The sequence below is a fragment of the Actinomyces sp. Marseille-QA0893 genome (assembly GCF_976954355.1).
This window is the reverse complement of record NZ_CDRJSY010000006.1, coordinates 57,672-173,014: the sequence shown is the minus strand read 5'-3', so window position 1 is coordinate 173,014 and position 115,343 is coordinate 57,672. Positions and strand designations below refer to the sequence as shown.

At 56.6% G+C, this 115,343-nt stretch carries 92 protein-coding genes, 1 tRNA gene and 1 other RNA gene (2 of these 94 cut by a window edge); 24 read left to right on the top strand and 70 right to left on the bottom strand.

Annotation, left to right across the window (positions count from 1 at the left end):
- The 17 genes from ACWNMW_RS08160 to gdhA form a co-directional block, all read right to left on the bottom strand.
- Window positions 1–1,590: the 5' portion of a pectate lyase gene (locus ACWNMW_RS08160; protein ID WP_449490603.1), read on the bottom strand. 552 nt of this gene lie to the left of the window's left edge; 1,590 of the gene's 2,142 nt are visible here — the first part of the coding sequence; the start codon lies at window positions 1,588–1,590; the stop codon falls past the left edge of the window.
- Window positions 1,591–2,118: 528 nt separating this feature from the next.
- Window positions 2,119–2,493, bottom strand: a transfer-messenger RNA (tmRNA) gene (ssrA, locus tag ACWNMW_RS08155).
- Window positions 2,494–2,668: 175 nt separating this feature from the next.
- The gene (locus ACWNMW_RS08150; RefSeq protein WP_449490602.1) at window positions 2,669–4,873 is read right to left on the bottom strand and encodes a YhgE/Pip family protein; all 2,205 of its coding nucleotides are present in this window, start codon (window positions 4,871–4,873) and stop codon (window positions 2,669–2,671) included.
- Window positions 4,870–7,464, bottom strand: a complete 2,595-nt coding sequence (locus tag ACWNMW_RS08145) for a YhgE/Pip family protein (RefSeq protein WP_449490601.1) — start codon at window positions 7,462–7,464, stop codon at window positions 4,870–4,872. Before ACWNMW_RS08145 ends, ACWNMW_RS08150 begins: the two co-directional genes overlap by 4 nt.
- A gap of 78 nt (window positions 7,465–7,542) precedes the next feature.
- Window positions 7,543–8,070: an SsrA-binding protein SmpB gene (smpB, locus tag ACWNMW_RS08140; protein WP_034501737.1), complete on the bottom strand. Its 528-nt coding sequence runs from the start codon at window positions 8,068–8,070 to the stop codon at window positions 7,543–7,545.
- 40 nt (window positions 8,071–8,110) lie between these two features.
- A complete protein-coding gene (locus tag ACWNMW_RS08135) occupies window positions 8,111–9,382 on the bottom strand; it encodes a peptidoglycan DD-metalloendopeptidase family protein (RefSeq protein ID WP_449490600.1) in 1,272 nt (423 codons plus the stop codon).
- A 4-nt stretch (window positions 9,383–9,386) separates the two neighbouring features.
- On the bottom strand, window positions 9,387–10,301 hold the full coding sequence (ftsX, locus tag ACWNMW_RS08130) for a permease-like cell division protein FtsX (protein ID WP_034501741.1): 915 nt from the start codon (window positions 10,299–10,301) through the stop codon (window positions 9,387–9,389).
- Complete coding sequence (gene ftsE / locus ACWNMW_RS08125; protein WP_072456208.1) at window positions 10,301–10,990, bottom strand: cell division ATP-binding protein FtsE; 690 nt, start codon at window positions 10,988–10,990, stop codon at window positions 10,301–10,303. The genes ftsX and ftsE overlap by 1 nt, the downstream gene beginning before the upstream one ends.
- A gap of 106 nt (window positions 10,991–11,096) precedes the next feature.
- Window positions 11,097–12,224: a peptide chain release factor 2 gene (prfB, locus tag ACWNMW_RS08120; RefSeq protein ID WP_034501745.1), complete on the bottom strand. Its 1,128-nt coding sequence runs from the start codon at window positions 12,222–12,224 to the stop codon at window positions 11,097–11,099.
- Between the two features lie 121 nt (window positions 12,225–12,345).
- The gene (locus ACWNMW_RS08115) at window positions 12,346–13,491 is read right to left on the bottom strand and encodes an ABC transporter ATP-binding protein (protein WP_034501747.1); all 1,146 of its coding nucleotides are present in this window, start codon (window positions 13,489–13,491) and stop codon (window positions 12,346–12,348) included.
- Window positions 13,492–13,512: 21 nt separating this feature from the next.
- A complete protein-coding gene (locus ACWNMW_RS08110; RefSeq protein ID WP_449490599.1) occupies window positions 13,513–15,288 on the bottom strand; it encodes an ABC transporter permease in 1,776 nt (591 codons plus the stop codon).
- A 156-nt stretch (window positions 15,289–15,444) separates the two neighbouring features.
- Entirely contained in the window at window positions 15,445–16,503 is a 1,059-nt protein-coding gene (locus tag ACWNMW_RS08105; protein WP_034501749.1) for an ABC transporter substrate-binding protein, read from the bottom strand.
- A 131-nt stretch (window positions 16,504–16,634) separates the two neighbouring features.
- On the bottom strand, window positions 16,635–17,309 hold the full coding sequence (locus tag ACWNMW_RS08100; protein WP_314212572.1) for a response regulator transcription factor: 675 nt from the start codon (window positions 17,307–17,309) through the stop codon (window positions 16,635–16,637).
- The gene (locus ACWNMW_RS08095) at window positions 17,306–18,115 is read right to left on the bottom strand and encodes a sensor histidine kinase (protein WP_449490598.1); all 810 of its coding nucleotides are present in this window, start codon (window positions 18,113–18,115) and stop codon (window positions 17,306–17,308) included. Before ACWNMW_RS08095 ends, ACWNMW_RS08100 begins: the two co-directional genes overlap by 4 nt.
- Window positions 18,116–18,215: 100 nt before the next feature.
- Window positions 18,216–18,860 carry a GyrI-like domain-containing protein gene (locus tag ACWNMW_RS08090; protein ID WP_295894152.1) on the bottom strand — a complete coding sequence of 215 codons (645 nt, stop codon included), beginning with the start codon at window positions 18,858–18,860 and terminating at the stop codon, window positions 18,216–18,218.
- Window positions 18,861–18,891: 31 nt separating this feature from the next.
- Complete coding sequence (locus ACWNMW_RS08085) at window positions 18,892–19,503, bottom strand: class I SAM-dependent methyltransferase (RefSeq protein ID WP_295894170.1); 612 nt, start codon at window positions 19,501–19,503, stop codon at window positions 18,892–18,894.
- A gap of 180 nt (window positions 19,504–19,683) precedes the next feature.
- Entirely contained in the window at window positions 19,684–21,048 is a 1,365-nt protein-coding gene (gene gdhA / locus ACWNMW_RS08080; RefSeq protein WP_449490597.1) for an NADP-specific glutamate dehydrogenase, read from the bottom strand.
- 149 nt (window positions 21,049–21,197) lie between these two features.
- Here gdhA and ACWNMW_RS08075 point away from each other — a divergent pair, with 149 nt between their 5' ends.
- Entirely contained in the window at window positions 21,198–22,373 is a 1,176-nt protein-coding gene (locus ACWNMW_RS08075; RefSeq protein WP_449490596.1) for a phosphotransferase, read from the top strand.
- Between the two features lie 46 nt (window positions 22,374–22,419).
- Here the strand turns inward: ACWNMW_RS08075 and ACWNMW_RS08070 are convergent, their stop codons facing one another.
- From ACWNMW_RS08070 to ACWNMW_RS08060, 3 genes are all read right to left on the bottom strand, one after another.
- Complete coding sequence (locus ACWNMW_RS08070; RefSeq protein ID WP_449490595.1) at window positions 22,420–25,830, bottom strand: UvrD-helicase domain-containing protein; 3,411 nt, start codon at window positions 25,828–25,830, stop codon at window positions 22,420–22,422.
- A 2-nt stretch (window positions 25,831–25,832) separates the two neighbouring features.
- Window positions 25,833–28,967 carry a PD-(D/E)XK nuclease family protein gene (locus ACWNMW_RS08065; RefSeq protein WP_449490594.1) on the bottom strand — a complete coding sequence of 1,045 codons (3,135 nt, stop codon included), beginning with the start codon at window positions 28,965–28,967 and terminating at the stop codon, window positions 25,833–25,835.
- Between the two features lie 136 nt (window positions 28,968–29,103).
- The gene (locus ACWNMW_RS08060) at window positions 29,104–29,889 is read right to left on the bottom strand and encodes a DUF5067 domain-containing protein (RefSeq protein ID WP_449490593.1); all 786 of its coding nucleotides are present in this window, start codon (window positions 29,887–29,889) and stop codon (window positions 29,104–29,106) included.
- Window positions 29,890–30,147: 258 nt separating this feature from the next.
- Here ACWNMW_RS08060 and ACWNMW_RS08055 point away from each other — a divergent pair, with 258 nt between their 5' ends.
- Complete coding sequence (locus tag ACWNMW_RS08055; RefSeq protein WP_034501760.1) at window positions 30,148–30,372, top strand: DUF3107 domain-containing protein; 225 nt, start codon at window positions 30,148–30,150, stop codon at window positions 30,370–30,372.
- Window positions 30,373–30,412: 40 nt separating this feature from the next.
- Here the strand turns inward: ACWNMW_RS08055 and ACWNMW_RS08050 are convergent, their stop codons facing one another.
- The gene (locus ACWNMW_RS08050; RefSeq protein WP_449490592.1) at window positions 30,413–31,036 is read right to left on the bottom strand and encodes a ferritin-like fold-containing protein; all 624 of its coding nucleotides are present in this window, start codon (window positions 31,034–31,036) and stop codon (window positions 30,413–30,415) included.
- A 182-nt stretch (window positions 31,037–31,218) separates the two neighbouring features.
- Between ACWNMW_RS08050 and ACWNMW_RS08045 the strand changes: the two genes are divergently transcribed.
- Entirely contained in the window at window positions 31,219–32,826 is a 1,608-nt protein-coding gene (locus tag ACWNMW_RS08045) for a DEAD/DEAH box helicase (protein WP_449490591.1), read from the top strand.
- 9 nt (window positions 32,827–32,835) lie between these two features.
- Here the strand turns inward: ACWNMW_RS08045 and ACWNMW_RS08040 are convergent, their stop codons facing one another.
- From ACWNMW_RS08040 to ACWNMW_RS07995, 10 genes are all read right to left on the bottom strand, one after another.
- Window positions 32,836–33,915, bottom strand: a complete 1,080-nt coding sequence (locus tag ACWNMW_RS08040; RefSeq protein WP_449490590.1) for an ankyrin repeat domain-containing protein — start codon at window positions 33,913–33,915, stop codon at window positions 32,836–32,838.
- A 132-nt stretch (window positions 33,916–34,047) separates the two neighbouring features.
- The gene (locus tag ACWNMW_RS08035; protein WP_449490589.1) at window positions 34,048–34,392 is read right to left on the bottom strand and encodes a DUF2249 domain-containing protein; all 345 of its coding nucleotides are present in this window, start codon (window positions 34,390–34,392) and stop codon (window positions 34,048–34,050) included.
- 104 nt (window positions 34,393–34,496) lie between these two features.
- Window positions 34,497–35,462, bottom strand: a complete 966-nt coding sequence (locus ACWNMW_RS08030; protein WP_449490612.1) for an AlbA family DNA-binding domain-containing protein — start codon at window positions 35,460–35,462, stop codon at window positions 34,497–34,499.
- 127 nt (window positions 35,463–35,589) lie between these two features.
- Window positions 35,590–36,195, bottom strand: coding sequence for a CPBP family intramembrane glutamic endopeptidase (locus tag ACWNMW_RS08025; protein ID WP_449490588.1), 606 nt, complete (start codon window positions 36,193–36,195; stop codon window positions 35,590–35,592).
- Window positions 36,196–36,376: 181 nt separating this feature from the next.
- Complete coding sequence (locus ACWNMW_RS08020) at window positions 36,377–37,189, bottom strand: hypothetical protein (protein WP_448750589.1); 813 nt, start codon at window positions 37,187–37,189, stop codon at window positions 36,377–36,379.
- Window positions 37,189–37,917, bottom strand: coding sequence for an ABC transporter ATP-binding protein (locus tag ACWNMW_RS08015; protein WP_449490587.1), 729 nt, complete (start codon window positions 37,915–37,917; stop codon window positions 37,189–37,191). Before ACWNMW_RS08015 ends, ACWNMW_RS08020 begins: the two co-directional genes overlap by 1 nt.
- A gap of 16 nt (window positions 37,918–37,933) precedes the next feature.
- A complete protein-coding gene (locus ACWNMW_RS08010) occupies window positions 37,934–38,299 on the bottom strand; it encodes a GntR family transcriptional regulator (RefSeq protein WP_448750591.1) in 366 nt (121 codons plus the stop codon).
- 188 nt (window positions 38,300–38,487) lie between these two features.
- A complete protein-coding gene (locus ACWNMW_RS08005) occupies window positions 38,488–40,854 on the bottom strand; it encodes a glycogen/starch/alpha-glucan phosphorylase (protein ID WP_449490586.1) in 2,367 nt (788 codons plus the stop codon).
- Between the two features lie 110 nt (window positions 40,855–40,964).
- A complete protein-coding gene (locus ACWNMW_RS08000) occupies window positions 40,965–41,603 on the bottom strand; it encodes a MarC family protein (RefSeq protein WP_034501780.1) in 639 nt (212 codons plus the stop codon).
- On the bottom strand, window positions 41,600–42,445 hold the full coding sequence (locus ACWNMW_RS07995) for a PHP domain-containing protein (RefSeq protein ID WP_449490585.1): 846 nt from the start codon (window positions 42,443–42,445) through the stop codon (window positions 41,600–41,602). The genes ACWNMW_RS08000 and ACWNMW_RS07995 overlap by 4 nt, the downstream gene beginning before the upstream one ends.
- 57 nt (window positions 42,446–42,502) lie before the next feature.
- On the opposite strand from ACWNMW_RS07995, the gene ACWNMW_RS07990 reads away from it, so the two are divergent.
- On the top strand, window positions 42,503–44,035 hold the full coding sequence (locus ACWNMW_RS07990; RefSeq protein ID WP_449490584.1) for an aminopeptidase P family protein: 1,533 nt from the start codon (window positions 42,503–42,505) through the stop codon (window positions 44,033–44,035).
- 3 nt (window positions 44,036–44,038) lie between these two features.
- On the opposite strand, the gene ACWNMW_RS07985 is transcribed toward ACWNMW_RS07990, so the two are convergent.
- Window positions 44,039–44,758, bottom strand: coding sequence for a general stress protein (locus ACWNMW_RS07985; RefSeq protein WP_295893153.1), 720 nt, complete (start codon window positions 44,756–44,758; stop codon window positions 44,039–44,041).
- 87 nt (window positions 44,759–44,845) lie between these two features.
- On the opposite strand from ACWNMW_RS07985, the gene ACWNMW_RS07980 reads away from it, so the two are divergent.
- The 10 genes from ACWNMW_RS07980 to ACWNMW_RS07935 all read left to right on the top strand — a co-directional run bounded on the left by ACWNMW_RS07980 (window position 44,846) and on the right by ACWNMW_RS07935 (window position 56,025).
- On the top strand, window positions 44,846–46,150 hold the full coding sequence (locus tag ACWNMW_RS07980; protein WP_449490583.1) for a magnesium transporter MgtE N-terminal domain-containing protein: 1,305 nt from the start codon (window positions 44,846–44,848) through the stop codon (window positions 46,148–46,150).
- On the top strand, window positions 46,143–46,697 hold the full coding sequence (locus ACWNMW_RS07975; protein WP_448750596.1) for a DUF1003 domain-containing protein: 555 nt from the start codon (window positions 46,143–46,145) through the stop codon (window positions 46,695–46,697). The genes ACWNMW_RS07980 and ACWNMW_RS07975 overlap by 8 nt, the downstream gene beginning before the upstream one ends.
- 42 nt (window positions 46,698–46,739) lie before the next feature.
- On the top strand, window positions 46,740–47,870 hold the full coding sequence (locus ACWNMW_RS07970) for an Mrp/NBP35 family ATP-binding protein (protein ID WP_449490582.1): 1,131 nt from the start codon (window positions 46,740–46,742) through the stop codon (window positions 47,868–47,870).
- Window positions 47,871–47,967: 97 nt separating this feature from the next.
- Window positions 47,968–48,603, top strand: coding sequence for an O-methyltransferase (locus ACWNMW_RS07965; protein WP_449490581.1), 636 nt, complete (start codon window positions 47,968–47,970; stop codon window positions 48,601–48,603).
- Between the two features lie 220 nt (window positions 48,604–48,823).
- Window positions 48,824–50,446, top strand: coding sequence for an anthranilate synthase component 1 (locus ACWNMW_RS07960; RefSeq protein WP_449490580.1), 1,623 nt, complete (start codon window positions 48,824–48,826; stop codon window positions 50,444–50,446).
- A 1-nt stretch (window position 50,447) separates the two neighbouring features.
- Entirely contained in the window at window positions 50,448–51,119 is a 672-nt protein-coding gene (locus tag ACWNMW_RS07955) for an anthranilate synthase component II (protein WP_295894406.1), read from the top strand.
- Entirely contained in the window at window positions 51,112–52,143 is a 1,032-nt protein-coding gene (gene trpD / locus ACWNMW_RS07950) for an anthranilate phosphoribosyltransferase (protein ID WP_295894376.1), read from the top strand. Before ACWNMW_RS07955 ends, trpD begins: the two co-directional genes overlap by 8 nt.
- On the top strand, window positions 52,140–54,431 hold the full coding sequence (gene trpB / locus ACWNMW_RS07945; RefSeq protein ID WP_449490579.1) for a tryptophan synthase subunit beta: 2,292 nt from the start codon (window positions 52,140–52,142) through the stop codon (window positions 54,429–54,431). Before trpD ends, trpB begins: the two co-directional genes overlap by 4 nt.
- Window positions 54,428–55,285: a tryptophan synthase subunit alpha gene (gene trpA / locus ACWNMW_RS07940; RefSeq protein ID WP_449490578.1), complete on the top strand. Its 858-nt coding sequence runs from the start codon at window positions 54,428–54,430 to the stop codon at window positions 55,283–55,285. The genes trpB and trpA overlap by 4 nt, the downstream gene beginning before the upstream one ends.
- Before the next feature lie 2 nt (window positions 55,286–55,287).
- Entirely contained in the window at window positions 55,288–56,025 is a 738-nt protein-coding gene (locus ACWNMW_RS07935) for a HisA/HisF-related TIM barrel protein (RefSeq protein ID WP_449490577.1), read from the top strand.
- Here the strand turns inward: ACWNMW_RS07935 and ACWNMW_RS07930 are convergent.
- From ACWNMW_RS07930 to ACWNMW_RS07895, 8 genes are all read right to left on the bottom strand, one after another.
- On the bottom strand, window positions 56,008–56,172 hold the full coding sequence (locus tag ACWNMW_RS07930; RefSeq protein ID WP_072456276.1) for a DUF3117 domain-containing protein: 165 nt from the start codon (window positions 56,170–56,172) through the stop codon (window positions 56,008–56,010). The two genes, ACWNMW_RS07935 and ACWNMW_RS07930, sit on opposite strands and share 18 nt — an antisense overlap.
- A gap of 78 nt (window positions 56,173–56,250) precedes the next feature.
- Window positions 56,251–56,985: an LOG family protein gene (locus ACWNMW_RS07925; protein ID WP_072456278.1), complete on the bottom strand. Its 735-nt coding sequence runs from the start codon at window positions 56,983–56,985 to the stop codon at window positions 56,251–56,253.
- Window positions 56,986–56,993: 8 nt separating this feature from the next.
- A complete protein-coding gene (locus tag ACWNMW_RS07920) occupies window positions 56,994–58,055 on the bottom strand; it encodes a BMP family lipoprotein (RefSeq protein ID WP_449490576.1) in 1,062 nt (353 codons plus the stop codon).
- A gap of 10 nt (window positions 58,056–58,065) precedes the next feature.
- Window positions 58,066–59,130, bottom strand: a complete 1,065-nt coding sequence (locus tag ACWNMW_RS07915; RefSeq protein WP_449490575.1) for a mannose-1-phosphate guanylyltransferase — start codon at window positions 59,128–59,130, stop codon at window positions 58,066–58,068.
- A gap of 64 nt (window positions 59,131–59,194) precedes the next feature.
- Window positions 59,195–59,788, bottom strand: a complete 594-nt coding sequence (locus tag ACWNMW_RS07910) for a 50S ribosomal protein L25/general stress protein Ctc (protein WP_034501815.1) — start codon at window positions 59,786–59,788, stop codon at window positions 59,195–59,197.
- Between the two features lie 138 nt (window positions 59,789–59,926).
- A complete protein-coding gene (locus ACWNMW_RS07905) occupies window positions 59,927–60,907 on the bottom strand; it encodes a ribose-phosphate diphosphokinase (protein ID WP_034501819.1) in 981 nt (326 codons plus the stop codon).
- Between the two features lie 52 nt (window positions 60,908–60,959).
- Window positions 60,960–61,991: a bifunctional UDP-N-acetylglucosamine diphosphorylase/glucosamine-1-phosphate N-acetyltransferase GlmU gene (locus ACWNMW_RS07900; RefSeq protein ID WP_449490574.1), complete on the bottom strand. Its 1,032-nt coding sequence runs from the start codon at window positions 61,989–61,991 to the stop codon at window positions 60,960–60,962.
- 29 nt (window positions 61,992–62,020) lie between these two features.
- Window positions 62,021–62,091 (bottom strand) — tRNA-Gln (locus ACWNMW_RS07895).
- A 79-nt stretch (window positions 62,092–62,170) separates the two neighbouring features.
- Here ACWNMW_RS07895 and ACWNMW_RS07890 point away from each other — a divergent pair.
- Complete coding sequence (locus ACWNMW_RS07890) at window positions 62,171–62,803, top strand: TetR/AcrR family transcriptional regulator (protein WP_034501825.1); 633 nt, start codon at window positions 62,171–62,173, stop codon at window positions 62,801–62,803.
- Window positions 62,804–62,844: 41 nt separating this feature from the next.
- On the opposite strand, the gene ACWNMW_RS07885 is transcribed toward ACWNMW_RS07890, so the two are convergent.
- The 12 genes from ACWNMW_RS07885 to ACWNMW_RS07830 all read right to left on the bottom strand — a co-directional run bounded on the left by ACWNMW_RS07885 (window position 62,845) and on the right by ACWNMW_RS07830 (window position 79,723).
- Window positions 62,845–64,329: an alpha-amylase gene (locus ACWNMW_RS07885; RefSeq protein WP_449490573.1), complete on the bottom strand. Its 1,485-nt coding sequence runs from the start codon at window positions 64,327–64,329 to the stop codon at window positions 62,845–62,847.
- Window positions 64,330–64,539: 210 nt separating this feature from the next.
- Complete coding sequence (locus tag ACWNMW_RS07880; protein WP_449490572.1) at window positions 64,540–66,216, bottom strand: phospho-sugar mutase; 1,677 nt, start codon at window positions 66,214–66,216, stop codon at window positions 64,540–64,542.
- A gap of 13 nt (window positions 66,217–66,229) precedes the next feature.
- Window positions 66,230–66,883: a deoxyribose-phosphate aldolase gene (gene deoC / locus ACWNMW_RS07875; protein WP_299061816.1), complete on the bottom strand. Its 654-nt coding sequence runs from the start codon at window positions 66,881–66,883 to the stop codon at window positions 66,230–66,232.
- A gap of 20 nt (window positions 66,884–66,903) precedes the next feature.
- Window positions 66,904–67,611: a purine-nucleoside phosphorylase gene (gene deoD, locus ACWNMW_RS07870; protein WP_449490571.1), complete on the bottom strand. Its 708-nt coding sequence runs from the start codon at window positions 67,609–67,611 to the stop codon at window positions 66,904–66,906.
- A 75-nt stretch (window positions 67,612–67,686) separates the two neighbouring features.
- A complete protein-coding gene (locus ACWNMW_RS07865; RefSeq protein ID WP_449490570.1) occupies window positions 67,687–68,970 on the bottom strand; it encodes a thymidine phosphorylase in 1,284 nt (427 codons plus the stop codon).
- A gap of 81 nt (window positions 68,971–69,051) precedes the next feature.
- The gene (locus ACWNMW_RS07860) at window positions 69,052–69,468 is read right to left on the bottom strand and encodes a cytidine deaminase (RefSeq protein WP_449490569.1); all 417 of its coding nucleotides are present in this window, start codon (window positions 69,466–69,468) and stop codon (window positions 69,052–69,054) included.
- Between the two features lie 27 nt (window positions 69,469–69,495).
- Window positions 69,496–70,770 carry an ABC transporter permease gene (locus ACWNMW_RS07855; protein ID WP_449490568.1) on the bottom strand — a complete coding sequence of 425 codons (1,275 nt, stop codon included), beginning with the start codon at window positions 70,768–70,770 and terminating at the stop codon, window positions 69,496–69,498.
- Entirely contained in the window at window positions 70,767–72,029 is a 1,263-nt protein-coding gene (locus tag ACWNMW_RS07850) for an ABC transporter permease (protein WP_299061830.1), read from the bottom strand. Before ACWNMW_RS07850 ends, ACWNMW_RS07855 begins: the two co-directional genes overlap by 4 nt.
- A complete protein-coding gene (locus ACWNMW_RS07845; RefSeq protein WP_299061832.1) occupies window positions 72,029–73,591 on the bottom strand; it encodes an ABC transporter ATP-binding protein in 1,563 nt (520 codons plus the stop codon). The genes ACWNMW_RS07850 and ACWNMW_RS07845 overlap by 1 nt, the downstream gene beginning before the upstream one ends.
- 102 nt (window positions 73,592–73,693) lie before the next feature.
- Entirely contained in the window at window positions 73,694–74,797 is a 1,104-nt protein-coding gene (locus ACWNMW_RS07840; RefSeq protein WP_449490567.1) for a BMP family lipoprotein, read from the bottom strand.
- Between the two features lie 317 nt (window positions 74,798–75,114).
- Complete coding sequence (locus ACWNMW_RS07835) at window positions 75,115–77,418, bottom strand: 5'-nucleotidase C-terminal domain-containing protein (RefSeq protein WP_449490566.1); 2,304 nt, start codon at window positions 77,416–77,418, stop codon at window positions 75,115–75,117.
- Between the two features lie 31 nt (window positions 77,419–77,449).
- Complete coding sequence (locus ACWNMW_RS07830; RefSeq protein ID WP_449490565.1) at window positions 77,450–79,723, bottom strand: ExeM/NucH family extracellular endonuclease; 2,274 nt, start codon at window positions 79,721–79,723, stop codon at window positions 77,450–77,452.
- 641 nt (window positions 79,724–80,364) lie between these two features.
- Between ACWNMW_RS07830 and ACWNMW_RS07825 the strand changes: the two genes are divergently transcribed.
- Window positions 80,365–81,144, top strand: a complete 780-nt coding sequence (locus ACWNMW_RS07825; protein WP_034501992.1) for an ABC transporter ATP-binding protein — start codon at window positions 80,365–80,367, stop codon at window positions 81,142–81,144.
- Window positions 81,129–82,823 carry a hypothetical protein gene (locus tag ACWNMW_RS07820; RefSeq protein ID WP_449490564.1) on the top strand — a complete coding sequence of 565 codons (1,695 nt, stop codon included), beginning with the start codon at window positions 81,129–81,131 and terminating at the stop codon, window positions 82,821–82,823. The genes ACWNMW_RS07825 and ACWNMW_RS07820 overlap by 16 nt, the downstream gene beginning before the upstream one ends.
- An 80-nt stretch (window positions 82,824–82,903) precedes the next feature.
- Here ACWNMW_RS07820 and ACWNMW_RS07815 read toward each other — a convergent pair whose 3' ends face one another.
- The 6 genes from ACWNMW_RS07815 to ACWNMW_RS07790 form a co-directional block, all read right to left on the bottom strand.
- The gene (locus ACWNMW_RS07815) at window positions 82,904–83,182 is read right to left on the bottom strand and encodes a DUF1540 domain-containing protein (RefSeq protein ID WP_034501862.1); all 279 of its coding nucleotides are present in this window, start codon (window positions 83,180–83,182) and stop codon (window positions 82,904–82,906) included.
- Window positions 83,183–83,391: 209 nt separating this feature from the next.
- Window positions 83,392–85,302, bottom strand: a complete 1,911-nt coding sequence (locus ACWNMW_RS07810) for an ATP-binding cassette domain-containing protein (RefSeq protein WP_449490563.1) — start codon at window positions 85,300–85,302, stop codon at window positions 83,392–83,394.
- Window positions 85,303–86,292 carry a 4-(cytidine 5'-diphospho)-2-C-methyl-D-erythritol kinase gene (locus ACWNMW_RS07805; RefSeq protein ID WP_449490562.1) on the bottom strand — a complete coding sequence of 330 codons (990 nt, stop codon included), beginning with the start codon at window positions 86,290–86,292 and terminating at the stop codon, window positions 85,303–85,305.
- A complete protein-coding gene (gene rsmA / locus ACWNMW_RS07800) occupies window positions 86,285–87,283 on the bottom strand; it encodes a 16S rRNA (adenine(1518)-N(6)/adenine(1519)-N(6))-dimethyltransferase RsmA (RefSeq protein ID WP_449490561.1) in 999 nt (332 codons plus the stop codon). The genes ACWNMW_RS07805 and rsmA overlap by 8 nt, the downstream gene beginning before the upstream one ends.
- A 17-nt stretch (window positions 87,284–87,300) precedes the next feature.
- Window positions 87,301–88,671: an aggregation-promoting factor C-terminal-like domain-containing protein gene (locus tag ACWNMW_RS07795; protein ID WP_449490560.1), complete on the bottom strand. Its 1,371-nt coding sequence runs from the start codon at window positions 88,669–88,671 to the stop codon at window positions 87,301–87,303.
- On the bottom strand, window positions 88,668–89,792 hold the full coding sequence (locus ACWNMW_RS07790) for a resuscitation-promoting factor (RefSeq protein WP_034501866.1): 1,125 nt from the start codon (window positions 89,790–89,792) through the stop codon (window positions 88,668–88,670). Before ACWNMW_RS07790 ends, ACWNMW_RS07795 begins: the two co-directional genes overlap by 4 nt.
- A gap of 278 nt (window positions 89,793–90,070) precedes the next feature.
- On the opposite strand from ACWNMW_RS07790, the gene ACWNMW_RS07785 reads away from it, so the two are divergent.
- Both ACWNMW_RS07785 and ACWNMW_RS07780 read left to right on the top strand, forming a co-directional pair.
- Entirely contained in the window at window positions 90,071–90,877 is an 807-nt protein-coding gene (locus ACWNMW_RS07785; RefSeq protein ID WP_449490559.1) for a hypothetical protein, read from the top strand.
- Window positions 90,874–93,024, top strand: a complete 2,151-nt coding sequence (locus ACWNMW_RS07780; protein ID WP_449490558.1) for a transglutaminase domain-containing protein — start codon at window positions 90,874–90,876, stop codon at window positions 93,022–93,024. Before ACWNMW_RS07785 ends, ACWNMW_RS07780 begins: the two co-directional genes overlap by 4 nt.
- 131 nt (window positions 93,025–93,155) lie before the next feature.
- Here ACWNMW_RS07780 and ACWNMW_RS07775 read toward each other — a convergent pair whose 3' ends face one another.
- The 4 genes from ACWNMW_RS07775 to ACWNMW_RS07760 all read right to left on the bottom strand — a co-directional run bounded on the left by ACWNMW_RS07775 (window position 93,156) and on the right by ACWNMW_RS07760 (window position 100,235).
- Window positions 93,156–94,067 carry a TatD family hydrolase gene (locus tag ACWNMW_RS07775; protein ID WP_449490557.1) on the bottom strand — a complete coding sequence of 304 codons (912 nt, stop codon included), beginning with the start codon at window positions 94,065–94,067 and terminating at the stop codon, window positions 93,156–93,158.
- A gap of 9 nt (window positions 94,068–94,076) precedes the next feature.
- On the bottom strand, window positions 94,077–94,661 hold the full coding sequence (locus tag ACWNMW_RS07770; protein WP_449490556.1) for a DJ-1 family glyoxalase III: 585 nt from the start codon (window positions 94,659–94,661) through the stop codon (window positions 94,077–94,079).
- An 85-nt stretch (window positions 94,662–94,746) separates the two neighbouring features.
- Entirely contained in the window at window positions 94,747–98,151 is a 3,405-nt protein-coding gene (locus ACWNMW_RS07765) for an ATP-binding cassette domain-containing protein (RefSeq protein ID WP_449490555.1), read from the bottom strand.
- A gap of 104 nt (window positions 98,152–98,255) precedes the next feature.
- The gene (locus ACWNMW_RS07760) at window positions 98,256–100,235 is read right to left on the bottom strand and encodes a cation:proton antiporter (RefSeq protein WP_449490554.1); all 1,980 of its coding nucleotides are present in this window, start codon (window positions 100,233–100,235) and stop codon (window positions 98,256–98,258) included.
- A 74-nt stretch (window positions 100,236–100,309) separates the two neighbouring features.
- On the opposite strand from ACWNMW_RS07760, the gene ACWNMW_RS07755 reads away from it, so the two are divergent.
- The 3 genes from ACWNMW_RS07755 to ACWNMW_RS07745 all read left to right on the top strand — a co-directional run bounded on the left by ACWNMW_RS07755 (window position 100,310) and on the right by ACWNMW_RS07745 (window position 103,683).
- Window positions 100,310–100,903, top strand: a complete 594-nt coding sequence (locus tag ACWNMW_RS07755) for a methylated-DNA--[protein]-cysteine S-methyltransferase (RefSeq protein ID WP_449490553.1) — start codon at window positions 100,310–100,312, stop codon at window positions 100,901–100,903.
- Between the two features lie 66 nt (window positions 100,904–100,969).
- Window positions 100,970–102,121: a hypothetical protein gene (locus ACWNMW_RS07750; RefSeq protein ID WP_449490552.1), complete on the top strand. Its 1,152-nt coding sequence runs from the start codon at window positions 100,970–100,972 to the stop codon at window positions 102,119–102,121.
- Window positions 102,118–103,683 (top strand): hypothetical protein, encoded by a 1,566-nt coding sequence (locus ACWNMW_RS07745; protein ID WP_449490551.1) that lies wholly within the window; start codon window positions 102,118–102,120, stop codon window positions 103,681–103,683. Before ACWNMW_RS07750 ends, ACWNMW_RS07745 begins: the two co-directional genes overlap by 4 nt.
- A 24-nt stretch (window positions 103,684–103,707) precedes the next feature.
- Here the strand turns inward: ACWNMW_RS07745 and ACWNMW_RS07740 are convergent, their stop codons facing one another.
- The 3 genes from ACWNMW_RS07740 to ACWNMW_RS07730 all read right to left on the bottom strand — a co-directional run bounded on the left by ACWNMW_RS07740 (window position 103,708) and on the right by ACWNMW_RS07730 (window position 107,193).
- Entirely contained in the window at window positions 103,708–105,042 is a 1,335-nt protein-coding gene (locus ACWNMW_RS07740) for a YkvI family membrane protein (protein WP_449490550.1), read from the bottom strand.
- Between the two features lie 2 nt (window positions 105,043–105,044).
- Window positions 105,045–105,785 carry a nitroreductase gene (locus tag ACWNMW_RS07735; protein ID WP_449490549.1) on the bottom strand — a complete coding sequence of 247 codons (741 nt, stop codon included), beginning with the start codon at window positions 105,783–105,785 and terminating at the stop codon, window positions 105,045–105,047.
- Window positions 105,786–106,146: 361 nt separating this feature from the next.
- On the bottom strand, window positions 106,147–107,193 hold the full coding sequence (locus ACWNMW_RS07730) for a threonine aldolase family protein (protein ID WP_295892899.1): 1,047 nt from the start codon (window positions 107,191–107,193) through the stop codon (window positions 106,147–106,149).
- Between the two features lie 140 nt (window positions 107,194–107,333).
- On the opposite strand from ACWNMW_RS07730, the gene ACWNMW_RS07725 reads away from it, so the two are divergent.
- On the top strand, window positions 107,334–108,191 hold the full coding sequence (locus ACWNMW_RS07725; RefSeq protein WP_449490548.1) for a class I SAM-dependent methyltransferase: 858 nt from the start codon (window positions 107,334–107,336) through the stop codon (window positions 108,189–108,191).
- Between the two features lie 66 nt (window positions 108,192–108,257).
- Here ACWNMW_RS07725 and ACWNMW_RS07720 read toward each other — a convergent pair whose 3' ends face one another.
- Both ACWNMW_RS07720 and ACWNMW_RS07715 read right to left on the bottom strand, forming a co-directional pair.
- Window positions 108,258–108,857 carry a uracil-DNA glycosylase family protein gene (locus tag ACWNMW_RS07720; protein WP_449490547.1) on the bottom strand — a complete coding sequence of 200 codons (600 nt, stop codon included), beginning with the start codon at window positions 108,855–108,857 and terminating at the stop codon, window positions 108,258–108,260.
- Window positions 108,858–108,916: 59 nt separating this feature from the next.
- The gene (locus ACWNMW_RS07715; protein WP_449490546.1) at window positions 108,917–111,283 is read right to left on the bottom strand and encodes a hypothetical protein; all 2,367 of its coding nucleotides are present in this window, start codon (window positions 111,281–111,283) and stop codon (window positions 108,917–108,919) included.
- A gap of 332 nt (window positions 111,284–111,615) precedes the next feature.
- On the opposite strand from ACWNMW_RS07715, the gene ACWNMW_RS07710 reads away from it, so the two are divergent.
- Window positions 111,616–112,071 carry a helix-turn-helix transcriptional regulator gene (locus ACWNMW_RS07710; protein ID WP_449490545.1) on the top strand — a complete coding sequence of 152 codons (456 nt, stop codon included), beginning with the start codon at window positions 111,616–111,618 and terminating at the stop codon, window positions 112,069–112,071.
- 135 nt (window positions 112,072–112,206) lie between these two features.
- Here the strand turns inward: ACWNMW_RS07710 and ACWNMW_RS07705 are convergent, their stop codons facing one another.
- The 3 genes from ACWNMW_RS07705 to hemQ form a co-directional block, all read right to left on the bottom strand.
- Entirely contained in the window at window positions 112,207–112,884 is a 678-nt protein-coding gene (locus ACWNMW_RS07705) for a DNA-3-methyladenine glycosylase I (RefSeq protein WP_449490544.1), read from the bottom strand.
- 23 nt (window positions 112,885–112,907) lie between these two features.
- Window positions 112,908–115,019 (bottom strand): hypothetical protein, encoded by a 2,112-nt coding sequence (locus tag ACWNMW_RS07700; protein ID WP_449490543.1) that lies wholly within the window; start codon window positions 115,017–115,019, stop codon window positions 112,908–112,910.
- Window positions 115,020–115,292: 273 nt separating this feature from the next.
- Window positions 115,293–115,343: the 3' portion of a hydrogen peroxide-dependent heme synthase gene (gene hemQ, locus ACWNMW_RS07695; RefSeq protein WP_449490542.1), read on the bottom strand. The gene runs 2,160 nt beyond the window's last position; 51 of the gene's 2,211 nt are visible here — the last part of the coding sequence; its start codon lies off the right edge, out of view; it ends in the stop codon at window positions 115,293–115,295.

Here is a 115,343-nt window from a genome sequence, read left to right as displayed (position 1 = left end):
GTAGTCATCTTGAGTACCACTTCGAACTATCTTGTTGCGCTGGATGCTGGCCCTCTTGTTCAAGGTCAAGTTCCAATCGAAGTTGTGGCCACCAAACACCGTATTGAGACGGATACCTGCGCCTTCAAAATTCCCCGTGATGAGGTTGTTCTCTGCTTTTTGCCCGGATCCACCAAAGAAACCGATTCCACCTGCGCGCCACCCGAGCTCGATCGTGTTGTGCGTGAACTCAATATTGTCGGTGTGACGAGCATTCGAAACATATTGAACTGGATCATCTGGCTTGGACTCTGCATGACTCGACCAGGAGGCAAGACCATCGTCGCCGTTTCCACGAACATTGGAATTGCGAACGGCCGAATCCCGGCTGCCCTGCGAATAGTTCAGACCATCGGCAAAGTTATTGCGAATACGGGAGTGATCGACCAGCATATTTTCGGTGTACTGCATGTCTTTTTGGTTGACATAGTCACCCATCCAGAAGCCACACTCGAAGTGTTCGATCCAGAGGTTCACAAACTGTGAATTCTTGGTGACGCCTTGGAATCCCTTGTAATGCGCATTCTCATCGTGACGAGACTTCAGGTTAGAGTCCATGTAGAAATCGCGAAATACCAGGTGATGCGAGGCATGTTCAAGAAGGATTCCGCCCTCTTCAATTCCGGACTTCGTAAAATGGATATTTGAGTACCAGATACCTGCGCCTTGGATCATCAGCTGGTGGTTATCATCTGGAGAATGCCGAACCACAAGCTGGCGATCAAACTCGAAGGTTCCACGCGGAATGTACAAGGTCTTCTTCTCATCCGATGCGCGCTTAAGGGCTGCTAGGAAAGCTTCGGAGTCGTCCTTTCCGTCGTTGGCCCATGCGTGAACCGGACGAGTCTGGATTTTCCCCGGTTCCACTTCTTCCGTAACCGTCAGGTCATCATCAGTAATGCTTACCGAATTGTCGGGACGCTGAATTTCAGGAAGAGCCTGTTCAAGTTCAATAAAGTCAATGCCATAGGCATAGCCTTCACTCCCCGTTCGAATGACACTGACCGTGTCTCCCGGGTTTACTTGGCGATTGAGCAGAGCGTGGACCTCATCAAATTGGAAGCGTGCATGTATTGGCCCTTGGCCTGCCAACTTGTCTTTTTCTTCGTCAAAGACCTTGCTCTTTTGAACATACTGATACGCAGTTTCTGACGAGAGATTAAAAGTGGCGGCCTTTTCTCCGTTAACGCGAATCTCTACGCTTCCAGCCTTGTGATCAGGAAGAGTGAATCGAAGATCAATTGCATTCCCAGGAACTTCAGCAGTGAAGCTCACGGAAGAACCCTCGCCTTCAAGTTCAACATAGGACTGTTCCCCGGCTTCAATCGCCGTCGAATCGAGCATTTTGTCAACAGCCAGGCTCTCGTCGAGCGAGACGACGTGTGCGCGGTCAAGTCGGCCACGCTCGGCCTCGTAGCGCGTGTAAGGAAAAGAAGCACCATAGGTTGTGTCGACATCGGCAGCGACGGCGGTATGGGTGGTGCTCAGGGAGGGAAGGAGCGCGATTGCTGCAGCGGCGCCGACGCTTCCCACGAGGTATCTGCGTTTCATAGCGGAGGATCTTCCTTGTGAGTACGTGAGATAGGCCAGACCCACAGTGTTTTCGCTGATCGGAAGGGAGTGGCCTATTGCTCCTCAACACTAAAAACTCAAGGTGTGAACATAAATAAAAGATTCTTTAACGAAGCTATTCATCAGCTACAAGATTTCTGCGACTATTCTTGTAGCTTTCTTATACATTTTGATGCGCATCGCGAGCGGATTTATTTCGCGCATAAATGCGCATCAAAGCGCAGGATTCCAAGGCTCATAAGCCTTATAAAATATGAGCACAGTACATTTTCGGCAACACTTCCAGAGGAAATTATTACCGATATTGCGCATTGATCGAGAATTTTCTGAAAGAAGGCGCAATGGTTTTCTTTTCCCGAGGCCGTGGGGGCGTTGGTGGGGGCGTATTGGGGGTGAAAAACGCTCCCATGCGCTCTTTCTAGCCGCTCTTGCAGTCAAGCGACATTCCTACAAAAACCTTGATAACAAAGGAAAAGCCCCGGAACTTCAACGAAGTTCCGAGGCTAATTGTGGAGATGGGGGGAATCGAACCCCCGTCCAACAGCCGACCCCGAGGTCTTCTCCGAGCGCAGTCTGCGAGTTATTTCTCAGCCCCTGGCATCATGCAGACCTGCTACCAGATAGGCTCAGTTGATGAAGTGTCGGAGCCGTCCTACCAACACGAACGGCACCCAGTGGCTTCCTAGACGACGCCAGACACCGGACCGGAAGCACCTTCCGGGCTGACGGACTAAAGGTTCACGCGGCAATCAGGCGGCGAGAACGTAGTCGGTGCGATTCTGTTCGGCACCTATTTGTTTGCACACATCGTTAACGAGTAGAGCATGCCTCCTCGGCTCGCTTCCCCTCGATCGACGACCGCTGTCGAAACCGATCATCCCCTATTGAGTTCTTCACTCACCAGCGCCCAGCCACCACAGCGGCACAGACACCGGACTTGAAATCATACGTCCCCGCAGCAGACCTGGCAAGAGATCCCCTGAGGCCTCGCCCGCACTCCCCCGCACGCAGGCAGCTGCGCAGCCTTGGCCTCGGCGAAGAGAAACCCAAGGAGGCACTACATGAGCTTTGTGGATTCCAGCTTCTCAACCAAGAGTCGGTTGTTCTTGATGAGGAAGGGACGAAGACCCAACCCCAGAAGCGCGGCAAATAGGGCAAAGGCACCCAGCAACAGCATTGCGTCAAGATATTCATTACCCGAATACCCCGCGATCGAGGCACGCAGCGCCGTGATCCCATGCGTTGCCGGAAGATACGGTGAAATCGACCGGAAGAAACTCGGCAGAATATCCAGAGGGAACGCACCACCGGAAGCCGAAATCTGGAGCACCAAAAACAGCACGCCCAGTGCCTTTCCCGCATTCCCGAATGTCGCAATGAAGGTATAGAGCAGGAATGAGAATACGAAAGCCATGAACCATCCCGCACACATAAACTCCCACGGGTGAGCGTGCTGAACTTTCAGGAAGAACAGCTCACCCAGGCACAGAATCGTCGCCTGGATAAGCGCGATTAGCCCAAAAATGAGGTAGCGTCCAAGGAAACCTTCCCACAGCTTCACCTCGCGGCCCTTGAAATAGAGCGCAGTCGGATGTGTCTCTTCAAGCCCGTCGGCAACGTTCTCGGCAGTGACATCACTGCGCAGAGCAACAATCATCAGCACCGAGCCTACCCACAGTGCCAGCGCGGTGTACAAAGGCGCCATCTGCGAGCCAAAGTTCTCCACCGGATACACCGGAATCGTCTCGATCCCCACGGGTGCAGCCAGCGCAATTGCGAGCGCTTGGGGATCCGAGCCGATGATCGTTCGGACCTTGGCAAGATTCCCACCGTTGAGTGCGTCGGTGAGCTTCGTGTGGATCGTCGCCAGTTTTTCCGAGGCCTCGCGAAGGTTGGTCCCGACGTTGCTGAAGGTGGATTGAAGTTTCGTCAGTCCCTCACGCACTCCCGTTGAGCCGTCACCTACTTGAGAGCTCGCTGCGGAAAGCTGATTGCGAAGCGAAGCCATCGATGAGGTCGCAGAATTCATCGTCTGAGAAAGCTGCTCCAGCTGAGGGCGCAGCGTTGATTCGACATCAGACTTGAGGGTTCCCACGGCCGTTTTCGCCTGTTCGATGAGGCTCTTCACGTCTTGATGATTCGCGGCTGCCGCTGCCCCGTTCTTTTCCAGATCATCCGCCGCCGCATTGATCGCGCTTTGAAGTGCATTCAGGCGATCAGCAGAAGCTTGCAGACGATTCAACACGTCTTGAGAAATGGGAGAACCCGGGAGCTGTGAAAGAGTCTCTTTCACGTGAAGATACTGGGTCGCCTGGTTCCCCACGGCCTCGGCCTGAGAGCGCAAGGTTGCCACGGCCGAAGTCACGGTGTTCCCACCTTGGGAATAAACAGCATCAATCGACGAAGCCAGGGCATCCAAGGAACTAGCCGACGCACTCACCGCCGAGGAAAGAGCAGAAGCGGCCTGCGAGGCACCAGAAGAAATTTGCCTAATCGATGAGGAAGCAGTGTTTCCTGCGTTAGAGAGCGGGTCCTTCGCCTGCGCGGCATGAGTGAGCATCGTCTGCGTGGAATCCACAAGCTGAATGGACGAGCCAATAAGCCCCGCATAGGCATCAGCGCTCGCCGCCGCATTCGCGAGACGTGTCGAGGTCGTCTCCAGACGCGAATTGAGCGCCTGAATCCCGCGCACGTTACTTGGGTCCGATAGAGAGTCGGAAAGCGATGAGGCGGTATCGACAGCGATCTCGGCCAGAGTCTGAGCAAAAGCCTGGTTGATCTGCGCGGAAACATGCTCCGCTCCCTGCCCCGCGATCTTCGGGCTCAAACCGTTCTTCTTCTCGTTGATGTAGTAGGTCAGCGGGGTGCTGTGCGCATCCGAAGAGAAGAAGGTCATCATCTCGCGCGAGAAATCCTGAGGAATCACGACCGCCGCGTAGTACTCACCGGAGCGAGTCTTCTCAACTGCCTGCGCTTCACTATCAACAACCCAGTCGAAGTCCTCATTCGCACGCAGCGCGGCAACAACCTGATCACCAATATTGATCTTCAAGGGCACCAGATCCGACTTGTACCCCGCGTCGCTATTGGCAATTGCGATTCGAAGATTCTTCGTATTCGCGAAAGGATCCCACGAGGCCGCAATGTTGAACCACGCAAAAATCGACGGAAGAACAACCAGCCCCAAGACAACGACCATGGAGATGATCGAGCGATGCGCGCGATGGAGATCAGCCCGGAAAATTCGCCATACGGCTTTCACTTCTCGCTCCCTTCTTCCGTATTTTCCTCATTGCCGAGGCGGTGCTTCCCCAGTTGCACAGCGGAAGCCTTGACTCCATGGAGCCTGCGACGCAGCAAGGAGCGCACGTCAGAATCATCCATCGAGGTGAGCAACTGCTGACGAGCCAAAGACTCACGAATGTATTCCAGAGCAATGAGGAAAGTAATAATCACAAGAATCCAGACGATCCACAGCCCCAGAAGGAGGGGGACCTCCGCAACACTCGCAACAGAAAGAACTGCAAGGATCGCAGGAATCACGATTCCCAGAATCAGAGCCCCACGGCGCATCTTCGGATAACGCCGTTCGAAATTGCGCGCACGACGGGTTACCGAACGCGAATACCCATCGTGATCGGCAAGGACCGCGACAATCTGGGACAGGCGGTAGCGCGAGGAAGGAAGGTGCGTGGCCTCGGCAAGGAACAATCCTGAACGGGACAGGTCGCGACTGACCATCGCGTTGAGGTTAACCAAGAAGGGACGAACCAACAGGCCCAAAGCAAAAGCAATAAGGACATGAATCCCCAAGACTGCAAGCGATCTCAGGTAGGCGTCACCGTAGAAGCCGCCGACGGTCTCGCGCATCGCGTTAATCCCATAGGTGAAGGGGAAAAGCGGGTGGAGAAAACGGAAGAAGGAAGGCATCATCTCGATGGGATACAAGCCCGCCGCTCCGGGGATCTGAAGAATCACGATAATGACGCACAGGCCCTTACCGATATGTTGGAAACAGGTCGCCAACATGTAGATCACGGAAAGGAACACCAAAGAAACAAGGACAGCAGTACCTACAAAGGCGAGCTTGGAGACCGTTTGGACACCGATAATCAGATCGCCGATGGAAACAACCAGAGCTTGCCCGATCGCGAATAGAGCCAAGAGCATCCAACGAGACATGTACTTTTGCGCCGAGGTCATGGAACCGATGCCCTCTTCATCGACCTCAAGCTTGAGAATGATCACGAGCGCGAAGGCACCGATCCAAAGGGAAAGGTTCGTGAAGAGCGGTGCCATCGCTGAACCATATGTGGCAACCGGGAAAACAGTCTGGGTTGTAATCGATGTCGGAGCAGCCATGAATTCTGCGATTTTCTCAGGATTGAGATTCATCGAGCTCGCCAATGACTGAATCGCGTTGGAGGAGGAAATCAGCTGGATGTCCCCCTTGGCGCTGTCCAGATCAGACTTGAGAGAGGCAATATTCGCCGTAGACTGCGCGATCGTTGTCTTCGTTGAATCAAGCAGGGTATCAAGCTGGTCAAGAAGGCCCGAAATCTGCTCGCGTTGCCCTTGAAGAACGCCGATCGCGGAGCGAAGATCCGCTGAGGCAGAGGACATCTGATCCAAGGCGCTGGAAATGACCGGGAGCTGACTTGTCACGCCAGAGCGCGCCTGCGTGGCCGCATCACTCAAGGACTGGCTGGCGGAATTCAGTGAGTTGAGCGCCTGAGCGATCGACGTTGAGGTTGTGGAAAGGTTCCCATTGAGCGCCGATAGATTCGACAATGTCTGCCCGACCTGTGCATTTTGCGTGCTCAAGTCCTGTAGTGCCTGCGAGGCCGTGGGCAGATTCGCTATCCCCAGGCTTTGCAAGTCGCGAAGGATCTCAGCGTTGGCTTGGTTGATGGATTGCCCCTCGGTGAGTACTCCACCGATTGTCGTTGTTGCCCCCTGCACGCCCCCGTTGAGAGTTCCACCAGCGCTTGAGGCTTTGGATACTGCTGAGGAGGCATGCGCAGAAAGCCCGTCCACAGAAGTCGACATATTCGCGCTGAATTGCGAGATGCTGGAGCGGGTATCGGAGACAAGTTGATCTGCTTGGGACAAGGCCTCGTTGAGATCGCTTAGCGCTGAGTCGGCGCTCGTCATTGAGCTTCGCGCACCGCTGACCTTTTCCTTCGCAGAATCGAGCTTCTCCCCCATTCCGTTAAGGGATTCCTCGGCCTGTCCCAATTGCTCGCTTGCGGTCTTCACTTTCTCGCTGATGTCCGAGCGCCCGTTTTGGAGGACTTCAGAAATAGATTTGCCCGTGGAGGTGATCTTCTCTGAGAGAGTCTGCGCAACAGTTGAGACAAAAGCCGAGTTGATCTGTTGATCTAAAGAAGATGCTCCTGCTCCTGTGATTTTCGGGGCAACAGCATTGTTCTTCTCATTGACGTAGTACTGGACATCGGGCTTGGTATAGGTGCCGTCAACAACGCCTGTGAGACGCGTGGAGAAATCGGAAGGAATGATGAAAGCGGCATAGGATTCCCCACGTTCAACTTCTTTCTTTGCCTGCTCTGCTGAGACGAAATGCCATCCGAGTTGATCGTTCTCGCGTAGCTTCGACTCCAGCATTGTGCCCACGTTGACAAAACCGATCGCGTCTTTCGTCGCACCCTGATCTTCATTGGCAACTGCGACGCGGATCTTCCCTGTATTCGAATAGGGATCCCAAAAACCGACGATGTTAAACCAAGCATACAGTGCCGGCACGAAGAGGAGACCGATGATGACAATCCAAGCGGCGGGCACGGTCACCATACGCCGAATATCCCGCTTGAGTGATCGCACAACGGGCCTCATAAACGCTCCTCAAACAAAACAGGCTGTGCACCTTCCACATGGAGGGTACACAGCACTTCCTCGTGAACACGCCACCGATCAGCGACGTGCTTGTTTGACATAGCGACGCATCGCGCGCTCTGCCTCACGCTGGTCCTGTTTTTCGCGCAGGGCCTGACGTTTATCCCACTCTTGTTTACCGCGAGCAAGGGCAATCTCTACCTTTGCGCGACCACCAATGAAGTACAGCTCAAGGGGAACAATGGTGTAACCCTTGACAGAAGACTTATCGGCCAGAGTGGAAATCTCGCTGCTATGCAGTAAGAGCTTCCTCTTCCGCGTAGGAGCATGGTTCGTCCACGAACCCTGGGCATACATGGGGATATTCGCCCCATACAGCCAGGCCTCGCCGTTCTTAATCTCTACCCACGCATCAACAAGCGACGCGCGCCCCATTCGCAGGGCTTTCACTTCGGTACCCGAAAGCACCATGCCAGCCTCCCACGTATCTTCGATGAGATAGTCGTGGCGAGCCTTCTTGTTGCGCGCAATTGTCTTCTTCGCGTCCGAGGCAGCCTTACGCCTCTCGGATTCGGTAGGCTTTGGCTTTTTCCATTCCTTCGGCATAAGCACCCCCTCAGTGAGAAATTACAGGAGAACCATTGTCCTACAAGTAATCAAGAGGTTCAACATCAGCGCCATTGCGCATGACAGACAGGTGCAAGTGGCAGCCAGTGGCGTATCCGGTCGCTCCGACCCACCCCAAGACAGTGTCGCGTCCAACCTGCTGGCCCACGTGAACATTTGTTGACTGCATGTGAACATAGGCGGTCGACATCGAGGCGCCATTCATCATCCCGTGGTTCACGTAGACGACGTTTCCGCCAGCGGTCTCAACGGTTACAGCGGTGACAACGCCTTCGGCAACCGGATAAATTTCAGTACCGCAATTCGCCGCAAAGTCGGTTCCATTGTGATAGCGAGAAATCCCAAGGACGGGGTGGACTCGCCATCCGAAGGGAGAGGTCACGACCAAGGGAACGGGAAGCGGGCTAGAGAAGTTTGATGACGAGGTGTAGCGCCTATTCTGGCGGCGGTTTTCTTCGTCAATTGCAGCGAGCTTCGAGGTCGCATCCTGGTACTCGCGCTGCCACTGGCCAAGTTGTTCTTCAGCCTGAGCCTTCTGCGCATCCCACTGGGCGCGCTTTTCTTCCGAGGTCCTCTTCAGTTCGTCGAGCTCGTGAAGCTTCGTTTCCGCGGTGTTCTTTGCACTCTCTGCTTCTTCAGAGGCCCTACGTGCTTTTTCCTCAAGCGCAGAGATACGCGTGGTGACCGCGCTTTGTCGACTTTGCTGATTGCGAGTAGAAGCCTGAACGCCCTGTGCTTGACTCAAGGCACTGTCTTGGGCACGAGTAAGAGCATCGGCCGCGGCAGCGCGATCCGCAATCTCTTCGGTCCCAGATGAGGACAAAGCGATGAGCAAGGGGGAACTGGTTCCCCCCGACTGGTACATTTCACGCGCAAGCGAGCCAACCGCTTTTTCTGCAGCTTCCTGTTGCTTGCGAGCCTTTGTCATTTCTTCACTCAGGCGGTTCGCTTCCGCTTGAGCGGCATCCAATTGCGCCTGGGCGACATCATGCTCCCGTTTTGCCCCCTCATATCGCTCATTCGCCGTATCAAGTTCGGCCTGAGCGACGGGGATTTGTGCGTTCGCGGTTTCAAGATCCACATAGACCTGAGCAAGAGAGGAATCCAAGCCCTCAAGGTTGTTGCGCAGTTCTTGAACGTGTTGCGCGGACTGGCGCTGCGCCTCGGCCACGCGATCACGGTCCTCATCGGCCAAGGCCGGAGGCGCAAAGCTGATGGGGGCAAGAACGATGAGCAATGCCGCAGCACTGGTCATTCGCTTGGACAGACCGTGAAAACGTGGGAGCTTCATAGGATCAGATCTTTGTGTACTTCGCTAAGGAGAAAGCAGAGGCGGAAAGCGCCAGGAGGACAGCCGCGATAATGAGGATCGGAGACATGATCCAGACTTCACGCATGCCGATAAAGTTCGTCCAGCGGAAAGCCTGCGCAAGCCACTGGTTAACCAGAACATGCACGCCAACAAAGAGCGTTCCAACAGCGAGGAGCGCACCCACCACGGCGGCAATCGCACCCTCAATCATGAAGGGAGCCTGGATGAACAAGTTCGACGCCCCCACCAAACGCATGATGGATGTTTCACGTTCACGACTCATCGCGGACAGGCGAATAGTGGTCGTAATGAGCAAGACCGCGGCGATGATCATGACGCCCGCCAAGCCCAGCGACAGGCCTCGGGCCTTGCCAAGAACCTGGAACAAGGGCTCGACGATCTCACGCTGGTCCTTCACCACAGAAACACCGGGAGATCCCGTGAGTTCATCGCGAATAATGCTGAACTGCTCAGGATTGACCAGCTTAACGCGGAAGGACACTTGCATCATGTCTTCGGTCGTCCACTGTCCCAGCGGAGAGTTCCCGTAAATCTGAATGAAGTTCTTGAAGGCTTCTGCCTTCGATTCTTCGAAAACTTCCTTCACATAGGGAGCAAGCTCAGCGGAAGCAAGCTTGTCGCGAACGGCAGCAATCTGAGCATCGGTCGCTTCTTGGTTATTGCAGCTCGGCGTCTGATCGTTGGTCGCGCACATGTAGACCGACACTTCGATCTTGTCGTACCACTGGCTCTTCATACGCGAAACCTGCATCTGAGAAAGCCCAGCAATGCCAACGAAGAGAAGGGATACGAAGGTCACGATAACAACGGCAACGGACATCGCACGGTTGCGCGACAGGCCCTTGCCAACCTCGGAAAGAATAAAACGTAACTTCATTACTTCACCGCCCCATACACGCCGCTGTCCTGATCACGCGCAACTGTTCCATCGTGCAATTCGATAACGCGCATACGCATCTGATTCACGATTGCTGCATCGTGAGTAGCCATAACGACCGTCGTCCCATTGCGGTTAATGCGGTCCAGAAGACGCATAATTCCCAAGGAGGTATCGGGGTCCAAGTTTCCAGTCGGTTCGTCGGCCAACAGCAATTCGGGGCGGTTAACCATTGCTCGGGCAATGGCCACACGCTGTTCTTCACCGCCGGAGAGCTCGTGCGGCAAACGCTTTTCCTTGCCGGCCAGACCCACAAGTTCCAGTACCTCGGGAACCTGGGTTTCAATCGCGTGACGAGGCTTACCGATTACCTGCATAGCCAGCGCAACGTTTTCGTAAACGCTCTTCGAGGGAAGCAGGCGGAAATCCTGGAAGACGGTTCCCACCTGGCGACGGAGTTTTGGAACCGACCAGCGAGAAAGCTTGCCCACGTCGTGGCCAAGAACCCACACGGTTCCCGAAGTCGCGCGAATCTCCCGCATGGTGAGCTGGAGGAACGTGGACTTACCTGAGCCGGATTTACCTACGAGGAAGACGAACTCTCCGCGCTTCACTTCGAGGGAAACATCGTCTAATGCCGGACGTGCACCAGGCTGATACACCATGGTCACGTGATCAAATCGAATCATGAGCCGTCTCTGATCGGGGTTATGGTCTCTTTTACCCTATGCATTCAGCGGCCCGCTGCACCGGCGACACGCGCAAAAGCCCGGGCCTTCGCCCGGGCTTTTCACTTTACTCAGCGTTCTGTTGGTTCTTACGCCAACGGATTCCCGCATTAATAAAGCCATCGATGTCGCCATCGAAAACGTTTTGCGGATTCCCCGATTCGTACTCGGTTCGCAAGTCCTTCACCATCTGGTAGGGCTGAAGAACGTAAGAGCGCATCTGGTCTCCCCACGAGGCCTTCACGTCGCCGGCAAGTTCCTTCTTCTTGGCCTGTTCTTCCTCATGGCGAAGAACCAAGAGGCGAGACTGTAGAACTCGCAGGGCAGCCGCACGGTTTTGGATCTGGGACTTTTCGTCCTGCATTGAAACAACGATGCCCGTGGGAATGTGAGTCATACGAACCGCAGAGTCCGTCGTATTCACCGACTGGCCACCGGGACCCGAGGAACGGAAGACATCAACCTTGAGTTCAGATTCGGGAATCTCAATGTGGTCGGTTGACTCGATCAAGGGAATAACCTCAACGGCCGCGAAAGAAGTCTGGCGACGTCCCTGGTTATCGAAGGGGCTGATGCGCACGAGGCGGTGGGTACCAGCCTCGACACTGAGCGTGCCGTAGGCGTAGGGTGCCTGGACTTCGAAAGTTGCCGACTTTAGGCCAGCTTCTTCCGCGTAGGAGGTATCCATGACCTTCGTCGGATAGCCGTGGCGCTCCGCCCAACGCAGGTACATTCGCAGGAGGATCTCGGCGAAGTCGGCGGCATCCACGCCGCCCGCACCGCTTCGAATAGTAATAACCGCGTTGCGCTCGTCGTACTCGCCGTCCAGAAGGGTACGAATCTCAAGAGCAGACATGTCGTCCTTGAGAGCGCCCAAGTCTGCTTCGGCCTCGGCGAAGATATCTTCCGCCTCCGAGGGATCGCTTTCCGCAGTTTCGCGCGCCATATCGACAATGGCCTCGAGGTCATCGATGCGTTCTTCCATGGCCAGCACGCGATCGAGCTCACTCTGACGGTGAGACAGCTGCGAGGTTACTTCCTGAGCATGCGAGGGGTCATCCCACAGGTCCGGAGCAGCCGCCTGCTGCGACAACTCTTCGATCTGCGCGCGAAGACGCTCGGGCTGCACAACTGCGGAGATGTTCTCCATGGTTGTGCGCAAGGACTGGATCTCTTCAGAAAACTCAATGGCCACGTCACCAGAGTAGCGGATTCATTTGCCTATTGACGAGGCCGGGGCCGGGAGAGGGATAATCACTCCCCTCTCCCGGCCCCGGCCGGCGGCCTTGATCACTCACTCAAGACCCATACAACAGTTACGCCGATGCGAGCTCTCCCGAAGGCAAGAGCCATGCCTTCTCGGCCTCGATACCCAGGCGAACGTATTGACCTTCTTCAAGGAGGTCCTCGGCACGCGGATCAGAAACGACGCACACGAGCGAACCAAACTCGGTCTCGATTTCGTATTCGACCGTTTCACCGTAGAAGATCGAGGTAACGACCTGCCCCAAAGAACCCGTCAAGGTTGCGGGCTTCTCATCGGTCGGCTGGATTCTCATGGACTCAGGGCGAACCAAGACCACGGTTTCCTTGCCCTCACGCACAGCTTCCTTCGCGCCCTCAGAAGAGTGAACGCGAATCTTCTGGCCCAAGGCCTCGATCTCGGCCATGCCGTCTTCGCCGACTTCCTGAGCCTGAGCAGGCACAAAGTTCGCGCGTCCCACGAAGTCTGCAACGAAAACACTGGCGGGATGCAGGTAAATCTCTTCGGGAGTATCAACCTGCTCAATGCGACCGGAGTTCATGACGACAATGCGGTCCGACATCGCCATAGCTTCAGACTGATCGTGAGTGACGTAAACGGAAGAGATACCCAGACGCTTTTGCATCCGGCGGATCTCCACGCGCATCTTGACGCGCAGCTTCGCATCCAAGTTCGACAAGGGCTCATCGAAGAGCAGAACCTTGGGGCGCACAACCATGGCGCGTGCCAGTGCAACACGCTGCTGCTGGCCACCCGAGAGCTGAGACGGCGCACGATCGGCCATCGCAGTCAGGTTCATCGCAGCAAGAGCGATATCGACTTCTTCCTTAATTTCCTCTGCGCTCTTCTTACGCAGACGCAAACCGTAGGCAACGTTTTCACGCACGCTGAGGTGCGGGAACAGCGCGTAGGACTGGAACACCATCGACATGGGGCGCCTGTTCGGCGGGACAACAACCATGTTCTCGCCGTCCAGCATGACCTGGCCCGAAGTTGCATCCTCGAAACCTGCGATCATGCGCAAAGTCGTGGTCTTGCCGCATCCAGACGGACCAAGCAAGGTGATGAACTCACCGGGGCGAATGTCCAGATTGATGTGGTCGACCGCAGTCACATCAGAGACCGTATTGGAGAAGGTCTTCGTCAGTTCCACCAAGGACAGGCGGCCGGGAGCATTAGTGTCATTTGTATTCGACATGAGGCTTTCCTTTGTCAACAATTACATGCCCGCGCCATTGGAGGCGGTGACAGATTTATCTCGCACGAGGACATTCGTCAGGCCGATAACAGCCATGACAATGATGATCAAGATCGTGCAGAAGGCGAAAGCATTACCGAAACGCCCCGCATCAACCTCAGACAGAATCTGCGAGGTCATGATCTTGGTCTTAGGAGTCGTGATGAAAATGATTGGCGACAGCGTGGTCATCGAACGCGCGAAGGCGTAGGTCAAACCAGCGATGAACGCAGGACGAATCAGGGGAAGCGTCACCTTCATGAAGGTCACCAAGCCCGAAGCACCCAAGGAGGTTGAGGCCTCGTCAATCGAATGATCGATCTGATGGAGGGAAGCAATACCCGAACGCTGACCGGAAGGCATCGAACGCGCGATGTACACCATGATGATCGCCAACGCACCACCGAAGACCGCAGAACCACCCGCGAGCGCCGGCATCAGCTGGAGCTTTCCAAAGATGATGATCGGCTTGTTGTAGGTGATGAGGTAACCGATACCCAAGACGGTACCGGGCACAGACAAACCGAGCATACCGAGGAAGTCCATGAAGCCCGAGGAAGCCTTCAAACGCACGACAACCAACCACGCGACGATCATGCCAAGCACGCCAGCAATCGGCGTAGCAATCAGGGCCAAGATGGTCGTATCCACCATCGCATCGTTACCGATACCCGAGAGCACGTACTTGAAGTTCTTGAGAGTGAAGGTATTGTCAACGCCCAAGATCGAGACGAATGCACCCACAATAACCGTCGCGTAAATCGTCACAACGAAAAGTGCCAGCGCGGCAGTCACTGCGCCCAAAGGAATGCGAGCGGCAAGAGAAGTCACCATGCGAACGCGGCCAGCGGGCTTACCGGTCACGGTCACCGCTGAAGAACGACCCGACCAGTAGCGCTGCAGAAGGAAGACCAAGAGCGCGGGAACCAAGAGGATCAGCGAGTAAGCCGAACCGGCAGCAGTGTTGTACTCACCGTTGACCGCGATGTATGCGCGCGATGCCAAGACCGTGAAGTCACCGCCGATGACCAAGGGGTTCGCCAGGTCAGCGATCGCCTCGACGAAGAGGAGAAGGAAGGAGGCTGCGAAACCGGGGATCAACATGGGGAGGGTAACCGTGCGGAAAATCTTCCACGAGGATGCACCCAGGGAGGCCGCGGCCTCCTCCATTGCGGGATCCAGATTCTTGAGCATGCCGAGCATGTTCATGTACGCAACAGGGAAGAAGGAGAGAGAAAGAACCAGAGTCAGGCCGGACAGGCCGTAGATGTTCCACTGCTGACCGAGCAGCTGAGTGGAGATGATTCCGTTGCGTCCAAACAGAGTGATCGCGGACGTTGCCACAGCGAAGGGCGGGGAAACGATCGGGATCAAGCAGATGAGGTGCAGGATCTTCTTGCCGGGGATCTTCACGCGAGCCTGAATGTAAGCGAAGAAGAAACCAACAAGAGTTCCGACAAGACCGACGACCAAGCCCAGGACAATCGTGTTCAGGGCAATCGTACGGTTAGTCTTCGAGGAGACGAAGGAGGTCAGAACCTTCATTCCTTCGCCCGAAAATGCGCGAGCCAAAATCGTGACCAGAGGCAACAGCACCAGCAGTACCAGCACCGCTGAAATGATCGCAACGATCGCGACAGTCACCGGATCACGACGAACCTTTGTTCGTTTTTTCTTTCCCGAGGCCACTGCGCGCGTTTCAGGGGTTTCCTCCCCCCGCGCACCAACGCTCGGTGGTGCACTTGTCTCCACAGACATTAAAAATCCAATCTTTACGGGATGTCCGCACATCTTTGAGGCGGGTTTTCCCTGCATTGGGCGCACCCATCAGCGGGCGCACAGATCAAGAAAGAGAGAAGGGAGGGGACAACGCAGGGACATGTTGAGCGCTGCCCCCTCCCGCTGAAGCGCGAATTACTCGCGCGGCTTAGCGGCAACCTCTTCGTCGAAGCGCTTGGTCAATTCAGGCTTTGCAGCCGCGGCTGCGGCAAAGTTGTAGTCGATCAAGTTGATTTCGTCGAGCTTGGCCATCTTGTCATTGGTCTTAGCATTCGGGTTGGTGAGAATCTGGTTCGATCCAACCGTCTGACCGATGTTCTGAGCGTCAGCAGAAATTGCCCAGTCGATGTACTTCTTCGCGGCTTCGGAGTGCTTCGAGTTCTTAATCAGAGCAACACCACCGATCTCGTAGCCGGTGCCTTCCTTCGGGAAGGAGACGACCAGGTCCTTCATGCCCTCGTCACGGTACTTCACGCAGTCGTGCGAGAAGACGAGGCCAACTGCGACCTCACCGCGGCCGGCAATCTGGCCGGGAGCAGTACCGGACTTGGTGTACTGCAGAACATTGGCGTGCATCTTCTTCATGTAATCGATGCCTGCATTCTCGCTACCACCAAGAACAACCTGGGTCCACAGTGTCGTGAAAGCAGTACCCGAGGTCGAGGGGTGTGCGGTCGAGACCTGCCCCTTGAGCTCAGGCTTGAGGAGGTCGCTCCACGATTCGGGAACAGCCAAGCCCCTTTCGTCCAGGACCTTCTTGTTCGAGCAGAAGCCCAGAACGCCCACGTAGACACCGGTCCAGTTGTGGTTCGGATCCTTGTACTTGTCCGGAATTTCCTTTGCGGTCGGGGAATCGTAGGCCTCGATCAGGCCCTTTTCGACTGCTGCACCATAGCCATCCACGGGGCCGCCGTGCCAGACGTCGAACTCCGGGTTGTCCTTGGCCGAGTCCAGACGTGCAACGGTTTCACCCGAAGACAGGCGAACGTAGCTCGTCTTGATTCCGGTCTGCGCGGTGAAAGTCTCGGTCCACTTCTGGCAGAGATCTTCCATTGCACCACACGCGATGGTCAAAGACTGCTCGGATCCGTTTCCGCCGTTGTTGTCACTGCCCTGTTCATTGACGATGCATCCGGACAGGGTGAAGGCTCCGACTGCGCCGAGTGCAATCAGGGAGATGAAGTTCTTCTTCATCGGGATTCTCCTTTGAATCGAGGAATCTGTAAGGAGCATCGACTTCGCAGGCGTGCTCTCTCAGGTCCATTGTGGACTCTCGGATGCACCCGATAGCGGCACTGCGGTAACGGCTGGTAACTAAGGTGTTACTAAAGTTCGGGCATCATGTAGCCGACGGAGCGAACCGATTGAACGAGGGCGGCCCCTTCTGGGCCTAGCGATCCCCGCAGACGATACGCCGTCATCTTGATCATGTCTTTTCCACCCGACTCATCCTGCGTTTCCCATACGGAATTCAGCAGTTCGCGATAGGTGACGGGCTCGCCAAGATTTTGCACAAGCACTTCGAGGAAACGCCTCTCAATGCTTGAGAGGACAACGGGGACACCAAAAACAAACGCCTTGTGCTGACGCATATCAACACGCAAAGGGCCGTTCGTCACTACCTCAGATGTCAGCCCCTTTGAACGCCGAAGAAGGGATTGCGCGCGCAAGGTCAACTCTTTGGGACTAAACGGTTTGGTGATGTAGTCGTCTGCGCCGCTTTCAAGTCCTTTGATCCGGTCAGACTCTTCTGACAAAGCAGTAATCATGATGATCGGAACGTCACTCATTGCACGGATTCTTTGCGCAAGCGAAATTCCAGAGATCACGGGAATCATTAAGTCGAGTACGACGAGGTCGTAGTACTTCTTCGTGAATTTATCCCATGCACGCCCACCATCACTGGCGGTCTCTACCGTAATACCCGCGGTTTCAAGGGCAAACTTGATGATCATCAAAATCTGAGGTTCATCATCAACAACTAAAGCGGTTGTCGTCATTGCTCCTCCTTTGGCACCGTTGCGCTGCGCTGCGATCGCGGGATCGTCAGATAAAACGTCGTTCCTTTAGAAGCAATCGTATCGACAAGGATCGTTCCTCCGTGCAACCTCAGGATCTTTTGCGTGAGCATCATTCCAAGTCCCGTTCCAGGACGCAAGGATCCTCCGGTATCGAAGGGAATGAAGAGGCGTTCTTTTTCTTCAGGTGTCATTCCGCGCCCATCATCAACAACTGCGATTGTCACATCTTCATCGGAGTCTTGAACGCTCACGAGGATCGAGACGCCATCCCCCGCGTGACGTGCAGCATTGTTAATGACATTAGCGATCGCCTGTCCCATCAAACGTGGGTCAACGAACATGTGGATGGGAGCCCCATGATTTTCAAGGCGGATTGGTGCCGAATGGAAGCGGCGAAGTTGCGCGACGTTGTGTCGAACAAGTTCGCGCATTTCGACCCGCTTGAGACGAAGGTTAAACAGATCCGATTCCATCCGGATTTCTGCAAGCATGTCCTCCGCCATCTCGATGACCTGGTTGGAGTTTTCGGCGATCGTTTTGGCGAATTTCAATTGCATCTCGTTCATGGGACCAGCAGAACCATCAGCGAGTAATTCAGCCGCTCCTCGAACGACAGTCAAAGGGGTGCGTAATTCGTGTGAAAGGACCGCGGGGCCGGCGATATAGTCCTGGTGTAATTGACGCAATTGCTCTTTTTCTGCGAGAACTCGCTTGAGGTCACGCTGAGTACGCACAAGCAGGGCAAGCAAGAGAGCAGTGAGACTCCACGACACGACCAGTGCCACTACGGCCAATACCCACATCAGTTGCTACACCTCCCCATTGCGTTCTCACCATTATCCCCACCCCGTCAAGAAAAGCGGACAATAAAGTGTAAACACTCGCTCATTTCTTCTCTTCTGAAGCTTTGATCGGGTGGCGGATGATCGTTTTGAGCTTGTCAGGAGCCACTTTTCGAGCGTCTGAGAGATAGATTTCGTGGTGACGCCGCTCTTGCGTCAGGTCGAGCGAGTATCCGCACTCACGCGCATAGGCGTGCATGGCCTCGACAGTGGCGGGCTCATCGTCGTAGCTGCCAAGGTGCAGGCACTGCACGCACATGCCTTCTTCTATCGTGAGGTACTCGGCTACCGAGCAATCAACTTTCTTTTTCTTCGTCGCTTCCTGGACCGCCCAGTCGAAATCCTCGCGCGAAACAAAGTCAGGCAGCCGGATAACGGAAATCCAGTTGAAAGCCTCTTTGTGGGAATAGTCAGCGCCCTCGACGCCGTCTTGCCACCAGAATCCCTCGAGTGGCGGCACGACGAAATCGACGTATCCGTCAATCTGACGGGAGCCTTTCTTGCTCATCTTGATCGTGTAGGAAATGGCATATAGGACAGAAATTGCCCTTTGGTAAGCACCCTCCGCGTCATTGGGGTCTCCACTACCACGCACAGCGACGAAGCGCATCGGTGGAACTTCAACGATACTCGGCCCTTTCTTAGGCGCGTAGAGTTCCTTATATTCCTTCTTAAAATCAAATGCCATCTCAGACTCCGGGTGAGCTCAACAGCGAGGACTATTGTTCTTCATTGTTACAGGTGAAGGAAGCGATCACACAAGGAATCCGGCCGTCGATAAGGATGTAAGTAACGTTGCGGTATCCCAATTTCTCAAAGAAAGCTCGATAGGAGTCCACATCGAATTGTTCCTTGAAGTCAACGCCGAGCCTCAGAAGAATCTTCGGGATTATTCCTTGTTTGCTTGGCCGACGCTTGACGTAAGTCGGGACGACGATAGTGCCTCCGGGGCGGACGACTCGTTTAAGTTCCCGCATGGCAGCACCAGGATCTGGAAGCAGATGGATGACATTACCTGCGATGACGACATCGAAGGAATCGTCCGCGTAATGCAACTTTGTGATGTCAGCTCTTTCGACCGTAACATTGCGATATTTCGCAAGTTTCTTCCGTGCTTGTTTGAGCATTCCCTCAGAAAAGTCGGTAGCGACCAGCTTCTTGCACATCGGCGCAAGGAAGGTGCTGATTGCACCGGTTCCGCAGGCGCATTCAAGGACCTCGTCTTCGAGGCCAACCAGCTGAGCGACAGCGACGCCTGTTCCGTCATACACGCCGCGATTAAATGTGTTTTCGAAGAAGTCGTAAAGGGGCGCAACCCGATCCCAGAACATCAATGAACCTCCGCGTGTCCATTGCCCGCATCATTGCAATATCGAAAATGCTACGCGCGCCCTGCATTTCGCACTAGCCCCAAAGGAAGTCCCTCTGTTTCATTGAGCGCACTCCCTCGCCTTGTACAGGAAAGGGGGCTTCACGCCCACCGGCGTGAAGCCCCCTAAACAGCCTGCGAATTAGATCAAGCCCTGAGCAACCATTGCGTCTGCAACCTTGATGAAACCAGCAAGGTTTGCGCCGGCGACATAGTCTCCAGGCACCCCGTATTCGTCCGCGGTAGCCAAGCAGTTCTCATGGATTCCCACCATGATCTGGTGCAGCTTCGCGTCAGTTTCCTCGAAAGGCCACTGGGTTCGACCCGAGTTCTGCTGCATCTCAAGACCGGAGGTTGCAACACCGCCAGCGTTGGATGCCTTACCGGGCGCGTAAAGGACACCAGCACTACGCAGCTCATCAATGGCCTCGGGAGTGGTGGGCATGTTTGCGCCCTCCGCAACCATCTGCACGCCGTTACGGATCAAGGCCTGGACGCCCTCGAGGGGGAGCTCATTTTGAGTTGCACACGGAAGGGCGACGTCACAGGGCACTTCCCAGATCGAGCCCTCAGCACTGAAGCGAGCGCTTGAACGCTGGTTTGCGTAGTCGCTGACGCGTCCACGACGGCGTTCCTTCACGTCCTTGAGCAGTTCAACGTCAATGCCTGCCTCGTCAACAACGAAACCGGAGGAGTCAGAGACTGCAACAACCGTTGCGCCCAGTTCTTGAGCCTTTTCAGTCGCGTAGATTGCAACATTTCCGGAACCGGAAACAACGACGCGCTTGCCGTCAAAAGAAGTGCCGCGAGCGCGGAGCATTTCCTCGGCAAAGTAGACGAGGCCGTAACCGGTTGCCTCGGTTCGCGCGAAGGAACCTCCCCAGGTCAGACCCTTGCCAGTGAGGACACCGGCATCGAAGCTATTGCGCAGACGACGATACTGACCGAAAAGGTAACCGATCTCGCGGCCGCCAACACCAATATCGCCCGCAGGAACGTCAGTATCGGGACCAATGTGACGCTGGAGCTCGGTCATGAAGGACTGGCAGAAACGCATGATTTCAGCATCAGACTTGCCCTTGGGGTTGAAGTTCGCACCGCCCTTTGCGCCACCCATGGGCAGGCCGGTCAAAGAGTTCTTAAAGATCTGCTCAAAACCCAAGAATTTAATAATGGATAGGTTCACCGAAGGGTGGAAGCGCAGACCACCCTTGTAGGGGCCGAGAGCCGAATTGAATTGAACACGGAATCCGCGGTTGACGTGGATCTGTCCTTGATCATCGCTCCAAGGCACACGGAACATGACTTGGCGCTCAGGTTCTGTAATTCGTTCAAAAATAGCCAGATCTTGGTATTCAGGCTTGCGTGTAACCAGAGGCGTGAGGGTCATGAGAACCTCATAAACAGCCTGATGGAACTCAAGCTGGTGCGGATCGCGAGCAACCAATTCCTCAAAAACGGAGGAGAGCTCGCGGGGAAGTCGAGATGTATCAAACTTTTCGCTCATGTCTCGATCATTCCACCGTTGGTTTTCATTTACTCTCTCTTTTCCAACATATGGACTCCCCATTGCTTAGATTCTCATCACGTTATGAATTTACTGATGTTCGCTGCGCCTGCTGTATTGGCGCGAATGCTACCGCTAAGGTCAGGAATGTGACTCGATCAAAGACCCCCTACGAACTTGCTGCCCTTGCGACAGTGGCGGTCCCCCGCCTTGAAGTTGCCGGACTGCGTCCCCCGCAGTTCAGCGATGAAGTCCTCTCGGTCACCGGTCTCATCGACACTTCGGGTGACCGCTGGATGGTCGTATGTCCACATGACACGGTTGGCGGTTTGGACATGGAGGCCCAAAACGCCGTCTTAGAGCGCCTTGGGAAAGCTCACGATTTTTCGAAGATCCCTTTTGAAATTCCGCGTCCTGCTGGTTTTACCCGCACCCCTGAGGGCGATCGAGTCATGGTTCACCGCGATCTTGGCGGTCGAGTGATGGAGACTTCGGATTTCGACGATCCTCATTTGCTTCCCGCATCTTTGGGGAACGCTCTGGCGGCACTGCACAATCTTCCTGAGCTCATCTACACGGGGGTTAATCTTCCCGCGTATTCAGCTATTGAGTGTCGCGATCGCCATCAGGCGGTCTTGGACGAGGCCGCGCAGGAAGTCGTTATTCCTGCGAACTTGTGGGACCGCTGGGAAGAGTCCTTGGAGAATTTGTCCCTGTGGCGCTTCCTCCCCTCCCCTATCCACGGTGATCTGTCCGAGACATCGATCCATGTCGATCACGGTCGAGTCTGCGCGCTGACTGGTTTTTCTTCGGCACACGTGGGAGATCCAGCTGTTGATATCGCGTGGGTTTTCGCTCGCGCTTCCGATGAGTTTTTGGAGCGTTTCCACGAGGCCTACCAGCAGACGCGTTCCGAGAAGGACTTGCATCTGCTTGAGCGCGCGGAGCTTTTGTCCGAGCTCGCCGTGGTGCGTTGGCTGGTCCATGGCCTGCATAGTGATGATTCAGAAATCGTTGACGAGGCCCGGGCGATGCTGGCCGATTTGTCGGCAAGCATCGGCGAGGCGCCTTCCGCAAAGCACCACGAGGAAGCCGCTGTTGCACCGGCGCATTCGGAATCGCCCGAGGCCGCTCCTACAGCCCAGAACGTGCGCGCAGCCCAGGCCGGGTACCCAGTTCAGGACGCACACTCAGTTCAGGATGCGCACGCCGAAGCAGAGCTTCCTCTTTCTGACGAGGCTGAGGCCGAGTCCGAGCACACGGATGCGATCGAAGGACCGACAGAGCACCTCGATATGAGTGTTATTTTGCCGACGCACGAGTAGACCTATTGGTGGGTGGTCCCGCGCTTTGCGGGACCACCTTTTTTGTTTAGATCTTTGGGTTATTCACAACGAGTTCACTCAGTGCTCGGGCGAGGTCGCTTTCCAGTTGATCGACTGGTTTGTTGGTAATTTTCGCGATGTCTTCGAGAGAGAAGTCCACGGGCCCGCCAATGAAGTAAACACGCGCCTGCACCTGTTCAGGTGTAATACCGCGTTTATTCGCCCATGCAACACGATAGAGCTGGAGCTGGCGTGCGTAGTATTCCCATTTCTCGATGCTGGTGGTGGGGCCGGGCACTTGGGATGTCTTCCAATCGATGACAATGTCGTTACCATCCGAGTCACGAAAGACAGCGTCAATGCGACCTTGAACGGATACTCCTGAATAGTTCAGAGCGAAGGGTTCTTCGATGGCAACAGGAATAAGAGAGCTCAAGTCAAGAGAGCGGAAGTTCTCTTGCATGAGGGAAAGCCTTTCCTGTTCCCTTGTGCTGAGGGCTTCAAGACCGACGACGGGGTCGTCCCAGAGCTCGCCGGTTGTCAGGTGGAGCTGTTTTTCGACCCACATGTGGAAAATAGTGCCTAGGAGGGAGCTGCGCTGGGGTGGGGTTGGCAAAGGACGCCTGAGACGACGAACCCAAGAATCACCGTCATCAATCAGGGTTGAAATACTGGTTGCGGGAACACGGTCAATACGAATTTCAGTCGCGTCTTGGCGTGCACGTTCACGCTCTGCCATGAGCAAGAAAGTATCGCGGACAAGAGGGTTATCGAGCTGAGTTTTCAGTGTTTCTTCAAGGACCTGCGTCGGGGTATCGATGAGTTCTTGAACGCGCGTTGCACTTGCGTTGACGAGTTGACGCGAGCGTCCAGGAAGAATCGGATATTGCCGTAGCCTTGGGTCGATCTCAATGAGTGATTGATCCGCAATGTCTTCTTCAGGACGAGCTGCGATAGTGCTTTCATCAAGACCGAGCGCATTCACGGTTTCCATGAGGTAACGCGAAGGATCGCGTGGAGTCACACTGGTTGCGCCAACCCATGATCCAAGCAACAGCAGATCGTGGCGGGCACGCGTCCATGCGACATAGGCAAGGCGTCGTTCTTCGAGCTCGTGGTGAATTCCTTGGCGGTAGTGCACACTGTCTTGAATTATTTTGCCTTTTGAATCCTTACCCTTAATGTGGCTGGTGAAGATACTCATTGGAGTAGTCGTTTTTCTCTCTGCTTCTTGGGCAAGGAGATCAAAGTACTCGACAATTCCCATTGAGCCGTATTCTTCAGGAACCATGTGTGGCAGATCGGCATAGTCTCTCCGCACGGGATACGGAAGTTCTTCAATCGAGGAGAACCATTCTGTTGTTCCCGGTGGGTCTTGCTTCCAGTCACGTGGCTTTGACTTGTGATCGGGGAAGACTGAATCTTGCAGGCCGAAAACAGCGACTGAATCCCATTCCAGTCCTTTTGCCGAGTGGATCGTCAGCAGTTGAACTGCGTCAGGTCGAGTCGCGCTCACAGGGATTGCAAGGCCTTTTTCTTCTTCTTCAGCGACTTGGAGCCATGCGAGGAATCCTGGCAGGTCTGCGCCAGACACTTGCGCTTCATACTCGGCTGCAATGTCAACGAATGCGTCGAGCATCTCCAGGCCCTGATCTCCAAGGGGATCAGACATGATTGCCTCGCGAAGTCCCAAGATGGATATCGCGCGTTCGACTTGTTCATCAAGCGCACGCCCCATCCCCTGGCGTATGACTTGAAGACGTTTGGCAAGAAGAGACAGGCGTTGATGAGCGACCTCGCTAAATTCTGGCCCGCCTGATGAGGAGTGCCAACCAATCGGGGGAAGCTGGTCAATTGCCTCGATCAAACTGAACTCTGGATGCGCGACAAGACCCTGCGTCTTTTGATGTGCCTGTTGTTTTGCGTACTGGTTAAGAACCAGTAGATCGGATGCGCCGATATCCATTGAAGTGACAAGACGCATGAGGGCGGGGGCATTCGCGGGGTCTGCTGCAAGATCAAGTGCCGCCCGAACATCGCTGACCACTGCTTGGTCGAGAAGCCCGCCGAGTCCGACGACTTGCACGGGAATATCAGCGTCTTTAAGCGCCCGTTCTATAGCGGGGAAGTCCGAGCGACGCCGAGATAGTACTGCACAGGTATTCCACTTCCCGTGTTCGTCTTGGATTCGATGTTCTCGAGCGAAATCGACGACCGCTTGGAGTTGCTCATCGTAGGTGAGGGGGTAGCTGGTGCTGACTTGTCCGCAGCCAGCGTTTGGGCGTGGAGCAAGAACTGGGACTGTAATTCGCTGTGGTTTTGATTCGCGAGTAGCGGCGTTGCCGGCATTGCCAATGCGCGCTTGTCCCCGCAGGGGCTGAGCGATCGCATTTGCTGCATCAAGGATTGTCTGGTCATTTCGCCAAGCTGTTGAGAGAACCAATTGCGACGCGTCGTGGCACGGAGAAAAGCGAGTGAGGAAATCGCTGAGGGCAGAGGCCGAGGCCCCGCGCCAACCATAGATTGCCTGACTGGGGTCGCCGACAGCGGTAGTTGGGTGGTCTGCAAAGAGAGCAGACAAGAAGACCATCTGGATGACCGAGGTGTCTTGAAATTCATCGAGAAGAACAGCCTGGTAGTCACTTCGAACTTGGCGCACGACGTCTTTGTTCGAGGTAACGATTTGTGTTGCCAGGAGAAGTTGATCAGAAAAATCGATGAGACCGTGGGCACGCTTATAGCTTTCGAAAGCTTCCGCGATATCAAGAAGAAGCAGTCGGTTACGATTCACCTCGATAAAGTTCTTGAAATTTTTATTTAGGGCACCCTTGGACTTTTCGACGACTTCTTCCAGTTCTTTTTGAAATGCACTCAGAGCTATTCGCCCTTCGTCCAGCGTCATGTTTTGCTCGGCGATATGCCCAGACAAAGATAGGACGGCGGCAACGATGGTTGCGGTCGGCTTGTATTGCTCATCGCTTTGGGGGTATTCACCCCTCCAGTTTTCGACGATACTGCTGAGCACCTGGACTTGTTGTGCCTGTCCGATGAGCCGAGAATCTGGATCAACGCCGATTGTTGCGCCGTATTCTCCAAGGATCCGCGCGGCGAAAGAGTTATATGTGAGAGCGGTAGGCTCTCCAACAAATTCCTGCCCACTATTCGAGGCAAGGGTGGCGAGGTCTTGGCGCATTTTCAACCCGAGCTCACCGGCGGCTTTTCGCGTAAAGGTCAAGCCGAGGATACGCTCGGGATCGATGCCGTGGTGGGCGACCATGTAGAGTACCCGCTGCGACATCGTGGTTGTTTTTCCGGCTCCTGCTCCTGCAACGACAAGGAGTGGCTCAAGTGGAGCTTGAATAACCGCGCGTTGTTCTTCCGTGGGTGCAAGGAAGGGCTTGGAGCGCGGAGTCGCCATGCGAAGAATCTCATCGACGTCCAGTTTTCTGAGGTCCATGGTTACTCGACGCTCCTCTTCCCTTGGTCCTTCGCCGGGCAGGATCTGGTGAATTCGCAGTATTTGCATGTTTCGTTTGAGGGCGTGGCTATAAAGTGCGGGCCTCGCATCCGTGAAGCGACCTCGTCGAGCTGGTTGATCCAGTCATTTTTACTGTCGTCATCGAGTGGCTCTTGGAGGATTGTCCGAACATCTCCGTATCCGAGGTATTTCAGTTCAGCGTCGATGATCGTGTAGCCGAGTTCTTCTGCAGCCAATTGATACAGAGCCAATTGCGGGTGGTCGGGATCGGTATTAATTTTGCCTTTTGCACCCTTTTTCCCGGTCTTGAAGTCGATGATCCGCGCGCCTTCACCGCTGACCTCTAATCGGTCCATCCGGCCACGAATGTTCACGCTTGATACGGGAACATCGAAGGGGACTTCGACGCGTACTTCGCCTGTGGCACCTTCTAGGTACTCCCCCAGCGCGGAAGCCATGTCACGGAGATGGTTGAGATGAATCTTGGTTGCTGCAGGTTCTTCGTCCAGATCCATCGCTTGGATTTCTTCTTCGAGAGCCTTGACAACGGCTTGTTTTGGTCCATGCGGGAACCGCTCGGCGAGGCTGTGGATGAGTGTCCCATCGGAAGCGCTTTGTGTGGGCACCGATGAGCCACTGTTTGCCGAGAAAAACCAACGCAAAATACACGCACGTGCAGTGTCGAAGCTGGACGGGCTGATGGAGACGTTCTCTTGTCCATAAATTGCGCTATCGGAGCTGATTCCCCCTGCACCGATCCATTTGTCCGGCTGAGCGCTGTGAACGCCGCGCTGGGCGAGTAGAGCAAGAAGATTGGCCGCGAGTTCACGAGTTTGGTCGTCTTCTTGAGTTGCAAGGAATCGCAACCGCGCAACGTGGCCCGATAGGTCTAGAGACGGAGGAACTTCCTCAGGCGCAAATCCTTCTTCAGGGATCTCGATTCCACTTGCCTTCGCGATGAGCTCGACGAACTGTGAAGGAGCTTGGTCCTCATTCGAGACGACGCCGACGTGGAGAAAGCGCGTTGCCCTTGACGTTGCGGCAAGCAAGCGGCGCAGTTCATTATCCAGAATGGCTCGACGTTGAATGCGTGGATCGTCAAGAAGAGGCGTTGTTTCGCTGGGAGCGCTTTCGTTTCCGGCAGAATCGAGGCGGAGAATCTCCGTGAGGAGGTCACCCCGCAACAGCCGGTGCCCGAGGCGTAAATCCGGCCATGAGCCGTCTTGGAGTCCATAGATTGCAACAGCGTCCCAGTGTTTCCCCATTGCTTGTTCTGGGGTGAGCACGTGAACGCCTTCACGGCGAAGTGCTGTTCGCGCGATTGTGTCGATGGGGACATCAGATTGGAGCAGCTCGGCTGCGAAGTCTGCGGCGTTTCCTTGCGGGTTGCGCTGCTGCCAGATGTCTGCGACACGGAAAAGCGCAATCACCGCGTCGAGGATGTCGTCGTAATAGTCGGAATCGGCATCTTGCGCGAGCGCTCTATCGCTCAAGGCTTGGGCAACGTCTGCCGTCTCCCAGGCCTTCCATAGGCCTTCTTCTGCGCTCAGTCCTGTGCTTTCTTTCCACAGGGACGAGGCCGTAAGTAGTTTGCGTAGTTCTGTTTCGACATGGTGTGGCAGAGAATCGGAATCCGCGAGGATCCGAGAAAGCATGTCTGTTGTTAAATGCTGTGAGAGGACTCCGTCGCGGACAGTTTCACTGTGCGCCCACACGTAGTTCTGAATTGCTGATCTGACGTGAAGCGTATCGATTGAAATAAGGTCGGAGCGAAGCCACAGGTCGATGAGCTGGGCTGCGCTGTCACTGTGCGGAATCAGCGATGTCAGTAGTGCCGATGTCATTGAGTTGGCGGCAAAGTCGAAGGCTTGTTGTCCTCCGGCGAGGGGAATATAGCTCCGCTTGAGAGCCCTTCGCGCCTGTTGAATGAGGGACTGAGAGCGGACAAGAACAAGTTGGCGGGACCAGGGAATATCGTCGTGAAGATGGTGGGATCGCAAGGCGTAGCCGATTGCCGCACCCATCTGTGCTGAGCTTGCACAGGAGTGGATTCGTACCGGGGTTTCTGTATCTGTTGTTCCTCCGAGGAATGGGGCCAAACGCCGAGAAATTGGACCGGATTGGGTGATATTCGAACTGATCTGGAGATTCAGTTCATGCAGTTGCGGAGTTGAATGATAGCTTCCGCCACAATCGTCAATGTCGACACCGAGAACTTTGGCGAGGTCGAGGTCGAGGTTTGCATAACCGCGCTTATAAGCGGTCACAGATACGTCCGGATTGGAAAAAGCAATGATCTGGGTGCCGTATTGGCGCGCGCTTTGAAGCAGTGGGAGAAGCGAAGGCGTGCAATCCTGCAGATCATCAATGAGGATGCACTGCGGTAGTGGTGTTTCGCTGCGGAGCCGCAAAGTTTCAATGTCTTGATCCCAGCGCGAAAGCAGTCGCGCTGCACTGCGACCAAGGGCAGCGCCATGAGCTTGCATTGTTCCACGGTATTCCACTGCAAGTTCGGGGATCTCTTGCCATTTGCGCAGGAGGAATGCGACGGTCTCCCATTGCGGGATTGCATGGGTTTTTCCAAGTTCGGTAAGGCTGTCGGGAGCGAGCCCTGCCTCGGCAGCAAGATCAATGAGATAGCGCAGTTCCATTTTAAAAGCGGGCAGCGCTTGAATAGTTTGAGCGAGATCTTCTGGCCAGTTGAGGGTCGTTGTCTCAAGAAGCTGCGTGATCAGACGATCGATGCTTGCACCGGTGAGCAGTTCAACGTCCCCCAGAGGTTCGTCACGCGTATTGCGCCACTGAGAAACGATGGAATACGCCCAAGCTGTGGGCGTGCGCACAGGACGAACAGCATCGGGAGCCATACTTTGGACAGCTGGCATCAGTGCATCGGCCCGCGAACGGTCAGGAGTGAGTACAAGGAAGCTGCGTCTCTGTCGAGCGAGCTCTGCGACTGCGCTGAGCAGGAGTGTGGTCTTTCCACTTCCGGGGGCACCACGAAGTACAGCGTCAGAGCTCATCATGCGTTGGAGGAGTGCACGCTGATGATCATCGAGGTGAGGAAGGCCGGAAAATCCCGAGCCAATCTCTATCCGTACCTGTTTGTTACCCATATAGTGATTCTGACAGAGGCCATGTGCATTTGGAGCCAACTTTTGGCTTCACGCCGAAATTGGGAAAAATGTGCCCCCGAAGCGGAAGCTTCGGGGGCACATTCTGGCAGTCATACTCAAAGTGAGGGCTTACCCTTTACTGAAGTGAATATTCCTTTTTGAATGCCTTTGTTGAAGAGATAGTGCTGTCAATCATCAGCGTAACTGGAGCAGCTGCATCGCGAAGAACATACCCTTCCACAAGGGTCACACTTTTACCAGCTGGGACCTCTTCCAAGTCAGCAAAAGGCTCGTATCCTTCAGGCTTTAGATCATCGGAATAAACCGCACTATCGAGCTCAGCCTTGTTTTGGGATACCTCAATATAGTATGCAAAAGGATTCAAACTGCTTGTGTCGTTATTTGTGATCTTTAAGGTCACAGCAACTGTTGGTTCACCGTCACTGTCATCTACCGACTCCTCGACCTTCTTCACCTCAATCGTGACCTTACCGTTCTCCAGCTGAACAACATCCGAGGTCGCACCAGCTTTGGAAGCTTGCGGCGATACAGAAGATGTCCCAGCGGCCTCACCATTAGCCTTCGAATACATAGCTTGGCCTCCCAAAACAGCAGCAATAGTGAGAGTCGAAATCACCAGTGAAGCAATTGCCATACTGGAGCCGCGGTGAGTCGCATCCGGGCGTGTCTGAACGACAGCGAGAATCGCAACGACTGTAGCAATAAGGGCCAGAATTAAAATCAGATATTTAAGAGCCGGAACCCAGAACAGGAGAAGAGAAATAATTCCCAACGCGAGTGCGGTGATAGCAAGGGGAGATAAGGGTTTAACTACAGGTGCTACTCCAAATTGTCCTTGAGGAGGAACAGTCGAATAAACCCCCTCAACGGGCATTTCCTGCGGATAAGGAGGAAAAGACATCGTTCACCTTTCGAGTAGATTCAACTTTAAGCTTTACCGCCAGAACACAAAACAACTCGTCGACACAACCCGATAGCTGCCGCTTCTCGCACTATTTTCAACACAACCCCACATACTAACCACTTAGATACTAAACCGCGACAACGCTTCGACCCACCCCACAATTACGCTCTTGCAGAAATAGCAGGCCCTCTCCCCCACCTGCACGTACTATGAGGACACAGAAGACCATTCGATCCATAACATCTGGGAGTCGCAGTGAACATTACGATCGGTATCAATGCAAGTCCGCGCGAGCTCGACCTGGAGGTAAACCTCAGTGAAGACGAGCTCTTCGCTCAAGTGAGTGAAGCCCTCCGCGCTCAAACGCCGCTACTCCTGACCGACACTAAGGGAGAGAAGACACTCATCCCCGCGCAGGCAATTTCCTTCGTGCGCGTCACGGCGCAGCAAAGCCACCGCGTCGGCTTCGCCATTCACTGAGAAGCCGCGCGTTTATTTCTTCACAAGTCCACCTGTTGCCCTAGGCACGCAGGTAGATTTCCTTCATTCGTTCAGCATGTTCACTGCTCAGCACTTCAGCAATGGTGTCTGAGTCTTCGGGTGACAGCGATAGGTCCGGGTGCATAAACATCGTTGAACGCACCAAACCCAAAACTTCTCCGGCGACCCGACGCGCCCACAAGGACAGCCTCGCCGCAAGCTGCTCGTCGGCCTCGAAAATGGGGGCAAGGTTCTCGCGCACCCACTCCCCCTGCTCAAGATCCCAATTCGCTCCGGGGAAAAGATTCTTTCGCGAAGCGATCTCGCGCAGGAAACCACCAAGGACCCCCAAGGTCACATAGGTTTTAATGGAACGCTCATGCCATGTCTTCGGGCGCGTGCGGGCATCGAGGTCGTCATAGAGTCCGTCGTAGGCTCGCGCATACGTAGACAAATCCATTCCACGGTGAGTACACCACGTCTCAACCTGAGTAAAAGTCTCGAAAACACGCGTGGCCATGCGTGCGTGTTCCACCTTCGCTTCGAAGGTCGGAGCCTGGTCGCTATCCTTTGCCAGGCGAGTCATTGCAGCCAAAATCGAATACGCGATCAGACCGACGACTTCCGCGTCGCTGTCCGCCACAGGTTCATAGGTGCGTTCCATGGCATAACACTACATCACGCAAACGTGACGGGTTCCTCTTCGGACAAACCTTGTCAACCTCGTACAATGAAAAAGACAGTGCTGACCGATCGCACGCGAGAAAAGTTTCCCGGGCAAGTGCCCACAAGAAGACCGCGATCGGCTGCAATTCTCAACGGGGTTTTCCCCAGGACAGGTTGATTGTGACTTCACCTTCTGAGTACTCCGCCGGCGTTGTTCGTCTTGGCGCGATTGCTGCCCCTTCCACTGAGGAAGAGACCACCCCCGATATTACGAACTCGGGAAATGAAACTTTCGAAGCGAAGTCTTTCGCTGATTTCGGGGTCAGTGACCCCATCGTTGATGCGCTTGAAGAACGCGGCATCACCCACCCCTTCCCCATCCAGGCCCTGACCCTTCCCGTCGCACTGGATCGCCACGACATCATCGGTCAGGCCAAGACCGGTACCGGTAAGACTCTGGGATTCGGCATCCCCGTCTTGGAAGACGTCATCGCCCCGGATGAAGAGGGCTACGAGGACCTTCTCAATCCGAATATGCCGCAGGCACTCATCATTTTGCCGACCCGTGAGCTCACCAAGCAGGTGGCCGAAGATCTCCGGGCGGCAGCCTCGCACCTGTCGACGCGCATCGTTGACATCTACGGCGGCGTTGCTTTTGAACCACAGATTGAGGCACTCAAGCGAGGAGCGGATATCGTCGTCGGTACCCCCGGGCGTTTGATCGATTTGCTCCGTCAAGGTGTGCTGCACCTGAACGGCGTGGAAAACGTTGTCCTTGACGAGGCCGACGAGATGCTTGACCTGGGCTTCCTCCCGGACGTGGAAACTTTGCTTTCACGTATTCCCGCGGACCGTCACATGATGCTTTTCTCGGCAACCATGCCCGGCCCGGTGATCACGCTGGCCCGTAAGTTCATGACCCAGCCGACCCATATCCGCGCGCAAGATCCTGACGATCAGGGCCAGACCGTCAACACGGTCCAGCAGGTGATCTACCGCGCTCACGCCATGAACAAGACCGAGATCGTTGCGCGTATCTTGCAGGCACGAGGCCGCGGTCGCGCTGTGATTTTCTGTCGTACTAAGCGTGCGGCTGCGCGCGTTGCCGACGAGCTCAGCGAGCGCGGTTTCGCGGTTGCCGCCCTTCACGGCGACTTGGGCCAGGGTGCACGTGAGCAGGCTCTGCGTGCTTTCCGTAATGGCAAGGTCGATGTTTTGGTTGCAACCGATGTTGCCGCGCGTGGCATCGACGTTGACGATGTCACCCACGTCATCAACTACCAGTGCCCCGAGGACGAGAAGGTCTACATCCACCGCATTGGTCGCACCGGTCGCGCGGGAAATTCTGGCACAGCCGTGACCTTCGTGGATTGGGACGATGTCCCGCGCTGGTCATTGATTTCGAAGGCGCTGGGCTTGGGAGTTCCCGAACCTCTGGAGACCTACCACACCTCGCCGCACCTGTATACGGACTTGGATATTCCCGAGGATGTTACCGGGCGTCTGCCTCGTGCGAAGCGTACGCGCGAGGGACTTGGCGCCGAAAAGCTTGAGGATTTGGGCGCTCCTTCCCGCCGTGGACGAGGCCGAGGCCGCTCAGGTGCTCGCACGTCCTCCCGCTCTGGCGAGGGTAACCGAAGCAGGCGCCGCAGCCGCAAGGATGGCGATCAGACGATGAATCCTGGAAAGCAGGGGCGCTCCGACCGCGGAACGAAGGGCCGTGGTCGCGGTGAGCACTCGCCTGCACCACGTAAGCGGGTGCGCCGTCGTAAGGGCAGCGAGGAGTAAGGCGCGCGTCTACCGGCCGAGGAAAGGCAAGGTGTTCGCGCGTAAGACAGGATTGGCAAGCACCCAGTGAACAGCGGCTTCCCTCAGGACATCGCTGGCCTCGGTTGATTTTCCACCGCGAAGATCTCCCACTGCTTTCTTGGCGCGCGCAAGCTCGTCTGCGCTGAGGGGGACCTGAGAGGAAATGATCTCGAGGAATTGCTTGAGGAGCGCGTTAAAAGTCGGTTCCCAGTTAATGCCGCCGTTGTCGTAGACCTCGTAGGCGACCTTACCCGTGATCCTGATGGCTTCACCTTGGAGTGTCTCGGCCTGATTATCAAGTGGAACGAGCAAGTCCCAGAGTTCGCTGGAAAGTTTCTTCCAGCTCTTCGAAGGATCGAGCTCGAGCTTTTCTCCAACGCTTGGGGCGGGACGCGCAACTTGCTGAGCGACGCCGAACATTTCGCACAGCTGTCGCAAGGCTTCCGCGGCTTCGAGGAAGCGGGGGTTGCTGGCATCTTCAGGGTTGTGGGCGATGATCGAGCAGCGATCTTTATCCATGGCTTGAAGAGCTTTGTATTCCTCGCCGCTTGGGTGTGCGCCATGAGCACGTAAAACCTTGAAAACACGCAAGATTCTGGGGGAATCAAACAAGTTGTACCAACTGAGCGCGTACTTCGTCAGCGTGTAGTCCCCATAGATTTTTGAATGCGCATCAAGAGTAGGGTCAGCGCCCCATTGGATCATCTGTTCCACCTCGGGCGCGTCCAGGCGTTCGACAGCGCCGAACAACGGAGTTTGGTCCGTGTTATCCCGGGCATTGATGTCACCGCCAAGGGCAATGAGACCGGGGATCAGATCGGGTCGACGTTGCTTGACGCGGGAGTGAATGGGAGTTTGTCCGCGTTCATTGCGACAGTTGATGTCCTCGCCTCGGGCGACCAAGAACTCGACAATCTCTTGCGAGCAGAGGAGGTGCAAGAGTTTGGGCTTTCCGTATTCGCTCCGCAGGTATGCGCCAATCTCGCAGTTTTTCACTGCCTCAGCCACGGCCTCGACGTCCCCGCTTGCGAGGATTTCTTTGATGTCGTTGGGGAGAGTTTTGCGCATTCCGACCTCCACGTGAACGTTATTCTTCAAGAATAGCGTCTTGAAGGTACCCTCTCCCCCGACACCTCTCTGCGCGATCCCGTGGTCTTGAACCTGGGCGCGCCATCGGGGCGAGCAGTTTATATATTCTGCTCAGCCAACGCGGGTGATCTTGACGATCGCACCTTCATCGCTAACGGCAAGCAGTTCGTAGGCAAACTCGCCTTCCAGCATCATGTCGATCTGGTTGAGCAAGGGCGTTGGCACATGAGGCGCGACCAGTTCCATCGCCTCGCCAACATTCAGAGAAGAAACAGCACCTAGGATTGCGGGGTGACGCAGGCGAGGTGGGAAGGGACGTGCATCCAATCGCGGAAGCTGAGCACCGTGATCACAACCGCAACCGCATCCACCAGTGCTCTGAGCAGGCTCCTGAGCCTTCTCGGCAGAAACATCACGAAGTTCGAATTCGGGCAGGTCGGAATTAGGTTCGATCATGAGATCCCTTTCGTGGGGCTCGGCGACTGAATGAAGCGCCTGAGCAACAGCTTCTAATAAAACATAGTTTATACGTTTTTATTAAAGCTGCCCTTTGAGGGGTCTTACTCCTCCGAATCCGTCAACACCCGCTGAACGAAACGCGGAAGAGCGGCGGGACGTTCACGGCGCCCTCCCCTAGTGAAGAAGAACATGCGAATACGCCCCCACAAGGTCGTGCGCACGCTGGAAGGCCAACGGTGGGTAATGTACTCAACCGCATCTGAAACTTCGAGGCGCCGCGTTGAGTTACCCACGCGAACCCACAGCTCCGGCGCCCCCTTACCTTTGGGACCGAGGAGGTACACCGGCCTCGGGCTGGGAGGAACGGTCACGCGGCAGACTTCCTGAGCCTCGTAGCCTTCTTGGGGATCCGTGGCTGGAGCGAAATCGATGCTTGGCAGCGCAGCCGCGTTAGTTCCGAGGCGTTGCCCCCACAGGTCGCGAATCCACAGTTCAAAACGATCAGCGTCAGGACTCTTCAATGTCGCATAGTCCGGGCCTAAACCGATGAGCTTTCCATCATCATCAACACCGATGAGGAGCGTTCCTCCGCCGGAATTCATGAAGGCAGCAACAGTCTTGGCAATGACGGTCTCCATCGCATCATCCCGTTGCTGGGTACGCATATTCCAGCGTGCGCTGGACTTGAATTCGCGCGTATCGGATTCGCCTCGCGCGGCAACGTCAGCAATCGGATCAAGGCCGGGACGCGGGTGCAGATAGGCGACGATGAGAGCGCAGACAGTGACGACAAGGAGGGAAACCACGGCCGCGACAGCAATCATGGCCGGGCGCCACATATCAGAGCTTGAGAAAATCCAGCCGGCAAAGAGCAGTCCAGCCCACACACCAAGCATGCCGGTCAAGGTTGCCGAGGCAGTGGACATCGTCATTCGCGAGGCCAAGAAACGGCGAACGATCATGCCAATGAGCCAAGCGAGCACGACAACTGCGACTTGAATCCCAACCCATCTGAGCAAATCAGGGTTTTGAGGAGTCGCGGAGAAGTTCGGCTGACCCGTATTCATGTCAACGACCATTCGGCTTCCTTTGAGTATTTCGCCTGCACCTCGCGGCGATAGAAGGAGTGTCATCTAGGTTTAACGGTACCCAGTCGCCCGCGGAAAAGCGCAGCGGTATCCACAGAATTATCCCTTAGGCAAGAAACCCGAAGACCGCTCCCCAACCAACGAGGAGGTTGGCAAGGGAATGCATCATCCAACTGGGAAGAATGGAACCGCCTGCCGCCTCTTCGTTCACCCAACCCATAATCCAGCCACTGACCGCAGTCAGCACTCCCACGCCAATAAGTGGGAACAGGGTGAACGCTGAGGAAAGCAGAACCACATGTACAAGACCGAAGACCACGGCCTGCACTGTGTTTCCAACTCTGAATCCGAACTTTTCGCTCAGCTTCTTTCCAAGGAACCCTCGAAAGAGGATCTCTTCCGATAGGCCGGTCTGAATGAAGGCGTAGAAGAGGACCGCTATCGCTCCATAGATCCCGCTACCTGCGAAGCGTGAGGAGGCTGTCCCGCCAGCAGCCGAGGAAAGAAGCGCGACTGAAAGCACGGCGACAGCGGCCCATACCATGAGCGCAAGCACAAGACGCTGGCGCGCTGCTTTCCACTCGGGCACGACGAGGCCAATCCACGTTGCGAACTCAACACACCTGCGCGTTGTCACAGCCCACCATGCAACCGGAATAACAAGTGCAAGTGAGAGCTGAACAAAAGACGAGATAACAGTCGTGAATACCATCGCAGCCTCCAACAATTGCGCAGTCTGCTTTCAAGGATACAGGCCACCCATCGCGCTTAGCCGTCCTCATACGCCAAGGGGCGCCACACCCGTTTCGCGAGCGCTGTACCGCTTGGATGCGGATACAGCTCCGAATAATCAGATGTGACACCCCATGGGAAGGGCAGGACGCGCCCTCAGTTCATCGCAAAGACGTGCGCCTTTCAATTGAGCGCGAGGCCCACACTGCTAGGAATAGTGCAAAGAGAGGAACCAAAATGCACGCTCCCATTCCCCAAACATTGGGATACCCATCAGTTCCCAAAGTCGCGCGATATGACGTCCACATAACCTCGGTACTGAAATGGCCGTCGAGAGTCATTGAGAAGGGCATGAAGAAGGTTCCAATTCCGCTCAAAACCTGGTCAACGATGTAGGTCAGGAGCAATCCGATAGCCACCGCACCGAAGCCCATGTGGTTGAAGCGCCCTTCGGCCGCAATACTCATGACCGCACAGACCTGAAGAATCAGCGCAATACACGAAACGATCCAGGTAATAAACAAAACCACGAGCACCAGAGTCGAAAAAATCGCAAATAGCGAACGTGGGCCAGCAGTGTAGTCGGCGAGGGTGATGCCCTGACTCCATGCCGCCGCCCACGCAACTGCAATGCCTCCGCCGATGGCTAAGGCAAGCGCGATGAGGAATTCGATGATCATTCGGCTGACCTTTGCCCAGTAGATCACGGCGCCTGACACGGGCAGAGTCATGGTGAAGTACCCCTGTTGTCCGTACAGAGTCTTCCAGTAGTCACTCATTCCACTGATCGCTGCACCCACAGGAATCGCTACGCACATCAGGTAACCAAACATGGTCATTGTCCCGCTCAGTCCCGGGACTCCACTTGCGACAACACCGACCGTCACGGCAAGGATCGCAATAGCGGTCCCCATTTGACGAAGATCAGTGCGCAGGCGACTACCGATTTCATAAGACAGCATTTTCCCGAACATCAGCGGTATTCCTTCCTGAAAATCGCATCTAAAGAGTCCCCTCGCGTTGCACGCAGATCATCCGCATCTCCTTGAAGAAGAACCTGTCCCTCTTTCATGAAGAGCGCATAGTCAACGAAATGTTCGATATCCGAAATCAGGTGGGTGGACATGATGAGGAGCGACTCGGGATCAAACTCACGCAAAATCCCCTCGAGGATAATGTCGCGAGTTGCCGGATCTACCCCACTAATCGGCTCGTCCAACAAGAAAACCTTCGCTTTGCGCGCCATGATCAGGCTGATTTGAAGCTTCTCCCCCATTCCCTTACTCATCTCACTGAGTGGTCGCCCCTCGGGGAGTTTAAAGAAATCAACCATGGTTCGCGCTCTTTCCGGTTCAAAATCAGCAAAGAAACGCGAGTAGATGTTAATCGCACGCTCCACGGTCCATTCGCCGTTAAGGAATGCTGCCGAAGGCAAGTACGAAACAATAGATTTTGTACCGATTCCGGGTTTATGCCCGTCGATACTCACCTGTCCTTGGTAATCATTCAGCACTCCTGCAAGGATTTTCAGCAGCGTGGTCTTCCCACATCCGTTGGGACCCATCAGACCGACGATGTGCCCGGCATCCAGTGAGAGCGAGTAGTCCCGTAGAGCCGGCGTTTTCCGGTAATGCTTCGTGAGGTGATCAACGTGGACGAGGCCGTGCCCCGCACGCCTTGACCGCTCAGTTTGTGTGGTCATGAGTATGCCTCCTTGGCTACTTCTCCGTGACATCCCAACGTTGATTGATCAGAGTTTTGGCAGCATCCAGATCGATTCCCAGTGAGCGACATGCGCGAATGTAGGCGTCTGCCGCAAGATGCGCGTCGTTCTTCCGCAGAGCATGCAGAGCACGCTCATCAGTTGCGACGAAGCGTCCTGCGGTCCGTTTCGGGACCGTCAGTCCTTCTTCATCAAGCGCACTCAGAGCTCGCTGAACGGTATTGGGATTGGTGCCTGCCTCGATCGCGAGATCACGCACGGAGGGGATCTTTTCGCCAGGTTTCCACGTACCGTCGGTAATACGACCGCGGAACGAATCAGCTAATTGGATCCAGATTGGACGGGTGTCATCGATGCGCATCGATGTATCCCTCCTGTCTATCTGTATTAATACACTAATACAGTGCCACACTATCGAAACTGTGTCAACACAGTAATACAGTTTGATCGGAAAACGAAGGACAGCAAACACCCCGTTGGGAAAATCCCAACGGGGCGTTACGGCATTAAGCCATACATTCAGCCTCTGAAAGGCCGCATGTTACACATTCACGCAATCGGCTCGGCGCTAATGTGCCAAACCTCGCGAGCGTAATCGCTGATCGTACGGTCAGAAGAGAAACGACCGGAACGCGTGATATTGACCCAAGCCTTGCGCGCCCAAGCCTCTTGGTCACGGTAATCCTGCGCCATACGGTCCTTTGCTTCACGGTAGGAAGCGAAGTCACCCAAGACGTAGTAGACGTCAGCAGGCTCATATCCCGATTCCAGAAGCGACCAACGCAGATCATGGAACCAACCGGAGTTGGAATCATTCAAGGTTCCATCGGTCAAAGCATCGATCACGCGCTTCAAGCCAGGCACATTCTCGTAGTGCCAGCGAGGATCGTAGTGGCGACGAAGCTCGGGAAGCTCATCATCGGTTGCGCCGAAAATGTAAGCGTTCTCTTCCCCCACGGCCTCGAGAATCTCAACGTTCGCGCCATCCAGCGTGCCCAGGGTCAGCGCGCCGTTCATCATGAACTTCATGTTGGACGTGCCCGAGGCTTCCTTACCGGCCATCGAGATCTGCTCGGAAACATCCGCAGCAGGAATGATGTGCTCGGCGGGCGAGACATTGTAGTTATGGACGAAGACGACCTTGATGCGGCCATTGATGTCCGGATCGTTATTGACCAGGTCAGCAATGGTGTTAATCAGCTTGATAATCGCCTTCGCGCGAATGTAGCCGGGGGCAGCCTTCGCACCGAAAACGAACACGCGCTTAGGAACATCCAGAGCAGGATTGTCCTTGATACGGAAGTACAAATCCAGCACATAGAAGGCATTGAGCAGCTGACGCTTGTACTCGTGCAGACGCTTGATCTGAACATCGAAGATTGCATCGGGATCAATCTCGACACCCTCACGAGCCTTCACCCACGCGGCAAAATCAACCTTGTTCTGGTGCTTGATCTCAGACAAGCGCGCGTACAGGTCAGAATTTCCTGCATCAGTAAACTTCGCAAGCTCGTCAAGATCGGTCACCCAGCGATCCGATCCGGTGACCTCGTCAAGGAGGGCCGCCAGGCGCGGGTTGCACTGCTTGAGCCAACGACGTGGAGTCACGCCATTGGTCTTGTTATTAAAGCGCTCGGGCCAAATCGCGTACCACTCTTTGAGCGTCTCACGCTTGATAATTTCAGTGTGCAGTGCAGCCACGCCGTTGATTGAGTACGAGGCGTAGCAGGCAATCCACGCCATGCGGACAGTGTTGCCCGAGACGGGAGCCATGTAGTCGATGGTTGCGCCATCAACGCCACGCTCGGACATGTCCAGACGGAAACGACGATCGATCTCGCGAACGATTTCAGAAATACGGGGGAAGAGACGATCGAAGATGTGAATGTCCCAGGTCTCCAGAGCTTCAGCCAAGACCGTGTGGTTCGTGTACGCGAAAGTATGGGAGACAACTTCCCATGCTTCTTCCCATCCGAGGCCATGCTCATCCATCAGGATGCGCATGAGCTCGGGGATGGCGAGAACCGGGTGCGTGTCATTGAGCTGAACAGCATTGAACTGTGCAAAGCCGCGCAGGTCATCGCCGTGTTCTGCGACGTAGTTATCAACGATTGCCTGCAGTGAAGCCGAGCAGAAGAAGTATTGCTGGCGCACGCGCAGGACCTTACCTTCGAAGGTCGTATCGTTGGGGTACAGCACACGGGAAATATCCATGGTGCGTTCACGATCAACGATTGCATCGGTGAAACGCTGAGAATTGAAGGCATCGTAGTCGAAGTCCTCCATGGGCTCAGCCTTCCACAGGCGCAGCGTATTGACGTTCTTCGTACCATAGCCGGTAATCGGCATGTCATAAGGAATGGCGCGGACAGTCAGATCCGCGTAGCGAACAATGCGCTGTTCTTCCTCGCGGCGAATGACGAAGGGGTAGCCCTCTTCCATCCAGGGGTCGGGATGCTCAGTCTGGAAGCCATTATCAAAAAGCTGCTTGAACAGACCGTAGCGGTACAAAATACCGTAGCCAGCAACCGGCAGATCCAAGGTTGCACACGAATCCAGGAAGCACGCAGCCAGTCGGCCAAGGCCACCGTTACCCAGCGCAGCATCGGGCTCTTCTTCCAAGACCACAGACAGGTCCTTGCCCAGTGCCGCCAAGGCCTCGCGGGCCTCGTCAACCATTCCAAGGTTGGAAAGATTGTTTAAGAGCGCTCGGCCCATCAGGAATTCTGCTGAAAAGTAGTGTTCCATGCGCCCCACTGCGTAGGTGCGCTCTGTTGCATGCCAACGATCAGCGATGCGATCAATAATCGCTGCAGATAGTCCCTGCCATGCTTCCATCTCGGTTGAGACTCGTTCAGGGCGTCCAGAGACCGCTCGAACCTGCGACTTTAGCTGTTCCTCTAGGGACCGGCTCATAAAATCTCTCCTTGCGATTGACTCAGTACTACCGGTAGCACTGGGACAAGCCTACTGCAGGCTTTCGCATGGTAGCGAGATTAAAGTCCTCTGCTGTTTGTCAACCGACCCTACTTGACAATCCCAGCATTCTTGATGAAGTCGAAAACTCCACCCATGACCAGTTCGGTTGCAATTGCGGCAAGAAGCACACCGGAGATCTTAGTGAGCAAGAGGATTCCGCCGGTTCCAAGAAGACGAGAAAGCTCAAGCGAGAAGCGCATTGATGCCCAGATGACGACATGTGTCGCAACCACTGCCAGAACCACCGCAACAATGGATCCCGTCGTATGCGCCTGAGCCATGGACACCATGACGGCGACGATCGCACCGGGACCGGCAAGCAGAGGAATACCCAGGGGAACGAGCGCCACGTTCACAGCGTCATCGCCCGTATCCGGTTGGTCCATATCGCTCGAGGTCAAGAGCTCCATCGCAACTAAGAAGAGGAGCACACCTCCGGAGAGCTTTAAGGACTCCATCGAGATCTGCAGAGCTCGAAGAATCTGCTGCCCCAAGAAAGCAAAAGCCAAAATCACGCCGAAAGACACCAGGGATGCCTGGACGGCTGCCTTACGCTGCGCTTTAGGCGAGAACTTTGACGTCAATGCCAAGAACACGGGCATCAAGCCCATCGGGTCCAAAATGACAATCAGGGTCGCAAAAGTCGTCAGCAGTACCGTAACGTCCACAACAGAGCCAATATTCATGGGCGCAAGACCTCTAAAAACGCTTCCTCTTCGAGTTTGTTCAGAACCGACTGATCCGTAAGGTTTTCTCCAAGCCGATTCGGTTTGCCTCGCCCATGGTAGTCAGATGAACCAAAGACTTCCAGCTTCAAACGACGGGCAATTCTATCGACATCCGCACGGTCCTCATCCCCGTGATCTCGGTGATCACGTTCAATACCGAACAGACCCGCTTCTTTCATCATGTCAATGACTTCTTCAGGCAAGAGCCGCTGACGTGCACGGGCGCGAGGATGAGCCAAAACCGGAACGCCCCCCGCAGCACGCACCAGCTCAACCGCGTCAATAGGATCGGGCGCCCAATGCATAACAAAATAGGGGCTTGAGGGATGCAAAGCCTTAACAAAAACCGCACTGCGATCAGGGAAAGCACCGATCGCAACAAGGGCATCAGCAATGTGTGGACGCCCAACCGGTCCCCCATCGGGCGCCAGAGACTGAACCTGCTCCCAGGTGATTGGGTAGTCTTTCGAAATTCTCTCGACCATTCTTTGCGCGCGCGTCAGGCGTGACTCATTAGCGCGGCGCTGGACGGAAAGCAAGGCCTCGTTCGTCGGATCGGGAAGGTAACCCAAGAGGTGCACAGTGATTCCTTCGCGCGCACACGACAATTCGACACCGCGAACCAACGCAACCCCGGTGGACTCAACGCAAGCGGCAGCCTCGTCCCACCCCGCGTAGGTATCGTGATCGGTCAGACCGACAACGTCCAAACCCGCCTCGCGGGCCTTGTGCATCAGTTCTTCCGGGGTATCGGTTCCATCCGAATACGCACTATGCGTGTGAAGATCGATCCTGCTCATGCTTTTAGGATACGGTCCCCCTAGCATGCCCCGCTGTGAAAGTGAGACCATGGCACCATGAATACGAGTGATACCACTTCTAACCAAGAATCGGCCGACACCTTGGCCGAGCGCGTGAACAACCGTTCGCGCCGCCCGTCATCGGATGCTTTCCGCGAGTTCATGGGCTCAAACTGGGGTCCCCGTCCCGATGCAGGGATCACGCGAGCACCCGTCGCCGATTATCTTCCCGCGCGCGCCGTAGCAGCGGGCGAGCCTTTCCCCGGCGAACGCCTCGTCATCCCTGCGGGCACCTACAAGGTCCGCTCGAACGACTGCACCTACCGTTTCCGCGCGTACTCTGCTTTCGCGCACCTGTCGGGTCTGGGCCAAGAACGCGAACCCGATTCCGTGATCGTTTTGGAGCCTCTCCCCTCCGGTGGTCACGAGGCCGTGCTTTTCTTTAAGCCCCGAACCTCGCGTTCCTCGCAGGAGTTCTACTCTGATTCGCGCTACGGCGAGTTCTGGGTGGGCGCACGCCCCTCGCTCGAGGAAGTCGCAACAGAAACCGGGCTGCGCTGCGAGCACATCGACACTCTGCGTGATGCACTGGCTAAGGACGCGGGAAGCGTTCGTCTTCGCGTGGTCCGTAACGTTGACGAGGCCGTCGAAGCGATGGTCAACGAAGTGCGCCTCCAAGCAGGCCTCCCCTTCGGCGGAGATGCAGCTGAAAGCGATGATGCGCTTGAAGAACACCTTTCCGAGATTCGCCTATGCAAGGACGAGTTTGAAATCTCTGAGCTTCGTCGTGCAATCGAGATTACGAAGGCTGGTTTTGAGGACATCTTGCGCGCACTCCCCCGAGCGGTGGGACACCATCGTGGCGAGCGCGTGATCGAAGGCGCTTTCGGAGCGGTCGCACGCGAAGAAGGCAACGGTCTGGGCTACGACACTATCGCGGCCTCGGGAAACCACGCGAATACTCTCCACTGGATCGATAACGACGGTCCCGTGAACGAAGGCGACCTGGTTCTGGTCGACGCTGGCGTCGAGGTTGATTCTCTTTACACCGCGGATATCACCCGCACACTCCCCGTCAATGGAACCTTCTCCCCCACTCAGGCGAAGGTCTATCAGGCGGTTTTGGATGCCTGCGAGGCCGCACTCGAGCGCGCGAACCAACCGGGAACACGCTTCCGCGATGTTCACGATGCCGCAATGAAGGTTATCGCCGCACGCCTTGAGGAATGGGGACTTCTGCCTGTGAGCCCCGAAGAATCACTCTCCCCCGAAGGCCAACAGCACCGTCGCTGGATGCCCCACGGCACCAGCCACCACCTGGGATTGGACGTCCACGACTGCGCTCAGGCGCGCCGCGAAATGTACCAGGATGCGTTCTTGCAGCCCGGAATGTGCTTCACGATTGAGCCCGGCCTGTACTTCCGCGCCGACGACATGGCTATCCCGGAAGAATTCCGCGGAATCGGCGTGCGCATTGAGGACGATGTTCTGGTCAACGCCGATGGAAGCGTCACCCGAATGTCAGAGGATATTCCTCGAAAGATCGCCGATGTTGAGGAATGGATCCGACAGGCGCAGCAGCGCGCCTAGCTTTCAGTCCTGAGAATCGGGCCGGGGTGCTTCTTCAGAGGAATCTGAGGGAGCACCCTCTGTTTTGCCTTGGTCTGACGAGGCCGTGGGCTGTGCCTGTTCCTGCGGTACATCCGCTGCTTGAGAAAGACGCACTCCAAAACGCGGCTGTTCATCCGGGCGCGATCCGTATTCCGTGGGGCCACTAGTCTCGCGGGCCGTGCGCACCCGACGCGGACGCATCTGATTGCCCTGGGTCTTTTGCAATAGCTCGAATGCCTCACGAATGCGATCCGAACCCGCAGCTTTCGCAATGATGACTGCGTAGCGCCCAGCAACCACTTGGGATTGAGAGTAAAAATCGCGTCGGCGCCTGCGCATGAAGAAAAGGGACGTGCTCAGGCATGCGGTCATGAAGGCACCTGCAAGCATGCATGCCCCCACCCACACCATGGTGTTTCCCTGGTTGATTGAAAGCACAATACCGATCATTGCGCCCCAGAGCGCACCATTCATCACTGCAGAGGAGACTGCACGCGCCCAGGTGACGCGTCCCATGATTCGTTCTACCGAATACAAGTCGGTTCCAACGACGCTGACCTGTTCGACTTCGAAATCATTGCTGGCCAGAACCTCAAGCGCAGCAAGGGCCTCTTCATAGGAGCCGTAGGAGGCAACTTCCGTGCCATCGGGCAGCCGTCCGCCACCGTTTCTCCGCACAACTCCATTGACAGGTACACTCATGTTTTCCCTTTCCTTGTTCTGCCATCGTAGCGAGAACTCAAGATGGATGGGCGGGTAAGAAGTTCGCTGTGGGGATAAACTGACCAAGTGAGCAGTGCACCTTTAAACGTCGGAACAACAGGACGTCGTGTCTTTATCGGCAAACTTGCCGGAACGAGCGTCTTTGACCCACTAGGCGAAAAAGTGGGAGTCATTCATGACGTCGTGGTGACTTTCCGATTGAACTCAACAGCGAATGTTATTGGCTTCGTTGTCGAGGTCGGCCCTCGAAAGCGCGTATTCCTCCCCTTTACGCGAGTTACTGCGATCGAAGCAGGCTCAGTGATCACCACCGGCTTGCTCAATATTCGTTCCTTCACCCAGCGTCCCGTTGAAACCCTGGTTATCACCGAGCTCTTCGACCGCGAAGTGACCATGAATGACGGAAGCGGCACAGTCAAGATTCTTGATGTCGCAATGCAGCAGCGCCGGCCTCGTGACTGGATTATCTCGACCCTCCACGTCCAACGTATCCGCACGACCACCTTGGGATTCAAGCGCGGCGGAACCACCATGACGGTCGGCGTGGACGAAGTTTCTTCGCTCCTCAAGACTGACTCAAACCAGGCCGCAACAGCGCTTATTCAACAGACCGAAGACATGAAGCCCGCGGACCTTGCGGACTTCATCCATGATCTTCCCGCCGATCGCCAGCTTGCAGTCGCCGCCGAACTCCCCGACTCGCGTCTGGCCGACGTCCTTGAGGAACTCGGCGACGATGACCGCGTGTCGATCCTCTCCCAGTTGGAAGCAGGCCGAGCCGCCGATGTTTTGGACGTCATGCAGCCCGATGATGCCGCCGACCTTGTCGCCGAACTCCCAGTTGAAACAGCTCAATCCCTTCTGTCCTTGATGGAACCGGATGAGGCCGCGGACGTGCGCCGATTGATGGCGTACAAGGAATCAACGGCGGGTTCGCTGATGACAACCGAACCGGTGATTCTCGGACCCGACGCGACCGTGGCGCAGATGCTGGCCTCGATTCGACGATCTGACCTCCCTGTTTCTTTGGCTGCAGCAACCTTCATCGCACGGCCTCCCTTAGAGACCCCAACCGGGCAATATCTTGGTGCGGTCCATTTCCAGCGTGCTCTTCGCGAACCTCCCAACACTCTCTTGGGAACGATCATGGACACGGATTTGGATAAGCTCTCTCCGAACGCGCACGTTGCGACCGTGACACGTCTGCTCGCAACGTACAATCTCACCGTTCTTCCCGTTGTTGATGAAGATGGTCACCTCTTGGGCGCCGTGTCCGTTGACGATGTCTTGGATGAGCTTCTTCCCCGCGACTGGCGCGACTGGGATGACGATGTCACTGACCGAGTAATGGCAAGGAGTATTGATGGCTGATCGTCTTGATACCCCGAGCGAGCGGAAGTTTAAACTTTTTCGTCGCCGTTCCTCCGGTGATGGTTTCGGTCAGTTCGCCGAGGCCACGGCCCGTTTTATGGGTTCGCCGAAGTTCATCTTGTACATGACGATCTTCGTCGTGACGTGGATCGCCGCAAACGTTGTGCTCTACAAGGTTTCAGAGAAGTACGCCTGGGATCCCTACCCATTCATCTTGCTGAACCTGGCTTTCTCCACGCAGGCGTCCTACTCAGCTCCCCTGATTCTTCTTGCACAGAATCGTCAAGATGACCGCGACCGCGTGCAAGCAGAACAAGATCGTCAACGCGCTGAACGCAACCTCGCTGATACCGAGTATTTGACCCGAGAAATTGCAGCGCTGCGTATCGCTCTTCAGGACGTGGCGACCCGCGACTTCGTGCGATCAGAGATTCGCGACATGATGGCTGATCTTCGCGAAGAACTCGATGCTCGCGAAGAAAAAGAAGAACCGATCGAGAACGATAATCCCGCTGATCTTTCAACGCCCCGCACCGCTGAGAGCTAAACCGCTGCGCACAAGAGCGGTTGGGGTCATAGGATTGACACCATGACTTTGACTTCGCAGAACGTTCTTGATGCCCTGTCGACCGTTATCGATCCGGAAATTCGTCGTCCAATCACCGACCTCAATATGGTTGATGAGGTCGTGATCGATGGCTCCACAGTTTCGGTGACAATCCTCCTCACGACTGCAGGGTGTCCGCTGCGAAACACAATTTCCGAAGACGTCCACAAGGTCCTTGGTGCCCTCGATGGTGTCACCGATGTCAAAGTGACCATGGATGTCATGAATGACGAGCAGAAGAAAGCTCTGCGCGAAAAGCTCAACGGCGGACGCCCCGAACGCGAAATTCTCTTCGCACGCCCCGACTCACTGACGCGCGTCATTGCTGTAACCTCCGGTAAGGGCGGTGTCGGCAAATCTTCAATGACAGCGAATCTTGCAGCCGCACTGGCTCGTTCGGGCCTCAAGGTCGGCGTCATGGACGCAGATATTTACGGCTTCTCGATTCCTCGCATGCTGGGTGTTACCCACGATCCCCAGGTAATCGACGGAATGATCATTCCCCCGCTTGGTGCCCAAGGCGTGAAGGTCGTCTCCATCGGCATGTTCGTACCCGACGGTCAGCCTGTGATTTGGCGCGGCCCAATGCTCCACCGTGCACTTCAGCAGTTCTTGGCAGATGTTTTCTGGGGAGATCTGGACGTTCTCCTCATCGATATGCCTCCCGGAACCGGCGACGTTGCAATCTCAATTTCTCAGCTTCTCCCCAATGCTGAGATCCTCGTCGTCACAACCCCGCAGGTCGCTGCAGCCGAAGTTGCTGAGCGTGCGGGTTCGATCGCGTCGCAGACGAACCAGAAGGTTATCGGCGTCATCGAGAACATGTCCTACCTGCCTCAGGAGGATGGCTCGAAGCTTGAGATCTTCGGCAGCGGCGGCGGACAGTCTGTCTCAGATCGCCTGAGCGCCCAGCTTGGCTACAATGTTCCGCTCCTCGCCCAAGTTCCTTTGGATATTGCCCTGCGCGAGGGCGGAGATGCGGGAGATCCCGTTTCCGTGCACGAAGGAGAGGCCGCTCAAGTCCTCCAGGACCTTGCCCACACGCTCTCTCACGCCTCGCGAGGCCTCGCAGGGCGCCCTCTGGGTGTTGCTCCCCTGAATAAGACCATCTAATTCAACGAATAAAACCCCGTCATTGGGCGCGTAGTCGCCCCAGTGACGGGGTTTTTGCGTAACCTTGAAGCAAAGGCTTACTACCGCGGAGGACATAATGGCATCAGATAAGGCTCTGAGCTGGGTATTTGCAGAAGAGTTTGTCGAGGAAAACGACATCCTTGCCCAAGCTCGCGAGACTGCCACCGATTTAGGTGCTGAGCCCGTTTCAACCGGGGTCGGCGCTACCCTCCGCCTCCTTGCCGCAACCTGCGGAGCAAAAGCCGTCCTCGAAATCGGCACCGGAGCGGGAGTATCTGGCCTGTGGCTCCTCCAGGGAATGTCGGCCGACAGCGTCTTGACCACGATCGATCACGAGGTCGAGTTCCACAAGTACGCACGTCGTGCATTCACAGCAGCGGGCATTCCCTCTCAGCGCACCCGCCTCATCGCGGGACGGGCTTTGGATGTTCTTCCCCGCATGGCCGCACGCGGCTACGACATGATGGTGATCGATGCGCCCGCAGACGAAATTCCGGACTACCTCGATCATGCACTTCGGGTCCTGCGCCCCGGCGGCCTCATCGTGATCGTTCACGCTCTGTGGCACGACCAGGTTGCGGACCCTGCCCAGCGCGATGAACAGACGGTCATGATGCGAGAACTCGCGAAAGTTCTTGCTTCTTCAGAACAGTTTGTTCCAGCAATGCTTCCCGTCGGCGATGGACTACTCGCAGCAGTTAAGCGCATCTGAGTCTTACTCGTTAAGTCTCATTGGGTGACATCTTTCGCGCATATGCGGGTTGTCACGCTAGTATGAAAAACATGTTCGGTACTTCAGCAAACCAGATGTGGTGGTGGCTCTCCTAAGGGTGGGCCTCCGTTGATGTACCTCAAAACTCATCAGGCTCGCCCATGCGGCGGGCCTTTTTCTTTGTCTTGTGGGCCCACCGAGGGCAATAGATAGGACGGAAATGACACACGCGGACACGCCACACGTGATCACACGTGAGGTGCGCTATCACAGCGACGGCGGCAAGCTTCTTGCTGATCTTTGCAACCAGGGCTTACTTCCTCGCGCGACCTCGGGGCACCCAACAAACGTTGTCTTGCTCGACAGTGCAGACATCGCCTCCAAGCAACACTTGACGACCATTGCTCTACTTGAAGCCAGCGCATCTATCCAATGCGATGGTGATCAGGTCCGCGTGACCTCGACGCACCCCATCGACGGCCCCGCTGCAATCGAGAGGGTATGCGAGGCTCTCCCCCAGGCACTTCTCGAGCGCGCCGAGACCGAAGCCTTGTTTAACTTGCCTTCTCTTCGCGAAGACGAGGCCGACGAGGAAACCCGCCTAAAGCAGCGCGCAACGATGGAACCCTTGCGTATCTTGACCGATACCCCCATCGATCATCCGCACCTTCCTTTGGTCGCCGGGGCTGTCGCCTTTGATTACCTGGCAACATACGAGTCCTTGCCCGAGGTCGCTCACGGTTTCAACTCCTGCCCTGACTATCTCTTTTACCTGGCACGCATCATTTTGGTGGTTGATCACCCCTCTCAAAGCGCTCAGTTAGTTGGCGCTTCTCTCGATCTCCTTTCCCTTGAGCAGCGCATGAACGCGCTTGCCGAGGCGATCGATGCCGCACCCGAAAGCGCTCCGGAATCCACGGCCTCGGAAATTGGGGAAGCAGGTGCAGAGCCCCTCATTGCCCGCCCGACTATCTCCGATAGTGATTTCGCCGAGCTCGTCACCGTCATGCAAGAGCACATTGCTGCAGGCGATATCTACCAGGTTGTTCCCTCGCGCGGTTTCATCGCTGAATGCGCCGACGCGCTGACCAGCTACCGTTTCTTGCGCGATGAGAACCCCAGTCCCTACATGTTCTACATCGGGACTGAAAACTTCGAACTTTTCGGAGCTTCCCCCGAGTCCTCGCTCCTGCATTCGGCAAAGACCCACACCGTCGCGATTCGTCCAATCGCAGGCACGCGTCCTCGTGGTTTTGCTCCCGATGGCAGCATCGATCACGAACTCGATATCCGACTGGAGCTTGAGCTTCGTTCGGACGCAAAAGAAGTCGCAGAGCACGTCATGTTGGTCGATCTTGCACGAAATGACGTTGCCCGAGTTTCCAAGCGCGGGACCCGTAGAGTCGAGCAGCTGCTGCGCGTGGATCGTTACTCGCGCGTCATGCATTTAGTTTCCGAAGTGAGCGGCACCTTGGCCGAGGATCTTCATCCCCTCGATGCTTTCCGTGCGTCCATGACCATGGGAACGCTAACCGGCGCCCCCAAACTTCGCGCTGCTGAGCTTATTCGCACCTACGAGGGACTGAGGCGAGGCTCTTACGGCGGTGCAGTCGGGTATCTTCGCGGCGACGGCGAACTCGATACCTGCATCGTTATCCGTTCGGCTTTCGTCAAAGACGGACGCGCGATCGTTCAGGCCGGAGCCGGGGTCGTTGCAGATTCCGTCCCCGCTCGCGAGGCCGAAGAAACCGTCCACAAGGCAAGCGCAGTTTTGCGCGCCCTAGCTGCCTCGGCACGCCGTCCGCTGGTGATTGCCGCGAGCGCAGAGGAAGGTGAGTTCTAAAGTGCGCGTCATTTTCTTAGATAACCGCGATTCTTTCGTCTACAACCTGGTTGACCTAACGGCTCGCGAGGCCGGAGTACAGGTCTTCCGCAATACAACTCCTGTAGCTACGCTGCGTGATGCTCTTGAGCCGACCGCCGAAGAACGCGCTGCGGGCGAACGCCCGCTCTTGATTCTCTCCCCCGGCCCGGGACACCCGCGCCAGGCCGGGCACATGATGGAAATCCTTGACGTGGCTCTGCAAGAGAAAATCCCAACCTTGGGCATTTGCCTGGGATTCCAGGCAATGGTCGAGGCCTGTGGCGGAGTTGTCGCGCCGGTTGGCGCAACCCACGGGCGCACTGACCGCGTAGAACTCACCGCGGCCGGGATCGAAGACCCGTCATTTTCTGCTATCGCTGAAACGCCGCGCCCCGGCGACGAGGCCACACACGGCTATATCTCGATTGCCCGCTATCACTCGCTGGGAACCCGAAGCCTTCCCGAATCTTTGATTTCACTGGCCCATACCCATGATGGAATCGTCATGGCCGCGCGCCACCGCAGTGCTCCGTGCATCGGCCTGCAATTCCATCCCGAATCTATTCTGACCCCGGCCGGACCGCTCCTTTTGCGCGGACTCTTGGCTGATCTGACACTTTCACCCTCGATTTCAAGGAGTTCTCATGAGTGAGTCTTACCTGCGCCACGCGTTGAATGGTGCTGTTTTGGACCAGGAACAGGCTCGAAGCGTATTCGAGCAGATGTCGCGCGGCGAGCTCAGTGATATTGAAATCGCGGCTTTCCTTGGAGCACTTCACGCTCGTGGCGAGCAGCCCAGCGAAATCGCGGGTGCCGCCGAGGCCTTCCGACAAGCAGCACAGAGCTTCTCCACCGACGCCACCGGCATTATCGATGTGGTGGGCACGGGCGGCGACGGCGTGGGCACGATCAACGTCTCCACGGCCTCGGCCTTCGTCGCAGCATCCATGGGATTGAAGGTTGCCAAGCACGGAAACCGTGCGGTGTCCTCAAAGGCGGGAGCAGCCGACCTCATTGAGGCCGCAGGAATTCCTCTGGATCTCTCCCCCGCTTCTTCTGCGCAGCTCCTTGAGCGCACTGGCTTCTGCTTCCTCTTCGCACAGAAGTACCACCCCGCAATGCGTTTCGTCGCACCGGTGCGTGCAGCGCTCAAGAACCCGACGATCTTTAATCTCATCGGTCCCTTGGTGAACCCCGCCCACCTGTCCTATCAGGTTCTGGGCGTCGGCAAGCGCGAGCTCCTCGACGATGTCGCGCAGGCTCTGGCTTCCCTTGGACTCGAACATGCTCTGGTTGTTCACGGAAGTGGAACCGACGAGTTCGCTGTTCATGGACAAACGGAAGTCCGTGAGATCACTCGTGAGGGGGTCTCTTCCTACACCTATACCCCAGAAGAACTGGGGATCACTCCCGCGCCCTTGTCGGATCTGATTGGTGGAGATGCGAGCGATAATCTTCGCCTCATCACTGATATTTTCAACGGTTCGGGCATTCCTGCTCAACGCGATGCGATTGCTGCAACGACGGGAGCCATGCTCTATTTGGCTGGAAAAGCTCCTTCCTTGAACGAAGGAACCGCCGCTGCACTCGCCCAGCTCGCCAGCGGTGCAGTTGCCGAGCACCTGAAGACGATTGCTTCAACCGCACAAGAATTGAAGACGCAGGAGCAACAATGAGCCAGCACGCTTTCTCCCCGATCTCACAGCGCCTGCGCGCCACGGGAACAGTCCTTGATTCCTTGGTTGCAGCGCGCCGTACGCGCCTTCCCGAGCTCTACGAGGCCTACGGGAACATTGATCCCCTCACGCTTCCTCGCTCCGAGCGTTCTTTCGAGGATGCCCTGCGCACCCGTACCCCGGGCGAAAACGGCGTCGAGGCGCGCCCCAGCGGCCCGGCCATCATCATGGAGTGCAAGTCCGCTTCCCCGACCCTGGGGACAATCATTGAGGGGACGTATTCTCCGCGTCTCCTGGCTCGCGCATATGCTCCCTACGCTGCGGCGATCAGTGTGCTCACCGAACCCGATCGTTTCAACGGTCGCTTCGAGGACATCGACGAGGTGCGCCCCGAAGCCACTCAGCCGGTCTTGTGCAAGGACTTCGTCATTGATCCAATCCAGATCACCGCGGCGCGAGTGCACGGCGCGGACGCCATCTTGCTCATGTTGAGCGTTCTTGATGACGAGGCCTATCGCGAGCTTTCCTTGGCAGCGCTTCGCTTGGGAATGCATGTTCTCACCGAGGTCGACACTGAAGACGATATGCGTCGCGCACAGCTATTGGGCGCGCGAATTATCGGTATCAACAACCGGGATCTGCGCACACTCAACATTGACAAGGCACGTACTCGCGCGCTTGCTCCCCTGGCTCCTGCTGGGGCGGTCATTGTCGGCGAATCGGGTGTGAACTCTCGCAGCGACGTTGACGATCTTGCCCCCTACGTTGATGCCCTGCTGGTTGGTTCTCACCTTTCTGGTTCTGCCGATCCCGCTCACGCGGCATGGGAGATCACGGGCGGCGTTCCCAGTGCCGGCCAGGCATACTACGAAGCCCAGGCACGCTCAACGTCATGGGAACCGTACTCAAGCGAACGCCTCGGCGCTGGCGAAGGTGCGGCCACGGCCTCGGGAGAGCACCCCACAAAGCTTTCCCCCTACTTTGGAGATTTCGGCGGACAGTACGTCCCCGAGCTCCTCATCCCAGCTCTTGACCAGCTCGAAGAAGCCTTCATCGAAGCGATCGATGATCCGAGCTTCATCGAAGAGATCAACACGCTTTTGCACCACTTCCTAGGTCGCCCCACTCCGGTCACGGAACTGCGTAACCTGTCCGGCGGAGCAGCGCGGATCTTCCTCAAGCGAGAAGACCTCGTCCACGGTGGTGCGCACAAGGGTAACCAGGTCCTCGGCCAAGCATTACTTGCCAAGCGCATGGGAAAGACGCGCATCATCGCTGAAACAGGGGCTGGCCAGCACGGCACTGCAACCGCAATGGTCTGCGCACTCCTCGGCTTGGAATGCACGATCTACATGGGCGCAGTTGACGTTGTTCGTCAGGCACCCAATGTTGAACGAATGGAGCTCATGGGCGCCACCGTCGTCCCGGTAACTGCGGGCAGCGGTACCCTCAAGGACGCCGTCAACGAGGCCTTGCGCGACTGGACAGCGACTTTTGCGACCTCCCACTATCTCCTGGGAACTGCAGCCGGCCCGCACCCCTTCCCCACGATCGTTCGTGAATTCCACCGCATCATTTCCACCGAGGCGCGCGCACAGATGCTCGCTATGACCGGGGGACTTCCCGACGCAGTCATCGCCTGTGTCGGCGGTGGTTCCAATGCGATCGGAATGTTCGCCGATTTCATCGATGATCCTTCCGTTGCCCTCTACGGTGTCGAACCCGCGGGTGAGGGACTGGATAGCGGCCACCACGGGGCAGCAATCCATGAAGGAAAGGTCGGCGTCCTCCACGGTGCGCGTTCCTACCTCATGCGTACCGATGAGGGCCAAGTCGAAGAGTCCTACTCAATTTCAGCAGGCCTCGATTACCCGGGAGTCGGTCCCCAGCATGCCTATCTGTCGGCAAGCGGGCGCGCGAACTACGTGGGAATTACCGACGAGGAAGCGGTCGAAGCTTTCATTGCTCTGTCGCGCCACGAGGGAATTATCCCAGCAATGGAGTCCTCGCATGCTCTGGCCTACGCCCTGAAGATGGCAGCAGAGCTTGAAGCAAAGGGGAAAACTGCCGGACTGCATGTCCCCGAGGGCCACACTCCCCGACTTCTTGTGTGCCTATCGGGTCGCGGCGACAAGGACCTCGATCAGGTGCGCGAGCGCCTTGGTGGTTCTTTCTCGCGCGATGGCGCGGTTGCGCGCGCTGCTGAATTGGTCGCGCAGGCACGGGCAGGCTCGGGTACCCACAGGACTCATTCCTACGATCTTTCAACCCCCAAGGAGGAGCGATGACCCGCTACGAATCCATGTTCGAGCGCTGCGCGGCTGAGGGGCGCGGGGCGATCGTCCCCTTCGTGATGCTCGGAGACCCCACTGCTAGCGCCTGCGAAGCAATCATCGAGGCCCTGATCGCCGACGGTGCGGACGCTTTGGAATTGGGCATTCCTTTCTCCGACCCGGTCGCTGATGGTGTCGTCATCCAGGAAGCACACCTACGTGCTCTTAATGCCGGAATCGGCTTCGAGGAGTCTTTCGCGATCTTGGGCCGTATTCGCGCAGCTCACCCCGAACTTCCTATCGGCCTGCTCGTCTACGCGAATGTTCCTTTCTCCATCGGTATCGAGCGTTTTTATGCGCGCTGCGCCGAGGTCGGAGTGGATTCGGTCCTCATCCCCGATGTGCCAATCCGCGAGGGGGATCCTTTTAGCAAGGCGGCTCTTGCCTGCGGCGTCGATAGCGTCTACATTGCGCCGCCTTCGGCCTCCCCGCGTACCCTCAGCGATGTCGCGCGTTCAGCCCGCGGGTATGTGTATGCGGTTTCGCGTGTGGGAGTGACCGGCGCCGATCATGAGGCCTCGACCGTCGGCTTGCACGAGGCCGTAGCGACCTTGCGCGAGCAGGCCGCAGCGCCGGTGCTTCTGGGATTTGGGATTTCCCGCCCCGAACACGTGCGCGATGCAATTGAAGCGGGAGCTGATGGGGCAATTTCTGGCTCCGCGATTGTTCGCATTATTGCGCGGCATGCAGCGGAAATCACCGCGCAGGAAGGCCAAGAGTCTTCTCCCGCGATGGATACTCTCCTTTCAGAGCTCCGCGATTTCTTTGTACCCATGCGTCAGGCAACTGCACGCGGGAGCGCGCGCTAGTCATGGATATCCTTCCCGCCCTGGATGTTGCTTCCGGCCTCGCCCTCACTCACCGCAATGCGGATGGACGTGAGGAGGGGGCCGGTGCAGATCCCATTCGTATCGCCCGCGACTTCATCGATTGCGGGGCGCGCTGGATCCACCTCGTTGATATTGATGCGGCTTTCGGGCGCGGAAATAATGCTGAAGTACTGGGCGATCTCATTGCGCAGGTTCAGCGGTGGAGCGCCCAAAATCCTTGCCGTATTGAATGGTCTGGTGGAGTTAAAGGCGGGGAGGATATCGAAACTGCGTTAAGCGCGGGAGCTGATCGGGTCAATCTGGCTTCGCAGGCCCTGGTTGACCTCGATGAAGTTGCCTCGCTCATCGCTCACTTTGGGGACCGCCTCAATATCTGCATCGACGTCGAAGATGGGCGTATTCGTCCGCGCGGTTGCGAAGGCGATGTGGGTGACCTGTGGAGCGTGTGCGGCCGCCTTGAGCGCGCCGGTGCAAGGCGCTACATCGTTACTGAGAAGAAGAGGGACGGAGCGCTTATGGGACCGCCCGTAGAGCTCCTGAGAGATCTACGGGCGAGAACACGTGCCGATCTTGTTGCCTCCGGCGGAATCCGCCACTTAGACGATATCCGTACCCTTACACGCGAGGGCTATATTGACGGCGCAATCGTTGGAAAAGCACTGTATGTGGGAAGTTTAAGTTTGGCGCAGGCTTTGGAGGCCTCACAGAGCGTTTGCTAGCGCTTGGGCAAGTTCCTTTGCTTCTTCTGCACTCAGTTCAATCACGAGGCGTCCGCCGCCTTCACTGGGAATACGCATGACAATCCCACGACCTTCTTTTTCTGCCTCCAAAGGACCGTCACCAGTCCGCGGCTTCATAGCTGCCATGTCCGTTTCCCTTCCGAAAGATCGGTATTTAAACACTTATATTCTACCGGGAACGACCTATTTTAGTAGGGATGTGAACTACTCGTGTCCAACTACTCTTTCCACTGCTTCTTCGGCGCTATCTACCACGTGGAGCAGTTCCGGGTCTTCATCGGAGAGCATTCCAGACGCACGCATCGTTGAATTAATCCATTCAACCAGCCCGCCCCAGTAGTCCCGACCGACCAAAACAATCGGGAAGGACTTGACTTTCCCTGTTTGAACCAGAGTCGCCGCTTCGAAAAGCTCATCCATTGTTCCAAAGCCGCCGGGCATGACGATGAAACCCAGCGAGTACTTCATGAACATCGTCTTGCGGGCGAAGAAATACCGGAAATTCACGCCGATATTGACCCATTCGTTCATTCCCTGCTCATGAGGAAGTTCAATTCCGAGGCCCACAGAGCTTCCGCCAGCTTCCCAAGCTCCACGGTTTGCAGCCTCCATGATCCCCGGGCCACCACCTGTAATCACCGCATAGCCAGAGCGAACCAGGAGCGAACCGATGGTGCGTGCCCGCTCCCAATCCTCACTACCCGCAGGGGTACGAGCCGATCCGAAAACCGAAACCGCTGGACCTAAATCAGCCAGCGCACCAAAGCCTTCGACGAACTCAGATTGGATACGCAGAACCCGCCACGGGTCTTCGTGCAACCAATCCGCGGAAGATTGGCTCCGCAAGAGCCCGGCATCGGAAGTTTCGTGAGGGATCTTTCCTCCGCGAAGGATCACGGGGCCTCGGCGATAGGAAGCTTGTGGCGTGGGAGTATCCATGGTGTCCTCTACTTTTTCTGGGAAAAGATGAGTGGGTCGAAAGGAGTGGAAATGACAAGCTCGCCAGTGATCATCTGCTGACGCATGGTAGCAAGCGCATCCTTCAGTTCCGGAGTCATCAGCGCCTCGTGGGCAGCAAATGGCGCCAGAACAACCCCGTTATTATCAAGAGAATCAATGACCGCCTGAGAGGAAAATTCGCTTCCGCGTGCAGCCGTAATTGCCTCGCTCAGGTGGTCCTTGGTCAACGTCGACACAGCGGTGATGATCTGGGCTGAATTCGTCGGAGCCCCATCCCCCATCCACACGAGCCTTTGGGCAGAGTTATTTCCTGCTTCTTCAAGAGCGCGAAGAGCCCCCTGATTCCCTGCGTCGGCAAAAGGAACAAGAATATCCGCACCGCCGCTCAAGGCTTTCGCGGCCGCATCTTTGATGCTGGATTCATCGTCGCTCCCGGTGAATGTCCCCTTCAGGCGCGTCGGATCCCATCCGAGAAAACGAATTGAGGTTCCGTACGCCTGGTTGTAGGCGTCGATTCCCTGCATGAAAGCATCCATCAGTGCTTGGCGCTCGCTGGTTTCAACTCCCCCAAAGCCGGCGATCGTTCCCGTTGTTGTCATTCCGGCTGTTGCGTAGCCCGCGAGATACGCCCCCTGTGTTGCTTTCGAGGCGACAACCTTGCCATTGCTCACCTCGCTGGGCTTCCCACCAGCGACGAAATCTGAATCGACCGCAATAAAGCGCACTTTCGAGTACTTGTGTGCAGCCTGAGTCGTGGCCTCGGCAATCCCTTGGCCTTCTGAAACGATGATCGTGCAGCCATCCTCAAGGAGTCCTTTAAGCTCCCCCGCGCCCGTGGCCAGTTTCGTTTCTCCTCCAATCTCCGAGGCCGCCTGTGCAATTGCCCGTTTGGCGGGAGTTTGCGAGGCGTTAGAGTCCCACCCGGAAGCATCGGAGATCCCACAGATCTTCGGCGAAGCCGACGAAGGAGAGGACTGCGACGAGCATGCTCCAAGAAGAAGAACCGCAGTGGTCGCGGCCAGGAGACGCGCTGAAGAGTGTCTGGTCATGTCTTTCATCTTAAAGGAGCTCGGCTTGCCCATTCTGAGACAGGGAATCGACAGCTTTCTTCACGTCCTGGGCACGATTTCGATCAACAACAAGAATTGCGTCCTGCGTTGCAATCACCGCAAGATTCTCAGCACCAACCAAAACGATCTTCTGTCCGGTCATCGAACGGACAAAAGTTTGGGGAGAATCAATGCGCAGAGCCTCACCTTCAGGGCTGATATCGGCGAGAGCATCAAAGTCACCGACATCTGTCCACCCCATGTCGCGAGCTGGAACAACGGCAACGCCCCCTTCAAGCGACAAAGGCTCGGCAATCGCATGATCGATGGCGATCTTCGTCAGCAGCGGCCAATGCTCATCCAAAGCTGTGGAGAAGTCTCCGCTCCCCCAAGCCTCGGCGATCTTGCTGAGGTGGAGGTCCATATCCGGATGGAATTGAGCGAGACGACGAACAAGAGTCCCCGCAGTCATGATGAACATGCCCGCATTCCACAGATATCCCGCTTCGACGTAGGCGCGAGCGGTTTGCTCATCGGGCTTTTCGACGAAAGAACTGACAACAGCCCCGTTTTCTGGTTGATCCTGATCGAAAGGATCTCCCGGAGCAATGTACCCGTAAGCCGTTGACGGAGTCGAGGGAGAAAGACCAACGGTGACAACGTAATCACGCTCAGCACAATCGAGGGCGCGGCTGATGCAGGAGAGAAGAACATCGGGATGAGTGATCGCGTGGTCAGCTGCAAAGGAAGCAATGGGAGCATCTTCGCCAAAACGCTGGCGAATAATGTAGGCAGCAAAGCCAATAGCGGGCATGGAATCTCGCCCTTGGGGCTCAACTAAGACAGTGATATCGCGCCCCTGGGGAATCTGAGCGCGCACTGCTTCTTCGTGTGCTTTGCCAGTGACGATCGTAAAAGACTGCGCCACAGGATCGAGGCGGTCAATAGTTTCTTGCAGGAGACTCTTCCCGCTCATCCGAAGGTCAAGAAGGAACTTTGGTCGATCTTTACGCGAGAGAGGCCACAGCCTAGAGCCCACTCCACCCGCGGGAATAATAACGTGCACGCGCTTCATACCATTCAGTGTAATAAACGGGAGACTCGCCCCTAGGGGCGAGCCTCCCGAAATTAAAGTGAGATCACTCGGCAGATTCGGCTGCTTCCTCGGCGGGAGCTGCCTCTTCCTCTTCTTCGACAACCTCTTCGCTGACCGTAACAACGACGGTCTCGGGATCGAGTTCGGAGACGACGCCCTTGGGGAAGGTCACGTCGGCAACGCGAACCGCAGTTCCGGCCTCGACACCGGTGATGTCGACCTCGATGGACTCGGGGATGGAGGTTGCGGGAGCCTTGACCAGCAGGGCGAACTCTTCCTGAGTGTGCTGGGTGCCGGGGGCGGGCTCACCAATGATGGAAACCGGAACCTCGACGTCAACGAGTTCGCCGGCCTTAACGGCCAGGAAGTCTGCGTGGAGCAGGTTACGGGAAACGGGGTGACGCTGAACTTCCTTCACCAGAGCAAGGTGCTTCTTGCCTTCGATGACCAGCTCGACCAGAGCGTTCTTCTGGCCGCGGACGGCCAGGAAGAGCTCGTGACCGGGGAGATCAACGTGGAGGGGGGCATCGCCGTGTCCGTAAAGAACACCGGGAACCAAGCCTGCGCGACGTGCGCGACGTGCTGCACCCTTACCAAATTCGCTACGGGTCTGTGCGACCAGCGTGGGGTTGCTCATGAGAGCCTCCTTCAAATAGTTCATTCCACGCACCGGCGCTAGGAATCTGAAGGAGGAATCCTACAGAAAGCCCTGTCGATAACGGCGCTTTCGCGCCCTCGCCGGAGCAACCTAGCTAGGATAGCGCGTTTAACGGTTTCAGGCGACCCCGTCGAACAAAGATGTGACCGATCCGTCGTCGAAAACTTCACGAATTGCGCGCGCGAGAAGCGGTGCAATGGGCAAAACGGTCAACTTGTCGAAACGCTTTTCCGGAGCAATCGGCAAGGTGTCGGTGACGATCACTTCGCTGGCACCGCACTCAGAGAGACGCTGTGCAGCCGGATCGGACAGAATGCCGTGCGTTGCAGCAACGATGACCGAGGAAGCGCCAGCGTTCATGACGACCTTGACGGCCTCGGAAATGGTGCCAGCGGTGTCGATCATGTCATCGACCAGCACGCACTGCTTACCCGCAACATCACCAACGACGCGGTTAGCGACGGCAACATTGGGGCGCGTGGTGTCACGAGTCTTGTGGACGAAGGCCAGCGGGCAACCGCCCAGCTTCGCGGACCACTTCTCGGCGACGCGGATTCGACCAGCATCCGGGGAAACCATGCAGACGTTGCTCAGATCAACGCGAGAACGCACGTAGTCAACCAGCACAGGCATCGCCCACAGGTGATCAACCGGGCCATCAAAGAAACCCTGCTCCTGCGAGGCATGCAGGTCGACGCTCATCACGCGGTCTGCACCAGCGGTCTTGAAGAGGTCTGCGATGAGGCGTGCAGAAATAGGTTCGCGCCCCAGGTGTTTCTTATCCTGGCGCGCGTAGGGGTAATAGGGAGCAACTGCGGTAATACGCTTTGCCGATGCTCGCTTGGCTGCATCGATCATCAAAAGCTGTTCCATCAGCCACTTATTCACTTCACCGGTGTGTGACTGCAAGACGAAAACATCCGCACCGCGCACCGACTCATTGAAACGAACGTAGGTTTCACCGCTGGCAAAGTCATATGCAGTCGTCGGAGAAACTCCGCAGTGCAATTCTTCGCCAACTTGTTGAGCGAGCTCCATGTGTGCTCGACCTGATACAAGAACCAGACGCTTTTCTCCGCTGGTCACCAGCCCCGTCATGCGGTTTGTCCTCCCCGTTTATACGGACCTCACTCGTCGAGCAGTTTCCTGTTCACCGTTCGATCAAAGTGAAAGGCGTTACTATGGTATCCCCTTCAAGGTGTGTGTCACTGACCCACGACGAAGGGACCCGACAACCCGGGCCGACCAGCGCATTTGTCAGTGTTGTTCCCGGGCCGATTTCACAACCCGACGCGATCGTTGTCTGACCGCGAAGAACAGTATGTGGGTGGATCGTTGTATCCGCTTCAATGCGGACATCACATTCGATCCATGTTGAGGCGGGATCCACGATGGATACTCCCGCACGCATGTGCTCACGACAAATTCGGCGGTTCATTTCCGCGGCCAATTCCGCAAGCTGAACACGGTCATTGCAACCCTGCGCCAACCATTGGTCGTCAAGAACAACGCCGTTTGTTACGCAATCAGCCCGGTAGGCCTGCGCAAGAACATCGGTGAGATAGACCTCGCCCTGTTTGTTATTTGTCCCCACATGCATGAGGGCATCGCGTAAGAACTCCCCATCGAAAGCGTAGATTCCTGCGTTGATTTCACAGATCGCACGCTCTTCTTCTGTGGCATCTTTCTGCTCGACGATGCGGCAGACGTCGCCACTTGCGCCGTCTCGAACAATGCGGCCATAGCCGGTCGGATCTTCGACAATCGTTGTCAGCACAGAAACAGTTGCACCACGTTCATCATGAGAGGCAACGAGGTCATTGAGAGTGGCTGCATCAAGCATTGGAACATCGCCGTATGTGACAAGAATCGTTCCCTTGAGACTGTGGCCACGCCTCAGAAGTTCATCCAAAGCACACTGAACTGCACGCCCAGTTCCAGGGATATCGTCTTGATCCGCGATGATGACGTCGGGGTTATTGCGAAGGATTTCATCGGCAACAAGGTCACGCTGGTGGCGTACGACTGCGACTAAATGATCGGGATCCGTACCGGCTCCAGCGCGGAGTGCGTGCCCGATCATCGATAATCCCATGACGGGATGAACGACTTTGGGAAGAGAGGACTTCATGCGTGTCCCAGCGCCTGCGGCCAGAACAATCACTGCAGTGGGAGTAGTCATGTCGCCCTTTCACGCGCGCTCACATTGAGCTCCGCCCCTAGGATTCGAACCTAGACTAAAGGCACCAAAAACCTCTGTGCTGCCGTTACACCAAGGCGGAAGGACACATAGATTGTGCCATAAACACACCCGTCTTGGCATCTAGAACCCCGGGCGACTTGAACGTGTACGGTTAAGACATGGCCGAGAAACGAATGCGCATGAGCGGTTTTGCCCGCCGAGAGCAACTTGTTGCTGTCGGGCGAAAGACCTTTGCTTCAAAAGGATTCGACGGGACAAGTGTCGAAGAAATTGCCTCTCAAGCCAAGATTTCCAAGCCCGTTATTTATGAGCATTTTGGCGGAAAAGAAGGCCTGTACGCCGTCATCGTCGACCGCGAAGTTCACGCTCTCATGAGCGCCCTTGAAGCCGCCCTTGATTCCCAAAAACGGCCGCGTATGATCCTCGAAGACTCCGCGCTTGCATTGCTGAGCTACATTGAATCGAATTCGGATGGTTTCCGAATTCTTGTGCGCGATGCGCCACAAAATTCTACTTCCGGGTCGTTTTCATCCCTCATGGGTGACATCGCGATCAAGGTCGAGCACCTGCTTGCAAACCAGTTTTCTCAGGCGAATATGAGCCCCAAGTGGGCTCCCCTGTACGCGCAGATGCTCGTAGGTTTGATTGCACAGGTGGGCCAATGGTGGCTTGATGAGCGCCGGATGAGTAAGGAAGACGTCGCTTCCCACGTCGTCAACCTCGTGTGGAATGGGATGCGGAACCTTCGCCCCTCCCCCGTCCTCCTCACCTCCGCTGACGAGGCCAAGTAGGGGTTTGCCTACCCCTTCCCTCCCCCGATAGTTGCGCGGGGTTAAAGATGCGCGGCCTCGGGGAAGTAGACGGAAAGGCCACCGTCGGAAACGGGGAAGGTCGCCCACCCGTCCTCATCGATGACAACGGAGGGGTGTTCACCGATCGCACACACCCAGTTTTCACCGGCACGCCACTGCCCAAGGAATAAACGCTTTTCGCCCGCTAGTCGGTCCGATAGGACAACTGCGCACCCTGTCGAGGGCTCCCCTTCAATGCCCTGTCGGGCAAAACCAACCACGTCGGGGTCGTCGAAAGCATCAAATTGCGGGCCCTGAGCTGCGGTCTTTCGCGCTTGCATGAGGAAGGGAAGCTCACGCACTGCGGGGAGCACATCCCCACTGCCCAAAAGATCTCCCCAGAAAACACAGGGAACCCCGCTGTCGCGGAAAAGAATCAAAGCGTAAGCAGAGAGCTTGAACCAAGGGGCAACGGTCGATTCCAGTGATTGTCCCGGTTGAGTGTCATGGTTTTCAACGAAAGTCACCGCATTTTGGGGGCGCGTAGCAACCAGAGTATTCGAATAGAGCTGCGAAAGATCAAAGTTGCCATCTGAGACGGAGGCCTCGTGAAAGTGGAAGTGCAAGGGGACGTCAAAGAGCGCAACATCGGGGACTCGGTCTAGATACGAGCACAGTTGTCCCACGTCGTAGCTCCAATATTCCCCTACTGCGGGAAGCATCTTGCCGGTCGCTGCGCGTAAGTCCGGCAGCCAACGCGCAAAGAAATCTGAACCGATGTGCTTGACGGCATCCAAACGCAGGGCATCAATTCCCGTCGTCTCAACGTACCAGCGGCCCCAACGGTCCAATTCTTCATTGACCTGCGGTGAGGAAACGTCAACATCGCAACCCATGAGGTAGTCGTAGTTGCCCAGCTCCTCGCCCGCGCTTGGATCCCACTCTTTGCCATCGAAGAGCCAGACAGCGTTACTCTTCGTATTTTCGTCCCAGTCGATACCTTTGAAACACTGCGAATTCCACTGGAAATCGGAGTAGGTTCCTGCCCGACCTGGGAAGGTAAAACGGGTCCATGCTCGGATCGTCTCTTCATCGGAGATCACCTGCATTCGGTTCCCCGGATCAACCCTGCGCGCTCGAACTTCCTCAGTTTCATCGCCGCCTAGACGATGGTTAAAGACGATATCGGCAATGACGTGGATCCCCGCCTCGTGGAGAGCATCGATGGCTGCGAGGTATTCATCCTTCGTGCCGTACTTCGTGGCGATGCTTCCTTTTTGATCGAACTCACCCAGGTCATACATGTCGTAGACGCCGTATCCAACGTCCTCGCGCCCCTTATAGCCCTTGTACGCGGGGGGAAGCCAAACTCCTTCAATCCCCAGCTCCGCAAGGTCGTGTGCCGTAGCGGCAATCGTCCTCCACAAGCTCTGATCAGCAGGCAAATCCCATGCGAATGCCTGCAAAAGCAAATGATCGTGGAAGTCTTGAGGCTGTGTATCTGATGAGGTGTGTTCTTCGCTCACTCTTTTATCCTGCCAGCCTCGATAGTTTGCCGCGAGTCAACCACGCACAGCTCCTCATAGAACAGCATACGACGGCACGCCACAGACTGGGCAGACGCACCGTAGGAGGCGAATAGAGCTGGTGGGCGCCTCCGAAGGAGACACCCACCAGAAGTTTCAAGGCCGCAACTGCTGCAAGAATTCCACAGCAAGCGAGGCCTCGGGAATCAATCAGATCCCAATCGCGGCGCCAAACTCGGACTTAATTGTCTCCAAGCGCTCGCGAGCCTGTGCCCACGGAACCTCTGCTCCCTCTTCCACGGGGATTACCACTTCGAGGTAGCACTTAAGCTTGGGCTCCGTGCCCGACGGACGAGCAATGACGCGGTCGCCGGCAGTAGTGGTGACCATGAGTGCATCCGTACCCGGCAGGCCGTCCCATCCCTTCGACAGGTCCACGACTCCTTCGACCTCAGCGCCGGCAAGAGTTGTCGGGGGCTGAGAACGCAGACGCTGCATTCCCTCTGCGATCAGCCCAAGGCGATCAACACGGAAGGTCAGCGGCGCGGTCACATGCAGGCCATAGAGCCGTGCCATGCGCTCGAGTTCATCCTTTGCCGTGCGTCCTTGGCTCTTGAGCATTGCGAACAAGGAAGCTGCGACAACCGAGGTCGCGATACCGTCCTTATCGCGCACGCGCGTGGGATCGGGGCAAAAACCGATGGCTTCTTCATAGCCGAAGTAGAGCCCCGGAACGCGTGCAATCCACTTGAAGCCGGTGAGCGTGTACTGGTACTTCAGCCCGTGCCCTTGAGCAATTTTGCCCAGTAAACGCGAAGAAACGATCGAGTTTGCAAAGACCGCATCCTCGGGGGCGCTTCCTGCGAGGAACTCTCCCAGCAGTGATCCCGTTTCATCGCCGGAAAGCTGACGCCAACCATTCGACGAGGCCTCATCGGGAACCGCGAGCGCACAGCGGTCAGCATCTGGGTCGACCGCGATGATGAGGTCAGAAGCATGTGCGCGCGCATGTGCAATAGCCAGATCCAGAGCGCCGGGCTCCTCGGGGTTCGGGAAGGACACCGTCGGGAAGTCGGGGTCCGGTTCCACTTGCTCTGCAACCAGGCTCACGTTGGTAAAGCCGGCCTCGTTGAGCACCTGCTGGGTCAGGGCTGCGCCCACACCGTGCATAGCGGTCAAGGTGATGGCCAGATCTTCCTTGATTTCCGGGCTTCCCTGCGCCAAAGAAGCGGCGCGAGCAATGTAGTCCTCGCGAGGATCCACATTGACGATCAGCTCGTCGTTCTGAGCGATCTGATCGGCGAAAGGAGCCGAAGCAATCGCAGAAGCGATCTCGGCGTCGAAGGGAGAAACAATTTGGACGCCCTGACCGGCACCGGTCACGACGGTCCCGCCCAGGTAGACCTTGTAGCCGTTGTCGCGAGGCGGGTTGTGCGATGCGGTGACCATGATGCCCGCGTCGGCGTCCAACTCGCGCACGGAGAACGCGGTGAGCGGGGTAGGGTTCTTCAGCGGAAGCAGGAGTACTTCGCATCCTGCTGCCGAGGCCACGCGTGCAGCTGCGTTGGCAAAATCAACTGATCCGTAGCGGGCATCGCAGCCGATGACGACGCGCGGAGCGCGCGTTGCATGCTTGAGGAGAACCGCGCACAATCCGGCAGTTGCACGGATGACGACCGAGAGGTTCATTCGCGATTCGCCCGGGCCAATTTCACCGCGGAGGCCTGCAGTACCGAATTGCAGAGGGCAATTCATGGCCCGATTCAGTTCGGCAAGTGCGCTCTCATCGCCTGCGCGCGCTGCTTCAACGGCGGAGGCGAGTTCAGCCGCGGTTGCCGGATCCGGATCGTGGTCCACCCACTGTTGAGCTCGTTCAATAACGTTCATTTTTCCCCCTGAATTAGTCTTCAAGACCGGCAAGAATCGCTGCGGTTGCAGAAACGCCCAGACGATTCGCGCCCGCCTCGATCATTGCGATAGCCGTTTGGGCGTCGCGAATACCACCAGATGCCTTGACTCCCACGTTTTCACCCACGGTTTGACGCATCAGTTCAACGGCGTGAACCGAGGCCCCACCTGCGGGGTGGAAACCCGTCGAGGTTTTGACGAAATCCGCACCCGCGGCTACGGCTGCACGGCACACGGCAACGATTTCTTCATCGGTGAGAGCTGCAGATTCGATGATGACCTTCAAGATCTTTCCGGCAGGAATCTCAGCGCGAACGGCACGAATCTCGTCTTCGACCTGGTCGAACTTTGCTTCCTTTGCGAGGGCAATATTGATCACCATGTCGATCTCGTCAGCGCCGTCAGCGATCGCCTGCTTGGCCTCGAAAGCCTTCACATTGGCCTTCACCGCGCCCGAGGGGAATCCCACAACGCACGCCACTTTCAGTCCTTCAGGAACGTCAAGGGGAAGCATCGAAGGAGACACGCACACCGAGTACGTACCAAAACGTGCGCCTTCTTCAACGATTCGTGCGACGTCTTGGTGAGTTGCCTCGGGCTTGAGGATCGTGTGATCGATGATGCTCGCAACGTCAGTTTTCTTCATACTCATTCCTCGTCTTTTCCTCAGATCTGCGCCAGAGGAAGGGCGATTTCCATCATCTGAGTGAACGCGGTCTGGCGTTCATGTGCGGTCGTTTCTTCACCGGTCACGATGGAGTCAGAAACAGTGAAGAGACCCAGCGCTTCCACTCCTGCCTCGGCAGCGGTCGCGTACAGGCCAGCAGTTTCCATCTCGATGGCCATGATTCCCATCTTCTTCCAACGATCGTTGAAAGTCGGATCTGCGTTGTAGAAGGTGTCAGAAGAAAGGATGTTACCAACGTGCGTGGTCACTCCCAGTTCCTTTGCATTCTGGCGGACTGCTTCAATCAGGCGGTAGGAACCGATCGGTGCGTAAGTTCCGGGGATGTTGTACTGATCAAGGAAGTTCGAGTTCGTGCATGCGCCCTGAGCGATGACAACGTCGTAGAGGTTGATACCTTCTTGCAGCGCACCACAGGTACCGATGCGGATGAGCTTCGTGCAGCCAAAGACATGGATGAGTTCCCAGGCATACAGCGAGATTGAAGGAATACCCATGCCCGAACCCATGACGGACACGGGAGTGCCCTGGTAGGTGCCGGTGAAGCCCAGCATGTTACGCACCGAGTTAAACTGCTGCGCATCCTCAAGGTAGGTTTCGGCGATGAACTTGGCGCGGAGCGGATCTCCGGGCAGCAAGATGGTCGGGGCGATAGGAGCCTTCGGGTCAATGTGCGGCGTTGATTTCATGGTTGTCCACTCCAATGCGGTTGTAGTTCTGTCAGTTAATCATTGCCTCGCAGAGGCATTTCATAGATGTCTGTCTTAGCCCACGCGGTCCAAAATGATGCTGCGAGCAGCCGGGGCAGTATCGCTGATGCGCACTCCCCCATCCAAGGCCTCGAGAGCGCGAGGAATACGCCACTCATCGTCGGTGTGCAGGGTGAAGAGCACATCTCCCTTGCGCACGCGCTCCCCCGGCTTGGCGTGAATTTCAATTCCCGCTCCCGCCTGTACCGGATCGTCCTTAACCGCGCGGCCCGCACCCAGCCTCCACGAGGCCACGCCCACGCTGAGTGCATCCATTTCGGAAATGAAGCCATCGGCCTCGGCAGTGACCGTATGGGTCAGCGCGGAAGTCGGCAAAGCCGCGTCGGGATCTCCGCCCTGTTCACGAATCATCGCGCGCCACACATCCATGGCGCGACCGTCCTTCAGCGCTGCTTCAACATCGGCATCGGGCTGTCCCGCCATGGTGAGCATGGTGCGAGCGAGCTCAACGGTCAATTCGACGACATCCGCGGGGCCACCACCGGCAAGAACCTCGACGGATTCTTCAACTTCAAGGGCATTACCGACCTTGAGTCCTAGCGGGGTGGACATATCGGTGAGAAGCGCCTGAGTCTTCACACCGGCATCGCGGCCCAGGTCCACCATGGTGCGGGCCAGCTCGCGCGCATGATCAATGTCCTTCATGAAAGCGCCACTACCGACCTTGACGTCCAGAACCAGGGAGTCGGTTCCCTCGGCGATCTTCTTCGACATGATCGAAGAAGCAATGAGGGGAATACAATCCACGGTCGAGGTGATGTCACGCAGCGCGTAGAGCTTCTTATCTGCCGGAGCCAGACCTGCTCCAGCCGCGCAAATCACGGCTCCGCAGCCTTCACCCAATTGGTGGTAGATCTCGTCATTGGACAAAGACGCACGCCAGCCGGGGATAGCCTCGAGCTTGTCGAGGGTTCCACCCGTGTGGCCGAGGCCTCGACCGGAAAGCTGCGGCACTGCAACGCCGAAGACTGCAACAAGTGGGGCAAGCGGAAGGGTGATCTTATCGCCCACGCCACCGGTCGAGTGCTTATCCGCGGTTACGCGAGAAATACGCGCAAAATCCATGCGCTCGCCCGAATCGATCATGGCCTGAGTCCACGTCACGATCTCTTCACGGTCCATTCCACGCAGGAAAACAGCCATGGCCAAGGCGGCCATTTGCTCGTCCTTCATGACCCCGCGCGTGTAGGCATCAATGGTCCATTGAATTTCTTCAGTGGACAGTTTCCCGCCATCGCGCTTCACGCGAATGACGTCGACGGCATCAAACTGTTTCATGATGTCCTTCCTGGGTGTTATTTCGGAGAATGCTTGGCGGGCGCGCACACCATTAAGGGACGTGCACGCCCGCCGCAGTCATTAATCTTCGTTGAATCGTGCCGATGGCACTTCGGTTAGGTCGTGCGGACCAAAAGCTCCCGGGAGCACCTGCTTCATGGTCATGACGCCTTCGGGCATCAGAACCAAGCAGTCATTCCCACCGTGCTCAAAAATGAGCTGGCGGCAGCGTCCGCAAGGGGCCACGGGTTCGCAGTTTCCGTTCACTGCAACGACCGCTACCAAGCGACCTCCGCCCGAGCGCACCATCTGCGACACCATGCCGCATTCGGCACACAGGGCGACGCCATAACCGGCATTTTCCACATTGCAGCCCGAATAGGTGTGCCCGTCTGTCGTCAGTCCAGCTGCCCCAACCGGGAAGCCACTGTAGGGGCAGTAGGCCTGTTCCATCGCCGAAATTGCAAGATCCTGAAGATCTTCCCAATTGATGTCCATGACTCGGTCCTTCTATCTAACAGTCGATCACTTCGTGTAGGGAATGTTCTCAGCTGCCGGCGGACGGGACTTCCCGACGAATCCGGCGACCGCAATGATGGTCACGATGTAGGGAATCATCGAGATCAGGTCTGAAGGGATGGACTGCTCCAAGTTCGGTAGCAGGCGTGCAAGTGCCTGAGCGAAACCGAACATCAGTGCTGCGCCCAAAGCACCGATCGGGTGCCACTTACCCAAGATCATTGCAGCCAAGGCGATGTAGCCATTACCTGCGGAGATGTTGTCGGTGAAGGACAGGCCCGAACCGATGGTGAAGAATGCACCACCCAATCCAGCAAAACTAGAAGCGAGAATGGCATTGAGTGTTCGAGTGCGATTGACGTTGATGCCGACAGTATCAGCTGCTCGCGGGTGCTCACCGCAGGCGCGAAGACGCAAGCCCCAACGCGAACGGTACAGGTAAATCGCCAAGAAAATCACCGTGGCATACATCAAGTAGACCAAGATGTTGTGGTTGAAGAGCATCGGGCCAATGACCGGGATTTCTCCCAGGATCGGGATCTTGATATCAGAGAGCGAGAACTTATTCGTATTGAAGAGTTCGGGCTTCTTCGTCATCCACGTTCCGTAGAAGAAAGTCGTCAGACCCGCTGCCAAGACGTTCAAGACCACACCGACGATGATTTGATCCACGCCGTACTTGACCGAGAAGAGGGCCAAGAGGCATCCCAGGAAAGCACCCGCGATCGGCGCTGCGATCAGCCCGGCCCATGAAGTCTGGAAGTACGAGGCAGCCATAACGCCTGCGAAAGCTCCCAAGAGCAGGTCACCTTCAATGGCAATGTTGACAACGCCAACACGTTCTGAGACAACGCCCGAAAGCGAGCCGAAAATCAGAGGCGTTGAGATTGCGACTGTCGAATACAGGGTCGAGGTCAGTGTCACGGCGCCAGTCGAACCAGAACCTGCATATACCATGAATCCGAAGACCGTTGCGACTCCGGCGGCGATCATCATGGTGATGTCGAGCCAGCGCGGGTTCTGCCTACGTGCCCATACCGAGTAGATCGACCACGCGGCCACCGCAAGAGTCAGTACTGTCAGCACCAGAAGGATCGGGCGTCCGGGGGCGACAATATCGTCAATATTGAGGCTCTGGGACTTGTCATTGAGCCGGATGGTGACATCACCACTGACCTTGAGCGCGAAAAGAATCTGCAGGAGCGCTGCCAGAACGTAGACGACTGGCATCTTCCATGAACGTTTGAGCTGAACGTCATTCATTGCTTGCGTCTGGCTCATCGTGCCTCTCCTTCCGAATCGGTGGAGGCGCCATCGATGGCGGCATCGCCGCCCTCAGACGCTGCGTTTTCCTTCACTGCCGAGGCCGAGGCCGGACTCTTCCCGTCCTCTTCAGTGTGCTCATCGCTGAGCTCAGCGAGCTCGCCTCGCAAGCTCTTCTTGGTTTCCTTGGGAAGGTGGAAGAGCCAGCGAACAAGCATAGGAGCAGCAATGAGCAAAACGATCACTGACTGGAGGATCAGGATCATATCGATCGGGACGCCCTTCGCCTGCATGGTGTAGCCACCTGCTTTAAATGCGCCGAAGAGGATGCCTGCGCCAAGGGTACCCAGCGGCTTGTTCCGGCCCAGAAGAGCAACCGTGATGGCGTCAAAACCAATGGAGCCGGCGATATCTCGCGAGACGTAGCCGACAGTGCCCAATGCCTCGTTTGCGCCGGCGAGGCCGAGGAAGGCACCTGAGATCGCCATGGTGATTGCGGTGATCTTCCCGACCGAGATACCAGCGGTACGGGCAGCCTCGGGATTGGCGCCAACAGCGCGGATTTCAAAGCCCAAAGTCGAGCGCTCAATGAGCCACCAGAAAATGATCACCGCAAGGAGAGCAACGAAAATACCCACGTGAATCTTGAAGGGGGCATCCAAGATGCGGGTAAAGGCAGCTGAATCCGCAACCTTCGGAGTTTGAGGCTGATTGGAACCGGGAACCTGCCACGACTTCTTCGAGAGGATGTAGCCCAGCGCTAAGGTCGCAATCGAATTCAACATGATGGTGACGATGACTTCATTTGCACCGGTCTTTGCCTTGAGGACACCGGCAATTCCCGCATAGAGCGCGCCGGCAACCATCGCGGCAAGAAGAGCAACAAGAGTGTGAATAACGGGAGGCAAGTTCATTGCGAAGCCAACCCAGACCGCGGCAAGAGCACCAAAAATAATCTGGCCTTTACCACCGATGTTGAACAGGCCCGCACGGAAGCCCAGAGCAAGACCCAAACCGCCCAATACCAGGGGGATTGAGAAGAAGAGGGATTCAGTCAGCGGCTTGATCTGACGTTGGAAGCTGCGAGCGCCTGGATCAAAGATCGCTCCTCGGAACATCGCGTAGTACGCATCGACTACAGATGCGCCGGTCATTGCGATCAAAATCGCGCCGATGGCGAAGGCGATAAGAACCGCGAGAATGGAAACGAACCACCGCGATCCCAGGATGTGACGGCACACAACCAGTGCCTTCGAAGGACGTTTTGCCTGGGTCATCAGTTTTCCTCCACGTGTGAATCCGAAACCTCAGCGTGTTCCTGCTCGCCCGCCACAGCCTCGTCATAGGGAACACCGGCCATCATCAAACCGAGCACATCACGCGGGGTATCTGCAGGAACGATACCCATCACGCGGCCTCGATACATCACGACGATGCGATCGGCCAGCGAGATCACTTCATCCAATTCGGATGAAATCAACAGAACGGGAATGTTCTGGTCTCGAACCTCAACAATGCGCTTGTGGATGAACTCGATCGAGCCCACGTCCACGCCACGAGTTGGCTGATTCGCAACAAGCAGGTTGAGGTCCTTTGACATTTCGCGCGCGACAACGACCTTTTGTTGATTTCCGCCCGAAAGCGAGGAAATCGGATCGTTAATCGACGTCAGGCGAATATCGAATTCTTCCTCTTTATCCCGCGCATTTTGAGCGATGATTCCGAGCTTGAGCATGGGCCCAGCCGCGAAATGCGAGTCCTTGTACTGATCCAAGACCAGGTTTTCAGCGATCGAGAAAGAAGAAATAATGCCGTCGGTCGAGCGGTCCTCAGGAATGAAGCCGATCCCAGCATCCAAGGACTTGCGGGGGTTGGCGTGCGTGATGTCGATTCCTTCAAGGAGGATCTCACCGGAGTTGGGAGTAGCCAAGCCCAAAATGGTCTGCGCCAGTTCGGTTTGACCATTGCCTTGAACGCCAGCAACCGCAACAATCTCACCACGCTCGACGGTGAAAGAAACGTGGTCGAGGAGGGGCAAGCCCGAAGGAGAAAGCATGGAGATTTCTTTGAACTCCAATCCCCCACCGCTTGGATGCGCCTCAGCTTTGTCAACGCGCATCATGACCGAGCGGCCGACCATCTTATTGGCAAGCTCGGATTCGGAATCCTGTGGCGATGCTTCACCGACGACGGTTCCGCGTCGAATGACGGTGATTTCATCCGCAACTGCTCGGACCTCGCGCAGTTTGTGGGTAATGAAGACAATCGATGTTCCCGCATCGGCAAGTTGACGCATGATCGCCATGAGTTCATCGGTTTCTTGGGGAGTCAAAACCGCCGTTGGTTCATCAAGAATAAGGACTTTTGCTTGACGCGAGAGGGCCTTAACGATTTCGACTCGCTGCTGGGCACCAACAGAAAGGTCTTCGATGAGGGCATCGGGATCAAGATCGAAACCAAAGCGTGCAGAGACTTCTTTAACAGTGCGTCGGGCCTGCGCAAGATCAATCAATCCGCTTGCTTTTGTTGGTTCAAAACCCAAAGCGATCGATTCTGCGACGGTAAAGACCGGGATCAGCATGAAGTGCTGGTGGACCATTCCAATCCCCGCGGCAACCGCATCACCGGGGCCGTTGAAGTGGACCGGCTTGCCATCGATGAGGATTTCTCCTTCATCGGGCTGGTGAAGGCCGTAAAGCACATTCATCAGCGTTGATTTACCGGCTCCGTTTTCACCAAGAAGCGCGTGAATATGCCCTTCTTCGATGGTGAGGTTGATGTCATTATTTGCGACCAGAGGACCAAAACGTTTGGTGATCCCCTTGAGTTCCAACTTCACTGTAACTCTGCCCTTCTGCGCGGTTGAGTCTCGGTTTCAGGATAGCTGATACAGCGAAGGCGCGGTGGAGAGACCACCGCGCCTTCACTTAGTATTCACGAATCACTTCGGGGAGTTCGCGGACTCAACCTTCAGTTCGCCCTTCTTGATCTGATCGGTGAGCTTGGTGAGCTCGTCCTTCAGATCCTGAGGAACCTTGGAATCGAACTCGTGGAAGGGAGCGATGGAGACGCCACCGTTTTCCAGAGTACCCACGTAAGGAGTCGCGCTGAACTTGCCGTTCACGGAGTCCGTGATGGCCTGCTCAACCGAAGCACCGATTTCCTTCATGACCGAGGTCAGAATGATCGACTTGTAGTCGGGGGCAGATTCGTACCAGTCGGAGTCAACACCCACGATGTAGGTCTTGCCGTCGGCCTTCGCAGCAGCAGCTGCACCCAGGCCCACAGGACCGGCGACGGGCATGATGATGTCAGCGCCCTGGTCGATGAACTGCTGTGCCTGCTGCTTGCCCAGTGCCTGATCATCGAAGGACTGGGTGAAGGAGCCGTTCTGGGTTGCCTTGTCCCAGCCGAGAACCTGGACGTTCGTGCCCTTTGCCTTGTTGTAGGCTGCGACGCCATCGGCGAAGCCGTCCATGAAGACGGTAACCGAAGGAATCTGGATACCACCGAAGGTGGCGACCTTGCCGGTCTTGGACATGCCTGCTGCGGCGTAACCAGCCAGGTAAGCAGCTTCAGCAGTGTTGAAGAGAAGAGGACGCGCGTTCTCGACGGTGACGGTCTTGTTGGAGTCATCCGAGAAGGAAGAGTCGACAAGTGCGTAGTGGACGTCCTTGTTTTCGTTTGCAGAGGCGTGCAGTGCCTTCTCCAGGTTGAAGCCAACGCCGATGATCAGGTTGCAGCCGTCGGAAACCATGGATTCAGTGTTGGGCACGAAGTCCGCCGAGGAGGAGGACTCTGCCGTGTTGATCTGAATGCCGAGCTTCGACTGTGCGGACTTCAGGCCGTTGTATGCGGATTCGTTGAAGGACTTGTCGTCCCAACCGCCAGCATCAGAAACGGCGCAAGCCTTGAAGCTTGCGCCATTGGAAGATGCGCTCGAGGTCGAGCCGGAATCCGAAGAGGGCTTCGAACCGGACGAGCACGCGGTCAGTGCGAGCGTAGCAACGCCAGCGACTGCAACGATTCTTGTGAGGGTCTTCATGCCGTTATTCCTCCAAGTAGAGTGTGTTGATACACAGTAGGTTGGTTGCGACAGCGCGAATCAACCGCTTGGAAGACACGCGCACCACCGCTTGCGAGAACGCATACGTGTGCTGCGTTGACGCCCATTTAGAGTTTCTCCCATCGCATTCGGACGCGTCAAGGCGAATCGGCCTCAGCGCGATAACGAATCGATAAAAGTTATATTTTCCGTCCATGCATACGCCTGTGGGCGGCAGGACTTCTCAATCCCACCGCCCACAAACGCAGGTCACTCAGGCTTTCCACCGGCATATCCCGGCGAATACCGAGTTCCTATCATGCAAACTTGCGACGCATCACCAAGCCGAGACCACCCATACCGAGAGCAGCCAAAGCGACCAGCGCGGCCTCGGAACCGGTACGTGCCAGCTTCTTACCCGCGACACCCTTTGCGTTCGTCGCTGCAGCGCCGGGCTGCTGTGCTGCAACCGGGCAGGTGACCTGAACAGTCAGTCCCGAGGCCTCGGGAACGACGGTGCCAAAGTCGGTCTCAACGGTGACGGGAAGCGAGAGCACTCCCCCTTCGGGCTTGGCAGCGCACACCGACATCGGCAGCGAGGCCTTCAGAGTTGCCTGGCCTGCGCCATCGGTTGTGATAATCGAGGCCTCATCGGATGCGTGTTCTTCGCGCAGCGAGTTATTGACGCTTGCATTGACAGCTACCGATCCGAAGGAGACCTTGACATTCTGGGTCTTCCCGGGGCCCTCAGAGAAGGACAGGCCGCGCAAAGGCACGGTGAATTCCTGATCGGGAGTCACCGGATCGCTCGGGAGCGTCACGCCAATTGCCTGCTTGAGAGTCGCAGCCTTGATGCCATTGTGTGCAGCCAGATACTCGTTGAACTTATCGCGGTCGAGGTTACCCAGAACCGTCTTCGTTCCACGGGTCAGTGCCGGGAAGGTGTCGCCTCCAGCAAGGAGGAAGGTCACCGATCCAACCGTGTACTCCTTGTTCATATCGATGGGCGCACCATTGACGAGCAGTGAGGTAATGCGCTCACCGTAGGGCTTGGAAGGATCGTAGGTGTACTGGACATTCTTTGACAGACCAAGCTTGAGCAGCGGGCGCGAGTTCTGAGAGTTCAGGTTCGTCTTCCACTGTTCTTCCAGAGCGTCCTTCACATCAGAGCCCTTGATGGTCACGTATCCCAGCTCGTTCGAGAAGGGCATGACGTCATAGCTCTGCTTATAGGTGATGGTGCCATCGCTACCGGGTTCAAGATCTGCACGCAGACCGCCAGCATTGATCATGCCGATATCAACGGGGTTCCCATCGGGTGTGCGGATCGTTTCGCGCATCGCGTCAGCAGCCAGGTTGCCCAGGGTCGACTCGATACCGCGGTTGCCGCCCTTCTCAATGCTTCCATCGGGTGCCTCGAAGATTCCGCGGTGGAAGCTCTCGGTGTAGCCCCGTGCTACGACCTGAGCGCCGGCGACGGCCGAGGCCTGCTGCGCGCGGGTGACAACTGCCTTCGTCTGCGGGTCTTCACCGCACTCGTAGACGGTTGCCGCGGGGATCAGCTTGGTGTCGGCCTTAACGACCTTTCCGGTCGCCGTATCGTAGGAGATCTGAATCAGGCCCAGGTTATCCGTGTAGGAACCGGAGGCAACACCCGCCAGAAGGGGGTTCTGCGAGGTGAGCTCGACCGCCGAATCGACATGGTCAAACTCGTAAGGGACGTGAGTGTCGCCACCCATGAGGCCGTCAACATCGGGGCCCATCTTCGGGTAGTTGTTCTTCACGTCATCGTCAAGCATGGCGATGACGATCTGCGCGGTTCCGTCCTGCTTGAGCTGCTTCGCCAGGGTGTTGATCTTGGCGATCGGGTCCTTGAAGGTCAGGCCTTGAGTGGTTCCGGGGCTGAGCTTGTAGGGAACATCCTCGGCAATCGCACCGATGAACGCGACCGTCACTCCCGAAGGAGAGGTCCACAGCTTGTACTCTCCCAGGTAGGGAGTGCCCGCTCCCCACGTTCCCATTCCTTCAACGTTTGCTGCAAGGTAGGGGAAGTTCGTTTGAACGAACTCAGAGGGGTTTGAGCCGTCGACGCGCTGCTTGAAGACTGCCTGGCCCATATCCAACTCGTGGTTGCCCATGGTCGAACCCAGGGGATGCATCGTGTTGAGCGCTTCGATGGTCGGGTTATCCTTCAACGCGCCCGAGGTGTAGGGAGAAGCACCAATGTTGTCGCCCAGCAGGGTGAAGCTTGAGTTCGGGTTCGCTGCGGTTGCACGCTTGAGATAGCAATTCATCGCAGGAAGACCGGCCTCGACAACCTTGCGGCTCTTGCGATCCTTTTGCATCTCGATGTGTCCGTGCACATCGGTGAGGTTGTACAGGTCCAGGGTGACGATATCGGATGCGCCGCGATCCGTGCCAGCGCCGGGGGCCGGCGCGGGGGTGGCCTGGCTTGCCGAGGCCGTGGCTTCGGCGGTGGGAGTCGGCGCGGTGGCCTCGGGGCTGGCCTCCGTCGTCGAAGTCGCCTCGCCGGCGGGGTCTGCGAAGGCAGCTAGAGGAGTTGCGAAGAGCGCGAGGGCTGCGCCGGTCGCAATCACCGCCCTTCGGGTTCGAGTGAGCATATTGTTTCCTCTCATGATGGTTGGGTGAAGGTCAGAGGGTCCGGCGGCACATGGCGCAGGCGATCACGCCCAGCACCAGGGCTCCTAGGGCCAGTGGAATGGTTTCGTTCACGCCGGTCGAGGCCAGCTTGGAGCGCTTCTGCTTGGCTTTTGTTGCCGAGGCAGACTGCTCGGGGTTACCTGCGGGGGCGCCGGGGTTAGCCGAGGCCTGAGTCGAAGGCTGCGCGGAGGGGCCAACCGGCGGCTGGGCGATCGGAGTGATGAGATTCAAACCGATGATTTCAGGATTGTGGTCCGAGGCGCGGTAGGGGTTATCGGCTTCGAAAGCCAGGTAAGCGTTGTAGTTGGTGCGTGAGTATTCGAAGGCGATGCTTTCTTGTGCGTTCACCGCCCACGACTTCACCTCGGTGATCAGCGGGTGTGCCGCAGAGTTCGCGAAGACGTGGTCCATCGATCCAGAGCGACCGCCATAGACATAGGAAGAGTCGCCGTGACCTGACTCGTGGGTCCATCCGGCATCGGTCAGGACTTTCAGAGGGTCTTCCTTCGTGTAGGCGTTGAAGTCTCCAACAAGCAGTGTCGGGGTTCCGTTGAAACGCTGTGCGAAGGTGGCAAGTGCGCGGGCCTGCTTGACGCGAACTCCATTGGAGTTGCCCTGTCCATCGCCATTGTCAGTGTTGGCTGCCGCTTCCGCGCCGGACAAGTTCTTGGGTGCAGAGCCCTTGGACTTGAAGTGGTTGGCAATGACAACGAAGTTCTTGCCTTCGTGGTTTGCATCAGTGATCGGCTTGAATTCTTGAGCCAGGGGTTGACGCGCGAGGCCCGTGTACGCCGGATCATCGTAAATGACGGAGTCGCCAACCGGGGTAATTGTTGCCTTCTTGTAGATGAAAGCGATACGGATGACGTCTTCGTTTGCGGGAACGGTTGAGGGACTGGGGACATAGGCCCAAACCTCGGATCCTGCAGCTGCATTGAGCGCATTGACGAGGCTCTTGAGCGCACCGTCACGGTCGGTGCTCACACCCGATGCGACGGGGTTTTCGATTTCTTCCAATGCCACAACGTCGGCATCGATCGTATTAATCGCCTGAACGATCTTGGTCTGTTGGTTCGCAAAAGCTTGCGAGGACCAGGCGCCGCGGAGTTTGCAGTTCTTATCGGTCACGTACTTGTGGTCGCGGTCCTCGTATCCCTTACATCCGGGTTCGTTTTCACCCAGATCAGAGAAGTAGTTGAGGACGTTGAAGGTTGCGACCTTCGTATCGCCACTGACTGAAGGAGCAGCGGGCCGCTCCCCCGTGATGGTCACCGGCGAACGATCAGGATTTCCAGCGGTCATCTGCGTAGGTTGGAAGACGAAGCTCCCGAAGCGTGATTCCAAGACAACGGGTTTCGTGAAGGTCACGTGGTAGCCCACGCGAGCAGGGGCTCCGTTGGCCAAGTAGGCGTAGCGTTCTTTGTGCCCGTTTTGCTTGAAGTTCGTCAGGTCTGTGGTCGAGGCATCGTCCAGGTCGATGGTCTTGGCGGCGTTTTCAGCCTCGTAGGCTTGAGCAGCAGCGCCGGGGGCAACAACGTCGGTTGCGGTACGCAAAACCTCAGTTCCGGGAGTCAGCGAGAGCGTCCCGTAGCGGTTGGTCTTGTAGTTATCGGTAATCGTCCACGTGTCCTTGGGCAGAACCAGCATGGATTCAAGCGCTTCCATCTGGTCTTGAGTGGGCACACCGCTCAGTTCCGTTGGCTTGACAGGATCACAATCGGTGGCGGCGGTAATACTTTGCGGAAGCAATTGGGTCAGGCTCTGCGTTGCGGCGGTCGCATCTTTCACGCCTGAATACTCAGCGACCTTGCCTTTGACGACAACGCACTCACCAATGGAAGGCATCGTCGCAGAAGATTTCCCCATGAAGACGAATAGGCCGTCGGAGGCGGTTCGCGCGGGGTCCCAGGTTCCGCCCGTTCCGGGGGTTTGGATGGTAAAGCCCTCAAGACCCTTGAGGTTTGCGTTCTCTCCCTTGGGGTAAGCCGCGGTCACAACGCCTTTGGTTTCGACCGTCTGATTGATCAGCTGGGAGTCGTCCCCGTCGCCCGGGGTCTGAATATCCGGGATCGAGACCAGCGCACTCACCGCGCGCGTCTGCCGAACATGTGCCGAGGCCTCGACGCTGGGTGTGGGCGTCGAGGCCTGAGTTTCGCTTCCCGATGTCGGGTCTTCGCTGGGATCCGCGTAGGCAGCTAGCGGCATTCCAAAAAGGGAAAAGGCTGCCAGAGCACCGATCACTGTTCGCTTCTTCGCACGCAGCATGCGCAGCTTCCTCTCAAGGTGCACGATCAAAATGCACGGGCGCTGCGAGAACCGCAGTGCCCGGGGCCAGCTCAGAGGATCTACCGAGCTGTAGCCTCAATCACTCAAAAGAGTAGCAAGCTCAAAGGATACAAAAGTACGATTTTCGAATATCCCAGAATCACTCCTGAAAATCGTCAGCAAACCCACAGCTGCGTTTGCGGTTTTCGCACGATATAGGTGGTTTTCTCCCCTCACAACCCATCACATGAGAAGCTTCGACTCGACAAGCCCGCACCGACTAATCTGGACTCATTAGGACATTTCAGGAAGGAATATCGACGATGTCTCAACCCCCGCTCCCTCCGACTCCTCCAGTTCCGCCTCCCGGGCCGCTGTTCCAGCCGGGGCAGCCTGCAGTGACTCCTGCACAGCCGGAGCAGTCTCAGCCAAAGAGGCGTTCGATCGTTCCTCCCCCACCCGAACCTGGACAGCAATACGGGCAGGCGGCTTTTGTTGCACAGCAGTACCCGCAGCAAACCCCCGGTTTCCAACAGGCTCCCATGAATCCTCAACAATTCCAGCCAGGCTCCGCATCTGCTCAGCAGTTCCAAGCAACTCCAGTGGGCCAGCAACCTCCGGCAGCTGCATTCCCCACTTTCATGCCCACGCAGTCCCTCGGGGAGCCCGGTGAATGCGCGCTCGCGATGCGCGGCCTCGTGAAGATTTTCGGAAATTTGGTTGCGGTGGCAAACCTCAACTTGGACATCCCCAAGGGATCCTTCTACGGATTTGTCGGCCCCAACGGTGCAGGCAAGTCCACAACCCTCAATATGGCGACCGGTTTGCTTACCCCGGATTCTGGAACCGCTTTCGTCAACGGAATTGATGTGTGGGCCGATAATCTTGCCGCTCGCGCACAGCTTGGCGTCATGCCCGATGGGATGCGCCTGCTCGACCGTCTTTCCGGCCCTGATTTCTTGGTTCACGTCGGAATGCTGCGCGGTTTACCTCGCGAAACTGCTCGCGAGCGCGCACAGCAGCTGCTGGCAACTTTGGACCTCGTGGATGCAGGTAAGAAGCTCATCTCCGACTACTCGGCGGGTATGACGAAGAAGATCTCCCTTGCTGCGGCCCTCATCCATGCTCCCTCGGTCTTGGTCCTCGATGAGCCTTTCGAGGCGGTCGACCCGGTTTCGGCAGCGAACATCCGCCAGATCCTCATCGATTTCACCCACAGGGGCGGAACGGTCATTTTGTCCAGCCACGTCATGGCCACCGTTCAGCAGCTGTGCACTCATGTTGCCGTGATTAATCACGGACAGGTTTTGGCTTCTGGAACAACTGCAGAAGTGGCGGGCGACATGTCCCTGGACGAGCGTTTTGCTCAGTTGGTAGGCGGCTTGCACACGAGCGAAGGGCTGTCATGGTTGGCCAACTGATTCGTTTGAAGCTGCGCATCATGTGGAACGTGATGTGCAAACAAGTCGTCGTGCTGCTCCTGTCGCTCATGGCGCTTCTGTATGGTTTGGCAATGGTCGGCGCTCTGTACGTTGGCGTCCTGGCTTTACATGAATCTATCCCGCCGGAATTCATCATGCTCATCGGGCCCCTGGTTTTCCTCGGGTGGCTGATCCTGCCACTGTTGTTCTCGACGATGGATAACACCCTGGAACCACGTCGTCTCTCCCCTTTCGTGGCTCCCTCACCCAAGCTTGGCTTTGCTCTTGTTGTGGCATCAGCGCTTGGAATTGGCGGGATTTTTTCATTACTCCTCTTCCTTGTACCCGCCTGGTTTTTCTTAACTCGCGGTGAATTACTGCTCTCACTAGGCGCAAGCTGTGCTGCTGTTCTTACCCTCCTCACTGCTGTCATTTGGGCAAAGTCCGTGACGACGTGGGCGGGAAACCAAGTTTTGAAAAACTCGGAGCGCAAGAATTTTGCGTCTTTTATCGGTTCGATGATTTTCGTTGCAGTTTTCGCACCGATGGGAATCTGGACGCAGTTTCTTATTCGCAATTTTTCCTACGACGCAGTTCTTGCCTTCGCTTCCAAGGTCTACACGACACCTTTTGGTGCTTTTTTCGGGGTACTTGAGTCCTTGCGGCAAGGGGACTACCTCTTTGCGGGAATTCGCTGCGCAATCGGCCTTGCGACTCTCGCCCTTGGTTGGGTCGTTTGGATCCGCGTATTGAAACCGTCGATGTACGGCAGCGCAAACCGTGTCTCCGCCAAAGCGCGCGAGGCCATTGAGGCTGGCCGCTACCACGTTGATGAGGCACGCGCCGAGGCTGATTTGGCAAAGCAGCGCTCGGATTCGCGTTCGGCAGGACTCAAGCGTGTTCAACGCTGGCAGGCGCTCGGGCTTTCAGGCCGCTCGGCTGCGATGGCGACGAAGACGGCTTACTACTGGCTCCACGATTCTCGACTGTCAGTGTCCTTGGGCTCGACGATCCTCTTCCCGGTGATGGCCGTTCTCATGGACTACATGATTGACAGTGACGTGCGTGAATTCATGCCTTTCACTTTCGGCTTTTTCCTATACCTTGCTCCGATCGTCATCGGCGCAAATATCGGTGCGAATATGCAATATGACTCCACAGGCGCATGGGTGCCGATTGCTGCCGGAATGACCGGGCGCGAAGATCGTTTAGGCCGCCTCTTGGGGTCACTCGCTATTGTTACCCCGGTTATCCTTCTGGCCTCGGGAGCGGCATGCGTCATTATGGGCAAGAGCGTGCTTGATATCGTCTACACACTGTGCTTGTGCATTCTCTTCCTGACTGCTTCATCAGGAATCGCAACGGTTGTCGGAAGCCGCTGGGTCTACCCCGTTCAGCAACCTGGCGCATCGCCTCTATCAACGCGAGGCGCAGGGGCTGGAATGGTGGCGATGTGGGCGACCTCTGCTGCCATGCTGGGCGGTTTGTTAGTCGCTTTGCCCGGCTGGCTTGCCTTGATGTTTACCACTGGCACAGGAATCCCCTTCATTATCGCTGTGGTCGTGTCTTTGGCCTGGAGCGCAGCCATCATCGCAATTTCAGTGGTGTGGGGTGGACGCTTGTGGGACCGCTATAAGGTCGAGATGCTGACAACAATGAAGTCATGGGCGGGAAACTAGAAGTCTCGTTTTCCACCGATTGACATATGGGTGTGGCCCGCAGGAATTCCTGCGGGCCACAACTGTTATATGCGATATGTTCAGCGAGCCTGGTAGGTCAGGCAATCAGCGCCTGCAGATCCCACGCGAATCGCAGAGGCGGTGCATTCCAAACCGGTGTTGAAGGAGCAATCTGCCTTCTGGCAGGCACCAACAACCGGGCTCTTGCGCTCGAGGCCACCACGAACCGAGAGCGGAACGAAGGTTGCGCAGGTACGTCCGTAGCCGATGGTCACGGCGCCAGCAGCGCAGCCATTGTTGTTGTACGAGCACTCCGAAACGGAGCAGTCCTGGACCAGGGGAAGGTCGATGGTCGTCATGATGTTCTCCTTGAAGAGTCGACACAAATTGTTAAGACCCCTCAAGAATGCATGTTTTATTTCGAAAAACGTAGAGCAGCGTTTTTTCCGCGGAATATCAACGAAAACCGAGTGTTACTTCCGAAGAATATTCACGTAATTACGATAAAGTCCAACCGGCTATTTGCCTCAGGTTAGGCTGTGCTACACAAGATATGGCACTGCGAGTTCTACTCGTCAAGAAGCTCTGCATTCAGCAGCCAAGCTTCTTCCAACTCGTCAATTTCCTGGCGAATCTGAGTTGACTGCGCAGACAAATCCGTCATCTCTTCCAAGGCACTTTGATCCTCAGCAATACGCGCAGCACATTCAGCAAGCTTTTCTTCGACCTTTTCAAGGCGTGCGCGCAAGGTATCGATCTTTCGCTCAAGCCTTGCGCTTTCTTTCTTCGCTGCTCGACGCGCAGCAGAATCCGTCATCCCCGAGCCTGTGGCGCCTGCGAAAGATTCCTCCCCCGCCGCATTTCCAGATTGACGAGGCCCTGCCGCACTTTCGCGAGCATCGGGAGACTTTGCGCCACCGGCCTCGCGAATACTCAAGTATTCTTCGACTCCCCCGGGAAGGGCGCGAAGGCTTCCATCCCCCAAAAGTGCAACCTGGTGATCGGTCGCGCGCTCAAGAAGATAGCGATCGTGGCTGACAACAACCAAGGTTCCCGGGAAGGCGTCGAGGAGGTCTTCCATTGCAGCCAAAGTATCCGTGTCAAGATCGTTCGTCGGCTCATCCAGCAGGAGAACATTGGGCTCAGCCATGAGCAGGCGCATGAGCTGAAGCCGACGCCTCTCACCACCAGAGATCTCACTGACCCGCGTCCACGCACGCTCGCGAGTAAAGCCCATTCTCTCCGTCATTTGCGAGGCGGAAATTTCCTTGCCGTCAACGATCACGCTGTGGGCGACCGCGTCCACGGCCTCGACAACGCGAAGATCACTGAGCTCGTCAAGCTCGTGAGTGTCCTGCGAAAGGGTAGCAATCTGAACGGTTTTTCCGCGTTTCACCCGGCCGCTTGTTGGTTCCAGATCACCACGAAGAAGATTAAGGATCGTCGTTTTACCTGCGCCATTCACGCCGACGATTCCCACTCGTTCCCCCGGGGCCAAGCGCCACGTCACATGGTCAAGGATCGTGCGCCGGCCACCCTGAGGAGTCTCGAAAGAAACGCTCACGTCTTCAAGGTCGACGACGTCTTTACCCAGACGAGCGGTCGCCATCTTGACCAATTCGACGCTGTCCCTAGGCGGAGGCACGTCAGCGATCAGGGCCTCGGCCGCAGCAATGTGGAACTTCGGCTTCGACGTTCGAGCCGGGGCTCCGCGGCGAAGCCACGCGAGTTCTTTGGTCAAAAGATTCGCGCGCTTCTTAGCGGCGACATCAGCTTGGCGGACGCGCTCGGCTCGCGCCAGAGTGTAAGCAGCGTAGGAGCCATCATAGATTTCTACGCGACCGGGGATCTGGGGACGAGAACCACCCGGGTCGATCCCGGGAACGACTTCCCAAATGGTCTCGCACACTGCGTCCAAGAACCAACGGTCGTGGGTGACAGCGATCAGCGCGCCGCTTGCACCTGGGCGTGCAAAACGTGCGTTCAAGTGGCGCGCGAGCCACGCAACGCCTTCCACATCAAGGTGGTTCGTTGGTTCATCCAAGCAAACGACATCGGAGGGAAGTGCGAGTACCCGTGCAAGGTCAACGCGGCGACGCTGCCCACCAGAGAGCGTTCCAACCAGAGCATGCAGGTCAATATCAGCCAAGAGACCTGCGTGAATATCGCGGATTGAACTCTGCGAAGCCCATTCGTATTCTTCGAGTCCCGGGTGAACAGCATCCATCACTCGGGCATTGTCATCAAGGTGATCCGCCTGCTCGAGCATGACCACACGCAAACCATCGCGAGTGATCACTTGCCCGTCGTCGGGCTGCTGCACGCCTGCGACCAGGCGCAAAAGCGTGGATTTTCCGGCACCGTTGGGCCCCAAGATTCCGATTCGCGACGTATCTTCAACGCTAATATCGACATCGGCTAAGAGCTGACGCGAACCCGCGAGTGCTCCCAGAGATTGTGTGCCTAGTAGATGTGCCACCTAGCATTCCTCTTCTTCGACAATTGCGCCGAGCGCGGGACCCGAGGTGGGCAGGGTTGCACTGACTTCGGGGCTGTGTGCCAAGGCCTCCGCAAGCTCGTCGGCGTGAGCCTTATCGCGGGCGAGCACTGCAATTGTTGGGCCAGAGCCGGATAATATCGCTGCGCAAGCACCAGCTGCACGCGCATCGCGAATCGTTTCAGCAAGCTCGGGATACAGATGGAGCGCGGGGGCGGTTAAGTCATTACTCAACGCCGGCGCCACGCTTGTTGCATCCCCCAGCAAGGCACGCTGATCTTCTTGGCTCAATGGCGCGGGGTCTATTCCTGTAGCGTTATTTTCCGCTTCTCTCAAGGCATCCAGTGTTTTGAAGACCTCGGGAGTCGGAAGCCCCCGGTGCGCGCGGACCATAACCCAGTGATGGTGCGGCCACGTCGATGCGTCAGAGCCAAGCAAGGGAGTCAGAACATCTCCGCGGCCCTCCCCCACGCTCATACCGCCCATGATGCAGGCGGGAACATCTGCTCCAAGCCCGCGCCCGATCTGGCACAGTTGCTCGAGGCTCAGCCCTAGTTCCCATAAACGGTTGCACGCTACCAACGCTGCTGCCGCATCCGCCGATCCCCCGGCCATTCCTCCAGCGATGGGAATGTATTTGTCCACGCGGATCGACACTGCCGCGCTGGTTTGCGCCCAGGGACCCGTAGCTGCGAGCTTCTGGAGGACTTTTGCCGCGCGGTAGGCCAGGTGCGATGTGGGATCTAGCTCGCTCATGAGCTGCGTCGCGCACTGGTCAATGCTCCCGTCTGCAGCATATGCATGGGTTTCGATGTGAATCCCCGGCGACTTGGCCGTGCGCACACTGACGTACTCGCGGATATCCAAGCATTCGAATACAGTGACGAGGCCGTGGTAGCCCTGCGTATCCGGCTGTCCAACGCGCAGGATCAGGTTCACTTTCCCCGGTGCAGATGCACGTACCTCACGCACTGGGCGACTCCGCCTGGCGTTCCTTCGCGTAACGATCTTGAGCAGGGAGAGGAATCGTTCCTTCTGCTCTCATTTCAAGCAGAGCGCGACCAAGTCGCACATAGTCCTCGATCCCGAGCTTTTCGCCTCGAATAGAGGAATCCACTTGAGCGCGATCGCAGAGCTCTTGGGCATTGTCTGCGCCTCCCGCCCAATTCTTCAAGGCGGCGCGCAGAGTCTTGCGTCGTTGAGAGAAGGCGGTGTCGCAGGCCTCGAAAGTGGCAAGACGCAAGGCGGTATCTCCGCGCGGGGTCTCCAAGCGACGCAGGGATACCAGCGCCGAATCAACGTTGGGAATGGGCCAAAACACGGAACGTCCAATGGTTCCGGTGCGGTTCGCATTCCCGTACCAGGCGGCCTTGACGGAGGGAACGCCATAGGTTCGCGAACCCGGTTCTGCAGCCAAGCGGTCTGCGACCTCGGCTTGAACCATGACCAGGGCATAGTCAAGCGAAGGGAAAGACTCCATCATCGACAGCAGCAAAGGTACTGCGACGTTATAGGGAAGGTTTGCGACCAAGTGCGTTGGAGCATCCCACTCAACCCCAAAGTCCGCCAAGCCTTCGATTTGCACGGCGTCACGATTGACAACGTGGAGACGCTGGGCTGCATCGGGCATGCGTTGAGCAACGGTCACGGGCAGGGCGCGAGCTAAAACGGGGTCAATTTCGATCGCTCGAACCCACGCACCGGCCTCGAGAAGGCCAAGGGTGAGGGAACCTAGGCCCGGTCCAACCTCAACGACCTGAGTTCCCTCGCCGATCCCCGCATCTCGAACGATACGGCGGACGGTTCCAGCGTCGTGAACGAAGTTCTGGCCCAGGGTTTTCGTGGGGCGAACTCCCAGTGCTTCGCAGATCGCGTGCACTTCGATAGGGCCAAGGAGGCCACTCTCGCTGGGCTGCGCGTCATTGGGCAGACGCGGGGTTGAATAACGACGGGTTGAACTCACGCACCCATCCTAATTGATCAGTACCAACCGACGGAGTTTGAATGCGCGAGCGCCGAACACGGCCTGCCGTAGCGACCCGCAATATATCCCAGACCCCAGTTGATTTGAGTAACGGGATTAGTCTGCCAATCCGCCCCTGCCGAGGCCATCTTGCTTCCCGGGAGAGCCTGCGGAATACCGTAGGCGCCGGAAGAGGCGTTCTTCGCGTAGGGATTCCAATGGGATTCGCGATTCCACAGGGCAACGAGGCACTGGAACTCGGAGTCACCCCAGCCTCGGGCAGCAACCAAAGGCTTTGCGAGGCTCCGCGGGTCTTCACCCGAATAGGTCAGCGGAATATTGGCCGCGACCATCGCCTGTGCAACTTCGGCGGAGTTCCCACCAGCAGCCGTAATCTCGGCTGCGCTTGAGAGTGTGCCGAGTTTTGCGCGGTAGCGAATGGAGCGGGTGCCATCCTCTTCGGTCTTTTCTTCGAGCGTTGCCTTGGGGTCAAGTCCGGCTTCAATCAGAGCCTTCGGGGTGACCTCTTTGGTTCCGATCGAACGGATTTGCGCACTGGGCTCGCGAACCACCTTCGAGTTGAGCGGCGCCTCGAAGCGTTCACCGCCGTCAACGTTTTCGCTCCACGTCATCTCTTCGGCTTCGCCTTCAACGCCCTTGGTCGTCACCTGTTCTTCGCCGGCAAAAAGCTGATCGGAGTCTTGGCGGTGTTCTTCAAAGGGAATGGCGACCTTGCGAGGAGCAAGAGAGCGCGTGACCTTGTGAATATCGATTGAGAGCCCGTCTGCGGTGGACTTGACTTCGACTCGATCAAGGGGACTCAGGGTAATTCCCTCTTTTTCCAGGATCGAGCGGGTATCCATGCCTTCTCGTGCGGTAATCGTTCGCGTATTACCGTCAACAATGACCTTCACTTGTCGAGTCTGCGAAACCAGCGGGGTCAGGCTCGAACGCGACTGGGAACGATCGACTGCAAGAATTGCTTTCCCAGAATCCACTCCCATATCTGCAAGTACCCCTTCAGCCGAAGGAGCTGTAGACCACAGCGTTTTGCGGGAGCCGTCAATACTGAGCGTATAGGGCTTTGCAGTGCGCACAACGATGGTTTGCCCGTCGCTGACCTGTTGGTGAATCGAAGGTTGGACGAGGTCGTGTTCTGCCACCTCAACTCCGGCCTCGTTCAAGACACCGGAAACCGAGTGCGCCCACGTCGAAACGGGGCGGATCACTCCATCAACTTCAATATTGACCGTTGAGTGCTCGTGGGCGACGCCAATTCCCGCGATCCCGCATAGCACGAGGCCAGCTGCGCTCGCAGCGACGAGGACAGCTTGCTTCGATGGTTCCCAGGAGTGGGCGCGGGGACGGGAGTGGCGGGCTGCGTTCACAGAAGTCCTAGCGATCGAGCACAGGCCGGCCACTGTCCCCATCCGGAGCGGGCCTGGAGAGCCTGGGCGCGCTGAGTCTGCTCAGCTGCCGAGGCCTCGGAAGGAAGTCCGGTACCGCCCATTGCGCGCCACGTAGAAGCAGAGAATTGGTAGAGACCGTAGTAGCCGTTACCGGTGTTTGTTGCGGGGTTACCGCCGGATTCGCAGCGTGCGAGAGCGGCCCAGACGTCGTTGCCGGTCACGGTCGCCGACGAGCCTGATGAAGACGATGCGGCAGAAGATGACGATGCCGTTGTCGTTTCCTTCGTTCCGATCTTGACGATCTGTTTGACCGGCTCGGTTCGGTTCTCGGACACTACTTGGCTAACGATTTCTTGACCGTCGCGGCGCTCAACGTAGACGCTCCTCTTGATAGACCCATCGGAGCCCTCTTGAGCAACCTTGCGGGTTCCCTTTGCCAAAGTGGAGTCTTCTTGTTCTTCAACTTCCTTCGTCAAAGTTTCTTCACGTTCTTCAACGCCGCGCTGAACGCGGATCACTCGAAGGAAGCTTCCCTGCTCATCGCTGGTGAAGACGACGCGGTCGAGGAAGGAAACCTCAACACCGGCTTGGGAAAGAAGATCGGAGGCACTTGCACCTTGGCGTGCGTCAACCGTGTGGGTCTGTCCGTCCGCAACGACGCGGATAGGACCGCTCGCTGTTAGGGCGGGAAGCTCTGCGCGAGAGGTTGAACGATCAGCGGCGATAATGGCGCCCTTCGTGCCGACTTGTCCCAGCAAGTCATCAATGTCGGTTGCGGTCGACCATGTGGGAGTGGAAACACCATCGATATCGACCATGTACTGCTGAGCGCGGCGGACAAGGATGGTCTGTCCGTTACTCACTCGTTCATGGAGTGAAGGCGCGACAAGGTCGTGCGAAGAAACTTCAACACCCGCGGTTGCTAAAACGTCAGAGACCTTGCCCATAAACCCTGAAACGGGGATAGAAACGCCATCAACTTCCAGAGTGACATCACGGAAGGACGAGGCGACGGCAGTACCGGCGATTCCGGTGACGGTCATGGCAGCAACTGCAGCGCTAGCGATAACAGCCTTGCGCGAGGGGTGCTGAATGTTCATATAGCTCCAAACTTCGGAGGTTTCGCCCTGGCAGTTTCTCGAAGAAATGCGGCTCGCATGCGAGCCTGCGGCGAACGGACACTTCACACGCTACGGGGAAAATGAAATCCAAGCGAGCGATAGTGATACGGAACATACACATAAGCCACATAAATCACAGTTGTCACACCTGTAACAGCAGCTGAATGAGAGATTGATAAGTCAAATTGGCATTTATTCAGGGACGAACACTAGGATGGGGAAAGATTATCACCGCTGCAAAGAAGGGACCGTGAATAATGAAGTCACGCCAACGCGGGATCTACGCACTTGTAACGTGCATTGCCTTGGGAGTGTCCATGGCGGCATGTGGATCCTCGTCCAACGGATATATCCAGGGGGACGGCTCAGAACCCGCTTATAAAAAAACGGTCTTCTTCTCAACAGAACCCAACCAAGATCTCAGCGATTTGAGTTCTGTCTCTCCTCAGCCGGAAGGCAAGGAAACATTCAGCCCCGAAGATTCAAAACTCTTCCTCAACCGTTACCAGGTGGGCTACATCAAAGACAAACACTGGCTGTTGGCAACGACCGATCGCGGTTCCTTCACATTCACTTTTAAAGGCGTAACGGTATTGCCGCAGACAACTCAAGATGGTCACAAGATCATCAAGGTTGATTACACCATGGAGAACCATTCACGGAAGAAAGAGACTCCCGACAATGCCCTGCGTTGGGTGTTCTACATGGCTTCTTCTCCACTTCCGGGCACTGACATTGCCAAGCAATACGCTGCTCACACCATCGACGATCCTGATCAGTTGACGATTTTCAAGCTTACTGACGTCGAATCACAGCTATTGAAGGCACCCGACACCAGCCAATTCACCTCCGATGACGCTCAGGTGAAGGCTGCAGGCGAACCGATCGGGAACTACCTCGACCTCTCGAGAGAACAACAAGAAACCGTTTATTCTTCGCTCTTCCTTGCCCCGAGTGACCTCAGTTCAGTGAGTTTGAACTTCGTGGCATGCACGAATGGGAAGGGCCTGACTGCAGATATTTACTGCCGCGTCATGCAACCGCTGGAAGGATCGCTTCAATGAGACTCGCACATACATTCAGTCGCGCCATTGCTGCGCTTGGCATTTTCACGGTGCTTTCTTTTGCCGTTCCCGCCGCAGCTCATGCGGACGACAGCGTTGACCAGCTCAAGAAGACCGATCCTTCGGCTTTCGAGTGGGCCGAGGGAGTTCAAGAGGTCAATCAGGGCGATAGATTGATCGTTCCAACCCAGGTGTCGCTCAAAAACTTTGAGATCCGTAAGGATATCGCCTCTTCCGGACAAGGGGCGCAATACACTCCGCCTTTCTCCGTTTATTCCGATGCGACGCTCACCGTTGATCTCGGTTTCAGCGTAGCGAGCTACGGTTCTCAGGGCCTTGCAATTGCTCCTAACCCAATCACCCTCATGACCCGCTCCCAGGCTAGCCCTTTGGCGGATATCACCGGAAACTCCGGCTGGGGACTTCTCCCCATGTACTACCTGGTCCAATACAACGACCTTGACACAGGCAAACTTCTAGAACGTCCGATTGTTCGTCGTATCCGCGTCAGTGACGAAGGTTTCCTCCCGCGTCCCCAAAATGTGGAGGTCGATGAGGAAAACAACGGAACTTTTACCGTGTCGTGGGATCCGGTCGAAGGTGCCGAGAGCTACTACCTGGTTCATCTCAATAGCACAGATGACAAGGGAGTAACCCGCCTCAATCCCAAGTTGATGGCGGAAACTGCAGCCACTTCATGGAACTCCGATCAGCGCGAAGAAGGGGAACGCAAGCTCGATACGTATCTTAATACCGCGCTCAGAGATTTCTTCACCGAAGAAGACTTCAAAGGATTGGAATCATCTGGTGGTTTCACCGATGAACAGCTCGATGCCATGCTCAATGGCAAAGGCGATCAGATCGCTGTCATCGCCAAGAAGGGCGTGAAGGTTTCCAAGATGTCCGATTTGCTCGACATCGAAGGAACGATGGGAAACACCCCCATCAAGATTGCATCAAATGCATGGCGAGAACTCAATCCGAACAACTCGAATTTCCAGAGTCTGAGCGATATCCCGACCCAGATTCCTATGGTCATGGCGGATGGACACACCCGCGTTCTTCCGATCATTGTCGACCCGGAGCGCAGTTGGATTCAGACGAACAACCCGCGTACAGCGCAAGATGCGCCGGCGGCATTGCACGTTTCCTATCACATCGGACACAGCCGTTTCACGAATACCTTCATCGTCCTCAATTTCGATCCCTCGACGTATGTCAACGATCTGACAAAGATGAAGGAAGAGCAAGAGAAGACACAGACCGGCTACATTGCCCCCGATCTGACTTACTCCAAGCGGACAACGACAAAGTCCACAGCGCCTGACGATAAGATTGCGCGCACCTTCCCGGATACTCCCATGCAAGTCCTTGGTACAACCGCACTGTCAAAGTACCTTGCTGCCAATATGATGAACGGCGCGGCAGACATCGATATCTCACAGTTCAAGGATGATGCAGCAACGATGACTCAAATCCAAGAGGCATTCTGGGAAGCGAAGAATCAAAATGGTCTCGTGCCTTGGGGTTACCCTTCTCTTTCCGAGGATGGAAAGATCCTCCACGTCGAATACGGCACCGAGGATGCCATTGAGCAGCATCTTTCCCCCAAGGACTACACCTCTCAAATCAACTCGGCAGCGGACAAGGTTGTTGCCGACATCATCAAGCCGGGCATGGATGATGCTGCCAAGGTGCGAGCAATCAACTCGTGGATCATCGAGCACGCAACCTACAACCATGCCGGACTTGAAAAAATGGATAAGTTGTGGAGTGACCCTGACCGGTCGAAGCACCGCTACACCCATGATCTCTTCCCCGACCACGATGCAGGCGGTATTTTCTTCAAGGGAACGACCGTGTGCGAGGGCTACGCAAACACATTCCAACTTCTCGCAACCAAGTCGGGTGTCGCCTCAGTAGTGATCACCGGTAAGGTGACTTTCTCTGATGGTAGTGGCGGTGGCCACGCCTGGAATCAGGCTAAAATCAACGGCACGTGGAAGACAGTGGACGTTACTTGGAATGACGGAGGAGACTCTCGTCAAGAAGCGATTGAAACTCGATACCTCATGATCGATAACAACTCCCCGCTCCTCACTAAGCAGCGCACCTGGAAGGATCCTGCGATCAAGAAGATCCTCTAAGGAGATCAGGTCGACGTATGAGTGGTGGGGCCTCCCGACAGGGAGGCCCCACCACTGTGTTTCAACCTAAACGCAAGCATTCACGGCATGTGCGCGAGCATTCACGCACACTCTCCCGTTACCTCGACTGTTTACCAGCTCCCGTAGACCCTTTCAGTGTTCTCACGAAGCTGCATGCACGCGCCCTCTTCCGAAATTCCCCATAGCTCAGCGATAAAGCGAACAGTATGCGCCATCACGTAGGAGGCATTCGGGCAGCCTCGCCACGGCAACGGAGTCAAATAGGGCGCATCTGTTTCAACCAGCACCAGTTCGCGTGGAAGGACCGCGAAGGCTTGACGAAGATCCTCATTCGCCGGATAGCTGATAGGACCAGCGAAAGACGCATACCACTCATGTTCAGCCAAAACAGATGCCATTGCCGCATCCCCTGAAAAACAATGGAAGACAATGCGCTGATCAGGATTCGCGCACTCGCGCACAAGCGCAATCGAGTCCTCGTGTGCCTCACGATCGTGAATCTGCAGCGGCAAATCATGGCGAGCAGCCATTTCGATATGCGCGCGAAAAGATTCCTTCTGGGCCTCGCGACCGGGATCAGCAGTACGGAAATAATCCAAGCCGCTCTCTCCCACTGCAACCACCATCGGGTCACCCAAGCGTTCCTCCACGGCGGACAAGGCCTCGTCAAGGGGAATATGATGCTCGCGCAGCTGCGGAGTCAGCCCATCGGGGGACGGATCGGCGCACCCGGCGTGCAGCGCGGCCTCGTTCGGGTGGATCGCAAGGGCAACGCGCACTCCCTCATGAGCGCGGGCAAGCTCAAGCATCGGATCGAAATAGGGCAATTCGCAGGCGCTGGAAATCATCCGCGTCACGCCTACCTGACGCGCGCGCTCCAATTGCTCCTCAAGAGGCATCTTCACACCATCTGCGCGGGGGATCTCTCCCTCGTGAACGGGAAGATGCGTGTGGTTATCGATAACCGACGAGACCAAGGGCTCGGGAGTATCCGGCCAGGGACGAGGCTTTCGCTTACCCACGGTGCCTCCTCAGTGCTGCCAGACGATAGATTCGCGGACCTGCTGCGCTACTTCCTCGCCCAGAAGCTGACGAACCAGCTCGAGGCCAAGTTCCAGAGCAGTTCCCGCTCCCCTGCTGGTCACGATGCTCCCGTCAACGACGACGCACTCAGACTGAGCCTGTGCACCTCCCGAGCTCAGGGCATCCATGAAACCGGGGTTTGCAGTCGCGCGACGTCCCTCAAGCACTCCAAGTTCAGCCAGAATCGAGGGAGCTGCACAGATCGCTGCGAGTTTCAGCGAGGCCTCGGCGCGGCGAAGCACCTCGGCGCGCACCTGCGCGTTCTCTTTGAGCCTCAAGGTTCCCGGCATTCCTCCGGGCAGGAAAACCACCGCGTAGGACGCCAAATCCGCGTCGTCAAGCATAAGATCAGCGACAACCTTGATGCCGTGAGAGCTTGCGACGTGACGCTCATTTTCAATTGAAATGAGGTCCGCCCGAATCCCCGCACGATAGAGAGCATCGACAACCGCAAGGGCTTCGACTTCCTCAAATCCGGTCGCGAGTAGAACGGCGACACTATCGGTGGTCGAAAGGGTTGTAGGCGTTGGCATAAGTCCTCCTCAGATGGGCAGCCGAAGCGCGGCACGCGCGCTGCATACCTTCAGGGTAACGCAGACGCACGCCGGCACAGTCCGGCTACTCTGAGCGCAGGGCTTCGACAGGGTCTTGGCGAGATGCCCTCGAGGCCGGAATCAAGCCGGCGATAACGGTCAAAGCGACCGAGATCGCAATCAAGATTGCCGCGGTGAGCGGGGATAGCTGAGCAATATTGCTCACCTGGAAGCCCTGCTCCGCGATCGCATTGACCAGGCCACAGATCCCGTAGGTCACGCCAACACCGATGATGCCCGCAATCAGGCCCTCGATAAAGGTTTCCGCGTTGAAGACCGCAGAGACATTGCCCTTTGAGGCACCGATCGATCGAAGAATGCCGATTTCTTTCTTGCGTTCAAGAACTGAAATATAGGTGATGATCGCAATCATGATCGAGGACACGACCAGTGAGATCGATACGAAGGCGATGAGAAGCCACGAGATCACGTTGACGATCCTCGTCACTGAGCTCATGAGTACGCCCATGATATCGGTGTAGGTGATGACCTGGTCGGACTTGCCCGCGCTCTCCTTGTCAGTGTTGTACTGATCCAAGACAGCCTTGACGGAATCCTTGTCCTTGAAGGACTTCGGGTAAATCGAAATACTGCTGGGGGACTTCAGGTCAGCCCACCCCAGATCGCGCAGGTTGGTCTCAAGCGTGGGGACGTTCGTTGAGAACATCGTCGCCATCAGTGCGGCAAGGGACTTCTCGTCAAGATTCGACGAGAACGCCGATGCGATGGCCTCGGGATCGAAGTGGAAGGCGCTGCTCATATTCGTTGCGAATTGGCTCATTGTTGCGCTGATCTGCTGGCCAATTGTCTGCGAAAGCTGAGTCATCATCTGGGTCATGGCAGTCGCCATGGTCTCTTGGAGGACCTGGCCGATCGCCGCGGAGACCCCGCGCATGAGATTGCCACCAAGCTGGGCGGCGATCTGCGCCGAAATCTGGTTCGCAAGTTCCGTTGACACCTGAGAGGCAACAGAAGCCAGTGCCGGGTCATCCCCGAGTGCCGCTTGCAAGTTCGTCATCAGCTTCTCGCGGTCAACGACTTGGTCAGAAGAGACGGCGGTATTGATCTGTTGAATGACCGAGGGCTGAGAGAAGTACTCAGAGACCAGCGTGGAAAAGTCCGTGGAGCCACCCGCAGCAATCTGGTTTTGCGCATAGTCCTGGAAGCCCTGAAGGATCTGGCTTGCCTGCGAACTTAAGTACGTTCCCGCAGTGTCCTTCACAGCACCGTCTGCCAGCGTTTTGCGGATAATCGCAGGGAAATCAACGTTTTGCAGCTGAGGAACGCTCTTGCTGAGCTCTCCCAAATTGAGCTTCGAGGGGTCAATCTGCACCGCTGAACCGTCAGCAGGAATAAGCTTCGAAAGATCAATATTCGACAAGTCCATTCCCGACAAATCAAGGTTCGAGAAGTCAAGGCTGGACAGGTCCATTCCGCTGAAATCTAGGCCCGAGAGGTCCATTTGCATGGCCGATGGGTCGATAGAGAAAGCCGCAGAAAGCTTGTTTTGATCGACCGTAAACAAGCTGGACATATCAAAACCACTGGAACGGTCCTTCGAGGAATCCGCAAGTTCCTGGAAAGTCTTACCCGTGAACACGTCGGTCTTCGGGTTCGCCCGCTGATCCTTGACGATCTGACTATCCTCGGCCTCGCGAATGATCTGGCGGGTGAGCTCAGGGGTGTAGGCAAGACCCTGGCGCAGCGCTCCCCCATGCGAGGAATTCGGCTTCACGATTGCGCTAATGCGCAGCTCTTGGCCCTGGTCGATCAGTTTCTTCATGAATTCCTTATCGGAAGAGTGATCCGACCAGACCTTGTAGTTCTCGTCCCAGGTGTACTTTGCGGACGCGTTGATGCGCTTGTACTTAATCCCCAAAATTTTGTCGTAATCGTACGAGGCCGCGGGGGCGTCGTTCGCAGAAGGTGACGGACTCGGGGTAGCTGAGTTCTTCTCACCGATGGTTCCCGAGTAGTACTGACGCATCAGTTCGTCGAATTCCTTGTGGTCTTTCAGACCTAGGACGTACTCCATCAGGTTCGACATATTGCCGTCTTCATCAATGACAAGGACGACTTCGGACGCTGAAGTTGGCCAGTGGCCCGCAAGAACATCGTAGGAGGAGGTGTAAAGAGAGGACTCCTGCGGCATTTGGTAGAAGGCGTTAGTAGCCATCATCGAGGACATGGGACTTCCGCGCATGCCCGTTTCCATCCGATTCATTGCCTGATCGGGGCTGACTTGGATGTTGTCCTTCGAGGTATCGGCCTGGAAAATCTGCGGGGTGACGTCGTAGTCGTATTCGATGGCGTTGACGAAAGAGTTGACATTCCCGCCGTTTCCGTCGAGGAAAGCCTTCAAGGAGGCCAAGTCATTCGTCTTCGCGTCGCGAATATTGTCTGCAAGAGTCCTCAGCTTGGAGACCCCAACTTTGCCGTCGCTTGGCTTCTCGCTGCTAGCGGCTTCGACTTGTGCAGACAGGGCGCTGGACATGTCCATGCCGCTCTTTTGAATGGTCAGCGGATAGGCGCCTAGGGTTTCTTCTTCTGTTTGGGCAATGTAAGCATTCGTGCCGTTTGCCAGAGCCAAAATGGCGGCGATACCGATGATTCCAATAGACCCCGCGAAAGAGGTCATCAGGGTACGGCCCTTCTTCGTCATCAAGTTATTGAAGGACAGGGAAAGCGCGGTCAGGAAGCCCATCGAGGTACGGCGCACTGGCTTGGCCTCGCGAACTTCCTCAGTACCCGGAACAAAAGGACGCGAATCGGCGACCACTTCACCATCCGCGAGCTCGACAATGCGGGTTGCGTATTGGTGCGCAAGCTCGGGATTGTGGGTCACCATGATGACCAAACGGTCTTGAGCAACATCGCGCAGGAGGTCCATGACCTGAACGCTGGTCTTGGAGTCAAGAGCACCGGTCGGTTCATCGGCCAAGAGAATTTCAGGATCGTTGATCAGCGCTCGGGCAATGGCGACGCGCTGCATCTGCCCGCCAGAAAGCTGTGAGGGCTTCTTCCCGACGTGCTCGGCCAGCCCGACGCGTTCCAAGGCTTCCATCGCGCGCTTGCGGCGTTCGCCTCGGGAGACACCGGAGAGGGTCAGCGCGAGCTCAACGTTGGACAAGATGGTCTGGTGCGGGATCAGGTTGTAGGACTGGAAAACGAAGCCGATGCGGTTGTTGCGGTAGGCGTCCCAATCGCGGGCTTTGTAATCCTTCGTTGAGATTCCATCGATGACCAGGTCGCCGCTTTGGAAGCGGTCCAGGCCGCCAACGACGTTGAGCAACGTCGTTTTGCCTGAACCCGACTGGCCCAGAATTGCAACGAATTCACTATCCCGGAATGCGACCGAAACGTCATTGAGCGCGACTTGACGCAGATTCGCAGTTTCGTAGATCTTGACGATATTTCGCAGTTCGAGCACTGGGATTCCTTCGACCGTTATTTGCTGACCTTTTTAAGGCTAACAAAATCACTGGTGGGGCGATATGGGGGATTCCCCTGGTTTTCCTTGGGTGAAACTCGGGGCTAGTGGTCGCTGGACTTTCCCGAAACCAAGAGGATTTCTTCATTATCGAGGCGGGCAAGGGCGCCCTCTAGGGCTGCTGAAGAGAAGATTCCCTCATCGCGAGCCTGAAGAAGAGCCTCACGCTGAGCGTGAATGGCTTCAAGTGCCAGTTCGCGAATCTGATCGCGCGTGAAGGAACGTTCAACTTCCTCTCCGCTCATATCGACAGTGCCGTGACCTTCATCGTCACTGAAGTCTTCAGAGTTGTTCGTGTCAGGCACTAATTCATCATCACAGTTCGAACATAGAGCATCACGAGTAGCGCCAGTCTGCGTACTGGCATCTTGCAAGATATCGGAGAGGACGCGGTCGGCGGCCTGGGCCGTGCGCGCCTTTTCAGCGGTATCGTCGCCGGGGACCGCATGCCCGATTCTCGAGAGAGTGCGTGAGACACCCGCAGAAAGCAAAGTTCGACCGTCGACCTCGTGAATTGCCTGCGCAAGGGCGGTATCCACCAGCGCAGATGCCATCACCTTGAGAAGCTTTTCGCGTTCTTCCTCGGAAATATCGCCCGAGGCCATTTTGGGTTTAACGATGCGGATCAGGGCCGGAAGAGTCAAGCCCTGGATGATGAGTGCACCAGCTGCGATAAACAAAGCAATCATGAGCAGCAAGGCGCGCATTGGGGCATGAGTTGAAATAGTCTGCGCGGCCGCCAAAGTGATTGCTCCGCGCATGCCCGCCCACACGATGACACTACCTTCACGCGGGCCTAGTGGCTCATTTGCGAAGTAATCAAGGTCGGATCCTCGCTTGGCATTTCGACGTTCACGCTGCTGGAGGCGCCGGCGGAGTCGGTTGAGGGCTTTCCCCCACTGTTCCGGGCTGAGGTCACGCGCTTGAAGCATATCCGCATCGACCTCGCAGGCGATATTCATTCGTTTTTCAAAGCGCTCGATACGAGAGGCCTCGACCTCAAAGCGGCGCTGACGATGAGTGCGGCGGTGATCCAGCCACGTGAGCATGAGCGCGATAAACACGGCTCTAATGACCATGATGAGGGTTCCAAGGCTCACTGCCAGGACCGCCGCGAAGGTCAGGCCCCCAACAAATTCGCTGGTCTCCTCGACAATTCCAAAGGCTTGCAAGCCCATTGTCAGGAAAATTGCACTCTCTAATACGAGCGTTAGCGTCTCCCAGTTTTGCTGAGAAAAACGCCTATTCGATGCGGAGATGAGCGCCGCGCGCCGGCGTGAGACAACGAGGCCCGCGACAACGGCTGCAACTAGGCCAGATCCGCCCAAGTGCTCAGCGGGAAGCGAGGCCAAGAAAGGCATCGCGAAAGAAAAGACCGTATCGGTTGATGGTTCCTTGAGTGCAGCGCGTACACGCACGCCTACCTCGCCAATGATCCAGCCAATGACTGCTGCAATACCAAGTGCGAGCGCAACCTTTGCAATGAGCATGCCGGGGTTGAGCGCGTTTTTGTCAGCGGCCAAGCCTGCATTCATTGCCGCCGAAAGCAGGACCAGTGAGGTCGCATCATTAAAGAGTCCCTCACCCTCAAGCACGGTGATAATGCGGTGCGAGACGCCACTGCGCTTCGCAATGGATACGGCAACCGCATCTGTCGGGGAAAGGACAGCGCCCAGTGCAACGCCCCAGGGCAGGGAAATCGCGGGGACCATCCAGTTGATGACGAAGCCAACCGCAAATGCTGAAAGGAATACCAGCGGAATAGCAAGCATTGCAACCGCATGCATTTCACGGCGGAAATCCATGGTCGGCATACGCACTGCTGCCGAAAACAGCAGCGGAGGAAGGATGATTTCCAAGATGATGTGCGGTTCAATTTCGATGGCCCCAACCTGTGGCAGGAAGCCGATCGCCAAGCCGACAGCGAGCAGGATCAGCGGTGATGCGACGCCAACCTTGGGGGCAAGAAACTGCGTGGCGACAATAATGAGCATCCCAAGCAGCGCAATCATCAACGGGTCCATGAATATAGTTTACGGGTGACGCATGCACATGTGTGGGGCGTGCATATCCGTCGCCGCTGTGCCAGTCTGTGAGCATGCGTATTGCGAGCATCGCGAAGGACTCCGAGCTGGCGCTGTGTTCCTTCGACACTGAACTTGGCGCTATTACCTGCGCTGCCTCCGGTGGAGCCTTGTGCGCGCTATGGATGAGCGGGCAGCGCTTCTTTGGTTACCCTTTTGGGATTTCCGAGGCCGAGGCCTCCTCCCACGTTCCACTCTCCATCCGGGGTGACTTGCACGCGTGGACCCCAAACGGGAGCACAGTGAGCGATCAGAACGCGTCCGTCTTGGAACAGGCCTATCAGTGGACGCAGGACTTTCTCGCGGGCATGAACCCCGATCATTCTGCGATTCCCTTGGCCACCTACGGAACGGACTTCCAACTGCGTGTGTGGAATGCGCTTCTGGATATCCCTTACGGAGAGTGCGTCACCTACGCGGATCTCGCGCGAAAGGTCGGCTCACCGCGCGCGTTCCAAGCAGTTGGAAGCGCGGTTGGGCACAACCCGTTCTCCCTCATTGTCCCCTGCCACCGCGTGGCCTCGGCCTCGGGCCAGGTCCACTACGGAGGCGGACCGGCGCGAAAGCTCTACTTGCTCTCGGTGGAATCAAAGGGTTCTCTCCACTAAACCCTTGACGTACGTCAATCTCCACGTATAATTAGACGTAAGATTTCACGTATTTTGGAGGGCGTAATGGCACTGGAGCCTATCGAACCGCAGCCCGGCAGTGACCGAGACCCCGCAAACTTCGTCGGCCGCACTGCGATCACCTCCCAAGCGCGCAAACGCCTGCAGGTGGGCGCAAATCTCCTCCTCACCGATCCCAGACGCATGGGTAAGACCTTCTGGATGCACACATTCGCCGCACGAGAGAAGCGTTTTCACTGCTACTTCATCGATTACGAGGGCGTCTTCACAGTCAACGACTTCCTCATCCGCACTGCCGACACACTCGTCAAAGGCGGAAAACTCCCCTCGCGGGCATTTCAGAAACTCAAAACGATCTTCGATAACTGCGATATCGAAATCTCAAGCCCCATCACTATTAAGAGCTACCATCGCCAGACATCTCCGCACGTCCTACTCACAGATATTCTGAGCACCCTCGACGGGGAAGAAAACGATGTTATTCCGCTTGTCATGATGGATGAGGTCCCCATGGCGGTGAATAACATTGCCGAACGCGAAGGTGCCGGAGCTGCCGAAGAAATCCTCCAGACACTGCGCGCACTTCGCCAGAAGACCACGCGCGTGCGATGGATCGTCACAGGGTCCGTCGGCTTCCACCATGTTCTACGCAAAACCAATATGACGCAGGGAGTCTTGAACGATCTTGAATCATTACCGCTCGGCCCTCTCCCCCGTGACGAGGCCGACGAGCTTGCACGCCGCTTGCTCTTAGGCGTGGGGCAAGAGCCCCTCGATGATGTCGTTAATGAGCTCGTCGCTGTAAGCGGAGGAATTCCATTCCTCCTACACAAACTCGTGGGCGCACTCGCACAGAGGTGCTACACCGCTTTTTCTCCCAGCGATGTCCGCGAATGCTTCGAAAACTTCATTGATGACCCCGATGAATTCCGTTGGTTCGAGCACTACCTCACGCGCGTGACGCCACACTACGGCGAGCGCGCACAAGTCGCCGATCAGATCCTGCGACAGACGCTTTCTCAGACGAATGAGTGGATTCCCGTCGATTCATTGACGCAAGGCGAGGAATTCTCCGACGTCCTTGAGGACCTCGTCAAGGATCATTATTTGGAGCGCCGAGGCCGCTCAGTACGCTGGCGGTATCCCGCACTGCAATACATTTGGGCACGTAAGAAGGGGGTGTGGGACCGAAGATGACTAGTCTCTCGTTTGCTTGCTTTACCCCTTCGCTCATGCCCGAGGATCTTCTCGAACGCACATTTGTCGCGCGTGAGCCAATTTTGAAGACCATTATGAAGCGCGTTGAGAAGCTTGGGAAAACGCCAAGTCCGAATCACACGCTACTTGTCGGGTCTTACGGCGTAGGTAAAACACACCTCATCTCCTTGGCGTATCACCGCAGTGTCAAGCTTGCTGATCGTCAAAGAAATACTTCCTTGCGCATCGCGCGTCTTCCCGAAGCTCCGTGGAGGATCACCTCATACGCACGTCTTCTTGCCACGATTCTCAACCAGTTCTCCCCCACTAAGATGAAGAACGCGGATACGAGCTCACTCGAGGCGCAACTTCGCGGAAGCATCCGCGCTGACGGCCCCATTGTGGTCTTCATGGAGAATGTTGATCAGATCTTCGAGGCGCTTGGACAGGACGGGCAACAGAAGCTGCGGAGTTTGCTTCAAACCGAGACGGGCATTCTCATTATTGGAAGCACTACTCGCCTCGATCGCAGCTTTTCCGACAGTACCTCGCCCTTCTTCGGTTTCTTCGACACGATTCGACTCGAGCCTTTCACTCCTGAAGAAGCACGCGAAATACTCGAGGTGTTAGCACGCGAAGCAGACACTTCTGAACTGGCCGAGTACATATCGGCCCCTGATGCGATAGCTCAAATCCGCACGATCACTCACCTCACGGGTGGTTCACCGCGAGTGTGGATGACACTTGGGTGCGCTCTGAACGCCACTGACTTTGAGAACCTCAGCACACTGCTCCTCACTCGGATTGACGCTTTCACCCCGTATTACCAGGAACAGCTGGCTCAGCTCTCCCCTCTGCAGCGTCTTGTCGTTGCGGAACTTGCGGCCACCAATCACCCCCTGCCAGTGAAAGATCTCGCTGAACGGGTGGGTTCGGAGCAGCGCAGCGTCGCGAAGGCGGTGAGCGATCTCAGCGAACGTGCATGGATCAAGCCTGTTTCAACTATTTTCACGAATCTCCTTGACCAGCGTCGCAGTTACTACGATTTGGTAGATCCGCTTGCCCGCTTCGTGCTTCAGCTCAAGGAATCAGACACGCTAGCGCTACCGTCTATCGTGAATTTCCTTGAGACATGGTTTGGCGCTGAAAAACCTACCGCTTTTTCTTCCTTTGATTTGCTGGCGAAGGTTGAGGATACGCTTGCGGCGGTTGCATCGGGGGACGCGGAGCCGGTAATGGCGCTGCCCAGCACTGTGCGCGAGGCGATCGAAGACAAGGCGCGTGATATGGAGGGAATTTCCTCGCTACGCGTGGATTTCCTCGAGAAAGCCTCGAAAGGGGCAGGTGCTCTTCCCCCTATAGACAGCGCCGAATGGGTCGCCCGCGCGGAACGTCTTGACCGCGAGTTGCAGTCCTCTCAAAGCCGACTTGCCCTGGTTCGTTGGCTTGCCGCCTCGCATCGCTTTGACGAGGCCGAAGCTGCCCTTGGAACAATCACCTCCAAGAAAGAAGCCTTGGAAGGCGCGGAGGCTTTGAAGAGCGCTCGCCAAGCCCACAACTAGCGCGCAAGCCAGCCCGACACGGGACTACTTGCTGTCCGTGGAATCCGGCAAGGCCTCGGCAATCTGCTCGGCGACCAGGTCCTCGTCAACGGGCAACTGAGTGCGCGCATAGGCGGCGGCATCGTCTTGGGTGGCGACGATCTGCTCTGCAATTGAATCGGCATCGCGGCGCAATTCTGCGCCATCAACGACGGAGGCTCGCGCAAGACGCTGCGCTTCGGCACGGTCCGCGTCGGTGTACTCGAGGTCATCGGCGTGCTTACGTACCTGCACGCGGATCAGCTTGTGGCGCAGGTTCTCTTCGCGGATCACCGAGGCGCGGCGGTGCAGCCACGCGATTGCAAGGACTACGAGGAGCGCGATCCCAAGGTAGCCGATGATCGGATACATGCCGCCAACCAGTTTCTTGAATCCCAACAGGGAGGCCGCATAACCCGCAGCCGTCAATCCTGTCAGAATCACTCGCATACGCTGATCTGAACCGCCGGAGAAACGGCGCGCGGTCGAATAAAACAGGGAAAAGACTGTGTTGTAGATCAGCGCGAAAATGATGAGCGTATACAGGAGCGCGAAGGCCGGGTGGATGTGGCGAGCGATCTCGAGGGTCGGTACTCCCACGTCCCAGATGCGGTCCATATTGAGGAAAAGCGTCACGGCGTCGGCTGCGATAACGAGGGCGATCAGCGCACCGCCAAGTCGACCGGCTTTACGTGCAACATCAATGCGCAGAACTGAACCACCCAGAACGAAAGCCATTGCGACACCGTTGACCACGCAGAGTGCGAAGTAATTGATTGTGGAGAGCCACAAGTTCGGAAGTGCGGGAGTGACGTTCTGCGCTGCGGCATTGAGCTCTGCGACCCCAAGATGCGGGCGCGCAAGCGAGTAGATCGTAAGGATAGAGATCGCGAGGATAATCATCGGCGTGAAGACTCCGATGACTTTCATGATGCGATCAAAATCAAGGAACGCAGTAATGACAACCAGAACTGCGCAGAGCGCACTTCCCGCCGAGGCCGGGATTCCAAACTGTTGCTCGAGGTTCGCTCCTGCGCCAGAGAGCATGACGAAGCCCATCGCGAAGCCCGAAAAGACCAGAACGACGTCAATCATGCGACGAACCAGAGGCGGCGCGATGCGCTCGAAGACCTCGTCATGATGGCCCGATCGGTAGTAGGACCCAAGCTGCAGAGCGACAACGCCAAAGACGATGTTGAGGACACCGAGGACGGCAATGCCGATTAAACCCTTCGCGCCAAAGGACAGGAAATACTGCAGAAGGTCTTGACCGCTGGCAAGGCCCGCGCCGATCACGACGCCAACGTAAGCGAATGCGACAGAAAGATACTGTTTCGGCACTCTTACTTCCCTTCGAGAAGTTGAATCGGAGGGCGAGGCGCGCTCACTTGGTTGATCGGTGCCTGGGTGTCTGCGTAGCCCAAGCAGAAACCGGTGATGAGCTTGTAGTGCTGGGGAATCTCAAATTCCTGCTCGACCGGACCGCGCCAAGCCGAGAGCACACCGATTGCACACGAATCAACGCCGCGGGCCTTGGCGGAAAGGAAGAGTGTTTGAAGCATGAGGCCTGCGTCCATCGCGCTCCAAGGGAGCATCTTCTCGTGGACGAAAACGAAGCCCATGACGGGTGCGTTGAAAGCGGAAACATTGCGGCGGTTCGCGTTGTCGCGCCCCTCATAGTCGCGGCGTTCAACGCCGTATGCTCCGTAGACCAGTTTCGCGACTTCGACCTGAGGGGCGCGAAGTTCCTTCGGGTAGGGCTTCCAAACGGGAAAATCGCCGTCAGGAAGTTCGCGCTTGAGGGCGGTTTTAATCGTTGCGAAGCGCTTGTGGTGCTGGATCTCCAAAGTCTGGTTGAAACGCCGCACGTATTCTTCACGCAGGCGATCAGCACGCTCCCCCGTTGCCAATGCAACGCGGAAGGCACGAGTATTGGACCAGCTGGGGGCAGTCGTCGCGTCCTTGAGAATGGCATCGAGGACGTCGCGCGGAACCTGCTGATCCGTGTATGCGCGGGTCGAGCGGCGCGAGGCCGCGAGCGCGGAGAAGTCAAGGGCAGTGAAATCGCTAGCGTCGGTTGTCACTGTTCAAGGGTAGCGTGCTTGTGTCAGTTGGAGTCTGTTTCGATGGGAGTTCGTTCCGTTTGCTGCCTGTCTCAATGCGCGCTCCGTCCAGCCGATACTCCCCGTGCATTCCCAGCCCTTTTGTCACACGAAGTCGCGCCCAGCAACACCCACCCACCTGACACATGAAGTCACCGAAAAACACACGCTATAACGCATGACATTTACCGACATCATGTGGAGCAGGCTAGAAACGAACCACCAATCAAACCAGCCCAGCAGCGCCCTCCCACCTGGCACACGAAGTCACGAAAAAACACACGCTACAACGCATGATATTTACCGACTTCATGTGGAGGGAGCGCAACGGGCGCGGCGGCTATCAGGCCAGCGCGGCCTCGAAAGCTTTGATGTCCTCTTCAGGAGTTCCCCACGAAGTACAGAAGCGCGCCAAGAGACGACCATCGGGAAGGGTCTCCCAAATGCCGTATTGCACCTTGCGCGAGAGCCGTTCATGTCCGGCCTGATCCAAGGCGACAAAGGTCAGGTTCGTCGGCGAGTCCATCGTGACGACATAACCCGCGCGGATCAGAGCCTCGCGGATTCGCTTAGTGGCGGCAACGCCGGGTGCACCCAAAGTCAGGTAGAGGTCATCCTCAAACAAGGCCTCGAACTGGACACCCAAGAGGCGGCCCTTCGCAAGCAGCGCACCATGTTGCTTCATCTGCGTAACGAATTGACGGATCGACCCACCGTCGGGGATGACGACGGCCTCGCCGAAAAGGGTTCCGCACTTGGTACCGCCGATGTAGAACACATCCGACAGGCGCGCGACGTCCGCGAGTGAAACATCATTTGCCGGCGATGCCAGGGAATAGGCCAGACGGGCGCCGTCGACGAAAAGCTTCAAGCCACGCTCGCGGCATGCGGCGGAAATGTCCTCAAGTTCTTGGAGCGAGTACAGGGTCCCGTACTCGGTGGGCTGCGAGATGTAGACCAGCGCGGGGGCGATCATATGGTCGCGCGCGCCATCGCCTTCCCACGCGTCGCAAACACGGATGACGTTTGCGGCCGTAATCTTGCCTTCTTTCGCGGGAATGTCGAGGATCTTGTGGCCACCGCGTTCAACGATGCCTGCCTCGTGCATATTGATGTGTCCGGTGTGAGGCGCAATCACGCCCTGCCAGGGCAGGAGGATCGCATCAATGACAGTAGCGTTTGTTTGGGTTCCGCCGACGAGGAAGTGGACGTCCGCATTGGGAGCATCGCAGGCCTTGCGGATCAGGTCGCGTGCGCGCTCGCAGTGCTCGTCGGTACCGTAACCGCTTGTTTGCTCCATGTTGGTGGCGACGAGAGCATCGATGACCTCTTGACGCGCACCCTCTTGATAGTCACTGGAGAAATTCGGGATTACAGCTGAATTCGTCATTGGACAATTATTGCACGCTTTTTACCCGCGAAATAACACCCCTTGACGCTCAGCTCCCCCAAACTTCCTATCCGAGCACACACCGCATCTATCATGGTGAAAAGGTAATGACGCTGCCAGACCGCTAAAGGACGCTACTCATGCCACATGACCACAGTCCGCATCCCGCTTCGATCAACCGAGATTCCAAAGACTACTGGAACAAACGCGCGGCAACTTTCACCCGTTACGCGACCGAAGACTACGAACTCTGGCTCATGGACTTACTCTCCCCCGCGAAGGGCGAGACGATCATGGACATGGGCTGCGCAACGGGCACACTTGCGCTTCCCCTTGCGAGGGCCGGCCACCGAGTCCACGCCTGCGACTTTGCCGAGGCCATGCTGACTATCCTCGATCAGCGTGCCGCCGCCGAAAACCTTCCTATTACCTCGCATCTGCTTGCCTGGGATGAAGACTGGAGCCAGGCCGGTTTGGGAGAGAACAGCGTCGACTGCGCTTTCGCTTCACGCTCCCTGATGAGCGACAACACTCACAGCCGCATTGCAAAGCTTGACTCCGCAGCGCGAATCAAGGCCGCGGTAGTCGTCCCGAATAGCCTTCCACCATCATCGGATCCCAGGCTCTTGACCTACCTGGGTCGCAAAGCGAAGCGGCCCAGTACCGTCCCCGAGGTCATGCGCGCGCTGCGTTACCTCGGCCGCATTCCTGTCACCGCGACAACGAACACCTACCGGCCGATGCGCTTCAATTCCTTTGACGAGGCCAGGGCTGATCTGCGTCGTTTGGCGCGGCCCGAGCCTTTCACTCCGCGTGAGCAACGTTTGTTCGACGCTTATGCACGCGATCATTTCGTTGAGGTTCCGGCAGTGCAGCCTGTGAACGGTCTTTCTGAGGATCACAGCGATTCGCCTCAGACACAGTGGGTTTTGAATTACCCGCTCCCCGTGGTTTGGACTTTCATTGGCTGGCGCACTGACGGAAGCGAGTGGGAGTAACAAGCGGGAATATAGTTTTCCCCAAAGACATCACTGCCTTCGGGGAAACAGAACTCGCTTAGAAAGTCACTTCATAATCTGCGCGACAAGCTCTTGCAGATCCGGAATGACGGTCTCGTTAAACCACGGGTTCTTCTTCATCCAGATCTGGTTACGAGGCGATGGGTGGACCAGAGGGAAGAACTCCGGCAGGTAGTCGCGGTAGTCCTTGACGACCTGCGTGAGCGAGGCCGAGGACTTGAGCTGCAGATAGCGCTTTGTTGCGTAGGAGCCGACCAGAATAGTGAGCTTCAGATCGGGCATGAGCTCCAGCAGCCGCGGGTGCCACTTGTCCGCGAAGTCTTTGCGCGGGGGCAGATCGCCACTTTTTCCGGTGCCCGGGAAGTAGAAGTCCATGGGGACAATGGCCAGCTTCCCCGAGTTATAGAAGGTATCGCGATCGATCCCCATCCATTCGCGCAGGCGATCACCGCTGCGGTCGTTCCAGACGATGCCGCTTTCCTCGGCGACGCGGCCGGGAGCTTGGCCGACGATCATGATCCGACATTCGGGTCCCGCGAAGAAGAGCGGGTCGATGCCGCGCTTTGTGAATGAGGCATTTTCCGGGTCTTTCCGGATTTCCTCTGCGATTGCTTTAAACCTCGGATCAGTAATCTCTGGAGTCATACCCCCAGCGTATGTCACGTCCGCAGACAAACCACCATCAACACGTTGGAGGTCACACGCTAGTCCAAGTCTCCGGCGCGGACGACATCAGTGCTCGCGCTCGGCACGAGGCCCCCGCTCTCCAGGGCGGCCTCGCGCGCTTTCTTTTCCAGTCTTCCCAGCTCCGCCACGGCGTCGTCAATGTGGGAGACCGCTTCCTTCAGGCCCTTCCTCTGCTTTTTCTGGTCTGCATTTTTCGCTTCCTGCAAGGCCTCAATCGTTCGCCTATTGGTGTCGGCCGCGCGTTCCAAGCACGCCCGCAGATCTTCAACGATTGCCAGCGCCTGCACCGGCTCTTCCTCGAGAAGCACCGAACAGTAAGCAAGTCTCTCGACGCACCCCTGCTTCACCTGTTCCGCATAGTCCTTACTGAGAGCTCCCACCAGCACTGCACCACCGGTTGCAGTCGTCAGGCCGAGAAACGCGCCTCCTCCCGTGATGATCGCGGTCCCACCCGCCATACCGAGGCCTCCTGCGGCGAGGGAGCCACCGCCCACCCAGGCCAGGCTCGCACTCGTCAGCGCCGCGCCGCTCAGTCCAACCACGGCCTCGCCGGCTAGGACCGTCGCGATCGCGGGAGCTGCCACGGCCGCAACCCCACCCGTGGCAACGGTTGCAGCCACAGCCGCAGCACCGCGCACCGCCCACTTCGTGTAGGTACCTGAGATCCACCGGTCGTAGGACGCACGCGCACTCTTCAGCCGCTTGAGCGTCTCCGAATCGATAACATCCTGGTCGGCGGTGAAGACATCGGTGAGCCACGTCTGGGAGAGGGAGAGCTTCTTTTCCGTGGCGTAGGGATTAAAATCGAGTAGCTTCTGGGCGATAGCGAGCCGGAGGGCTTCCGCGCCCTCCCCCGAACACAAGGCACGCAGCTGCCTGTAAGCATCGGCAGAGCAGAGAAAGTAGTCTTTCCCTCTCTCATCCCAGGCAATTCTCTGCCTGCGTTTCCACGCACCGATCAGAATTTCCTTGCGCTCGCGCAACTCAGCTTTCTTCTCGCGACGATAGTCGTCCTCGACCCACGCCATGTTCAGCGAGTCCAATACCCGCTGAACATCAACGCCCAGAGGCGCATACACAGCCACGTCCGAGCCCGCTGTGCTGGCCCGACGCTGCTCCCACCGCCGTTCGACATCCTCGTAGATATAGGAGCTGTCAGCCCACAGAGCGAAAGCAAAACGTCCGATCCCGACATAGTTGAGGCGCATGAAGAAAAGCGGGACTGCTCCCACCTCGCCACTCGCAGCCCCCTCGACCGCCGCACGCACAGCTGCGATTGAGGTATTGATGACCACGAAGGCACCGGAGGCGACCGTCAGCATACGCGTCAGCGCCCGGCTATTGAGGGGCAGGAATCGCGAGGGATTAATACGCCCCAAGTCCTTGACGCTGGACACATCAGCGCGTCTGAGTTCATCGATGAAGCGCGTGATCGTGTAGAAGCCGCGGACAATGCACTCGTTGGCAAGGACGGCGGGAACCTGCGTAAGGATCTGACTCGCCAGGCCAACCTCGGTCCGCAGATCGAAGCGCAGGGGGTTTCCGTCCTGGTCCTTCAGGAGCGTACCGTTGAATGCCTTCGACACCCACTGCGAGAAGGTGGCGACCTTGTCCTCGTGCGCGATAGTCATGTCCCGGAAGAATGGCAGGGCCGAGGCCTCCTTGAGGAAGGAGAGAATCGGGCCAGGAATGCCCGTGCCCGCGCCGGGGGTTGAGCTCGAGCCCGCCATGTCGCTGATGAGGTGGAACACCCATTTGAGGGTTCCATAGAGGAACTTTTCCTCGACATTCCTGCCGAATAGCCTTCCATCCTTCAGAGCATCGGCAGGCAAGTCAAAGATCGCGAAGCTCCCATCCGTCGCGGTTCCAAACCCTTTGCCGGTGAATTGCATGAGGATGGAACATACGAGCCCCACGGGCGAGGGATGGTGGGAAAAGTCGCGCAGGTGGTGCTGGAGACCACCACCGAACTCCGGAGTGAGCTTATCCCCCACGAACGGGAAGCCCTGTTCCAAGAAGCGGATAGCGTCTGCGATGCTCGGATTCTCTTTCTTGAGTCCAACGCGCTGAGCCGCTCCGATAACGATTTTCTCGATTTTTTCGGACCCGAACTTGCGCGCGTCCGCCAGGTTGAAGTCCTTTTGCCACAGGACACTGAGTGCTCCCATGAGAGCGCCACTCGCAGCGGCAAAAACGTAATCTCTGGCTTGTGCGGGCGAGGTGTTGGGATCAAATTCGAACGCTTCGATCTCGTCCGCCTCGCCACCCTCACTCAGGCTGACCTCATACGTCCCCTCGACCCGAATGTCCATCAGCTGGGGAAGGGGGGTTTCAGAAAGCAGCAGACGCTCGTTGTCGCCACGACGGATCAGGTCCCGGGTCATGTTTGCTCCCATGCAACTCACGATAGATACCGGGAGACTATCACGGCAACCATCGGCACGTATCGACTCTCACTCAGCACTTCCCTACTCCTCCCCACTCTGTCCCTCCCCCAAATTCCGCATGCAATTCCCCGACCACCCCTTTTACCAACCCCGCACAAACCCCGGAATTTCAACGATCACAATTCAAATTCTGAAAGATCTGCGAGGGAATTGCATGCGGAATTGGAGGGGAGACGGCGCGCGGGAAGGACCACACCGATTGGTAGCGGCACATCAAGCAGGCCTACGTGTACGTTCCCGCGTCCTACGCCGATTTCTTGGGATGCCCAGTGGAATCCGGCGCAACAAATACGCTTATCTTCCGCACCTCTGACCTGGCGATCCCTTTCGTTAGCCGCTCCGACGCCATGCTCGAGGTCATCACCCCCGAGCTGCGTCGACGCCTGGAGAAGCTCGATACCGACGAGTCGGCGGCCGCGCGCCTGAGGGCGGTCCTGGTCGAGATGCTGCCCGCGGGCGAATGCACGGCGGACGAGGCCGCACACCGTCTGGGTACCTCGAAGCGCAGCCTCCAGCGCGCGCTCACGGCGGAGGGGACCACGTTCGCCAAGCAGCTGGCGCACACACGCGAGCTCCTGGCCCGCCGTTACCTTGCGACGACTCACATGCCGACCGAGGAAATCGCCTACCTCCTCGGCTACGTCGAGCACAACTCGTTCCTGCGCGCCTTCAGCGCATGGACGGGCACGACTCCCGCGAAGTACCGCGCCGCCCACGCGGCGTGAGCGCGACACACGCAGCCCCGGCCTCGTTCCTTTTCTCGGGGACGAGGCCAGGAGCTTGGCCCACGATCATGATCCGACACTCAGGTCCTGCGAAGAAAAGAGGGTCGATGCCGCGCTTTGTAAACGAGGCGTGATTCATTCAGACAGTGGCCGCTTCCAGGTTCCCGAGATGTCAGTGTTCACAATCCCGATCGCACTCATCAAAGCCAGCGCCGTGACCGGGCCGAAGAAGACGAAACCTCGACGTTTGAGGTGGGATGAGAGAGCGCGGGATTCTTCCGTTTGGGCGGGCACTTCCCCAGCATTTTTGGGTCGGGGATGCTCTCTGGGCTGGTAGAGCCAAACAAGCTCGCCCAGGTGCCGCGGATAGGGTTGCCGAGGCCGAAGCAGCTGTGCGAGCGGTGCTTCCTCCATCCGGCCTGCGCGGTACGCGTCAGCTTCGGCAGCTAGAGCACTGCGAAGCGCAATGACTGCCTGCGCGTTGGTAATGGCCGCATCGATCTTCCGCTTATTCCGTACGATGCCCGCGTTCTGCATCAAGCGCTCGCGGTCTTGATCTGTGAAGGCAGCGACGGCCTCGGGGATGAAAGATGAGAAGGCAGTGCGGAAGGCTTCACGTTTCTTCAGGATCGTTAACCATGAAAGGCCGGATTGGAAGCTCTCAAGGACCAGGCGCTCGAAAACGCCTTGCTCGGAGGTGACCGGACTTCCCCACTCGATGTCGTAGTAGTCGCGCAAGAGCGGGTCCGTGGCCGCCCATGTTGGGCGGACGAGGCCGTCCTCGCAGGTGACGAGGCCTTCGGGAAGAGTCACGGTCACCTCCTCGAGCAGTATTGCTAGTTCGTCTTGGTGTTTGTTAAGTGAGGGCCGATGTAGCCGATGTAAACCTTGTGGGTATATCGCGTATCGGCGTAATAATGCATACGCGGGTCATTCGTATCCCTATGGCTCGTTTTGAAATGAGCCAACATTTCAACCTCGCCATGCGGATTAACCTCGACGGGAACAGGGAATATCCTTTCTCCACACATTTTTTCGTTATTTCGGACCGTTTCACTTTCAGTAGGGGAATGACGCGCCTGCGACACTATTCTGTATTGTCCACGGCTTTCCGCCAGATAGTCATGCACAGATCCCTGAAAGCCTATTTCTTTGCGTGCGCGCATATAATCACGCAAGACAAGGATGAATCTCCAAAAGTCTGCTGCGTAACGAGAATTTCCGCTCATGTCGTCTAAATCGAGTATCGCGGCACACATTCGATCGGGATCACAAAAAACGACATATTCCCGCACCTCCCGATGCATATCATCCTCAGTCATCCAATCGAAGAGAGTCGCCATATCTTCGGGAGGTTCATCAAGATATTGTTCTGTATCAACAAAATCATGAGCTGACACTTGAGGATGAGAAACCTGCCACTGAAGTTTCCGATTCTCGGCCTCAAGCTTCCGTCTCTCGTCACGCTCGTAGCTTCGCTCACGTTCTTGTTCCGCAATCTTTTCCTCGAGTTCAGCGACTCGTTCTACTGCTTTGCTATCTTCTTCGGCCTGCTCGAAGAGAGCCTCATAGGCATCAATTTCCTTCTGAAGCCTGTTCTTTTCCCCCTGAAAATCCTGAGTGAGCTTATGTACTTTCTGCGCCAGGTCGTTATAGCGCTCATCGATGACACTCAACCCGGCCGACAGGGCTTCAACACCATCACTCATATCGTCGTGAGTTCTTGGATCGAACATCGGAGCAAAACGTCGAATCAGCTCTATGAGCGGAGCTGCCCACTGAGGACGTCGACTTCTATCTGTACGTTGAATATCAGAAGCCACTTGCGGAGTCTGTAATGCTGCCGTTTGCTCGTGAGGCTTGGAGTCTGATTCCTCCCCTTTCCTGCTTGCGAGCACAGTTTGCACCACATGTTCAACAGCTTTGGCTACGGATGTTTCTGTCTCTTCAGCCTGCTCGGGGATCACTTCCGGCGCCAACGCCAGACGGAAAGTCGGAACTTCCAGTCTTTGTTTATTCAGCACATCTTGGGCGCTTTTCAGCTCCCCATCGAGGCCCTTCTCCCAAATATATGAACACGGAGTTCGGGCAATAATGCGCGATAGTTCGGGACGGAATTTCTTTTTGTTCCCGTCAAGGCCGTGATACAGAGTTGATGAGGTCAAAATCCTATGGCGCTTTGGATCAAGATCGTCACTTGGATTGACTTGTGGGAGGTAAGTCCTCAGGCAGCCTTTATCCATTTTCAGGCTTCCGATGCGCTGACAGAAATAGTCATAAACATCCGGTTTGAGCAAAAAATAGGACGCACATCCACAGGAATCATTAGTCAAGGTCTTTAAAATCTCACGCCATTGATCATGGGCATGATCATTCTCATCCGAAATTGGCGCGGCAACAACGATAGCTACACGTCGCTGCTGATCAAAAATTTGATCAACCAATACATCTACTTCTTTTTGGTCAAAAACCTCGCGAATCGAATCAGAGATGAGCACGCCACTTTCGCGAACCTCATACTGGCTGACAAGATTTACGACCAAGTTCGGACGTCGCGCAGGTTCTTCAGAGGAGGCCGGAGGAATCACCTCAACCCAAATCACTTGGTGATATCTGGATTCCTTGGTTGCAGTCATGGCATACAGGCGCGTCGTCCAGCGATCATTCTGTTCAGAAGTATTGACTACTTCCAATAACTGCCGGCGATAATGCTGATCCTTACTGGTTTCACGTAGCCGCGTTACAGTTACTTCTTCAGCCTGTCCCTTGCTACGACGCAGTGATAATTCTCCGAATCGATAGATTCCGTCATCATCGAATTCAATGCTTCGTTTTCCTTCCAGAGGCAGGTATTTCTTGTTCACCCAGTCATGGAATAACTGATATGAAACTTCTAATGCGTCTTCTTTTTCTGGTAGTTCCAGAATCGCCCGATATCCTCGCGCCATAATGCATCCCTCACTCGTCGTTGATTGGTGGATATGGTCGATAGGTTACAGCGGCGCCCAGGCATTTCGAGTCAGTTTTACGGGAAATTCGCAGCGAACTTTTCATTGATTTCTCGCGCGCAATATCAACGCTCATACAGACTCAAATGAACAGAAAACAACGTCCCAGAACTGCCACGAACAGCAATTCTGGGACGTCCGCCGATCATGACGCTCAGCATTCATGCGTGAGCACGCAACAGCCTCTAGTCGGTTCCCCTAAATTCAGCCACGTCATGCCCTCGGCTGACGCTCAGCCCATTCCTGCAAGCTCACGCGGGGACC

Excerpts from the sequence above, each read along its gene's own strand:
- ACWNMW_RS08145 (WP_449490601.1), bottom strand. The coding sequence starts at position 7,464 with ATGAGGCCCGTTGTGCGATCACTCAAGCGGGATATTCGGCGTATGGTG.
- smpB (WP_034501737.1), bottom strand. The coding sequence starts at position 8,070 with ATGCCGAAGGAATGGAAAAAGCCAAAGCCTACCGAATCCGAGAGGCGT.
- ACWNMW_RS08135 (WP_449490600.1), bottom strand. The coding sequence starts at position 9,382 with ATGAAGCTCCCACGTTTTCACGGTCTGTCCAAGCGAATGACCAGTGCT.
- ftsX (WP_034501741.1), bottom strand. The coding sequence starts at position 10,301 with ATGAAGTTACGTTTTATTCTTTCCGAGGTTGGCAAGGGCCTGTCGCGC.
- ftsE (WP_072456208.1), bottom strand. The coding sequence starts at position 10,990 with ATGATTCGATTTGATCACGTGACCATGGTGTATCAGCCTGGTGCACGT.
- ACWNMW_RS08115 (WP_034501747.1), bottom strand. The coding sequence starts at position 13,491 with ATGTCGAATACAAATGACACTAATGCTCCCGGCCGCCTGTCCTTGGTG.
- ACWNMW_RS08110 (WP_449490599.1), bottom strand. The coding sequence starts at position 15,288 with ATGTCTGTGGAGACAAGTGCACCACCGAGCGTTGGTGCGCGGGGGGAG.
- ACWNMW_RS08105 (WP_034501749.1), bottom strand. The coding sequence starts at position 16,503 with ATGAAGAAGAACTTCATCTCCCTGATTGCACTCGGCGCAGTCGGAGCC.
- ACWNMW_RS08100 (WP_314212572.1), bottom strand. The coding sequence starts at position 17,309 with ATGACGACAACCGCTTTAGTTGTTGATGATGAACCTCAGATTTTGATG.
- ACWNMW_RS08090 (WP_295894152.1), bottom strand. The coding sequence starts at position 18,860 with ATGGCATTTGATTTTAAGAAGGAATATAAGGAACTCTACGCGCCTAAG.
- ACWNMW_RS08085 (WP_295894170.1), bottom strand. The coding sequence starts at position 19,503 with ATGTTCTGGGATCGGGTTGCGCCCCTTTACGACTTCTTCGAAAACACA.
- gdhA (WP_449490597.1), bottom strand. The coding sequence starts at position 21,048 with ATGAGCGAAAAGTTTGATACATCTCGACTTCCCCGCGAGCTCTCCTCC.
- ACWNMW_RS08070 (WP_449490595.1), bottom strand. The coding sequence starts at position 25,830 with ATGGACCTCAGAAAACTGGACGTCGATGAGATTCTTCGCATGGCGACT.
- ACWNMW_RS08065 (WP_449490594.1), bottom strand. The coding sequence starts at position 28,967 with ATGGGTAACAAACAGGTACGGATAGAGATTGGCTCGGGATTTTCCGGC.
- ACWNMW_RS08060 (WP_449490593.1), bottom strand. The coding sequence starts at position 29,889 with ATGTCTTTTCCTCCTTATCCGCAGGAAATGCCCGTTGAGGGGGTTTAT.
- ACWNMW_RS08050 (WP_449490592.1), bottom strand. The coding sequence starts at position 31,036 with ATGGAACGCACCTATGAACCTGTGGCGGACAGCGACGCGGAAGTCGTC.
- ACWNMW_RS08040 (WP_449490590.1), bottom strand. The coding sequence starts at position 33,915 with ATGCGCAAAACTCTCCCCAACGACATCAAAGAAATCCTCGCAAGCGGG.
- ACWNMW_RS08035 (WP_449490589.1), bottom strand. The coding sequence starts at position 34,392 with ATGATCGAACCTAATTCCGACCTGCCCGAATTCGAACTTCGTGATGTT.
- ACWNMW_RS08030 (WP_449490612.1), bottom strand. The coding sequence starts at position 35,462 with ATGAATACGGGTCAGCCGAACTTCTCCGCGACTCCTCAAAACCCTGAT.
- ACWNMW_RS08025 (WP_449490588.1), bottom strand. The coding sequence starts at position 36,195 with ATGGTATTCACGACTGTTATCTCGTCTTTTGTTCAGCTCTCACTTGCA.
- ACWNMW_RS08020 (WP_448750589.1), bottom strand. The coding sequence starts at position 37,189 with ATGTTCGGGAAAATGCTGTCTTATGAAATCGGTAGTCGCCTGCGCACT.
- ACWNMW_RS08015 (WP_449490587.1), bottom strand. The coding sequence starts at position 37,917 with ATGACCACACAAACTGAGCGGTCAAGGCGTGCGGGGCACGGCCTCGTC.
- ACWNMW_RS08010 (WP_448750591.1), bottom strand. The coding sequence starts at position 38,299 with ATGCGCATCGATGACACCCGTCCAATCTGGATCCAATTAGCTGATTCG.
- ACWNMW_RS08005 (WP_449490586.1), bottom strand. The coding sequence starts at position 40,854 with ATGAGCCGGTCCCTAGAGGAACAGCTAAAGTCGCAGGTTCGAGCGGTC.
- ACWNMW_RS08000 (WP_034501780.1), bottom strand. The coding sequence starts at position 41,603 with ATGAATATTGGCTCTGTTGTGGACGTTACGGTACTGCTGACGACTTTT.
- ACWNMW_RS07995 (WP_449490585.1), bottom strand. The coding sequence starts at position 42,445 with ATGAGCAGGATCGATCTTCACACGCATAGTGCGTATTCGGATGGAACC.
- ACWNMW_RS07990 (WP_449490584.1), top strand. The coding sequence starts at position 42,503 with ATGAATACGAGTGATACCACTTCTAACCAAGAATCGGCCGACACCTTG.
- ACWNMW_RS07985 (WP_295893153.1), bottom strand. The coding sequence starts at position 44,758 with ATGAGTGTACCTGTCAATGGAGTTGTGCGGAGAAACGGTGGCGGACGG.
- ACWNMW_RS07975 (WP_448750596.1), top strand. The coding sequence starts at position 46,143 with ATGGCTGATCGTCTTGATACCCCGAGCGAGCGGAAGTTTAAACTTTTT.
- ACWNMW_RS07970 (WP_449490582.1), top strand. The coding sequence starts at position 46,740 with ATGACTTTGACTTCGCAGAACGTTCTTGATGCCCTGTCGACCGTTATC.
- ACWNMW_RS07965 (WP_449490581.1), top strand. The coding sequence starts at position 47,968 with ATGGCATCAGATAAGGCTCTGAGCTGGGTATTTGCAGAAGAGTTTGTC.
- ACWNMW_RS07960 (WP_449490580.1), top strand. The coding sequence starts at position 48,824 with ATGACACACGCGGACACGCCACACGTGATCACACGTGAGGTGCGCTAT.
- trpD (WP_295894376.1), top strand. The coding sequence starts at position 51,112 with ATGAGTGAGTCTTACCTGCGCCACGCGTTGAATGGTGCTGTTTTGGAC.
- trpB (WP_449490579.1), top strand. The coding sequence starts at position 52,140 with ATGAGCCAGCACGCTTTCTCCCCGATCTCACAGCGCCTGCGCGCCACG.
- trpA (WP_449490578.1), top strand. The coding sequence starts at position 54,428 with ATGACCCGCTACGAATCCATGTTCGAGCGCTGCGCGGCTGAGGGGCGC.
- ACWNMW_RS07935 (WP_449490577.1), top strand. The coding sequence starts at position 55,288 with ATGGATATCCTTCCCGCCCTGGATGTTGCTTCCGGCCTCGCCCTCACT.
- ACWNMW_RS07930 (WP_072456276.1), bottom strand. The coding sequence starts at position 56,172 with ATGGCAGCTATGAAGCCGCGGACTGGTGACGGTCCTTTGGAGGCAGAA.
- ACWNMW_RS07925 (WP_072456278.1), bottom strand. The coding sequence starts at position 56,985 with ATGGATACTCCCACGCCACAAGCTTCCTATCGCCGAGGCCCCGTGATC.
- ACWNMW_RS07920 (WP_449490576.1), bottom strand. The coding sequence starts at position 58,055 with ATGACCAGACACTCTTCAGCGCGTCTCCTGGCCGCGACCACTGCGGTT.
- ACWNMW_RS07915 (WP_449490575.1), bottom strand. The coding sequence starts at position 59,130 with ATGAAGCGCGTGCACGTTATTATTCCCGCGGGTGGAGTGGGCTCTAGG.
- ACWNMW_RS07910 (WP_034501815.1), bottom strand. The coding sequence starts at position 59,788 with ATGAGCAACCCCACGCTGGTCGCACAGACCCGTAGCGAATTTGGTAAG.
- ACWNMW_RS07905 (WP_034501819.1), bottom strand. The coding sequence starts at position 60,907 with ATGACGGGGCTGGTGACCAGCGGAGAAAAGCGTCTGGTTCTTGTATCA.
- ACWNMW_RS07900 (WP_449490574.1), bottom strand. The coding sequence starts at position 61,991 with ATGACTACTCCCACTGCAGTGATTGTTCTGGCCGCAGGCGCTGGGACA.
- ACWNMW_RS07890 (WP_034501825.1), top strand. The coding sequence starts at position 62,171 with ATGGCCGAGAAACGAATGCGCATGAGCGGTTTTGCCCGCCGAGAGCAA.
- ACWNMW_RS07880 (WP_449490572.1), bottom strand. The coding sequence starts at position 66,216 with ATGAACGTTATTGAACGAGCTCAACAGTGGGTGGACCACGATCCGGAT.
- deoC (WP_299061816.1), bottom strand. The coding sequence starts at position 66,883 with ATGAAGAAAACTGACGTTGCGAGCATCATCGATCACACGATCCTCAAG.
- deoD (WP_449490571.1), bottom strand. The coding sequence starts at position 67,611 with ATGAAATCAACGCCGCACATTGACCCGAAGGCTCCTATCGCCCCGACC.
- ACWNMW_RS07865 (WP_449490570.1), bottom strand. The coding sequence starts at position 68,970 with ATGAAACAGTTTGATGCCGTCGACGTCATTCGCGTGAAGCGCGATGGC.
- ACWNMW_RS07860 (WP_449490569.1), bottom strand. The coding sequence starts at position 69,468 with ATGGACATCAATTGGGAAGATCTTCAGGATCTTGCAATTTCGGCGATG.
- ACWNMW_RS07855 (WP_449490568.1), bottom strand. The coding sequence starts at position 70,770 with ATGAGCCAGACGCAAGCAATGAATGACGTTCAGCTCAAACGTTCATGG.
- ACWNMW_RS07850 (WP_299061830.1), bottom strand. The coding sequence starts at position 72,029 with ATGACCCAGGCAAAACGTCCTTCGAAGGCACTGGTTGTGTGCCGTCAC.
- ACWNMW_RS07840 (WP_449490567.1), bottom strand. The coding sequence starts at position 74,797 with ATGAAGACCCTCACAAGAATCGTTGCAGTCGCTGGCGTTGCTACGCTC.
- ACWNMW_RS07835 (WP_449490566.1), bottom strand. The coding sequence starts at position 77,418 with ATGCTCACTCGAACCCGAAGGGCGGTGATTGCGACCGGCGCAGCCCTC.
- ACWNMW_RS07830 (WP_449490565.1), bottom strand. The coding sequence starts at position 79,723 with ATGCTGCGTGCGAAGAAGCGAACAGTGATCGGTGCTCTGGCAGCCTTT.
- ACWNMW_RS07825 (WP_034501992.1), top strand. The coding sequence starts at position 80,365 with ATGCCCACGCAGTCCCTCGGGGAGCCCGGTGAATGCGCGCTCGCGATG.
- ACWNMW_RS07820 (WP_449490564.1), top strand. The coding sequence starts at position 81,129 with ATGGTTGGCCAACTGATTCGTTTGAAGCTGCGCATCATGTGGAACGTG.
- ACWNMW_RS07815 (WP_034501862.1), bottom strand. The coding sequence starts at position 83,182 with ATGACGACCATCGACCTTCCCCTGGTCCAGGACTGCTCCGTTTCGGAG.
- ACWNMW_RS07790 (WP_034501866.1), bottom strand. The coding sequence starts at position 89,792 with ATGAACATTCAGCACCCCTCGCGCAAGGCTGTTATCGCTAGCGCTGCA.
- ACWNMW_RS07785 (WP_449490559.1), top strand. The coding sequence starts at position 90,071 with ATGAAGTCACGCCAACGCGGGATCTACGCACTTGTAACGTGCATTGCC.
- ACWNMW_RS07780 (WP_449490558.1), top strand. The coding sequence starts at position 90,874 with ATGAGACTCGCACATACATTCAGTCGCGCCATTGCTGCGCTTGGCATT.
- ACWNMW_RS07770 (WP_449490556.1), bottom strand. The coding sequence starts at position 94,661 with ATGCCAACGCCTACAACCCTTTCGACCACCGATAGTGTCGCCGTTCTA.
- ACWNMW_RS07760 (WP_449490554.1), bottom strand. The coding sequence starts at position 100,235 with ATGGACCCGTTGATGATTGCGCTGCTTGGGATGCTCATTATTGTCGCC.
- ACWNMW_RS07755 (WP_449490553.1), top strand. The coding sequence starts at position 100,310 with ATGCGTATTGCGAGCATCGCGAAGGACTCCGAGCTGGCGCTGTGTTCC.
- ACWNMW_RS07750 (WP_449490552.1), top strand. The coding sequence starts at position 100,970 with ATGGCACTGGAGCCTATCGAACCGCAGCCCGGCAGTGACCGAGACCCC.
- ACWNMW_RS07745 (WP_449490551.1), top strand. The coding sequence starts at position 102,118 with ATGACTAGTCTCTCGTTTGCTTGCTTTACCCCTTCGCTCATGCCCGAG.
- ACWNMW_RS07730 (WP_295892899.1), bottom strand. The coding sequence starts at position 107,193 with ATGACGAATTCAGCTGTAATCCCGAATTTCTCCAGTGACTATCAAGAG.
- ACWNMW_RS07725 (WP_449490548.1), top strand. The coding sequence starts at position 107,334 with ATGCCACATGACCACAGTCCGCATCCCGCTTCGATCAACCGAGATTCC.
- ACWNMW_RS07720 (WP_449490547.1), bottom strand. The coding sequence starts at position 108,857 with ATGACTCCAGAGATTACTGATCCGAGGTTTAAAGCAATCGCAGAGGAA.
- ACWNMW_RS07715 (WP_449490546.1), bottom strand. The coding sequence starts at position 111,283 with ATGACCCGGGACCTGATCCGTCGTGGCGACAACGAGCGTCTGCTGCTT.
- ACWNMW_RS07700 (WP_449490543.1), bottom strand. The coding sequence starts at position 115,019 with ATGGCGCGAGGATATCGGGCGATTCTGGAACTACCAGAAAAAGAAGAC.